Consider the following 115343-nt stretch of genomic DNA (forward strand, 5'->3'; position numbering starts at 1 on the left):
AGCAGTTCGCCCTGGGCCGCGGACAGCGTGACCGCGTCGACGCCGTGACGGGCGCCCGGATACTGGAAGCTGACGTTTTCGAAATCGAGACTCATGACGGTTTCACTTCAGGCGTTGCACGGTGAGGACGGAGGCGAGCGTCGCGAGCACGGCAAGGACGAGCAGCACGACGGTGGCCGCGCAGGCCATCCCGGACGCGCCGTAGAACGCCTGCAGCAGCACGATCGGATAGTTGCGGTAACGGAAGCCCGCGATCAGGTTCGAGATCTGGAATTCGCCGATCGAAAGCGCGGCGACCATCACGAGGCCGGAAAACAGGCTGTGCCGCAGGTTCGGCAGCACGACCGTGAAGAACTGGCGCAGCGGCGTCGCACCGAGCGTCGCCGCACACGCCTCGAGATGCGCGAGCCCCAGGTGGCGCAGGTCGCTCAGCAGCGTCTGCAGCAGGTACGGCAGCGTCAGCACCGCGTGCGCGGCGATCATCAGCGGCAGCGTGCCGAGCCACGGCAGCGCATCGCCGCTGAAGATCGCGATGTAGCCGAACCCGAGTGTCAGCGCCGGCACCGCGATCGGCATCAGCATCACGATGCGCGCCGCGAAGCCGCGGCCGGCCAGTGCGCGGTGATGCAGCGCATAGGCGAGCGGCAGCGCCAGCACGGCATTGATCGCGCAGCAGGCGAGCGCGACGACGAGGCTCGTGCCGAATGCGCGGGTGAAGCTGCGATTCGCGGCCAGGTCCGCGAACCAGTGCGACGTGATGCCGGTCGGCAGCAGCGTGTTCGTCCACGACTGGCCGACCGAGCCGATCAGCAGCAGCACGATCGGCAACGCGAGGTACAGCCCGAAGACCGCGACGAGCGCCTGCAGCAGCAGGCGTCCCGCGATCGCGCGCGGCCGTTTGTTACGACGAATCGGAATAGCTTCGGCAAGGGCCGGAGCGGCTGGCGGATGCATGGCGAATCTCGCTGACGGACACGGAACGAGTCACGCAACGCCCGCCGGGCAGGGCCGGCACGCGTTGTCATGACGGCCGCAGTGTGCGGATCCGACATGGCATCGTCATGAAAAAAACGTACAACGCCCGCATCGATCTGTGCGCGCAAGGAATAGTTCGCCGTGAAGCACCTGTTTCCCAACGTCGCGGAGCTGCACGCGTTCGCGACTTCCGTGAAGTACCTGAACTTCTCGTATGCGGCGCGCGAGCTGGGCCTGACGCCGAGCGCGGTCAGCCGGCAGATCGCGAATCTCGAGACGCTGTTCGGGGTGAAGCTGTTCGTGCGCGAGGGGCGCAATCTCGCGCTCACGCGGGCCGGGCAGGTTTATCACGCACGCGTGATCGGCCCGCTGCGCGAGATCGGCAACGCGTCGATCGAATTGCTGAGCGCGCGCGAGGACAGCGACCTGCTGACGATCGCAAGCGTGCCGACCTTCACGACGAAGTGGCTGGTGCCGCGCCTCGCGCGCTTTCTGGCCGGCGCGCCGGACGTCACGCTGAGTTTTCGCCGCCATCTCGCGCACGGCGACGTGTTTCCGTTCGGACTCGACGCGGCGATACGCTATGGCGACGGCGCATGGGAAGGCGTCCGCTGCGATTACCTGGACGGCCGCACGTTCGTGCCGGTCTGTTCCCGCGAATTCGCGGCGCGACATGCGCTGCGCACGCCCGCCGACACGGCCGCCGCGCCGCGGCTCGTGCACGAGCAGGCGGAAATCGCGTGGTCCCTCTGGGCGGAGCGCCATCGCGTCGCCCGGATGAACGCGCTGGCCGGGCCGCGCTTCGAACAGTATTCGGTGCTGATCCAGGCCGCGCAAGCCGGGCTCGGGCTCGCGCTCGTGCCGCGCTTCCTGATCGTCGACACGCTCGCGAGCGGCGCGCTCGTCGAACCGTTCGACGCGCCCGTCGACGTCGATGCGCAGGGGCACTACCTGTGCTATGCGCCGGAGCGCCTGGAGACGAGCGCCGCGTTGCGGCGCTTCAGGGAATGGATCCTCGGCGCATGCGCGGAGCGCTGAGCGTGCCCGGCATGGCCGGGCACGCCCGGACGGCACGGCGGCGCCGGTAACACGGCGCCGTGCCGCCCGTCCCGTTGCGTCAGTGGTCGATGCCGAGCCCCGGCAGCACGTGCGTGTTCTCGGCCACGACCGCGTGCAGCAGCTTCGGTTCGGCGCCGAGCAGCCCGAGGATCGTCGGCGCGACCTGCTTCGTGCCGACCACATCGCTCACGGTACGCGCACGATGGAGGCCCGGGTACGACACGAGCAGGCCGAGGTGGCTGTCGTCCGGCGCGTTGCCGCCGTGTTCCTCGTCCTTCTTCGTGCTCGACGTGTAGATCACGCCCGGATTCGGCTGGACGATGATGTCCGGCGTGCGGCCGTTGGCCGGATCGCCGAACCGGTCGGCCAGCGCCGCGCCGTACAGGATGGATGCCTGCGGGCCGTCGGCGCAGATCCCCGGCGCGTTGCAGCCGAGGTTCGCCTTCAGCGTCTGTACCACGGCCGTGCGCTGGCTGCGGTCGCGCAGCCAGATCAGGCCGACGTCGTCGGTCTGCACGAAGCCCGTGCCGACCAGGCCCGAGCCGTCGTTCAGGTTGCCCGTCGTCGTGTTGTTCTGGCCGAAGTTGCCGTTCGGGTCGACGTAGTTGTTCGCTTCGAGCAGCTTCGTCAGCGTGTCGCCGTTCTTCACGAGCTTCGTGTGATCGGTCGGCGACTGGCCGTGCTTCGCCGTGACGATCACGGCCGTCGACGTGTACAGGTTGCGCTGCTTCAGCTCGGCGACGATGCGGCCGATCGAGTTGTCGACGTACGTGATCGCGTTCGCGACCTGGCCGTTCGGCGTGAAGTTCGCGTCGAGGTAGCCGCCGCCCTTCGCGACCGGCGCCTTCTGCGCGACGCTGAGCGTCTGGAAGTTGGCGCCGAACAGCGTCGGCACCGGCGCGTTTTTCGTGCCCGTCGAATCGCGGCCGTCGATCTGGTTGACCAGCGCCTGCACGTGCAGGTTGTCGAAGCGCGCCGTGTGCGAATAGACGTCGGTGTAGGCGGTGTTCGTCGCCGGGTCGATCGAGTTGATCTCGGTGCGCATCAGATCGTCGACGCCGGTGCCCGACGGGCCGTTCAGCCAGTCGTAGCCCCACGCGTGCTTGTCCGCCCACGCGGTGTAGGCGTTCGGCACGCCGGCCTTGACGGCCTCGAACACCGTGTTGGTCTTCACGTAGTTGTGCGGATAGACCGGCACGCACTGGCCGTCGACCTTCGCATGCGGAATCGCCTGCGGATTGAATGCGCCGCCGCCGTCGAGATGCACGAGCGCGCCGCCGTTGAACGCATCGATGCCGGTCGTCTCGTCGAACACGACGTTCCAGCCCTGCTGGCCCGAGCAGGTCGTGTCGCTCGGCGCGTACAGGTTGCGGTCGTACGACACGTCGTAGAACAGGCCGGCCGTCTTCGGCGAGCCGCCCGTCACGAGCGCGGCGAGCCCCGGGAACGAGTCCGACAGGCCGGGCGTATAGGCGTTCGTGTACGTGACGCCGCTTTGTGCGAGCACGGCGAGGTTCGGACACGTGTTCGCGCCGATGCAGCGTGCGAGATCCTGCTCGTGCAGGCCGTCGACACTGATCAGCAGCACGTGCTTCACGACGCGCCGGCCGTGGCCGGCGTCATCGCCCTGGCTGTTGCCTTCCTGCTGCGCCGCGTAGGCGCCGGCGCTTGCGAGCGCCAGCGCGCCCGCCACCATCACCGCCATTTTTCGTTGCTTAGCGAACCTGGAAATCATCACCCCACCTCATCGATTGACGTTGAACTGCGTGACCTGCCATCAGGCGCGCAAAATATCGCCGCGCCGTGGGGCGCGCGCGTGAAGCGGGGCTTTCTGTTTTCTGTCAAACGTAACCAATCGCAAGTGACACGACGCGGTCGCAAAAGAAAGCGACCCGGCGCACGCTGCGACGTGTGCGCGCGAGGTTCGCACCGGGTCGGTGCATCGGGCGCGCCGTCGCCCGCCGCGCGAATTTTTTTCACGCTTGGCGTATGACTATTGGCGTGTGATAAAGGGTTTTCCCTGACCCGGAGCACGAGTATGTCGACCCTGGAAGCTCTCCGGTTCGTGCTGGACGATGCACGCACCCCCGAAATCATTCGCCACCACGTCGTCGACGCGCTGCAGTACGCGTTGCGCAACTACGGCCAGGTATTCACCGCGAAGGAAGTCGAATGGCTCACGCATTGGGACGATGCCCGCCTGCCGCTGGCCGCGAGGAAGGAACTGGACAAGCGCGAACCGGCGATCGAGGCGCGCTGACGGGACGCGCGCCGCCGCGCCCGATTGCCGATCGGACGCGGCGGCGGCGGATGATGGCGTAACGCTTACTGCAGGCCGAAGTCGACGCGCGTCGTCGCGCCCTTGTCCTCGATGCCCTTCGCATCGAGCTTCGGCGCCACGACGAACATGCGGCTCGCATCGATCTTGCCGTCGAGGTACTGGCGCACGGCCTGCGCGCGCTGCTGCGCGAGCGCGCGCAGCGCGTTGTCGTCGGCCGGCGCGTGATCGGCGAGCGCCTGCTTCATGTCCGCATCGGGCAGCGTCTTCTGCAGGCCGATCAGGTTGCGCGGCTTCTTGAAGTCGGCGTCCTTGTACGCGCGCGTCAGGTACTTGGTGTACTCGGCCGGTTCGACCTTCACCGACATCGGATCGATGCTCTCGCCCTGGCCGACCACGTCCTTCAGCTTCTGCTGGCGAACCAGCCGTTCGACGTACGCGTCGCGCAGCCCCGGCGTGTCCTTCGCCGGATCGACGCGGCCGATCAGGTCCAGCCGGATCGACGGCTTCTCGGTCAGCATCTTCACGACGGTATCGAGCTTCTTCTGCTGCGCGTCGGTCAGCTCGTACGCGCCCGGCGCGAACTCGACGTAGCCGAGATCCTCGCCGCCGCTGCCGCCGAACGCATTCGCGAGCAGCGTGAACGGCGACGTGACCGCCTTCGCGATCAGGTTCAGCACCGCGCGCCAGATCAGCCCGCCGACGCTGAACTCCGGATTCGACAGCGAGCCCGACACCGGCAGGTTCACGTCGATCTGGCCGCGCGTGTTCTTCAGGAGCGAGATCGCGAGCTTCACCGGCAGCTTGGTCGCCGTGTCGTTTTCGACGTGATCGCCGAACGTGAGCTGGTCGATGAAGATGTGGTTGTTCGCCTGAAGCTGGTCGTTCGCGAGCTGGTAGTGCAGGTCGACGTTGAGCTTGCCCTTCGTGATCGGGTAGCCGGCGTACTTCGCCGAATACGGCGTCAGGTTGGTCAGCTCGATGTCGTGCGCGGTCGCCGTGAGATCCAGCGCGGGCTTGTCGATCAGCGGGTTCACCGAGCCCTTGATCGAGATCGGTCCGTTGCCCGCGAGGTTCGCGGCGACGTCGACCGGCGCGGACGTCGTCGAGTCCGTGCCGAACGCGCCGACCGTCCCCTTGATCGCGACCAGGTTCGCCGTGTAGTTCGGCTTGATGAAGTTGTCGGTGTAGGTCACGCGGCCGTCCTGCAGCAGGAGCTCGCCGAAATGCATGCGCACCGGATTCTGCGGCGGCGGCGCGGCCTTCACGACGACCGTCGCCGATGCGGCGGCCGGCGCCGACGCCTGCTGCGCGGCCGCGGCCGACGAGGCCTGCGCGGCGGCGGCCGGCGGCGTCATGCCCGGCGACAGCGGCACCGGTTCGGGCTTGCTCGCGTCGCGCGTCAGCGATTGCGCGGGGCCCGTCTCCTTCGCGACGACGTCCTTCAGGTTCAGCCGACCCTGCGCATCGAGCAGCACGCGGCCGTAGAAGTTCGAGAACGTCACGCGCGCGGCGTCGACGTCGGTGCCCTTCTCGTCGTGGTTCACCTTCAGGTTCGACAGCGCGAGCGAGCGCCAGCCGGCGAACGGGTCGGACGTCGCCTTGTCGAGCATCCGCACGTCGACCAGCGCGACGTCGCCGCGATAGGTCGCGCGCGGCGTGTCCTTCACCTGCGCGAACGTCAGGTTGCCCTGCGCGTTGAGCAGCGCGCTCGCGATGGTCGCGTTCAGCGCGCTGCCGAAGTACGGCTCGAACGCGGCCGCGTCGAGGCGGTTGCCGTTGATCTTCAGGCCGAGCTTCAGCGGCTGCGCGGTCACGTCGCCCGACACGTTCACCGAGCCCTTGCGGTTCAGCGTCGCCTTCAGCTGCACCGGCAGCGGCTTCGTCAGGTCGTCGCTGATCTTCTGCACCGACAGGTCGAGCGGCTTGATCGCGAGCTTCACCGGGCGCGGCGTCGACAGGTCCGTGAAGTTCGCGGACGATTCCTTCACGTTCAGCGCGTCGATCCGGTAATGCCACGACGGCGCGACCGCCGCGGCCTTGCGCGCGACCGTGCGCCTGGGCACCGCCGCCTGCGCGGGTTCGGCGAGCGCCGCCAGGTCGATCTTGCCGTCCTTCAGGCGCTTCACGTCGATCGCGAGCCCGGTCGCGTCGACGCTCGCGATTTCCGCGCTGCGCGCGGCGACGTCGACCTTCGTGATCTTCGCGCTCGCGTCGGGCAGCACGATCGCGGGCGCTTTCGCGTCCGGCGTCGCGAGCTTCAGCGACTTCAGGCTCACCGTGCTGTCGGCGACCTGCGCGTCGAGCGGCGTCTTGCCCCAGTCGGCCTTCGCGTTGACGCTCGCGCCGAGCGTGCCGTCGAGCACGCGCGCGCGGGTCGCCTCGCCGAGATACGGCTGCAGCGCCGGCAGCGCGAGCGCATCGACCGTCAGCTTCGTGTCGGCCTGCTTCGCCGCCAGGCTGAACGCGCCTTCGGCCTTCAGGTCGCCGCCGCGCGACAACGACGTCGACAACGTGTATTTCGCGGGCGTCTTGCCCTGCAGCGCAAAGCCGTCGAGCGTCGCGGCCAGCTTCGTCAGCGACAGCGCGGTCGGCGTCGCCGGCACGCGGTCGTCGACGTTGATCGTGCCGCCGTCGATCGCGAAATGACGGATCGTCAGGTCGAGCGGCGGCGCTTCCTTCGCGGCGGCTTCGGCCTTCGCGCCGCTCGCGGCGGCGACGGCGGCGGCTTCGCTCGATGCGGTGGCACCCGATGCGGCAGCGGCCGACGAGGCAGCGGCCGGCTTGCCGGCGGCCGCCTTCGGCGCGGCAGATGGCTGGCCGGCGAGCTTCTCGACGTTCAGCACGCCCTGCTTGTCGCGCGCCAGGTCGACGACCGGCTGGTCGAGCCGGATCTCGTCGAAATGCAGCACGTTGCGCAGCGGCTCGAGGCCGGCGGCCGCGACGTGCACGCCGCGCGCGGCGAACAGCGGCGCGGACGCGCGGTCGGTCACCTTCGCGTCGTTGAGATCGACGGTGCCCGACACGCGCAGCGCGGGCGTGTCGCCGCTCATCACGAAGTTCAGCTTCAGGTCGCTGCTCAGGAGGCCGCTCGTGACGATCACCGGCAGCTTCGCCGGCGCGTACGAAATCAGCTTCGGCACGTCGAGCCGGTCGAACGTCAGCGCGACTTCCGACTCGCGCGACTGCGCGAACGGCTTTGTCCTGCCGTCGATCGCGATCGGGCTGCCGTCGAACCGCGCGCGCAGCCTCGGCTGCACGAAGATGTCGGTCTTCGACGGCAGCGTCGCGATGAACGGGATGCCGAGCGTCCAGTTGTCGACCACGTGCTTTTCGTTCAGCAGGCGGTCATCGAAGTCGATCCGGCCGTCGTTGACCTGGATGTTCGACACCGAGAAAAGTGTCGGCTTGCTTTCGGGTTTGGACGGCGTCGAGAACTTCTCGATCAGGTCGGTGAAGTTGAAGCGCTGCGCGTCGTAACGGACGACATGGAAGCGCGGCGAGTCGACGCGCACTTCGTTGACGATCGGCGCGCCGCGGAACAGCGACGACCACGACGGCCTGACGACGAGCTTGCCGATGTCGATGAAGTCGCCCTGGCCGCCGCGCTCGCCGACGTGCACGCCGTCGGCTTCGAGGTTCAGCGTGTACGGGTTCAGCGCGACGCGCTGGACCGTGGACGGCCGGCCGAGTTGCTGGCTCAGTTGCTGTTCGGCGATGTGGCGGATCAGCGGCGGCGCCGCGAAGAACCCGAGCAGTCCGAATAAAACGAGGAAGATCAGCACGCCGAGGCCGATACGCCGGGTCCGGCGCGAGCGTGCAACGCCGCCGAGGGCATGGAGGGTAGAGGGTACGGTTTCTTTGTCTGCGCTTGCCATGCTTGGATGCCTCGGGAATGGATGCCTGGCCGCGCCGGAAAACCGGCACGGCCGTGCACGCTATCCCGAAAGTATAGGCTCAGGTGGTGACGGAACGACGTTCGGGCGCGGCCACCGCGCCCGCGGATCGGACAGCGGCGGCGCCCGTCGGTTCATTTCCGGACGACGACGGGCGGCATCCACGAGCCGTCGCTCGCTTGCGGCTTCGGCGCGTACAGCCGCAGCGCGAGCGCGAAATCGGTGCGCGGCGCCGGCAGCCAGTTGGCCGCATGCGTGCCGCCCGGCGATGCCGACACGACCACGTCGATCGAGCCGTCGTGGTTGCGGCGCAACCGGTCGCGGTCGCCGAGCGAGCGGCGCGCCGAGCCGACGTCGGGCAGCGCACCGTTCGTCGCGTACGGCGTGAGCGTCCAGAACCCGCGCACCGGCGGCAACGCGCCCGGCGCGAAGTGCAGCACGTAGCGGTTCGCGCCGTTCAGCGCATGGCCGTCGCTGTCGACGCGCACGAACGCGAGCGTCTCGTCGTCGCGCGTCGCGGTGCCGAACTGCGTGTAGGCCACGTACGCGCGCAGCGTGTAATCCTGACCGTACTTGCCGGCCGTGTCGCCGATCCAGCTCCAGCCGTTCGCGTTGAGCAGGTTCGACGGCGGTGTCGCGAGCCGCGCGCGCGCCTCGGCGACGCCGGCCGTCGCGGCGTTCAGGCGATCGCCCGTCCACAGCACCGGGTAGCCGGCCGTCACGCCGATGTCCTTCAGCTGTTCTTGCGCGTGCGCATCGTCGGCCGGTGCCGGGTTGTCCTGCAGCGCCTGCGCGAAGCGCGTGAAGAACGCCTTCGGGTCGAGCGCGGCCACCTGCTCGGCCGGCGTGCCGCCGCTCGCCGCTTCCGACGGCGCGCTGCCCGCATGGACCGCGACCGACGCGCCGCGCGCGCTGCCCGTATAGACGGACAGCGGCACCACGCGGATCGTCCGCTGCAGTTTCTTCACGTTCGTGAGGTCGCGCCCGCCGCTCGTCTGCAGCCGCACTTCGAGCCACGCGTTCGCCGACGGCACGTCGATCCGCAATGCGCCCTTCGGCAACGTGCCTTGCCAGTCCTTCGCGGCGAAGGCAATCGTTTGCGCTCGCACGGCGCCGCGAGCGCCACGCGCCGCCACGCTCGACGCCGACCACAGCACGTTCGTCCACATGTCGAGCGCGCGGGCATCCCAGTAACGGCCGCGGGTGTCCGGCAGCGTCACGATCACCGGCTCGGCGCCGACGTCGAGCCAGCCGGTCGAGTCGAGCGTGTCGACGCCCGGCAGCGGCGGGTTGAGCGCGCCGACGGGCGGCAGCGCCTGCGCGTGACGCAGCGTGTTGAGCGGCGCCTGGCCCGGCTGTGCGCCGTCGCCGCCCGTCGCGGCTTCCTTCGCGACGTCCATCAGCACGAGCGGATACGCGTATACATAAGAGTCGGCCACTTCGGCGCGCATCCAGCCGGTTTTCCGCTGGATCGCATCCGGTTGCGACGCGCATCCCGCCAGCAGCGTCGCCAGGGCCAGCGACGCGCCTGCCGCGCGCCGCAGAGCAATTGATTCTCGTAGGTTTTCAATCATTGAATACTGGCCGAATATCGTTCTTGTCAGTCAACGCCTTGTTCGACTCACGATCGGCGAAGGCAAGGCACCCCAGCCTGCCCGGTCGCCGCTTCGCCGGGCCGACGCTGATGTCAGGCCGGTATCATAGCGCCTAAGGGCATCCCCCAATATGCCGAATAACGGGCGCAGCAGTAGTTGCGGCATCGACGGTCCCGGCCGCCGCTGGGATCGGCCGGAATCGACGCAGCATCGACGACCCGGCCGGCCTCCATCACGCTTTCGTCCGTCTTGACTTATGGTGTCATTATTGACACCATTTCGTCATGGCAAACGAATGGAAGATCCTCGACCAACTGAGGCGTGAGCCGGCGAATGTGTGATTCAACGATCTGCGGAAGGTCTGCGAGGCGCACTTCGGTCAGGCCCGCCAATCCGGTTCGAGCCATGCCATTTTCAAGACACCGTGGCAAGGCGATCCGCGGGTCAATATCCAGAACGATCGCGGGAAGGCAAAGGCCTATCAGGTCCGGCAGGTGCTCGATGCGATCGACCGACTGAAGGAACAGAAATCATGACCCAAGACCACTTTACGTACCGCGTAACGTGGTCCCCGGAGGACGGGGAGCACGTCGGCCTCTGTGCGGAATTCCCTTCCCTGTCGTGGCTCGATCAGACGCCGGAAGGCGCGCTGGCCGGCATTCGCCGGCTGGTCGCCGACGTCGTGCGCGACATGACGGCGAATGGAGAAAAAGTCCCCGAACCGATCGCCGATCGGACCTACAGCGGCGAATTCAAGGTCCGCATCCCGCCACAGGCGCACCGGGCACTGGTCATCCAGGCTGCGGAGCAGGGCGTCAGCCTGAACCGTCTTGCGAGTGCCAAGCTCTGCGCATGATCACGCGGTCGATGACGCATGCGTGAATGGCGGGCGTTCCGTCCGGACCCGGGCATTGCGTTTTTCGCGCCCCGACACCAGATAACGTATCGGTAAGCCGAGCCGCTATTCACGTCCGTGCGCCGAATCGTCGCCCCCTTGACCTTCCCATCATGGGAATGTTGATACTGCCATCATTCGCGGCTCGATCCGCGCTCTTGGGGAATCCGACATGACTGAACCACTCGCCACCGCAGCCCTGCAAACGGTCGAACTGACCGTCGACGGCATGCATTGCGGCGGCTGCACCGGCCGTGTGCAACGTGCGCTGGCTGCGGTGCCGGGCGTCGTCGAGGCCGCGGTCGATCTCGACGCGCATGCGGCCACGGTCATCGCGCATGATGCGGTCGAGCCGGCGCAGCTCGTCGATGCGGTCGGCGCCGCCGGCTATCGCGCTACCGTGCGCGAAGCGACGGGCGCAGCCGCGGCGGCCGCGCCCGCGGGGCACGCGACGCGCGTCGCAGCACCGCCGGTAACGGCAACGCCCGCCACCGCCACCGCCACCGCCACCACGATCGAACTCGATATCGACGGCATGACCTGCGCGTCGTGCGTGTCGCGCGTGGAGAAAGCACTCGCGAAAGTGCCGGGCGTCACGCGCGCAACGGTCAACCTCGCGACCGAACGCGCGACGATCGACGCCGCAGCGGATGTTTCCGCGTCGCAACTGACGGATGCCGTCAGGCAGGCCGGCTATGGTGCGACGCCGCTCGCACCGGATACCGCTGCACTCCCTGCCCCGTCCGCGTCTCCGGCATCCGCCAGCCTCGAACTCGCCATCGACGGGATGACCTGCGCGTCATGCGTGTCGCGCGTCGAAAAGGCGCTGGAGAAGGTGCCGGGCGTCACGCATGCGTCGGTCAATCTCGCGACCGAACGCGCGTCGGTGCATGGCACCGGCGCGCTCGACGCCGCCACGCTGATCGCGGCGGTCACGACGGCCGGCTACCAGGCGTCGCTCGCCGCCTCGCCGGACGCGGGCGCCTCGACCGACGCCACCGCCCGCGCCGGCACCGACGCCGCCGCGCAAGCCCCCGACGCCCGCAAGCAACGCGAAGCGATCCGCGAGCGCAATCTCGTGATCGGCTCGGCCGTGCTGAGCGCGCCGCTCGTCGTGCCGATGCTCGTCGCGCCGTTCGGTTTCGACGCGATGCTGCCCGGCTGGCTGCAGCTCGTGCTCGCGTCGATCGTCCAGTTCGGCTTCGGCGCGCGCTTCTACCGCGCCGCCTGGCATGCGGTGAAGGCACGCACGGGCAACATGGACCTGCTCGTCGCACTCGGCACGTCGGCCGCGTTCGGCCTGAGCCTGTGGATGCTGCTGCGCGACCCCGCGCACCCCGGCCACCTGTATTTCGAGGCATCGGCCGTCATCGTCACGCTGGTGCGCTTCGGCAAATGGCTCGAAGCGCGCGCGAAACGCCAGACGACCGAGGCGATCCGCGCGCTGAACGCGCTGCGTCCTGACCGTGCGCGCATCGTCGAGCACGGCGTCGAACGCGACGTGCCGCTGGCGCAGGTGCGCGTCGGCACGACCGTCAGCATCCGTCCCGGCGAGCGTGTGCCCGTCGATGGCCGGATCGTGTCAGGCCGCTCGCACGTAGACGAATCGCTGATCACCGGTGAAAGCCTGCCGGTGCCGAAGGACGACGGCGACCCGGTCACGGCCGGGTCGATCAACGGCGAAGGCGCGCTCGTCGTCGAAACCACCGCGATCGGCGCGGAAACGACGCTCGCACGCATCATCCGCCTCGTCGAATCCGCCCAGGCGGAGAAAGCGCCGATCCAGCGGCTCGTCGATCGCGTCAGCGAAGTGTTCGTGCCGGCGATCCTCGGCATCGCCGTGCTGACGCTGATCGGCTGGCTGATCGCCGGCGCCGGCACCGAAACGGCGATCCTTAACGCGGTCGCGGTGCTCGTCATCGCGTGCCCGTGCGCGCTCGGCCTCGCGACGCCCGCGGCGATCATGGCCGGCACCGGCGTCGCGGCCCGCCACGGCGTGCTGATCAAGGACGCCCAGGCGCTCGAACTCGCGCAGCGCACCACCGTGATCGCGTTCGACAAGACCGGCACGCTGACCGAAGGTAAACCGTCCGTGACGGCGTTCGACGCCGTCGGCATCCCGCGTGAGCAGGCGCTCACGCTCGCGGCCGCGGTCCAGCGGCAAAGCGATCACCCGCTCGCGCGCGCGGTGGTCGCCGCACACGATGCTGACGTCTTGGCCCGCGGCGGCGGCGCGGGTTCGGCCGAGATCGTCGCGGCCGATGCGCGCGCGGTGGCCGGACGCGGCGTCGAAGCGCGCGTCGACGGGCAGCGTCTCGCGCTCGGCAGCACGCGCTGGCGCGATGAACTCGGCATCGTCGTGCCGCCCGAACTCGACGCGCGTGCCGCGGAACTCGAACGCGCGGGCAACACGATTTCGTGGCTGATGCGCGCCGATGCGCCGCGTGCGCTGCTCGCGCTGATCGCGTTCGGCGACACCGTGAAGCCCGGCGCCCGCGACGCGGTCGCGGCCCTGTCGGCACGCGGCGTCGCGAGCGTGCTCGTGACGGGCGACAACCGCGGCAGCGCGGCGGCCGTCGCGGCGTCGCTCGGGATCGGCGAAGTGCATGCGCAGGTGCTGCCCGACGACAAGGCACGCGTGGTGACCGAACTGAAGCGTACGCACGGCGGAATCGTCGCGATGGTCGGCGACGGGATCAACGACGCGCCCGCGCTCGCCGCGGCCGATGTCGGCATCGCGATGGCCACCGGCACCGACGTCGCGATGCACACGGCCGGCATCACGCTGATGCGCGGCGACCCGGCGCTCGTCGCCGATGCGATCGACATCTCCAAGCGGACGTACCGGAAGATCCAGCAGAACCTGTTCTGGGCGTTCGTCTACAACCTGATCGGCGTGCCGCTCGCGGCGCTCGGCTGGTTGAATCCGGTGATCGCGGGGGCGGCGATGGCGTTCTCCAGCGTCAGCGTCGTGACGAATGCGTTGCTGCTGAGGAGATGGAAAGGGCGGGCGCGATGATGCTGGCCGCGACGCGCGCCGGATGGTCCGATGGACCTCCAGCGCTCGTCGCATAAGGGATCGGGAATGGTTGCAGCGTGCCGACTGGTCATCTGCGCAAGCGCTGGCACGGAGCGCCGGCCCTGCGTCGGGCAGATAAAACCGGAAGAAGGAAGGCGACGAAACAGGAACGGGCGACGCCGAAGCACGCCGGCCGCTTCAGCCAGAGACGACCGGCTTGATCAGCGTCGTCGTGATCGGCGCGAAGCCGCACGCCCGATACAGCGCACGGGCAGCCGTATTGTGATTGAACACCGACAGCCCGATCTCGGTGACGCCATGGCGGCGCGCCTCGGCCTCCAGCGCATCGAGCGCGCGCGTGGCCCAGCCCTGGCGGCGCCGGGACGGGACGATGTCGAGGTCGTAGATGAACAGCGTGCGGTTCGGCCCTTCGGGCACGATCGCGTACCAGAGATCGCCGACCGCGTCGCCGCTGGCGGCGTCGATCAGCTGGACGAGTGTCTGGCCGGAAGTGAGCAGGCCGTCGGGCAGCAGCGTATCGAAGCAGGCGCGGGCGCGGCTCGCCGCGTCGTCGGCCGCATTCTGCCCGGATGACACGAGATCGCGCGCGTAGCCGTCGATGGCGCGCGTGCGGTATGCGTGGAATTCACCGGCCGTCATCGGCCGCATCTGCAGCATGGCCCGGGTGTCGCGAGGGAAGTCGGACTTCCAGTGTAGCGGGACGGTCACACCGGCGCGCGATGCGACGGCGGAAAGCGGCAGGCAGTGGCGGCCAGCGCCGCGCCGGATCAGCGGATCAGCGGATCAGCGGATCAGCGGATCAGCGGATCAGCGGATCAGCGGATCAGCGAATCAGCGAATCAGCGAATCAGCGAATCAGCGAATCAGCGAATCAGCGAATCAGCGAATCAGCGAATCAGCGAATCAGCGAATCAGCGACGATACAGGACGATCGGCACGAGGTTCGCACGACGCACGCGCTCGGCTTCGGCGCGACGCGCAGCGTACGAATATTCCGCGTCGAGCGGCAGGTGCGGGGAGACGAACAGGTCGTCGATCTTTTGCAGCAGGGCAAGAATGAAGCTCATGTGAGACTCCTGACAGATGGCGCTAGGGTTTTCCCTTAGATGGACTTCATTCTAAGGGTTTTCCCTGAACTCTGCCAGCGCGCCGCATCAGTTTGCCGCACCCGTGCAACCGCCAACGGACGGTCTCCCGCGACGCGCCTTGCCAGGCCGGGGTTTGCAGATAGGGTCGGACGATTCAGTGCGTTCGACGCACGCGCTTCGCGGCCGCCGCCTCGCGGTTCGCATTGCGTTGCAGCCGGTCGACCTGTGACAGCATCGCTTCCTGGTGTTCCGCGAGCGTCATCAGCGTTGCCTGCTGCGTCGACAGATCGGCAGCCAGCCGGTCGATCCGCTGTTGCCGGGCATCCAGTTCCTGCTTCAGGTGCGCGATCTGCCGTGTTTGCAGCACCAGTGCGGTGAGCCCCGCGAACACGACGATCGCCAGCGCCAGCAGCAGCCGGTTGACGCGACGCATCTCGCGATCGGCCGCCTGCTTCACGCCAGCCGTCTCGGCCTGCAGGGTGGCGAGCCGATCCGACAGCGGGCGCAGATGCGTGTCGGGATCGAAGGCAGGCCCGCTCGACGCGGCCGGTTGCGCGCGATCCGCCGACGGCTTCGTCACGAACGACGCCGCGGAAGCCACCGGCTGCACGACCGGCGAGGCCGGCGCTGCGGCTGCTCGCGCAGCATCACGGGTACTCGCGGCAATCGCGGCAGCGACCGGCTCGGCTGGTTCGGCGCTCGCCTGCGGTTCGGCGCTCGCCTGCGTTTCGGCCGTCGCCTGCGGTTCGGCGGACGGCGCAGTGTGCTGCGCCGGAGTCGCCTCCGCCCCGGCGCCGACAGCCGCTGCTCCCGGCGCACTACGCACCGCTGGCGCTCCCGCTTCGCGCGTGCCGGCAGTCGCACGTCGCTTGCCGCCGGAGGATGCGCGACGCCCCTTCGTGGTCTCGCCGGGCGCCCGCGCCGCGTCATCGTGTGCGACCGGCACGGCCGCACCTTCGGCCTCCCCGCCCGCTTTCACGAGACGATCGGCGATGACGGCCTCGACCGCACCACCCACTGCATCGGCATTCGCGGTCGAACGATCGGCGTTCGTCCCGGCCGCGCCGCCGGCTTCCGACACGCGCCCGGCCTTCATCTGGCCGCCGTCGGTTGCCGGCTCACCGGCTGCGCGCGCGGTGTCACCATCGGACCGCCGCGCCCCGCCGGGCATCGTCGTGTCGGCCGCGGGCGCGGGCACGACATCGGCACCGACCGCATCGCCGTTTCCCCGCGTCGAAGCAGGCTCCGTCGCCGTCGCGACGTCGGGCGCCGGCTCGACCGCACCGGCAGCGGCGCCCGGCGTCGCGAATCCGTCCAGCGTCGCCTGCCGGGCGGCGTCCTCGCCGTCCGCAACGGCGGCCACCGTCTCGGCGTCCGCCACCGCGTCATCACGCGAGACGGCCGGCGCACGCGCAGCCGGCTCGCGCACCGGATCGCCGAACAGGTCGAGCGTGTGTTCGTCCCGCGGCGCATCGCCGCCCGCGTTGCCGGACCGCGCGGTTGCCTTGGCGGCGGTGTCTGCCGCGGCCGCGACGGAACGCGGGCGCGAACGGGCCGATGAACGGTCGGAGCGGGAATGGGAACGGGAGCGAGGCACGGAAACGGATTCGGTCATGGAGTCGGATTGCAGGCCCGCGAGCGCGGAACCGAAGGTCGAACGGAATCAGTGACCGGCCATTGTCGCATGACCGATCGCCGATCCGGCCGATCGGATGCCGTCTATTCGTCGCCCGGCAACCCGCCGCCTTGCTCGAATCGCGTCACGCACGACAGCCCGCGCAGCTTGTCGCAGATCGCGCGGTATTCGAGATCGGACACGCGCGCGAGCGCGATGCGCACCTCGTCGTGCTCGCCCGTGTCGTCGGCGCGCTGCACGATGAATTGCTTCACGCGCGCGCTGTCGGGGCCGAGCGCCGCGTGCAGCGAATCGAACGTCAGCGCGCCGCTCACCACCGTCAGCGCGAGCTGGCGCCGCTGCCGCACAGTGAAGTAGCGCCGCTCGAGCGGCTTGATGCCGGCCAGGATGATCAGGATGATGAGCGTCGCGGCAATCGCCGCGACGTACAGGCCGCCGCCCACCGCGAGGCCGATCGCGGCGACCGACCACAGGCTCGCGGCCGTCGTCAGCCCGCGCACGATCTCGCCGCGCAGCAGGATCGAGCCCGCGCCGAGGAAACCGATCCCCGATACCACCTGCGCGGCGATCCGCGACGGATCGAGCACGACGTGGTCGCTGCTGCCAAGCACATCGGCGAAACCGAATGCCGATACGATCATGATGAGCGTCGAGCCGACACAGACCAGCATGTGCGTGCGCAGGCCGGCCGCCCAGGAAAGGCGCTCGCGCTCGATGCCGATGACGCTGCCGAGCGCAGCCGCGAGAACCAGCCGCATCACGAGTTCCAGGTTGCCGAGCATCCGATTTCTCTCTTTTTTGGCGTCGGCCGCGCGGAATGTTTTATCCTTGGCCCCGGCCGCGCCGATCCTCCGGGCCGCGCCGACACGTTTCGATCCAAGCGCATAACCCCGTCATGTCCGTTTCCGACTCCGCTTCCGCCCAGGCCGCCCAGCTGCGCCGTCATTTCGCGCACGTCGTCTTGCCGATCTGGCAGGGTTCAGGGTTCGACCACACGCTGCGGCTACCGTTCGAGGCCGTCGATCCGGCCAGCCATGCACCGCTGCCCGTCACCCGTTATCGCGCCATGGCCTGCGCGCGGCAGCTGTTCGTGTTCGCGCAGGCCGGCAACATCGCGCACGCGGCCACGCTGTTCGACTCGCTGTGCGGCCGCTTCCGCGACCCGCGCCACGGCGGCTGGTTCTACAGCGTCGACGCGCAAGGCGCGCCGCTCGACACGACCAAGGACCTCTATACGCACGCGTTCGTCGTGTTCGCGTGTGCCGCGTGGCATGCGGCGTCGGGCGACGCCGCGGCGCGCGCGGCCGCCGAGGACACCGCCGCGCTGATCCAGGACCGCTTCGCGCCGCAGCCGGGCGACGCGCTGCTCGACGCCGCGCGTCACGCCGATTTCTCGTCGTCGGGCAGCGGCGCGCTGCAAAACCCGCTGATGCACCTGACCGAAGCGTGGCTCGCGGCCGCCGATGCGTTCGGCGACACGGCGTTCGACGATGCGCTCGCGCGCACCGCGCAGGCCGTCGAACGCACGTTCGTCGATACCGTGACCGGCTGCGTCGCCGAGCTGCCGCTCGGGGCGGCCGACAACCGCTTCGAGCCCGGCCATCAGTTCGAGTGGTTCTATCTGGTCGACGCGGCCGGCGCGCGCCTCGCGCAAACCGGGCTGCCCGACGCGCTCGCGCGCGCGTTCGCGTTCGCCGAGCAGCACGGGGTCGATCCGCAGACGGGCGCCGTGTGCGCGGCGGTCGACGCACGAGGCGCATGCCTCGACGGCACGCAGCGGATCTGGGCGCAGACCGAATACCTGCGCGCGCTCGCGACGCACGGCGGCACGCCGGCGTCCGCGCCGCTCGCGCGGCAGATCGAGCGCTTCGCCGCGCGCTTCCTGCATCCGCGCGGCTGGTTCGAGTGCAAGACGGCCGACGGGCAGGTGTCGCGCGCCGACATGCCGTCGACGACGCCCTACCACCTCGCGACCGCTTACGCGGCGCTGCCCGCCGTTTCGTAACCGGCGTCGGCCGGCGACGCCGACCCGCGCTCGTCGCGAACCCCGCGAGCCGCGCGCGCGTCGCCCAGTTCGAACACCGACACCGCCTGCATCAGGTGCGCGGTCTGGTCGTTCAGCGACGCAGCCGCCGCCGCGACTTCCTCCACCAGTGCCGCGTTCTGCTGCGTCAGCTGGTCCATTTGCGTGACGGCCTGGTTGACCTGCTCGATGCCGACGGTCTGCTCGACCGACGCGGCCGTGATCTCCGACATCGTCTGCACGACCCGCGTGATCGACGCCGAGACCGTCCGCATCGCGTCGCCGGCCCGTTCGACGAGTTCCGAGCCGCCGTCGATCTGCGCGACCGACTCCTCGATCAGCGCCTTGATCTCCTTCGCCGATTGCGCGCTGCGCTGCGCGAGCGAGCGCACTTCGCCCGCGACCACCGCGAAGCCGCGGCCCTGCTCGCCGGCCCGCGCGGCCTCGACCGCCGCGTTCAGCGCGAGGATGTTGGTCTGGAACGCGATGCCGTCGATCACCGAAATGATCTCCGCGATCCGCCCGGAGCTCTGCGCGATGCCGCGCATCCGGTCGATCACGCTGTCGACCACGCCGCCGCCGTGGCGCGTCGCGTCGAGCGCCGCGTCGGCCAGCGCGCTGGCCGCACGTGCGCTGTCGGTGTTCTGGCGCACGGTCGCGGTCAGTTCCTCCATGCTCGCGGCGGTTTCCTCGAGCGACGCGGCCTGCGTGCCCGTGCGCGCGGACAGGTCCGCGTTGCCGCCGGCGATCTCGCCCGCGCCGAGGTGGATCGCGTCGGATGCGTGACGCACGGTGCGCACGGTGTCCGCGATGCTCGCCTGCATCGCGGCGAGGCCGCGCAGCATCCGGTCGATCTCGAACACGCCGCCCGCCCGCACGGCCTCGTCGAGCCGGCCCTGCGCGATCCGCTCGAAATGGCGGCCGGCTTCGTCCAGCGGCGCGACGACCGTGCGCCGCGCGGCCGCGTAGATGGCCGCGCTTGCCGCGAGCATCGCCACCAGCAGCACGATGCCGACCCACTTGAACCACTGCATCCCGCTGTCGATCGTGGCGAGCGCGTCGCGGCTCGACGCGCCGCCGTAGTCGGCGAAGCGGTGCAGTTCGGCGAGATACGCGTCCTGGAAGCCTTGGGTCGGCTGGTCGAGGAACGCCTGGATGTTGTCGGCGTCGAGGAACTGCACGAGTTCGCCCAGCGCGCCGCGCAGCGCGCGATAGCGCTCGGCGAGCGCCGCGACGCGCGCGCGGTTCGTCGCGTCGACGGCCTGTGCGGCCGTCAGCGCGGCGAACGCCTTGTCCGCTTCGCCGAGCGAAGCGCTGGCATGGCGGATGATCTCGTCGGGCTTCGGGCCGCCGCGCACCATCCGCGTGCCGGCGCGCGACAGGTTCACGCGGGCGTCGAGCAGGCGCTCGGTCGCCTGGCTGGCCGCGTCGACCTGCGCGATCGCGACGTTCGACAGATCGTCGACGCCGCTGCGCGTCGACGCGAGCGCCCAGAAGCCGAGCGCCTCGATCGCGAACAGAAAGAGGCAAAACACGGTCAACACGCCGAGCAGACCCGACGCGAGCTTGATTTTTCCGAACATGGGGGAGATTCCTGGAGAGCCGACGATGAAGCAATGCCCCGGCATTAGCGGCATTTCTTCGTCGGACTTTAGGAACATCCGGCGAGCGGCGCCCGGCCAGTGCCCGCCATTCCCGTCGAATCGCCGGCAAACGAGGACAACACGCGCGTTCGACGCAATCATCACGTCGCATCGCGCTGGCATCTGCATGAAATGCGGACGAATTTCCTTGCTTATCCGCGGCCCCCTTCCTAGAGTTCAGCGCAAGCGGACACGCATTGGGGAAGTCGATGACGGACATCACGGACCACGCGCGCGGCGCATTGCGCGCGCAACCGTTCAGCATGCTGCTGGGCACGGAGCTGATGCATATCGGCGACAACGAAGTGTCGCTGTGCCTGCCCGTGCGGGAAGAACTGCGGCAGCAGCACGGCTTCGTGCACGGCGGCGTGATCGGCTATCTCGCCGACAACGCGCTGACGTTCGCCGGCGCGCTGGTGCTCGGCCCGCGCGTCATCACCGCCGAATACAAGATCAACTACCTGCGGCCGGCCGTGAACGGCACGCTCGTTGCGCGCGCGAAGGTCGTCTACGCGGGCCGGCACCAGGCGACCTGCCAGTGTCATGTGTTCGTCATCGACGGCGATCACGAACGGCTCGTCGCGATCGCGCAAGGCACGATCAACCGCGTCGGCGACGGCAAGATGCCGGATGCGCGGGAGGAAACGGCGTGAGGCAGATTCGTCGGCGAATCGTTCGGCTGTCTTATTGCTCGCCCTGAACCGAAAATTGAAATGGAATCTCGGGACGCGTAAATCGAAGCCGAACCTCGTTCAGGGCCGGAACAAAGCGCCGCTTTTCAAACGTGTAGTACGAAATTAATAGGCCGAGACGGGTCTCTTGTGCATCATCGAACAGATAGCTGTTCTTCGGAAATGCAAGCAATCCGGCCTTTGTTGCCAATACGGCCCGACAGGACGAAAGCAGACTCGGCAAATGAAGAAATGCCGCGCTTTTTCTAGACTCGAACGGGTTGGTCAGCAAGTAGATTTGGCGATGGCGGCCAGATTCACCAGACCCGTTGCTGTTTCCCTCCACACAAAGAGCCGACGGACGATGGTCCGCGGCTCCAGAAAAAAATATGCTCGCGCTTCCGGGGTAGATATCCACTGGATGTTCACCAGGGAAAGTCGTTGCGTTCGAAAAGCGATAGATCCTGCCGCCAATCGATATCTGGTGCTCCGCTACTGTGACGTGTACCGTCTTCCCGTCCAAGTCGATTTGAAAATCCTGGTATACGCCTCCATTACCGCGATAGGAATATAGAACGCTTGCGCGTTGCTCGACTGGACTGCCAAACAATGCACTCGATTGGGCCGCATAGAACTCGTCATAGCTGTCGTAGATCGTAGCGCCATGAGCGCTCCTTGCGAAGGCAACCAGGATTGCCACCAAGGTCATTGCGGGTTTCATCGGTATGCTTTTCCTCCGCTCGCCTTCAGATAGTCGGGATTGTGCTTCCAAAATACCGTATCCCCGTGCGCGGCTGTCGAAACCCACACCGAATCGTAACGCCCGCGCTCACCCCCATCGACGATCTTCCCGGTCCTTTTATTTCGGATTTTCCATCGAACGATGACCTCGCGCCGCTTCTCCGGCACGCCAAAAATGTTGTCCGATTGCGAACCCCATTTGAAGCCATCACGAACCTTGGGATGGTTTCCGTAATTGGTTTTGAAGTCCAGGCCGTCCCACCAAAATGCCCCATTCGAGGGGTCCGGCCGCTCGTTGGCCAATGCTTTTTGAGCCCAGTCAACAGCCAGCGCCATGCCAGGATTCAACACAATTTCGCTGTCAGGCGTGCGCATCAATTTGTTGAATCTTGCGTTGGAGCCATCCCATGCATACGAGTAATTCGGGTCCGCCGCACGCAGTTCCGACACCATTTTTCCTCCCCACGCTCGGCACCGATTTGCGACGGCAAACGCAATCCCTCCGATTTCCTGCGAATCGTTCGCCGTGGACGCCTCCCCATACGCAATCGCGGCAAGTAATCGCACGTTCCCATCAATCTTGCCTCTCATCGTACGTCACCCTCGCGCCATGCCACGAAGATGAGATTCGGATGCGCCTTCACCGAGAAGGCGCGAGTTTCCCCTTCCGTTAGCGCCGCGTCGCAGACAAGGGAATGCTCGTCACTCGAGAGCCTGTAGATCATTCCCTCGACAGGCGTATCGGTCATCGCATCACGGATTTCGAAGTAGCACTCGAGATCGTCATCTACGTCCACGTGCGCCCGACTATGTGTGCGAGCGTGTGGAGTAACAAGAGTGGCCGCTTCCTCTGCCGTAAAAGACATGCTCATGCCGCGCTCCGCATAAAAAACGGGCGGCGGATTGCAACCACAGACGTTGATGTCACCACTCAACGCCCAAGGCTTGCCATTCGGCCCGGTACCCGGCCAGCGTGGACCTGCCGGCGCAATAAATCCTTCCTGCTTGCACGCTGCGCAGTACGTTTTCATGTAGAGCGTCGCGATATGCACGCGTGGCGGCGGATTGGAACACGTGACGTGCTCCAATCCTTCCGTAATGCTCGCACTGCCACCCTGATCGCCCTTCGCAAGGAAATAGCGGATCACGCGACGTCTCCTGGGCGTGCCGTAGTCGAACGCTTCACCAGCGTGAAGGTAAAGGCGGATACGAGACCCTCGCGCTCCGGGCTGTCCGTAATGATGTCGCCGTTATCGAGTTCGCTTCCGACGAAAGCCAGCGGCTCGAAGTCACGGTTATCCGCCAGCGCAAGACCGCTTACGATTCGCGCGGTCGAACCGTCCGCATAGTGGACCTGATTACCCACGATACCGGCCTTGCCAAGCCGGACACCGGTGTTCCATGCACCGGTTGCGTTGCGCAGCACGCCACCTCGCGCAGTCGTTGCGCCTCGCACCGCGAGCCGGTAGCGCGGCGGCTCAGGCGAAGGCACATAAGCCGCATCGAACAAGCCATCGACGGTCTCGCCCGCCGGAACATGAATGCCCCATAACCGCTGAAGTGTTTCGACGATACGATCGCCATTGCTCAATCGGCTACCTACCAGTGCAAATGGCTTTTCTCGGCAAACCGCATAATTGCCGGCGCCGTCGGTAATGACTGCCTCACTGCCACCCTCGTACGTGACGACATCGCCAACTCGGGCAACAGCAAGCCCAGCGACAGCAAGGCCGCTGGTAGCTTGGGTCACGCGACCACCGCGCTCAGTGAGCGCTCCGATGGTGGCGAAGAGATAAGTCGGCGCGCTCTGCTCGTTCTTCATCTGGATGTCCTTTCTCGACGAATGGATAAGGATTGTTCGACGCAAAAATTTGCGTGATCGAGAAAGGAAAAACAATCAGACGAATTCGAAACTCCTACCGACAACGAGGATTATTTTTTTCTGTCTCAATACCTCGATGCGGTCGGCATTATCCGAGATATATCCGACTTGGGATGCACTTAAGCTTCATCGCCCGTCAACGGCAGAAAACGCGGCGCCACGCGCGCCCGAACGTTGCCGCTCGCATCGGTACGATAGATCCCGCGCGCCGCATTGTGCGGATGCTCCACCGCTTCGGCCACGCTCAGCACCGGCGCAAAGCACGCGTCCGTCCCTTCGAGCAGCGCGCGCCAGTGCGCGGACGGCTGCTGCGCGAACACCTCCGCGAAACGCGCCTTCAGCGCCGGCCAGCGTGCGCGATCGTACTGCGACGCCGGATCGACATCGCTCAACCCGAGCCGCTCGACCAGCAACGCATAGAACGGCGGCTCGAGCGCGCCGATCGTCACGCATTCGCCGTCCGCGCATCGATACACGTCGTAGAACGGCGCATCGTGGAAGAGGCTCGGCTGCGCGCCATCGAGCTGCCCGTTCGCGCGTGCCCACAACGCGAGCGAGCCGAGCATCGACACGATGTCGACGATCGCGCCGTCGACCACGCGCCCCGGGCCGCCGCCGCGCACGTCGAACAGCGCGCAGACGATTCCGAACGCGAGCCCGAGCGCGCCGCCCGCATCGCCGACGACGGTCGGCGGCACGCCGGGCCGGCCGTCGCGCGGTGCCGACAGCGACAGCATCCCCGTCAGCGCGACGTAGTTCAGGTCATGCCCGGCGGCCGTCGCGAGCGGGCCGCCCTGGCCCCAGCCCGTCATGCGCCCATACACGAGCTTCGGGTTGTGGCGCGCGCAATCGTCGGGCCCGAGGCCGAGGCGTTCCATCACGCCGGGACGCAGGCCCTCGATCAGCGCGTCGGCCTGCGCGATCAGGGCGAGCGCCGCATCGCGGCCGGTCGGCGTCTTCAGATCGAGCTCGACGATCGTTTTGCCTTCGCGCAGCAGGTCGCCGTCGCGGCCCAGCAGCGCGTCCGGTGCGCTGGTGCGGCCGGCCGGACGTGCGATCAGCGTGATGCGCGCGCCCATCCCAGCGAGCATCCAGCCCGCGAGCGGGCCGGGGCCGAGGCCTTCGAATTCGACGATGTGGACGCCGGCAAGCGGCGCATCAAGCGACATGCGATTCTCCTGTCGATCCACGTTAGCGCTTTAGCGCTTACGTGGATCCCATGCTTCGCGGTCGATCCACGTTAGCGCTTTAGTGCTCACGTGGGTCCCATGCTTTGGGATCGATCTGCGATGACTCACGCCAGCGCGGATCCGTGCGTCACGACCGGGGCACGCTTCCGCGCACCGGTACGGTCACCGATCCCACGCGTTGAATAGCGAATTGCCTTCGTCACGCATGCGCCAAACGAAAAAATCCCTGCGCAGCGGGTCCGCTTCGCAGGGATCGGTCCGGTTCAGCGCTGCAGGGTTGCACGCACGAACCGCGGCACGCTCAGAACGCATCCCCCGGCACCCGCACCCAGCCTTCCATCAGCACGCGCGCGCTGCGGCTCATGATCGCCTTCGTGACGGTCCATTCGCCGTTCTCGAGCTGCGCTTCCGCGCCGACGCGCAGCGTGCCCGACGGATGCCCGAAGCGCACCGCATTACGCTCACCGCCGCCCGCCGCAAGGTTGACGAGCGTGCCGGGGATCGCCGCGGCCGTGCCGATCGCGACCGCCGCCGTGCCCATCATCGCGTGGTGCAGCTTGCCCATCGACATCGCCCGCACCAGCAGGTCGACGTCGCCCGCATTCACGCGCTTGCCGCTCGACGCGACATAGTCGGCCGGCTTCGCGACGAACGCGACCTTCGGCGTATGCTGCCGCGTCGCGATCTCGTCGAGCGTATCGATCAGTCCCATGCGCAGCGCGCCGTGCGCGCGGATCGTCTCGAACTTCTCGAGCGCCTTCGGGTCGCCGTTGATCGCGTCCTGCAGCTCCGTGCCCGTATAGCCGATCGCCTCGGCCTCGACGAAGATGGTCGGAATCCCCGCGTTGATCATCGTCGCCTTCAGCGTGCCGATACCCGGCACGGCGAGGTCGTCGACCAGGTTGCCGGTCGGGAACATCGAGCCGCCCGCGCCCTCTTCGTCGGCGGCCGGGTCCATGAACTCGAGCTGCACTTCGGCGGCCGGGAACGTGACGCCGTCCAGTTCGAAATCGCCCGTCTCCTGCACGGCGCCATTCGTGATCGGCACGTGCGCGACGATCGTCTTGCCGATGTTCGCCTGCCAGATCCGCACGGTCGCGACGCCGTCGCGCGGCACGCGCGACGCATCGACGAGGCCGCCGCTGATCGCGAACGGGCCGACCGCCGCCGACAGGTTGCCGCAGTTGCCGGTCCAGTCGACGAACGCGCGGTCGATCGCGACCTGCCCGAACAGGTAGTCGACATCATGCCCCGGCCGCGTGCTCTTCGACACGATCACCGTCTTGCTGGTGGACGACGTCGCGCCGCCCATCCCGTCGATCTGCTTGCCGTACGGATCGGGGCTGCCGATCACGCGCAAGAGCAGCGCGTCGCGCGCGGCGCCCGGCGCCTGGGCGGCATCCGGCAGATCCTGCAGCCGGAAGAACACGCCCTTGCTGGTGCCGCCGCGCATGTAGGTCGCGGGAATCCTGATTTGAGGAATGTGAGCCATGTTTGCGTTGTCCCTGATGACCCGGTCAAGCCGCCTGCGACGATTCGAGGAAGTCCTGCGCGAAGCGCTGCAGCACGCCGCCCGCGTCGTAGATCGACACTTCCTCGGCCGTATCGAGCCGGCACGTCACCGGCACTTCCACGCGCTCGCCGTTCTTGCGGTGAATCACCAGCGTGAGATCGGCACGCGGCGTGCGCTCGCCGATCACGTCGAAGGTCTCGGTGCCGTCGATGCCAAGCGTCGTGCGGTTCGTGCCCGCCTTGAACTCGAGCGGCAGCACGCCCATCCCGATCAGGTTCGTGCGGTGGATCCGCTCGAAGCCCTCGGCGACGATGGCCTCGACGCCCGCGAGCCGCACGCCCTTCGCGGCCCAGTCGCGCGACGAGCCCTGGCCGTAGTCGGCGCCCGCGATCACGATCAGCGGCTGCTTGCGATTCATGTACGTCTCGATCGCTTCCCACATCCGCATGACCTTGCCGTCCGGCTCGACGCGCGCGAGCGAGCCCTTCTTCACCGCGCCGTCGACGACCGCCATCTCGTTGATCAGCGTCGGGTTCGCGAAGGTCGCGCGCTGCGCGGTCAGGTGGTCTCCCCGGTGCGTCGCGTACGAGTTGAAGTCTTCTTCAGGCAAGCCCATCTTCGCGAGGTATTCGCCGGCCGCGCTATCCAGCAGGATCGCGTTCGACGGCGACAGGTGGTCGGTCGTGATGTTATCGCCGAGCACCGCGAGCGGACGCATGCCCTTGAGCGTGCGCTCGCCGGCGAGCGCGCCTTCCCAGTACGGCGGGCGGCGGATGTACGTGCTCTGCGCGCGCCAGTCGTACAGCGGCGCCGCACGCTCGCCCGCATCGGCCGCGCGCGCGAACATCGGTTCGTAGACCTTGCGGAACTGCTCGGGCTTCACGCTCGATGCGACGATCGCGTCGATTTCCTCGTCGGTCGGCCAGATGTCCTTCAGCGTGACGGGCTTGCCATCCTGGTCGTGGCCCAGCACGTCCTTCTCGATGTCGAAGCGGATCGTGCCGGCGATCGCATACGCGACGACGAGCGGCGGCGACGCGAGGAACGCCTGCTTCGCATACGGGTGGATACGGCCGTCGAAGTTGCGGTTGCCGGACAGCACGGCCGTCGCGTACAGGTCGCGCTCGACGATCTCCTGCTGGATCTTCGGATCGAGCGCGCCCGACATCCCGTTGCAGGTCGTGCACGCGAACGCGACGATGCCGAAGCCGAGCTTCTCGAGCTCCGGCAGCAGGTTCGCTTCTTCCAGATACAGCTCGACCGCCTTCGAGCCCGGCGCGAGCGAGCTCTTCACCCACGGCTTGCGCGTGAGGCCGCGCGCGTTCGCGTTGCGCGCGAGCAAGGCGGCCGCGATCACGTTGCGCGGGTTGCTGGTGTTCGTGCAGCTCGTGATCGCGGCGATGATCACCGCGCCGTCGGGCATCTCGCCCGCCTTCTCTTCCCACTGGCCAGCGATCCCGCGCGCGGCGAGGTCGGACGTCGGCAGCCGCTTGTGCGGGTTCGACGGGCCGGCCATGTTGCGCACCACGCTCGACAGGTCGAACGTCAGCGTGCGCTCGTACTGCGCGTCGTTCAGCGTATCGGCCCACAGGCCCGCCGCCTTCGCGTAGGTCTCGACCAGCTTCACCTGCTCGTCGCTGCGGCCGGTGAGGCGCAGGTAGTCGGTCGTCTGGCCGTCGATGAAGAACATCGCGGCCGTCGCGCCGTATTCAGGCGCCATGTTCGAGATCGTCGCGCGATCGCCGAGCGTGAGGCTCGCCGCGCCTTCGCCGCGGAATTCCAGATACGCGCCGACGACCTTTTCCTTGCGCAGGAACTCGGTCAGTGCGAGCACCACGTCGGTTGCCGTGATGCCGGGCTGGCGCTTGCCGGTCAGTTCGACGCCGACGATGTCGGGCAGGCGCATCCACGATGCGCGGCCGAGCATCACGTTCTCCGCTTCCAGCCCGCCCACACCGATCGCGATCACGCCGAGCGCGTCGACGTGCGGCGTGTGGCTGTCGGTGCCGACGCAGGTGTCCGGGAACGCGACGCCGTCCTGCGTCTGGATCACCGGCGACATCTTCTCGAGGTTGATCTGGTGCATGATGCCGTTGCCCGGCGGGATCACGTCGACGTTCTCGAACGACCGCTTGGTCCATTCGATGAAGTGGAAGCGATCCTCGTTGCGGCGATCCTCGATCGCGCGGTTCTTCGCGAACGCGTCGGGATCGAAGCCGCCGCACTCGACGGCGAGCGAGTGGTCGACGATCAGCTGCACGGGCACGACCGGGTTCACCTTGGCCGGGTCGCCGCCGCGCTCGGCGATCGCGTCGCGCAGGCCCGCGAGGTCGACGAGCGCCGTCTGGCCGAGGATGTCGTGGCACACCACGCGCGCCGGGAACCACGGGAAGTCGCGTTCGCGCTTGCGCTCGATGATCTGCGTCAGCGACTCGGCGAGGATCGCCGGATCGCAGCGGCGCACGAGGTTTTCGGCGAGCACGCGCGACGTGTACGGCAGCGTGTCGTATGCGCCGGGAGCGATCGCTTCGACCGCGGCACGCGCGTCGAAGTAGTCCAGCGACGTGCCGGGCAGGGGTTTGCGGTTGGCGGTATTCATGATGTGGGGCGGAATTCGGGGTAAGACGTTGCGCGCGCCGGCGGCCCGCATCACGGACGCCGGCGCGCGCGGCCGAAGATCAGCGCTTCTCGATCGGCACGAACTGCAGGTCTTCCGGACCCGTGTAGTTCGCGCTCGGGCGGATGATCTTGTTGTCGACGCGCTGCTCGATGATGTGCGCGCTCCAGCCGGACGTGCGCGAGATCACGAACAGCGGCGTGAACATCGCGGTCGGCACGCCCATCATGTGATACGACACCGCGCTGAACCAGTCGAGGTTCGGGAACATCTTCTTCGCGTCCCACATCACCGATTCCAGGCGCTCGGCGATGCTGTACAGCTTCAGGTCGCCCGCTTCCTTCGACAGCTTGTGCGCGACGCCCTTGATCACCTTGTTGCGCGGATCGGAGATCGTGTAGACCGGATGGCCGAAGCCGATCACGACTTCCTTGTTCTCGACGCGGCGGCGGATGTCGGCTTCGGCGTCGTCCGGCGAGCTGTAGCGGCTCTGGATTTCATACGCGACTTCGTTCGCGCCGCCGTGCTTCGGCCCGCGCAGCGCGCCGATCGCGCCGGTGATCGCCGAATAGATGTCCGAACCCGTGCCCGCGATCACGCGGCCGGTGAACGTCGATGCGTTGAACTCGTGCTCCGCGTACAGGATCAGCGACGTGTGCATCGCGTCGACCCACGACTTCGACGGCGTCTTGCCGTGCAGCAGGTGCAGGAAGTGACCGCCGATCGAGTCGTCGTCGGTTTCCGTCTCGATGCGCTTGCCGTTGTGCGAGAAGTGATACCAGTACAGCAGCATCGAGCCGAGCGACGCCATCAGGCGGTCGGCGATGTCGCGCGCGCCCGGCAGGTTGTGATCGTCCTTCTCCGGCAGCACGGTGCCGAGCACCGACACGCCGGTGCGCATCACGTCCATCGGATGAGCCGACGCCGGGATCTGCTCGAGCGCGGCCTTCAGCGCGCTCGGCAGGCCGCGCAGCGCGCGCAGCTTGGTCTTGTATGCGGCCAGTTCGGTCAGGTTCGGCAGCGTGCCGTGCACGAGCAGGTGCGCGATTTCCTCGAACTCGCACGATTCGGCGACGTCGAGAATGTCGTAGCCGCGATAGTGCAGGTCGTTGCCGGTCTTGCCGACCGTGCACAGCGCCGTGTTGCCGGCCGTCACGCCCGACAGCGCCACCGACTTCTTCGGCTTGAATGCGCCTGCGGCGGCCGGTGCTGCTGCGTCTTTCGTCTCGCTCATGTTTCCGTTCTCCAATGGGTATCTGGGGTGTCATGTCGGCCGGGCGCCGCGCTCGTGCGCGCGGCCCGGCTTCATGCAAAAGCGTTCCGGGAACCGTGTCCCGGCGCGCGGGCCGCGTTACTTCTTGCCCTGCGCGAACAGTTCGTCGAGCTTCTGCTCGTACGCGTGATAGCCGAGGAAGTCGTACAGCTCGGCGCGGGTCTGCATGGTCGGCACCGCCGCCTTCTGCGTGCCGTCGCGGCGCAGCGTCTCGTAGAAATTCAGCGCGGCCTTGTTCATCGCGCGATACGCGCCGCAGCAGTACAGCGCGATGTCGACGTTCGCCTCGCGCAGCTCGTCGAGCGTGAACAGCGGCGTCGAGCCGAACTCGGTCAGGTTCGCGAGGATCGGCACCTTCACCGCGGCCTTGAAGCGGCGATAGTCGTCGAGCGTCTTCATCGCTTCCGGGAAGATCATGTCCGCGCCGGCTTCCACGTAGGCGATCGCGCGCTCGATCGCGGCGTCGATCCCTTCTGCAGCAGCCGCGTCGGTGCGGGCCATGATCACGAACTGGTCGTCGGTGCGCGCGTCGACCGCGGCCTTCACGCGATCGACCATTTCGTCGGTCGGCACGACTTCCTTGCCCGGACGGTGGCCGCAACGCTTCTGACCGACCTGGTCCTCGAGGTGGACGGCCGCGACACCGGCCTTGATGAACGAACGGACCGTGCGCGCGATGTTGAACGCGCCGCCCCAGCCCGTATCGATGTCGACGAGCAGCGGCAGGTCGGTCGCGTTGGTGATCCGGTTCGCGTCGATCAGCACGTCTTCCATCGTGCTGATGCCGAGATCGGGAATGCCGAGCGAATTCGCGGCGACGCCGCCGCCCGACAGGTACACGGCCTTGAAGCCGACGGCCTGCGCCATCTTGGCTGCGTACGCGGTGATCGCGCCGACCACCTGCAGCGGCTGCTCGGCCGCGACTGCCGCGCGGAATTTCGCGCCGGCGCTCTGAAGATGCGTGTTGCTCATGAACGGCCTCCTGAAGGAATGACCATGAACAGCAAGGACCGGGCCAGCTCGTGAATCGGGGCTAACCCACTGATTCTTAAGCAACCGGCACGGGCGAGGCAGCGCCCGATGATTTCATTTCAGCAATTTCATGTTTCAAAAATGAAATCGCGCGCGCATAATCGGTCGCCATGGACCTCTCCTCGACCAAGCCCGTCGGCCCGGCCGACCGCACGGTGCGTCCGCGCATCTGGGCGATGGGCATCAGCCGCCTGCGCGACCTGTTTCGCGAGATCGCCGGCGAATTCGACGAACGCGCCGACGTGCGCATCGTCACGCGGGCCTATGAAGACGCGCTGAGCGCGATCGCGGAGGCCGGCACCGCGCGCCCCGACGTGATCGTCGCAGCCGGCTCGAACGGCGGCTTCCTGAAAACGCGTGCGCAGGTGCCGGTCGTGGTCGTGTCGCCGACCGGCTTCGACGTGATGCAGGCGCTCGCTCGCGCGCGGCGCGACGCGTCGCGGATCGCGCTCGTCAGCGCCGGCGAGACGCCACCCGAAGTGCGCCGCTTCGTCGCCGCCTACGGCCTCGACGTGCAGTTTGCGTCATATCAGTCCGCGCAGGAAGCGGAAGCCTGCGTGCACGACCTGCACGACCGCGGCATCGAGACGATCGTCGGCCCCGGCCTCGTCACCGATCTCGCGGCGAGCGCCGGCATGGGCGCGGTGTTCCTGTATTCGCACGCGTCGGTGCGCAAGGCGGTCGAGACGGCGCTCGAGGTCGCGTACGCGACGCACGCCGAGGCGTTTCGCCGCCAGCGGCTCGACAACCTGCTGCAGCACCTGCGCGACGGCGTGGTCGCGCTCGACGCGCGCGGCCGCGTCGAAGCCATCAACGAGCGGCTCGCGTCGGCGCTCGGGGTCGAACCCGCGGCGGCAGTCGGCCGCGCGCTCGTCGACCTGCGTCCGGAACTGCGCACGCTGCGCGGCGAGGACGGCGACGCGCTCGCGACCGTGCGCGGCGTGCGCTACGTCGTGCATCGCGGGCCGCTCGTCGATCGCGGCGTCACGTCGGGCAGCGTGCTGACGTTCCAGGAATCGCGCGCGGTCGAACGGCTCGACCGCGCGCTGCGTTCGCAGCCGAACACGCAGCAGTTCGCGGCGCGCTACACGCTCGACGACGTGGTCGGCGCGTCCGCGCCGATGGCGCGCGTGCGCGATCTCGTGCGCCGCTACGCGAAATCCGATGCGACGGTGCTCGTGCTCGGCGAAAGCGGCACCGGCAAGGAAATGATCGCGCAGAGCCTGCACGCGCTGTCGGTGCGGCGCAGCTATCCGTTCGTCGCGATCAACTGCGGCGCATTTCCGGAGGCGCTGCTCGAGAGCGAGCTGTTCGGTTACGAGGAAGGCGCGTTCACCGGCGCGCGGCGCGGCGGCAAGACCGGGCTGTTCGAGGCCGCGCACCGCGGCACGCTGTTTCTCGACGAGATCGGCGAGATGCCGCCGTCGCTGCAAAGCCGGCTGCTGCGCGTGCTGCAGGAGCGCGAGGTGATCCGTCTCGGCTCGACCGAACCGATCCGCATCGACGTGCGCGTGATCGCCGCGACGCACCGGCCGCTGCTCGCGGCCGTCGAGGCCGGCACGTTCCGCGCGGACCTGTATTACCGGCTCAACATCCTGAACGTCGGCCTGCCGCCGCTGCGCGAGCGCGCCGCCGACATTCCGGCGCTGGCGGCCACGCTGCTCGTGCAGGCCGCGCGGCGCGAGCCGCGGCTGGCCGAACGCGTGCGCGAGGCCGACGATGCGACGCGCGTGCTCGGCGCGACGCAGGCGACGCTCGCGCGCTACCGCTGGCCCGGCAACGTGCGGGAATTGCAGAACGTGATCGAGCGGATCGCGGTGGAACTGGCCGAGGAGGTCGACGAGAACGATCCGGGTGCGGCATGCGCGGCACTCGCGCCCGATGCGCTGCAGGCGATCGCACCCGAGCTGTTCGCGGCGCTGCCCGATGCGGCCGATGCCGACGCCACCGACGCGCAGACGCTCCACGCGCGCCGCCGTCGCGCGGAAGCAGACGAGATCCGCGCGGTGCTCGATGCGTGCGGCGGCGATCGCGATCGCGCGTGCGCGATGCTCGGCATCAGCAAGACGACGCTGTGGCGGAAGCTGTCGGCGAAATAGGTTCGGGCGGGATGGGCGCGATCGACGCGTGACGCACAGGGACGCGCGCTGCCGTCAATCGGCCTTGTGATAGTGGCGGTACGCCTTCGCGCGATTGCCGCAGGACGACATCGAGCACCAGCGGCGGCTGCCGTTCTTGCTGTCGTCGATGAACAGCCACTGGCATGCGTCGTTCGCGCAGCGCTTGACCTTCGCGAGGCGCGCGCCGCCCAGCAGGTCGGTCGCCGACCACAGCACCGGGCTCAGCAGCCCCGCGAGCGTCGCGCCCGCTGCCCCGATCCGCCACGCGTAACCGCCGTCGATCCGCGCGAGCGCGACGCGCGGCGCCGCTTCCGCCAGAAAACCGCCCAGCAGCGCGAGATCGTCGGCTTGCGGCTCGCGCCGCTCGGCCTGCGCGTGAAAGAGCCGGTACAACGCCTCGCGCAGCGCGAGCGCGCGCGCCAGCGTCGCCGGCTCGTCGCCCTTCTCTGTCTCCTGCTCACGGACGCGACATGCGTCGGCCAGGCCGGCCGGTACGCCCGCCTGCTCGCGGCACCATGCGAACAGGTCGTCCAGCGTGCCGAAGGTTTCGGTCGGCACGTCGGCGCCACGCCAGTACAGCGTGTTCGCGAAATCGATGCTCAGCGTTTCGGACGGCGCCGGAACCAGGCAGTCCGTCGTGACGGAAGGTTGCGTTTTGCTCATGACGCGATCGTATCTAACCACCATGCCGGTTGACAAGCATCCGGACGCTTCCTAACATAACCAGCATGGTGGTTAAAAACAGGTTTGCCGCTGTGATGTCCCCTCTTTAGTTCAAGGAGCCACAGATGATCGATCTTTTTTCGCACGACGTTGTCCACACCGGCCACAGCCGCGCGTTCCACGACAGCATGCTCGGCGCGCTTCGTCACAAGCGGATGGCCTGGTGGTTATAAACAGGTTTGCTGCACTGATGCCCCCCTTCAGTTCAAGGAGCCACAGATGATCGATCACCTTTCGTTCGGCGTTGCCCACATCGACCGCAGCCGCGCGTTCTACGACAGCACGCTCGGCGCGCTCGGCTACAAGCGGCTGTACAGCGACGACGGATCCCTCGGCTACGGCACCAGCGAACCGGTGCTGTGGTTGCAGCACGCGGCGCGTCCAGTCGTCGCCGATCCCGATTCAGGGTTGCACCTGTCGTTTCGCGCAGCGTCGCCGGTGGAAGTCGATGCGTTCTACCGCGCCGCGCTGCAGCACGGCGGACAGGACAACGGCGGGCCGGGCAAACGCGAGCACTACGGCCCCGGCTATTACGCGGCGTTCGTCGTCGATCCCGACGGGTATCGCCTCGAAGCCCATTGCGAGCTGGGCAACGTCGTCTGATCCGCCGAGTCCCAACGCGGATGAACGACAAGGGCCCGCTTCCGCGTCATGCGGAACCGGGCCCTTGTCTTTGTTGCATCGTGGTCGGCGTTCGACTCGCGTCGGTCGCCGCCGGCGATCCGGCGACGGGTCCGGCGGCGCTGGCGGATAGCCGGCCGGTTACGTCCGCCAGCCTCGCCCGCGCCGCGCGAGCGCTCACTGCGCGTTGCGCGTGCTCTGCAACTGCTCGCCGAGCCCCGCGATCCCGAGGCGCACCGTCTGACCGGCCTTCAGGAACACCGGCGACGGCTTGATGCCCATCCCGACGCCCGGCGGCGTACCGGTCGTGATCACGTCGCCCGGTTGCAGCGTCATGCAGGTCGACAGGTAGGCGATCAGTTGCGCGACGGTGAACACCATCGTGCGCGTGTTGCCGTTCTGATAGCGGTGGCCGTCGATCTCGAGCCACAGGTCGAGGCGCTGCGGATCGGGCACCTCGTCGCGCGTGACGAGCCACGGGCCGATCGGGCCGAACGTGTCGAAGCCCTTGCCCTTGTCCCACTGGCCGCCGCGCTCGATCTGCCACTCGCGCTCGGACACGTCGTTGACGACGCAGTAGCCGGCGACGTAATCCAGCGCGCGCGCTTCGTCGACGTCCTTGCACGTCGCGCCGATCACGACGCCCAGTTCGACTTCCCAGTCCGTCTTCACGGAGCCCTTCGGGATGTCGATGCCGTCGTTCGGGCCGCAGATCGAACTGGTCCACTTGCCGAACACCACGGGTTCCTTCGGCACCGGCATGCCGGCTTCGGCTGCGTGATCGGCATAGTTGAGACCAATGCCGATGAACTTGCCGACGCGCCCGACGCAGGCGCCGATGCGCGGCTCGCCGGAGACGAGCGGCAGCGTGGCCGGGTCGATCGCGCGCAGGCGCGCGAGACCGGCGTCGGACAGCGCGTCGCCGGCAAGATCCGGCACGTGCGCGGACAGGTCGCGAATCCGGCCGTCCGCGTCGAGAATACCGGGCTTTTCCTGGCCCGACGGGCCATAGCGAAGCAGTTTCATCGTGCTCAACCTCTGTTGTCGAATGTGACAGGATACCGGCCGACGCGGCCGCTGACGGCCACGCGCCGGACTGAATGCCGATCGTCGATGACGCGCGTCGGCCCCCGAATCCGGCAGGCCAATCGACACGCGAGGCTCGCGCAGGCGCAGCGATCGCGGCGCCGCACCGGGTGCGACGCGCATCGAACGGGCGGCCGCCGGTCTGCGCATCGGCGACGACGGCCCGGCATCCGCGCCATGTGCCGGCCGATGCCGGTCGGCTTCACGCGCGGCCGCACCGTCGCTGGCCCGCCGCTCTTTGTACCATCGGCGGCCCGCCGTGAAATGACGCGCGACGGATACCGACTATTGGTGCGCCTGCGGAGATTGCACAGCAGCATCGGGGCCGCCGAACCATCCGGATTTACGCCCAATGCTGCGGTCCTTCGATACCGAAAGATGAATGTCGAATATTTCTTACGACCCTGTCATCGGGAACGGCATGTGATCCGTTCTTGCTGGACAACGATCGGCAAAAAGACGCCGCATTGCACACTGAACGTTTATTGTCAGGCTCGTCCGGACGGCAGTCACATCCGCATGCGGCTTCGCGAATCTGCGTGCAAACCGGCCAGCGTGCGTCGCCAACCGATTGGCCATTCCCGGACTTCCTACCATGACGCAAACGACCAATAACCCGCTCCCCGGCAGCGACGCACGGGCGTCGATGGGCGCAGCCGACCGCTATCGCGCACCCGCCCTCGACAAGGGGCTCGACATTCTCGAACTCCTGTCGGAACAAAAGGAAGGGCTCACCCGCACCGAAATCACGAAGGAGCTCGGCCGCAACGCGAGCGAGATCTACCGGATGCTCGAACGTCTCGTCGCGCGCCGCTACGTGATGCGCTCGAGCGGCGGCGACCGTTACACGCTCAGCCTGAAACTGTTCGCGCTCGCGCACCGCCATCCGCCGATGAACCGGCTGATCGCCGAGGCCTTGCCGCTGATGCAGCGCTTCGCCGATGCGGCCGAACAGTCGTGCCATCTGACCGTCTACGATCGCGGCAACCTGCTCGTGATCGCACAGGTGGACGGCCCCGGCCCGTGGGGCGTGTCGGTGCGGCTCGGCTCGCGCGTCGGGCTTGCCGATACGGCGTCGGGACGCGTGATGCTGTCGTTCCAGGGTACCGAGCAGCGCGCGCACATGCTGGTCGAGCATCGCAAGGTCAAGGGTGAAACGCCGATGAACGAGCAGGAACTCGCGCACGCGTGCCAGTCCATCCGCCAGTCCGGCTACGTGCGCCAGGACAGCCGCCAGGCATACGGCGTCACCGACCTGAGCGCGCCGATCCTCGGCCCGGCCGGCCATGCGATCGCGGTGCTGACCTGCCCGTACATGCGCCGGATCGACTCGCACATGGCGCCGTCCGTGGAGGTGGTCGTCGCAAGGCTGCGCGATACGGCAGGCCAGTTGTCGATGTGCCGCGCGGAGACTTGCTGAATATGGTTGAGCGGGCGACCGCGTTGAAAGTGGTCGGGCGGTCGGGCGCGGCGGGCGGTCGTTCGGTCAGCGGGTCGGGCAGGCCAGTGCGACGCCGCCCACGCGGTATGCGATGCGCGCCGGTCGCACGGGCGTTCGTACCGGCATTCCGCAGACCGTTTCCGGATGCGCGGACGCCGCGCTACGCTAGAATAGCGGCCCTCTCAAAAACTACGGCGGCCGGCTGTCGCGGCCGTCGTATCCGATGGATGTCATGGCCAAACTTCTGAACGATCAAGAATTCCAGCGTTTCTCCGAACTTCAGCAGAAGCAGGCGAGCTTCACGATCACGTCCGAGGAAGCGGACGAGCTGCGCGACATCGTCGCGCGCGCGCAGAAGAAGCGCGACGACCGTGCCGCAGCGATGCGGGCGATCGAGAACTACATCGAGCAGTTCGACATCACGCCCGACGAACTCTTTTCGCCCGAGCAGATCGGCGACGCCGCACGTACCTACGGCCTCATCACGGCCACCAAGAAGGAACGCACGCTGCCGCCGTCGATCACGTTCAACGGCAAGCCGTACCAATGGACCAAGACGCTTCCGGACGACGTGCGCGGCGCGCTATTCGATGCATTCACGGCCGGCGAATCGGTCAAGCGCTTCATCGCGATGCCGAAGGACATCGCGCGTTGCGCGCTGACGATCGCCCGCCTCGAGCGCGAAACCGGCGGCATCTATGCCGACGCGCACCTCGAAGAACTCGCGATTTCGCGTGAGCAGGTGAACGACGCGGCGTCGAAACTCGCTGCATAAACGCTGCTGCGGGCACGGTTCATGCGTGCCCGCACCGGCGCGGACGCCGGCAAAAGCCGGCGCCGCGCCAGCCGGAGCACTGCGTTCGCAAGCTCCCGAAAAGTCTCACCGAAGCGTCCCGTAAACGCTCACCAAGGCATCCCGGAAAAGCTCACCTGAAGCCCCCGGAGACGCTCACCAACCCCTTCCCGAACGTTCTCACCGATGCCTGCCGGAGATGCTCACCGGGGCCTCCCGGAAAGGCTCACCAGGGCTTCCTGCAAGGGCTCACCGGCAGCTCCCCGGAAAGGCTCACCGAGCACTCCCGTATCGGCTCACCCGACAGCTCCCGGAAAAGCTCACTCGCGGCTCCCGAAAAGTCTCACCTCTGCTCTGTTTCCGATCCTGCGCATGCGAAATGCCGGAGTTCATGCGCTCGACCATGACACCCCGGAACCGGTGATACGCGGAGGTCATCGGCGCACGCAACGCGCCCGCCGCGGATGCCGTGACTCGACGCGCTCGACATTCCCCGCCGGTCACCGGGCGAACGTTGTACCGATCCGCGCAGTCGAGAGAACCAGCCGAACGATCGGCACACCGAACGACGACGAATTCGCTCGGCAGCGCCTGTGCATCATCGACATCATGCATGCCGTACCGGCTCTGCACGCTGCCGCCGGACGCGCGAGCACGCTCACCCACGCAATTACGGTTGCAGCTTCATCCTGAACCCCACCACGCCGGGTTCCTCCGTCGTCGACACGGCGAAGCCGCACGCCTTCGCCAGCGAGATCATCGCGGTGTTCTCGCGCAGCGCCTCGCCGATCATCCATCCGGTGCCGCGCGATCGCGCATAGTCGATGATGCGGGTCATCATCAGCCGCCCGAGCCCCTTGCCCTTCTGATCGGGCCGCACGGCGATCGCGAACTCCGCCGTCTCGTTGTCGGGATCGGTAACCGCACGCGCCACCGCGAGCGTGTGCGACCGGCCCGACACGTCGGTGAACGACACGATGAAGGCCATCTCGCGGTCGTAGTCGATCTGCGTCATGCGCGCGACTTGCGAATGATCGAAGCTGCGCACCGCGCCGAAGAAACGCATCCGCAGATCGTCCGGCGTCATCGCGGCAAGCAGTTCATTGTGTGCTTCCTCGTCTTCCGGACGGATCGGACGGATCGTCACGGTCTCGCCGCGCCATTCGAGCGTCTGCTCGAGATGGCGCGGATACGGCATGATCGCGAGCCGGCTGCGCCCGGCCGCCACCGTGATACGCGGCGCGACCACGTATGCCCGATCGGACAGCACGCGCAGCGTGACCGACATCGCGACGACTTCGCGCACGTCGCAAACGACTTGCGACAGTGCCGTCAGCGCATCGAGCGTGGGTTCGACGGGCGTGCGGCGCGCATACGGCGAACGCTCCATCACCGCGCGGGCGAGCACCGTATTCAACGGCGGCAGCCCGTACACGACGAACGGCGCCGATACCCCATCCGCCGGCGGCACGGCATAACGGAACACCGGGCCGAAGTTCGAATCGTCGTACATGTCGACCGTGACATCGACGATTCTGGCGCCGGCCGATTCGTCGGCCGGTGAATCGGCCGGCTCGCCGTGCAGGCCGAAGTGGGAGAGCCAATGCAACGCCGCTTCGCCGGCCAGTTCATGCTCGCCGGCCTCGACCATCCGTCGCGCCTCGGCCTGCGCGGATGCAACGCATTCGGCCGGCTGCTGCGGCGTGCCCTCGGGCGTCTGCATCAGCAACTGCCGCCCGAGGTTGTAGTCGACGAGCCGTGCGTATGCGCGCGCAAGCCGCTGCGGCGTGGTGTGCACGGGAATGCCGTTCGCGTGCAGCGCGTCGCGCGTCGCCGCGTCGACCGCACCGAAGAAACACGCGAGGATGCCGCGGTACGCGTACTGCCGCGATTCGATCAGGGTGCGCGCGACCGCGTCGGCCGGCGCGCTGTGAGACGTCGAATGCACGACGAACAGCGTGCCCGTTTGCGGAAACGGCGCGAGCGCCTCGATGGCGGCGCCGAAATGTTCGGGACGCGCATCGTCGCCGAGCGTCAGCGGATTGCCGGGCGCGGCCAGATGCGGCAGCGCGGCAGCGACCGCCGACGTGGCCGCAGCCGGCCAGTCGGCCAACACGTCGCGCACCTCCGCGACCGCATCGACCGCGAGTTTCGCGACGCCTGCGTCGCTCGTCACGAGCGTCGCCGCGCCGCGCGCGGTGACGCGCCCGACGCCGAGCGTCTCGATCTCGTCGAGCAGATCGTCAAGCGCATCGACACGCACCAACCCCGCGCGCTGGAACGCCGCCGTGTAAAGCGCGTCGCCGGGATCGGCGCGCCCAGTGCGCAGCGCGAGCACCGGCTTGTTGCGCGCCGCCGCGCGCGCTGCCGACATGAACTTGCGCGCGGCGCACACGGTGTCGAGTTCCAGCAGGATCGCGCGCGTGCCGGGATCGCTGGCGAGGTAGTCGAGCACGTCGCCCGCGTCGACGTCGGCTTCGCGGCCCAGCGCGACGACATGCGAAAAACCGAGGCCTCGCGCATCGGCCCAGCCGAGTACTGCGTTCGTCAGCGCGTTCGATTGCGACACCCACGCGACGCCGCCCGATCGTGCCGTATAGGCCGGCGCGCCGAAATGCGCATGCCGCGCGGGCGACAGCACGCCGAGACTGCCGGGCCCGACGATTCGGAGCACGAACGGTTTCGCGGCCTTGAGCGTGCGATCGAGCGCGGCGCGATCGGCGTCGGTGCGCGCCTCGCCGACGATCACCGCGACGCGCGTGCCGATCTCGCCGAGCTTGCGTACGATGCCGGCCCACGTGGCAGGCGGCGTGCAGATCACGGCGACCGACGGCGGCGCGGGCAGCCGGTCGACATCGGCCACGACCGTGTGCCCGTTCAGTTCGCGATGCTTCGGATTGACGGGCCACACGTGCCCCTCGAACGCGCCGTCGAGCACGCGCGCCCACACCATCGCGCCGATACTGCCCGCGCGCGACGATGCACCGACGACCGCGACGGACCTGGGCTGGAACAACGCATCGAGATGGCGGACGGTCACATCGGCTCCATACGGTAACGAAAGACGACACGACCGGCACACGGGCACGGATGGCCGTGCACCGGTCGACGCGAACTCCAAGCATAGGCGAACCCGATGCGGCTGCCTATATGCCGAACGGCCGACTGTGCGACGCGCATCAATGCCCGCAACATGGGCCGGTCGCCGACGCCTTCGCACGACGCAATGGGCGAAGGCGACACGATGCGGTCATCCGGCCGTCACTTCAAAGGTGAGGATTTACAGGAACCATGGTGAGCAACTTCGGGAATTGCACGGCGCAATGCGCCAATGCGCGAGAGGTGACGGCAATCGGCGGTACGTCAGCACCGCGGCGATCGACAACGCCAATGCGCGCATGCCGCGTAATTGCGGGGTTGTTTACCGGAATTCGCGGCGATATCCGGTCGAATCGCGGTGAATTCGCAAAACGGCATCCGTCAATCGCGCGGCATTGGCGTTCAATTCGCGGTTTCAAGTCGTGCTGCCGCCACCCAAAAAACAAAACGGTGCGACGGCCGCATGGCCGTTCGCACCGTCAGTCAGCGCACGAAAGGTGAGGATTTTCGGGAGTCAGTCCTTGATCAGGAAACGCGCGCGGTTCTTGCCGAGCCATGCCGGCGCACGCCCGCGGCCACTCCACGTTTCGCCCGTCTTCGGATTCAGGTACTTCGGCGGCAACGGACGCTTCGGTTTCGCGGCGGCAGCAGTGCCGATCGGCCGGAAACCGAGCTCTTCCGCGGTAATGTCGAACTCCTCGATTTTCGCGCGAATGGCGGCAATCGCATCGGCAATCGCCTTTTCGCGTTCCTTGTCGATCTTTTGCTGAAGTCTTTCGAGCTGCGCTGTCAGTTGCCTGTAGGTCGCCATATTGGATGGGACTCCGTGAGTGTTATTCATGAAAAATAGCCGACTCCAAGCGAATGGAAAAGCGCTTCACCCGATTATGGTCTCCTTATCCAGGCATATCGGGATCAATAGCCGCTTTTCCTCTTGCATGCGAAGAGAAGATTTCGCACGGCGTCATCGGTCGATTGCTGGAGAACGTCGTATTCCCCATTGCAGATGGCGCGGGCATTGTCCGTGCAATTGCTCCAGTCGCTGCCGGTGCACTGCACCTGCGTAGTCGGGCGCCCGTCAGAAGTGAACAGCGGCGCCCCACCGCCGCAGCCGCCGAGCCCCGCAACTAGGGCCAACAATCCGGCCCGACGCCAATGCGTTCGAGGCCACCGACAGACCGACGCAAGCATGTGATTCATTGTTCTTTCCGTCAACCGATTTTTGAATGCCGCGAGTATGCCACGCACCGTCGTCACACGTTCAGTCCCGCGCTCGGTCCGGCGTCCGGTCCGGGCGTCCCCGCGTCTTGTACGGCACGGCCCGGTGCGGATCGTCGGTGATGCGAACGAACACCTGCTCGACGTCGGGGAGCGCGCCGAGTTCGCGCGCCAGCGCCTCCCGATCGAATGCCGGATCGGCGCACCCTTCGACATAGATGAAGCGCCGCTGCACGGTGATCCACAGGCTCGTGCCCTGCAGACGATCGGTGCCCGCGAAATGCGCTTTCGCCGCCTCGGCGATCGGCGCGTCATACATATAGGAATTCGGTTTCGTGCAGCGGTGAGCGAGCCAGCAGGTGGTCCCGCGCTCGGCGCGGTAATGCGCGTCGTCCGTCATCTCGGCACGCGTCATCCACGGGCCGAGCGGCAGCGGGCATTCCGCGAAGCCCCGCGACAACGCGACGAACGGATCGTTGTACCAGTTGCGCCGCACCGCAGGCGAATCCTCGTCGCCCGACTGAGCGAACGAGGACGTCGCCGCCAGTATGGCCAGCCATCCGGCAATGCCGATTCGCTTCATCGTTGTCTCCTGTCGGGCACTTCACCGGTGCCGTTCGTCATGTCCGGGCGCATCCGCCGCCGCTTGCTAGCGGTCGATCCCGAGCGCCGCGAGTTTCTTGTAGAGCGTCGCCCGGCCAATGCCGATGCGGGCGGCCGCTTCCACGACCTTCCCGTCACAGGCCGCGAGCGCGTCGATCAGGAACTGGCGCTCCCACGCGGCCAATGCATCGGCATACGAAACGACCGGCACACCGGCGGCACCCGATGCGTCGCCCGCGTCCCGGCCGAGCGGCAACGGAACAGCCCGCGTGCCCGCCGGCACGCTGTCCGGCGCCACGCGCACCGGCCCGAGGAACGGCGCGAGCGCACCCGCATCGATCACCGAGCGATCCGACAGCATCAGCGCGCGCTCGAGCGTATTGCGCAACTCGCGCACATTGCCCGGCCACGGGTACGCGCACAGCATCCGCAGCGCATCGTCGGTCAGTTCGCAGTGCGCGGCACGGCCGTGCTGCGCGGCGAGTTCCTCGAGCGTCGCATAGACGAGCGCCGCGATGTCGGACGCGCGCTCGCGCAAGGGCGGCGCGTGAATCGTCAGCACGTTGAGCCGGTAATAGAGATCCGCGCGAAAGCGGCCGGCCTCGACCAGCGCCGGCAGGTCGGCCGACGTCGCGGCGATGATCCGCACGTCGGCGCGCACGATCCGGTTCGAGCCGACCGGTTCGAACTCCTTGTCCTGCAGCACGCGCAGCAGCTTGCCCTGCAGCGGCAACGGCATGTCGCCGATCTCGTCGAGAAACAGCGTGCCGCGATCGGCCAGTTCGAACTTGCCGACGCGTCCCTTGCGGTCGGCGCCGGTATACGCGCCCGGCACCGCGCCGAAGAATTCGGTTTCGAGCAGCGTGTCGGGAATCGCCGCGACGTTGACGGTCACGAGCGGCTGGAGCGCGCGCGCCGATGCCGCGTGGATCGCATGCGCGAGCAGTTCCTTGCCGGTCCCCGTCTCGCCGAGCAGCAGCACCGGCGAATCGACCTGTGCCGCGCGCCGCGCCTGCCGCTTGGTTTCGAGGCTTGCGGCGCTCGTGCCGACGAAGCTCGCGAACGTGTATTTCGCGCGGCGCGCCTGCGCGAGCGAACGCTGCGTCGCGATCAGTTGCTGCTGAAGCTGCGCGTAACGGGAAAAGATCGGCGTGAGCGTCTTCAACTGGTCGAACAGTGCGAAGCCGATCGCGCCGACCGTCTCGCCCGCCTCGTTCTTCAACGGCAGGCGCGTGACGACGAGCGGCTCGCGGCCCGTCTCCATGATGTCGAGCAGGATCGGCTGTCCGGTCGACACGACCTCGCGCATCAGGCTGTTCGGAATCACCGCCTCGCAGTCGAGGCCGACCGCCTGCTGCGGATCGGCGAACCCGAAGCGCGCCGCATAACGCTCGTTCATCCACACGACGCGCGCGTCGCGATCGACGACCACCGTGCCCGCACTCGAATCCTCGAAGGTCCGAAACAGCGACTCGGCGGCGCGCAGCAGCACGTCGCCGTAATTGACGGGCAGGCGCGCCCAGTCGTTCATCATCGTGTCGTCGTCTCCGCGTATGCTTGGCCGGATGTCTCCGGAACGGGACGCAGTATCTCATTTTGGAGACACGCCGGAATGCCTTGTCCGGGAAAGCCCTGCCCGCTTCGATCGGCTGTCCCGACGGCCAAAGCGTCTCCGGATGGAGACGATTTATGTAGAATCTTCAGACATTGGCCGGCGCGGGCCCGCCGGCCTGCGCCGGACCCATGTCCGGCGGCGCAATGCGGCCGATGGCACGAAATCTGCAAGAACCTGGGCCGGTCCGCGGCGCGCTCCGCGATCGAACAACAACCAAAGCCATTCCAAGCTATTAGGAGACTCCCTTGTCTTTCGTGATCGTCCTCGCCGCGCTGGCGTTCCTGATGTTCGCCGCGTATCGCGGCTACAGCGTGATCCTGTTCGCGCCGATCGCCGCGCTCGGCGCAGTCCTGCTGATCGAACCCGCCGCCGTCGCACCGGTCTTCTCCGGCATCTTCATGGAGAAGATGGTCGGCTTCGTCAAACTGTATTTCCCGGTATTCATGCTCGGCGCCGTGTTCGGCAAGGTGATCGAACTGTCCGGGTTCTCCGAGTCGATCGTGCACGCCGCGATCCGCTACATCGGCCGCTCGCGCGCGAATGCGGTGATCGTCGCGGTGTGCGCGCTGCTCACCTATGGCGGCGTGTCGCTGTTCGTCGTGGTGTTCGCGGTGTACCCGTTCGCGGCCGAGCTCTATCGCCAGAGCAACATTCCGAAGCGGCTGATGCCCGGCGCGATCGCGCTCGGCGCGTTCTCGTTCACGATGGATTCGCTGCCCGGCACGCCGCAGATCCAGAACATCATCCCGACCACGTTCTTCAAGACGACCGCCTGGGCCGCACCCGCACTCGGCACGATCGGCTCGCTGTTCATCATCGTCGTCGGCCTCGCGTACCTGGAATGGCGCCGCCGTTCGGCGATGGCGAAGGGCGAAGGCTACGGCACGTCGCTCGTCAACGAGCCGGAGCGCGTCGAAGCGACGGCACTGCCGAATCCGGCGCTGGCGATCCTGCCGCTGCTCCTCGTCGGCGCGTCGAACTTCACGTTCACGAAGCTGATTCCACAGTGGTACGGCGCAGCGTCGTACACGGTCGCGCCGGACGTGCTGCCCGGCGTGCACACGCCGGTCACGACGTCGATCAAGACCGTCGTCGCGATCTGGTCGGTCGAGGCCGCGCTGCTGCTCGGCATCGTGCTGGTCGTCCTGACCGCGTTCAAGCGCGTCAGCGACCGCTTCGCGGCCGGTTCGAAGGCCGCCGTCGGCGGTGCGCTGCTCGCCGCGATGAATACCGCATCGGAATACGGGTTCGGTGGCGTGATCGCCGCGCTGCCGGGCTTCCTCGTCGTCAGCGACGCGCTGAAGAGCATTCCGAACCCGCTCGTGAACGCGGCCGTGTCGGTCAGCTCGCTCGCCGGCATCACCGGGTCGGCGTCGGGCGGCATGAGCATCGCGCTCGCCGCGATGTCGGACCTGTTCATCAAGGGCGCGCAGGCCGCCAACATTCCGATGGAGGTGCTGCACCGGGTCGTCGCGATGGCCAGCGGCGGCATGGACACGCTGCCGCACAACGGCGCCGTCATCACGCTGCTCGCGGTCACGGGCCTCACGCACCGCGAGTCGTATCGCGACATCTTCGCGGTCACCGTGATCAAGACGCTCGCGGTGTTCTTCGTGATCGCCGTGTACTACACGACGGGCCTCGTGTAAGCGCCCGCATCGGGCGGCGTTCCGAACGCCGCCCAACCCCGCCGGCCGCATCGACGCGGCCGGCGCGCCTTCCTCCCTCCGCGTGTTCGCGGCTGTTCGACCGGCCGGCATTGCCGCAGCGGCGGCGGCACCACGACGCGATGCTTGTCGCGACGCGCCGCACCTTCCCGATACCTCCGCTTGCAAACCAGCACGGATCGCCGGGATTCGCATCCGCCACTTCGTCCCCGACCGACCGGAACCGCTCGACGCCACATTGCGGTGCAGACCGGACGGCCTGTCGCCCGTCACGCGCCGCCATCCGGCGTCGTCCGCTCCACCGTTCATTCACCGTTCATTGTTTCCGGCAGCAGAACACTGCGTTGGGAGCGATCGCATTTTTCCCGCGCGTGGTCGGGCCTACACTGCTTTCAACCGTCGCCGCTTCGTCAAACGAAGTCCGGCCGCCCAGTTGGAAACATGGAGGTCACGATCATGAAGCGCCTGATTCACGCAGTTGCCGTTGCCCTGGCCGTATCGGCCCCGCTCGCCGCGCACGCGCAGTCGAACCCGCCGCTCACGCGCGCGCAGGTCCGCGCCGAAGTGAAGGCGCTCAAGCAGGCCGGCTTCCAGCCGAGCGACTGGTTCTATCCGGCCAGCATCGTTTCCGCCGAAGCGATGATCGCGCGCCAGCAAGGTGCCGGATATGGCAACGACCGCGGTGCATCACCGGAGTCGGCCCGGTAATCGCCGCAACGACGCGGCCGTCCCGCCCGCCCGACCGCTCCGTCGCGAGCCGTCACGCCTTCACCGGCTCGATCAGTTTCGCGCATGCCGCTGCCTGCGGATCGCCCGCCGGCAGCTTCGCGCACACCCCGTCGAACTGCTTCACGACCGACCTGACCGACGCATCGTGCGCGCCGCCGCCGCGCCAGCGATTCAGTTGCGTGACGACCTTGGTCAGCGCGCGCAGGTTCGCCCCATAAAACGCATCCTTGGTCTTGCCGGCCTGCGCGAGCACGCTCGCGGCGATCGCTTCGATCCGTGCAGAATCGTCCGGCGCCAGCGCGACCGCATTCGCGAAATAGGTCGCGCCCCAGCGCAGCTTGGTCGCCGGTCCGCTCGCCGAGTCGTATGCCTTGCGGTACCAGTCGAGCGCCGCGGCCTTGTCGCCGCGCGCCTTCGCATTCGCGGCCAACCCCGACATGAAGTAGTACGGCGTCGCCGAACGCGGCAACTCGGCCTTCAGCAAGACGTCGGATTCGTCGTACAGCCCCGCGTCGGTCAGCGTGTCCGCCGCTTCGCTGACGAGCGCCTGCCGCTCGTACGCGTTCGCGGCGCCCTGCACCGATGCGGCAATCTGCTTGCGCGCGGTATCGACCAGCGCCGGCGCGGCGAGCGGCGCGCCGCCGTGCGCGTCATTGCGCGCGAGCAGCACACGGCCGTGCAGCGCCATCAGCCGGTCGATCGACGACAGCGTCGAATCGGTCGACAGGCGCGCGAGCGCCGTGTCGTACGCGTCGCGCAGCGTCGTGCGCTGCGCGGCGTCGCCGCCGAGGTATGCGACCACGCGCGCGGGTGCCGCGACGAGCACGTCCGAATCCGCCCGCGCCAGCGCCGGTTCGCGCAACACCGCGCGCAGCGCGTCGGCGAGCGCCGCCTTGTCGAGCGCGCCGGCCTGTGCGGGATCGTCCGATGCCGCCACCACCGCCGACTTCAGCGCGAACCGCGCGGCGTCCGCCTTCGCGCCGGCGGCGCGCGCACGTTGCGACAGCGTCTGCAGCGTCAGCGCGACACGATCGGCCGGCACCGGCAGCGCGCCGTCGGTGTCCCAGGAATAGTCGGCCAGCAGATGCCATTCGGCCGGCGTCAGCGCCGCGCCGTTGTTCAGCGCGGTCGAGAGCGTCTGCCGCACCGGATGCGCGGCCGTCATCCCGAGCGACAGCGCCTGCATGTAGCGCTCCAGATCGGCCTCGCCCGGCAGCCGCGTCACTTCGGTGCCGTCCGGACGGAACAGGATCATCGTCGGATAGCCGTGCACCTTGAAGCGCTCGCCGAGCTTCTGCGCGCTTTCGGTATCGCCGTCGAGATACACGGGCACGAAGAACGACGAGCGAGCCTTGAATGCCTGCTGGCTGAAGATCGTCGACTTCACCTGGTTGCACGACGGGCACCATACGGCACCCCAGTACAGCAGCAGCGGCTGGCCGGTGCGCTTCGCGAGCGCGAACGCGGCATCGACGTCGCCCTGCTGCCAAGCGATGCCGGGCGGCAGATGCGCGCCGCCGCTCGACGGGCCCGATACGGGAGAGCCCTGCGGCGCGTTGGCGGCAAACGCCGCACCCGCGGCGGCGAACAGGCAGGCGGCAGTCAGGTTACGGAGGACGGTTTTCATCAAGGCGGGTTCCGTTGAAAGAGACGGTTGCGGATAGCGGCGTCGCGCGACGGCGGAACCGGTACGCGGCGACGGCCGGCCCATGCGCACGAAACGGCGAAGCGAACACACGACGAAGCGATGCAGCAACGAAGGGCATCGACGGATGGCACCGCGCATGCCGGCATCGGCCGTGGGCATCGCGTAGGGATCACGCAGGCATCGACGCGAAAGGCCCCGACCGGTCGCTGCATGCGCACACCGCGCAGCAGTACCAACTGCGACGACCGCGGCGACCGGCAAATCATTCGACGATACGATTCGCGCGGCCGGTTGAAAACGAACGAATTCTCGAATGGATATGAAGTGTGGCGTCGCCGACGTGCGCGCCTGCGCGGTCGACGCGACCACCCACTGCGCTGCATGCGGCGCTGCATTGACTGCCGTCGGTCGCTGCACGCGATCGGGTACACAGAGGCGGGCACGACAAGGCGCACGACACGGCCAATGCATGCACATGCCGCGGCCGATGCAACGACGCGCGCCGGCCCACACGCGCCTCAGCACGCTTCCATTACAGCCGCCCCTTGATCCGCGCCATCTGAAACACCGATGCATACGCACCGTCGCGCAGCGCATAGTCCGGCGCCTCGCCTTCTATCCGGAAGCCGTGCTTTTCGTACAGCGCGATCGCCGCCGGGTTGTCGACGAACACCGTCAATTCGAGACGCGTGATGTTCAGCCAGTTTTCGGCGAGTTCGATGGCGGCGGCCAGGAGCCGGCTGCCGATGCCGCGCCCGTGATGCGACGCATCGACCATCATCCCGAGCGACGCGGCATGACGCCGGCGCGGGTTCTGCTCCGGATGCAGCCCGAGATGGCCGACCACCGCGCCGTCGAGTTCGGCGACGAGGCTCACGCCCTGTTCGCGCAGGCGTTCGAGCCGCTGCTGCCATTTCTCGTGCGACGGAAACGGATGCTGGAGCGTGTTCATGTACACCGCGGGGTGCGCGATGATGTGCCGGATCGCGTCAACGTCGTGCGTCTCGCTGTGCCGGATCGTGATATCGGTCATGACTGGATGGAGTCGAAGGTATCGGGCGGGGCATATTGCCGCGCGTATGCAACAACGCATCGAGCTTATCCGATTTCACGCCGATGAAACATGGTTGCCGCACGACACGATGCCGTTGCACGCACAACCACATCGCGTAACGCCAGCTTCACGAAATCGGCAATTCCCGACCGTTGTCGCCAAGCGCAATCGGTAATTTTCGACCACTCCGACGTCTTCCCCGCGCGTCGCAGATTAGTTGTGCACGCAACGTCATAAACGCGACACACCCTGTCATTTCCACATCACGCCGACGTCATCTGCGCTCCCTAGACTGGCCGCGCCCTGCCCGGCACTCGCCGGGCCCGCATGTGCCGTCGCGCAACGCGGACGGCTCGCTCGCGGACGCCGACGTCGCCGTCGAGTACCACGACTTCGCGCCGGCCACGTCGAGCCGGCCCGCGGCCGACGGCCGTCCGTACGGCCGGGCCCGCGCGTGCCGATGTGGGTCGTGTCGCCGTGGAGCCGCGGCGGCTGGGCGGCGCTCGCCGCCGACGACGGTAAATATCACCTGTGGGTGCTCGGCCCGAACGGCTATCACCGCCGCTTCACCGGCGACCTGGCCCGGCTGGCCGGCGCGCGCGTCGCATCCGGAGATCCGGGTCGGCGACGCGGGCGCGAGCGGCAACCTGCATCTGCGGCTGCACAACGACGGCGGCGGCCCGGTGCGCTTCACGGTGAAGTCGAACAAGGTGTACGGCCTGTCCGGCCGCGGTGCGAACGACGAGCGCGGCCACGGCAACGAGGACGGCATCAGCCAGGGTCGCGGGCACGGCAGCGACGCCGGCACGACGTGGACAGTCACGGTGCGCGCCGGCGGCCGGTCGGAGCTGCACTGGCAGCTCGACTCGACCGGCCACTGGTACGACTTCGTCGTCACCACCGACAGCGACGCCAGCTTCTCCCGCCGCGTGGCCGGCCGCGTCGAAACGGGCCGCCACTCGGTCAGCGACCCGGCGATGGGCCTCGCCGACCGCTTCTGACGGCGCCCGCGCCTCCCGGCCGCGCACCGGCCGGGCGCCGGGCGCGGATCGGTCCGATCCGGCCAAAACGCCCGCCCGGCGTGGCTCAAACATCAGAAGGATGGCCGGTGCAGCCCTCATTCAGGGACCACGAAAATGCTCCGTGTTGTGGCCCATTCGCGTTAAACTTCGTCAAGCTGCATTCAACAACGACATCTTCGCCAACCTGGCACACACGATACGAGGATAGGTTCGATGCGCACTACCGGCTCATCCGGGGCAATGACCCTGCTCACCGAACATGACCCGGCCGACGGCCGCGAACTGCGCTCGCTCCGGCTCGAATCGACCGACGACGGCAAGAGCGTGCTGCTGATCGACATCGACGAGCGCAAGCCCGGCATTCACCGCGAGGTTCGCTACGAGATCACGCCGGCCGAGCTGATCGCGGCGATCCGCTCGCACGGCGCCGAACTGCCTGGCGAAAACCACGGCGCCGCCTCGCTCGTCCGCACCCCTACCCCTTCGTGATGTCGACCGGTGAGCCGCGCACAACGCACCGGCTCACCGATCCGCCCGCATCACCCTGCCGCCGTCAGGCGCTTTGCGTCATTCCCCGCCGTCCGCTTGAAAATGGCCGATAATCGGCCCATCTTCGTACCTTCCACACGCGCTTCCTTTTCGGCCAGCCGTCATGCTCCGTGACCTCGTCGCCCAATACGGGCCGCTTCTCGTCTTCGCCAACGTGCTCGCGGCGGCCATCGGCCTGCCCGTACCGGCGATGCCGACGCTCGTGCTGTTCGGCGCGATGGCCGCGATGAATCCGGCGATGATCGGCTCGCAGCTCCTGACGGTGCTGGCGCTGTCGGTGCTCGGCGCGCTGATCGGCGACACCGTGTGGTACGTCGCCGGGCGGCGCTACGGCGGCACGACGCTGAAGACGATCTGCCGGCTGTCGCTGTCGCGCGATACCTGCGTGAAGAAGACCGAACGATTCTTCGGCCGCTACGGCGTGCGCGTGCTGGCAGTCGCCCGCTTCATTCCCGGGCTGTCGCTCGTGTCGGTGCCGATGGCCGGCGCGCTCGGCACGCGCTATCGCACGTTCGCCGGCTACGATGCGCTCGGCGCCGCGCTGTGGACGATCGTCGGGCTCCTCGCGGGGCTCGTGTTCTATCGGCAGATCGACTGGCTGTTCGCCGGCGCGAGCCGGCTCGGCCGCGCGGTACTGCTGGTGATCGTCGCACTGCTGGCCGTCTACGCGGCCGTGCGCTGGATGCGCCGCCGCGCGCTGATCCGCCAGCTCGCGACTGCGCGGATCGGCGTCGACGAGCTCGAAGAACTGCTGCGCGATGCGGCCGCGCCGGTGGTACTCGACGTGCGTTCGCCCGAACACCGCAAGCTCGACCCGTTCACGATTCCCGGCGCGCAGTTCGCGGACGAACGGCACATCGAGGACATCGTCGCGCGCTATCCGTTCTCGCAGAAATTCGTCGTGTATTGCTCGTGCCCGAACGAAGTGACGGCCGCGCTGATGGCCAAGCGCCTGCTCGACGCAGGCTTCACCGATGCGCTGCCGCTGCGCGGCGGCCTCGACGCCTGGCGCGACACGGGCCGCCAGCTCACGTCGCTGGTGGAGGACATGCCCGCCGCGAACGATCCGGTGGCGGGGTTGCACAAGCCGGCCTGATCGAACGGGTCGCAGGCCGGCCGCGCGAGACGAAAACGACTGAAGGGGACGTTGCGTCCCCCCTTCGATCAGAACGCGTGCAGCGGCACGTTCACGACCAGGCGGTATTCCTTGTTGGTCGCGTCCGCGGTATGCGTGGAACCGGTGTGCCACATCGCGATGAACGTGACCTTCGTGTCCTTCAGCTTGCCGCTCTGGAACGTGTACGACGGGATGAAGCCGAACTCGTGGTGACGGCCCTGCACCGGCGCGCCGTTGCTCCAGTAGATGCTCGACTTGCTCGGATCGTTCGCAGCCCCTGCGCTGCCGTCCGCGCCCCAGCCCGTCACGCCCCAGACCATCGCCTTGAAGCCCGGCAGGCCCGCTTCCTTGCCGTAGAACGTGTAACGCAGCTGCAGCGACTTTTCGTGCGGCGCGTTGTAGTCGACGTCCATCGAGTTGGTCAGGAAGATGCCGTTCGTTTCGTTCAGGTAGTCGAAGAACTGGTCGCCGAGCACCTGCTGATAACCGAGCAGCAGTTCGTGCGGGCCGTGCTGCGCGGCCACCGACAGGCTGTACGCGTTGTTGTTGATCTTGCCCTGCAGCGCGTCGCCCGTGTCGTGCGTCGAGTAAACGTTACCAAAGCCGGTCCACTTGATCGACTTCGTATCGCCGATGCTGTGCTTCACCGACGCGTAGTACTGGTGCCACACGTCGTCGGCCTGGTTGGCGTACAGCGCGACTTCGCCGTCCGGCGAATAGTCCCACGTGCCGCCGACGTAGGTCAGGCGATTGATGCGCGTGCCGCCGTATTGCGTCGTGAGGTTGGTGAGCGTCGTGTGGCCGCGCGCATCGGTCTTCGTGAAGCTGCCGGCCTCGAGCATCACGTTCTTGAATTCGTTGCTGACGATCGTCGCGCCGAGGAACGTCGGCGGCAGCGCGCGGTTGTCGTGCTGTTCCATGAACGGGTTGTCGACGGCCTGCAAACCGTACTTGACCACCGTGTTCGAGATGCGCGCCTTCACGTCGTAGATGCCCGGATAGGCCCATGCGAGCTGGTTCGAACCGCCGCCGCCCTTCGCGATGTGCACCATGCTGCCCGCGCCGGCGCCGCCGTCGAGCTTCAGCGCCGCATACAGCGACGCGTCGAAGCCGATGCCGATCAGGCCGGTCGTGTAGCCCGACTCGAAGTTCGCCATCGCGCCCTGGACCCACGCGTGACGGTGCGGGCCGCCCTTGTTGTCGAGCGTGTCCGCATAGTTGCGGAACAGGAAATTCAGGTGGCTGTCGGCAATGAAGCCGTTCGACTTCGACTGTGCCGAAGGCTCGTCGGGCGGCGTGACGGCCTGGGTCGCCTCGGCGTTGATAATGGCGTTCGGGGTCGTTGCCTGCGCAACCGATGTGCCTGCGCCGGCGGACGGCGCCGCCTGCGCGACCGTCAGCGGTGCGGGGGCCGCGTCGTCGGCGTACGCCACGCCGCTCAGCGATACGCCGGCCAGCGCCGGCAAGCCCCATGCAAGCAGCATCTTCGATGCTGTCCCGATCGTCTTTTGCTTGTTCATCGTCATTCTCGTCTTGTGTTGATGTCGTCCACGCCGGTTGCGATCCGCTTCCAGCCCCCCGGCGAGCCCGGTTAAGGACGCGCCTTTACCCGCGGCGCGAAGATCATTCGCGCCGCACCCTACCCCTGTTGACCTGCCTGGTTATGTTTGCTGCGTCACTTCACGCCGCCACGCCCGCCCGGATGCACGCGACACGCGCCGGCGAGCCCTGCCGCACTTCCGGCAGCGGCACGTCCTGCGCGCACGCGTCGATCGCGACCGGGCAGCGCGTGCGGAACGCGCAGCCGGACGGCGGGTTGAGCGGCGACGGCATCTCGCCCGCCAGCAGCATCGGACGGCGAGCACGCTCGCGCGCCGGCTCCGGCGTCGGCGCCGCATCGAGCAGCGCCTTCGTGTACGGGTGCTGCGGCACGCCGTACACGTCATGCCGCGTGCCGAACTCCATCACGCGGCCGAGATACATCACGAGCACGCGCTGGCTGATGGCCTTCACCACCGCCAGGTCGTGCGCGACGAAAAGATAGGACAACGACAGTTCGCGTTGCAGGTCGCGCAGCAGGTTCACGATCTGCGCCTGGATCGACACGTCGAGTGCCGATACGGGCTCGTCGCAGATCACGAGCTTCGGCTCGCCGATCAGCGCGCGCGCGATGCCGACGCGCTGGCACTGTCCGCCGGAAAACTCGTGCGGATAGCGCAGCAGGTGATGTGCGTTCAGGCCGACGCGTTCGAGCATCGTGACCACGCGGCGCCGCACTTCGGCGCGGCCGAGGCCCGCGTGGTGCGTGACGAGCGGCTCCGCGACGATCTGTTCGATCGTCATGCGCGGATCGAGCGACGCGAGCGGATCCTGGAAGATCATCTGCACTTCGCGGCGCATCGCGGTGCCGCGCAGGTGATCAGGCGCGACGGCTTCGCCGCGCCAGCGCACCGTGCCGGCCGTCATCGGCACGAGACCGATCAGCGCGCGCGCGAGCGTCGACTTCCCGCAGCCCGACTCGCCGACGAGCCCGACCGTCTCGCCGCGCTTCACGTCGAACGACACGCCGTCGACCGCGCGCAGCGTGCCCTTCGGCGACCACGGATAGCCGCCGAGCGGCACGCGGAAATGCACCTTCAGATCGTCGACGGACAGCAGCGTATCGCTCGTCGTGCCCGTCGCGCCGGCATTGCGGCGTTCATCGACGCTCATCGCAGACCTCCCGTCAGATCGGCCAGCGGCCGGTGGCACGCGCGCACCGCGCCCGCCGCGCCATAGGTTTCGAGCGCGGGGCGTGCGGTACCGCAGCGCGCCTCCGCATACGTGCAGCGTTTCGCGAACGCGCAGCCGGCCGGCGCGGTGCCGGGCATCGGCGGATTGCCGGGAATCGCGACGAGCGGCGCGTCGTCGGCGTCGGTCAGGCGCGGCAGCGCGTTGAGCAGGCCGATCGTGTACGGATGCGACGGCGCCGCGAAGATCGAGTCGGCCGGCGCGTATTCGACGGTGCGGCCCGCATACATGACCATCACGTCGTCCGCGAGGCCCGCGACCACGCCCATGTCGTGCGTGATCAGCACGATCGCGGTGCCGCGCTCGCGGTTCAGCTCGCGCAGCAGGTCGATGATCTGCGCCTGCACGGTCACGTCGAGCGCGGTGGTCGGCTCGTCGGCGATCAGGATTTCCGGCTCGGACAGGAGCGCCATCGCGATCATCACGCGCTGGCGCATGCCGCCGGAAAACTCGTGCGGATACATGCGGATGCGGCGCGCGGCATCGGGAATGCGCACCGACTCGAGCGCCTCGATCGCGCGCTTCGTCGCTTCCTTGCGCGACAGCTTGCGATGCAGCTGCAGCGTCTCGGTCATCTGCCGCTCGATCGTCAGGAACGGATTGAGCGACGTCATCGGATCCTGGAAGATCATCGCGATCCGGTCGCCGCGCACCGCGTTCAGCGCACGCGTATCCATCTCGAGCAGGTTGTCGCCGCGATAGCGCGCGGCGCCCGTCGTCGCGCCGTTGCCGGCCAGCAGGCCGAGCAGCGCCATCACGGTCTGGCTCTTGCCCGAGCCCGATTCGCCGACGATGCCGAGCGTCTTGCCGGCTTCGAGCGAGAACGACACGCCGCTCACGGCGTCGATCGGCGGTGCGTCCTTGCGCGAGAAGCGCACGCCGAGGTTTTCTACTTCCAACAGAGCAGCCATCTTCAGCGATCCTTCGGGTCGAGCGCGTCACGCAGGCCGTCGCCAACGAAGTTCACGCAGTAGAGCGTCACGCACAGCATGACGGCCGGTGCCAGCAGCAGCCACGGCATCGATTCCAGTTTCTGCGCGCCGTCCTGGATCAGCACGCCCCAGCTCGTCATCGGTTCCTGCACGCCGAGGCCGAGGAACGACAGCACCGATTCGGTCAGCACGATGTTCGGCACCGACACGGTCGCGTACACGACGACCACGCCGAGCAGGTTCGGCACGACGTGGCGCAGCACGATCGACGCCGGCGACACGCCGATCGCGCGCGCCGCGTCGACGAACTCGCGATTGCGCAGCGACAGCGTCTGGCCGCGCACGACGCGCGCCATGTCGATCCACGAGAACGCGCTGATGGTCAGCACGACCAGCATGAACGAGCGGCCGAACAGGGTCATCATCAGGATCGCGATCAGCAGGTACGGGATCGCGTACATCATGTCGACGACGCGCATCATCGCGGAGTCGACCCGGCCGCCCGCGAAGCCGGCGGTCGCGCCCCACGCCACGCCGAACAGGCCGGACACCAGCGTGCCGAGCAGGCCGACCTCGATCGACACGCGGCCGCCGATCAGCGTGCGCACGAGCAGGTCGCGGCCGAGCTCGTCGGTGCCGAACCAGTGCTGGTTCGCGAGCGTCGGCGCGAGGCTGATCGAGCCCCAGTCGCTCGCGGCGGGATCGGCCGCGAGCAGCCACGGACCGACGAAACATGCGAGCGTGATCAGCGCGAGCAGCACGAGGCTGAACACGGCCGCCCGGTTGTGAAGGAAGCGCGCGAACGCGAGCGCGAGCGGCGAGCGCGAACGCGGCGGCGAATCGGTCTGCACAGGCAGACTGACGACGGGAGTAGTCGGAGTCATCGCAGTGCCTCGCTCAATAACGGATACGCGGATCGAGCCACGCGTACGCGAGGTCGACCAGCAGGTTGAACAGCACGGCACAGACGGTCGTCAGCACGACGAGGCCGAGCACCAGCGTGTAGTCGCGGTTGATCGCGCCGTTCACGACGAGCTGCCCGAGCCCCGGCAGCGCGAACACCGATTCGGTGACGACGGCCGCCGTGATCGACGTGATGCAGACCGTGCCGAACAGCGACACGACCGGCATCAGCGCGGGCTTGAGCGCGTGGCGCAGCACGATCGTCGAGCCCGGCAGGCCCTTCGCGCGCGCGGTGCGGATGAAGTTGCTCGATAGCGTCTCGATCATCGAGCCGCGCATCACGCGCGCGAGCAGCGATACGTTGATGAAGGTCAGCAGCACGATCGGCAGCAGCCGGTACTGCCAGCCGCCGTCGCCCCAGCCGCCGGCCGGCAGCCAGCCGTTGCCGGCGGAGGTCTTCAGCAGGATCGCGAAGATCCACACCAGCACCGGGCCGAGCACGAACGGCGGCACGACGTTGCCGAAGTTGCCGATCAGCATCACGAAGCGGTCGATCATGCTGTCGCGGCGCACGGCCGCGACGGTGCCGAGCAGCACGCCGAACCCGATCGAGAGCGGGATCGAGATGCCGCCCACGCCGAGACTCACGGGCAGCGCCTTCTTCACGAGATCGTTCACCGACCAGTCGACGTAGCGGAACGACGGGCCGAGATCGCCGTGCAGCAGCGAACCGAGATACAGCAGGTACTGCTTCCACAGCGGCTCGTCGAGGTGGTACTTCGCGTTCAGGTTCGCGAGCGTCGCCGCGGACAGCTGCTTCTCCGTATCGAACGGACCGCCGGGCGTGAAGTGCAGCAGCAGGTAGCAGACGGTGATGACGGCGAGAATCGTCGGCACCGCCCACAACGTGCGTCTCAATGCGTAGGCCAGCATGATCGCTCCGCTCAGTGCTTGATCAGGTACATGTCCTGCGAAGCACGCATGTCGATCACGTTCTTCAGCGAGTAGCCGCCCACGTAGGGCTTCACGAGCCGGTCCGCGGAATACTGGAACAGCGGCACCATCGGCGTGTCGTTCATCGCCGCGTCGTGCGCCTGCGTGAGCAGCGTGGCGCGCGCCTTGTCGTCGAGCTTCTGGTTGCCTTCTTCGACGAGCGTGTCGGCCTGCTTGTTGCAGTAGCCGACGGTATTCTGCGAGCTGCCGCAGCGGATCAGGTCGAAGAAGGTCATCGCGTCGTTGTAGTCGGCGAACCAGCCGTCGCGCGCGATCTGCACCTTGCCGTCATGCCGCTCCTTCATCAGCACCTTGAACTCGACGTTCTCGAGCTTCGTGTCGATGCCGAGCTTCGTGCGCCATTCCGATGCGGTGAACAGCGCGACCTTCTTGTGCAGGTCGTTGGTGTTGTACGTGAGCGTGAACGACAGCGGCTTCGCATCGGAGAAGCCGGCCTGCTTCAGCAGGTCCTTCGCGGTCGCGACGCGCTTGGCCATCGGCCACGACGCCCATTCCGGCGTGAACGGGTGCACGCCCTTCGTGCCGTTCGGCATCAGGCCGTACATCGGCTTCTCGCCGGCCTGCGTGAGCTTCGACGTCAGCACGTCGCGATCGATCACCATCGACAGCGCCTGGCGCACGCGCTTGTCCTTCAGCGCCGCGTCGCTGTTGTTCAGGTAGTAGTAGTAGGTCGCGAGCTGCAGGCCCGGGCGCAGTTCGCCGCCGAACTGCTTGCTGACCTGCTGGAAGATGCCCGACGGGATCGAGTAGCTGTAGTCGATCTGGCCGGCCTGGTACATGCGCATCGCCGTTTCGTCGCTTTCGATCGGCAGGTACGTGACCTTGTTGATCACGACCTTCGGCGCGTTCCAGTACTTCGCGTCCTTCGAGATCACGATGCGGTTGTTCGGCTGCCAGTCGACGAGCTGGTACGCGCCGTTGCTGACGATGTTGCCGGGACGCGTCCATGCGTCGCCGAACTTCGCGACGGTGTCCTTGTTCACCGGCGCGAGCGGCACCATCGCGGTCAGTTCGGGGAAGAACGCGACCGGCACGTCGGTCGTCACTTCCAGCGTGTACGGGTCGACTGCGCGCACGCCGAGCGTCGTCGGCGCGGCCTTGCCGGCGATGATGTCCTTCGAGTTCTTCACGAACTCGACGAGGATCGTGTACTTCGAGCCCGTCTTCGGGTCGACGAGGCGCTGCCACGAGTAGACGAAATCGGCGGCCGTCACGGGCTGGCCGTTGCTCCACTTCGCATCGTGGCGCAGCTTGAAGATCCAGGTCTGCGGCGTCTTGCGCTCCCACGACTGCGCGACACCCGGCACGACCTGGCCGGCCGCGTCGATGCGGGCAAGCCCTTCGAACAGGTCGAGGCCGATCGTGTTGCCGGTCCACGATTCGATGTGCGCCGGGTCGAGCGACTCGACTTCGGCGGGCACCTGGCGCGTCAGGTCCTGTTGAGGAGCGAGCGTGACGTTCGACGGAACGGTAACGGCGTGGGCGACGGGCGTCGTCAGGGCGAGCGCGGCCAGCACGGCCGACATGGCATGCAAGGATTTCATCGTGGCAGTCTTGAGAAAGTTGTTCGGCGAGCGATGCGCGGCGGATGCCGCGGTTACGCGTGAGACGCTGACGGGTACAGCGATTGAGGAGGCCCGTGATTCTCGTATTGCATCTTAGTATTCCTTACGTTTCTTTCGACAGGCATTCCGTCTTGGAAACGAAGGAATACCTGTGCGTTAGAACAGCCGCGGCGTACCGACCCAGACCACCACCGACTCGACCTTCGCGGTGTTGACCCAGCTGTGCGGGACCGTCGACTGATAGTGCGAACTGTCGCCGGCCTGCAGGACGAACGTCTTGCCTTCCAGCGTCAGCGACACTTCCCCTTCAATCACATACAGGAATTCCTCTCCTGCATGGGTCGTCACCTCCGACCGCTTCTGCCCCGGCGGCATCCGCACGAGGATCGCCTCGAGCTGACGCCCTTCGGTCACGTTGGTCAGCCTCGCGAACAGGTTCGCCGAATCGGCGAATCCGAAGAAGCGCAACTGATCGCCTCTGCAGACCGAGCGTTCCTCGCTCGGCGTATCCACGAAGTACTGCACCGTCACGCCGAGCGCCTGTGCGATACCGGCCAGCGACGTCAGTGACGGCGACGCGAGCCCGCGTTCGACTTGAGACAGAAACGGCTTCGAAATCCCCGCGGCGGTAGCGGTGTCGTCGAGCGTGCGCTTGAGTCGTTGGCGCAACGCGCGAATCTTGCTGCCGAGTGCGGCAGCGTCTGCCGCTCGCGAGTTTTCAGTGGGGGGAACCATAGCAGGCCGAAAAGTGGTCGTCAAAAAATGTTTGATGGAAAGTAACTAAGTTAATACGAGATAGCTTAATCTTCGGGTTCGCACACGTCTTCGGTGTTGAGCCCGGTGCACTAAACAGGGCACGAAGCGGGCGAAACGACGCGCTATCTTGCCAGACTCGCCGGCTTCACAGGCAAGCTGCAAGCGGCTCTCCGGGAATTTTCGGAGAACGGGCGCAAAGCTTACAAATAGATGATGAGACAAATTTTCCTGAAAGCTGCTGCCATATCGGGAGTTTCCCTGAGTGGCGCGGACCTGACGCACCGGACCGGCAAACGTTACCACTCGCGCGCCGGTCGGGGCCTCGCACCGCCTTATCGGGCGGAGTCCGACCCCGGCCCGGGCTAACCCGCCCGACTGCTCCATCGCCGACGCAAAGCCTACCCGGCCACCGTGCTCCGGCGCCAGTTCGACCCCCAAGGCGACGCGCGATCCGCGCCGTCCGTTTCAAACGAGATTGATGATGCACGCACCTGTTTCACAGACCCGTTCGTTTACGACGGTCTTCCTCATCGAAATGTGGGAGCGCTTCGGCTACTACGGTATGGCCGCGCTCCTGGTCCTCTTCATGGTCGACCGGCTCGGTTTCACCGACAGCCATGCGAACCTGACCTGGGGCGCGTTCACCGCGCTCGTCTACGCGTCGCCGTCGATCGGCGGCTGGATCGGCGACAAGGTGCTCGGCGCCCGTCGCACGATGATCATCGGCGCGGCCGTGCTGTGCGCCGGCTACCTGATGCTCGCGATCCCGAACGACGCGCTGGCGTACATGTACGCATCGCTCGGCGTGATCGTCGTCGGCAACGGCCTGTTCAAGGCCAACGCGGCGAACCTCGTGCGCCGCATCTACGAAGGCGACGATGCGCGCATCGACAGCGCGTTCACGATCTACTACATGGCGGTCAACATCGGCTCGACCGTGTCGATGCTCGCGACGCCTTGGATCAAGGATCACTGGGGCTGGCACACCGCGTTCGCGGTCTGCTGCGCCGGCATGCTGCTCGCGATCCTGAACTTCATGCTGATGCACCGCACGCTCGCGCACATCGGCTCGCAGCCCGACGACGAACCGATCCGCTGGAAGCGCCTCGGCGGCGTGGCGGCGGGCGGCGTGGCGCTCGCGCTGGTCACGCTGTACGTGCTGCAGCACAAGCAGCTCGCGGTCGCGAGCGTATGGACGGCGGCGTTCGCGATCCTCGCGATCTTCGCGTACATGATCGCGAAGTCGGAGCGTTCGGAACGCGCGGGCCTGATCGCGGCGCTCGTGCTGATCGGCCAGGTGATCCTGTTCTTCATCTTCTACGTGCAGATGTCGACGTCGCTCACGCTGTTCGCGCTGCGCAACGTCGATCCGCGCTTCATCCTGTTCGGTACGACGCTGTTCACGTGGAGCGCCGCGCAGTTCCAGGCGCTGAACCCGATCTGGATCATGATGCTGAGCCCGGTGCTCGTGTGGGTCTACAACGCGTTCTCGAAGAGCGGCCGTGACCTGCCGGTCGCCGCGAAGTATGCGTTCGGCTTCGGCGCGGTAGCCGCCGGCTACCTGGTGTTCACGATCAGCGGCCGCTACGCGGTGGACGGCCGCGTGTCGTCGTGGTTCATGGTGTGGGGCTACGGCCTCTACTCGCTCGGCGAACTGCTGGTGAGCGGCCTCGGCCTCGCGATGATCGCCCGCTACGTGCCGGCGCGCATGAGCGGCTTCATGATGGGCGCGTATTTCGTCGCGACGGGTGTGTCGCAGTATCTGGGCAGCGTCGTCGCGAACTTCGCGCAGATGCCGTCGCACGACCTGCCGGCCACCGAATCGCTGCCGCTGTACCTGTCGCTGTTCGAGAAGCTCGGCTGGCTCGCCGCGATCGGCATGCTGCTCGCCCTGCTGCTGCTGCCGATGATGAACCGCCTGTCGCGCCAGCATCAGCGCTGCGCGGAAGAGCGCCGCGAGGAAGAAGCGGTGCAGGCGCAGGCGATGGCCTCGGCGCAGTAAGTACTATCCCTCGGCGTGCGGCGTGCACGCCACATTCTCCCGCCAGCGCGGCCAGCACGTCCTACACTGGTTGCAACGGCGCATCCGCTCCGTCGTGATGCGCACTGGCGGGAGAAGATCATGAAAAACAAGACGACTCGGCTCTTGAGGATACTGTCGGACATCCGGCACGCGCAGCGCTGCACCACATTGCGCGCCGCCCGGGCCGCGGCCGAAGCCGACGCGGTGCTCGCGCAGCAGGACGATCCGAAGTCCGACGAACGCGACGACGCCGAATCCGACGACGCGACCGTCGTCCCCCGCTCCCGTATCGGCTCACCTCACTGAGCGCACCGCGCGGCACGTTGCGTGCCGCCTGCGCGTTTTCCCGCACCGTTCACGCGGCCGCGCCGCGCCGGCGTGCGAACCACGTTCCCGAACCGGCCACCGCCATCATCAGCCCGACCGCGCATGCGTCGGCCGCGAGGCCCACGCCGATATGCCGCAGCTCGGCGCCGTTCGCGACCGGATGCAGCAGCGAATCGATGACGAGCGAGATCGCCGCGCCCGCGACGAAGCAGATCAGGCCGCGCCGGCCGACCGCGACGACCGGCTGCACGGCCCGCGCAATGCGCGCGATCCAGCCGTAGCGTACGCAGTCGGCCATCAGCCAGGCAATCGCCGCGAAGCTCACGATGCGCGGCAGCGCGAGATCGCGCTTGAGAATACCTTCCGGCAACGGCAGCCCCGAGAACAGCTTGTAGCTCGCACAACCGAGCACGATCGCGCACGCGACGCCGGTCGCCGCGGCGCTCCACCGCCCGAGCGCGACGTACCGGTAGAAAGGCTGGCAGCGCGCGAGCACGCCGGCGACGAACATCAGCTGCCACGCGAACGGGTTGAAGTTCCAGCGGAACGCATCAGTGTCCAGCAGCTCGGGGCCGAGCCAGCCCGCCGCGAGCCACGACGTCGCGCCGAACGCGACGAGCAGCCACGGATGGCGGCGCGCGAACGGCACGATCACCGGCGACGCGAGCGCGAACAGCACGTACATCGGCAGCACCGACGCGAGATACGGCTGGCGCTGGAACGTGAGCAGTTCGGCGAGCCCCGTGAGCGGCGACGCGAGCATCACGCTGACGTCGTCGAGCGCGAGGTTCGGCGTGTCGATCCCGTAATGGTCGAGCACGGCGGACACGACGAGCATCAGCGTCGACGTCGCGAGAAACGCGCGGTAGATCTGCATCGCGCGGCGCACGAACCGCCGCTGCGCCGCGCGCGCGCCGTGCCGGTCGGCGATCGCGCCGTACGCGCTCGCGGTCGCGGTCGCGAAGCCGCCGAGGAACACGAACACCTCGGCCGCATCGCACAGCGCGAATGCATGGAGCGTCACGCGCGACAGCACGCTCGCGCCGATGTGATCGACGACGATCATCAGCAGCACGATGCCGCGGAAGAAATCGACTTCGATCAGGCGGACGCTACGGGTCGGCGGCATCGGGACGGCAGGCGGCGCGTTCAACGACATGGCCGCACCTGCACGACGACGGTGCGGCATGCACCGAAGGAGGATTCGGAAGGGAGAAGGCGAACGCAATCGGCGGCGCTACGCGTATGCTCGTATCGCGCCAACCCGGCCGGCCCGGCACGGAAATGACCGTTCATGGAAAAGCCGCATACGAAGAGGAGGCGGTCAGATCAGTCTAGCGGCCGGTCGGGAGATACCCTAAGTAACAAAGTGCAACGGAATCTTCTGTTCGATTACAGGCGTGACATCGGCGATGCAACGCTGGCGAGGCCGCCAGCCAGACGTCAGCCGGATGTCGGCGCGATGCCAGTTCGACGCCGGCATCGCGTGACGCGACGCAAGCAATGCGCGCTGCGCGGCACGTTCGTTGCCGCCGTCGCGCGGCGGGGCGGCGATGCTCAGCCGCGCGCGGGCAAGCGCCGCATCAGCATCGCGCTGTGCCACGCGGTCAATGCAACGGCCGCCCATATCGGCCCGTACGTCGCGAGCTGCGCGGCGCTCAGCGTCTCGCCGAGCAGCAGCAGCGACACCGCGACGAGCAGCACCGGTTCGACGTAGCCGAGGATCCCGAACAGCGCCATCGGCAGCATCCGGCTCGCCTTCAGGTAGCTCGCGAGCGCGAGCGTACTAAGCACGCCGAGCCCCGGCAGCAGCACGGACCACAGCAGCGGATGGCTGGCGACCGGCGTCGCGCTCGCCGACACCATCGCGAACGCGACCGGACACAGCAGCACGATCTCGAGCGCGAACGCGGCCAGCGAATCGGCGTTGATCCGGCGGCGCAGCACGAAATACGGCGGATAGCCGAGCGCGACGACGAGCGTCGGCCACGCGAACGCGCGCGTCGCCCATACTCGTGCGCGACGCCGAGCGCCGCGCATGCGCGACCGCCGCCCATTGGCAGCGATCGAGCCGTCGTGATAGTAGAAGCGGCCGACGAGCACCATCGTCAGCGGCAGCAGGAAATAGCCGAGCGACACTTCGAGCATGCGTCCGTGCAGCGGCGCCCACAGGAACAGCCACAGCTGCAGGCCGAGCAGCGCCGCGCTCGCGGGCAGCGCGACCAGCAGGCGCCAGTCGCGCACGCCGCGCCGCACGAGTTCGACGAGCGCCGGCCAGCGGCCGCGCAGCGCGATCAGTGCGAGCGCGCCCGGCGCGGTCCACAGGATGCGCCACGCGAAGATGTCGAGCCCCGTGAGCGGCGCGAGCAGTTTCGCGTAGGCGGACATCAGCGCGAACAGCGTCGACGCCATCACCGACAGCGCGATGCCGCGCCCGGCCTCCGGATACCCCGTCATGTTGTTTTAGCCTTGCGCGTTACTGCTGCTGGAAGCGCTCGAAGCGCTTTTCGACGTGGCGCTCCTCGAACGTCACCTCGGTCACGCGCGCGGCCGGCGGCCCGTGGCGCAGCCACGCGAGCATCCGGTCGATCTGTGCGCCCGGGCCCTGGATCATCGCCTCGACGCTGCCGTCCTCGAGATTCGCGACCCAGCCGCGCAGCTTCAGCGCATGCGCCTCGCGCACCGTCGCGTGACGGAAACCGACGCCCTGCACGACGCCGCGCACCCGCACGTAGTAGGTCTCGATCCGTTCGTCCAGTTCATTGCGGCTCATCGCGTCGCCCTCCCGTCGTGCAATCCATTCAAGCCCGGCATTGTAGTCGCGTCGGCCGCTTCGCACACGGGCCCGGCGGGCCGGCTCGGCGCCGTCGCCAGTGCAGCCGCCCGCGCGAGCATGCAACTGCGGGTTTGCTGCCCGGCGATGCGTGCGTGCCCGAGGACGGCGCTCGCGTCGCCGGGCGCGCCGACCACGTACAATCTCGCCGACGCACAACCGCCGTGCCGCCCGCGCGCGGCCCTGAAGGAAACGCATGACTGATACCTCCCGCGATCTCGTTCTCGTCACCGGCGCGTCCGGTTTCGTCGGCTCGGCCGTCGCACGCATCGCGCAGCAGAAAGGCTATGCGGTGCGCGTGCTGGTGCGCCCGACCAGCCCGCGCACGAACGTCGCGGATCTCGACGCCGAGATCGTCACCGGCGACATGCGCGACGAGACGTCGATGCGCGCCGCGCTGCGCGGCGTGCGCTACCTGCTGCACGTGGCGGCCGACTACCGGCTGTGGGCGCCGGACCCGCACGAGATCGAGCGCGCGAACCTCGAAGGCGCGGTCGCGACGATGCGCGCGGCGCGCGCCGAAGGCGTCGAACGGATCGTCTACACGAGCAGCGTCGCGACGCTGAAGGTCACGAGCGCCGGCGATCCGTCCGACGAGAACCGCCCGCTCACCGCCGAGCAGGCGATCGGCGTGTACAAGCGCAGCAAGGTGCTGGCCGAGCGCGCGGTCGAGCGGATGATCGCCGACGAAGGGCTGCCGGCCGTGATCGTCAACCCGTCGACGCCGATCGGCCCGCGCGACGTGAAGCCGACGCCGACCGGCCGCATCATCGTCGAGGCCGCGCTCGGCAAGATTCCCGCGTTCGTCGATACCGGGCTGAATCTGGTGCACGTCGACGACGTCGCGCACGGCCACTTCCTCGCGCTCGAGCGCGGCCGGATCGGCGAGCGCTACATCCTCGGCGGCGAGAACCTGCCGCTGCAGCAGATGCTGGCCGACATCGCGCAGATGACGGGCCGCAAGGCGCCGACGATCGCGCTGCCGCGCTGGCCCCTCTACCCGCTCGCCGTCGGTGCGGAGGCCGTCGCGAAGTTCACGAAGAAGGAGCCGTTCGTGACCGTCGACGGGCTGCGGATGTCGAAGAACAAGATGTATTTCACGTCCGCGAAGGCCGAGCGCGAGCTCGGCTACCGCGCGCGTCCGTACCGCGAAGGACTGCGCGATGCACTCGACTGGTTCGGCTCGGCGGGCTACCTGAAGTAACACAAAGCGGCGTATTTCACGCCGCTTTGCGCACTTTGTTACACGTCGCTGACGGACCGGCACCGGCGCAGCGGTTAAAATCGCGGGTCTTACGCAGAGAAGACACGCATGAACCTGAACGAACAGATCGATTCGCTCAACGCGGGCGTCGATCAGCTCCTCCACGATCACCACGCCGCGCAGCAGGCGGCACGCAGCGCGGAAGCGTTCGCGCGCGCCGCCGCGGCGGAAGCCCAGGCCGCCGCCGCACGTCACGCCGCCGCGGAAGCCGAAGCACAGGCCGCCGCGCAGCGCCACACGGCCGCAGCCGCCGACGCCGATGCCGCGCAGCAGCGCCACGCCGACGCCACCGCCGCGGCCGAAGCCGCCGCCCAACGCCACACCGAAGCCGCCGCGCAGGCCGAGGCCGCCGTCCAGCGGCACGCCGAAGCGACCGCGCTGACCGAGGCGCTCGCGCAGCGCCACGCGGATGCCGAAGCCGCGTCGCAGCGTCATGCGGCCGCGATCGCCGAAGCCGAGGCCGCCGCGCAGCGTCATCACGCCGCCGCGACCGAAGCGGACGCGGCCGCGCAGCGTCATGCGGCGGCCGCCGCGGAAGCCGAAGCCGCCGCGAAGCGCCATGCGGAGGCGACCGCCGCAGCCGAGGCCGCGACGCAGCGCCACGCGGCCGCGATCGCCGAGGCCGAGGCACTCGCGCAGCGTCACACGCAGGCGATCGCCGAAGCGGAAGCGGCTGCGCAGCGCCATGTCGAGGCAACCGCCGAAGCCGAAGCGATCACGCAGCGTCACGCCGAAGCGATCGCGCAAGCCGACGCGGCCGCGCAACGCCATGCGGAGGCGACCGCCGAGGCCGAGGCCGTCGCGCAGCGCCATACCGAAGCGATCGCGCAGGCCGAAGCGGCCGCCGAGCGTCACGCGAAGGCGATCGCCGACGCGGAAGCGCTGGTCGAAGCCGTCGTGAAGGACGCCGCGACGAACGCGGCAGCTTTGGCCACCGAGCCGGCCGTCGCGGCTGACGTGGTCGAACCGGCCGTCGAGTCCGCCGTTGAGCCGATGACGAACGCCACCGCGCCGGCTGCTGCCGATGAAGTCGCCGCTGCGGCGGCCGACGCGATCACCGACGTCGTCGCGACCACCACCGCCGACACCGCGATCGAAGTCGCGCCCGCGGCCGAAGCAGCCACCGACGCCCCCGCGGACAAGGCGACGCTGCACGTCGCGCGCCCGTCGCAGAACGAACTGACGCTGACCGTCAACGGCCAGTCGATCACGTTGCACCCGGAGCAGCTGGGCCAGCTGATCGAGGAACTCGCGCATGCGCGCGCGTCGATGCAGCCGGAACCGCCGCCGGGCATCCCGGCCGGCTGGCGCTTCGTGACGACGAAGAACCCGATGATGGCCGTGCAGAAGCAGTCGAACGGCGATCGTCTGCTGGTCGCGCGCCACACCGGCTACGGCTGGGTGCCGTTCACGTTCTCGCCGGACGTCGTGATCCAGATGTACATGATGCTGACGCAGCGGTAAGCACGCGTGCAGCGGCGACCGGACGTCGGCCGGAAAGCAAACAGCCCGAATCGGCTCACGTCGATTCGGGCTGTCTGTTTTCAGCAATCCGGTGGTCCTGACGGCCGGCATCCGCCGGCCCGCTTCAGCGCTCCACCGGCGCCTGCACCCGCGCCTTCCACTGACCGCCCTTGCCACGCCAGTAGCGCCACGCGGACGCGAACGTCGCGCCGACGTAGAACAGCGCCACGAGCGGCAGCGCGGGCGCCCACAGCGGCGAGCGCCGGTAATAGCGCAGCATCGGCGCATACGCGGTGCACATCGACGCCCATGCCAGCCACGCCGGCCAGGCCCGCGCGCCGTATGCGAGCGCGGCCACAGGCGGCACGAGATAGATGATCGTCATCCCGAGCAGCGTGCCGGCGAGCAGCAGCGGCGAATAATGGAGCTGCGTGAACGCGGTGCGCGCGATCATGTTCCAGATGTCGCGCCAGCTGTCGTACGGACGCAGCGACACGCTGCGCTCGGCCAGGTCGAGCCGGATCGGATGCCGGCCGCTGCCGCGATGCTTGATCTGCGCGGCGAGGCTGCAGTCGTCGATCAGCGCGCCGCGGATCGATTCGATGCCGCCGGCCTCTTCCAGCGCGCTGCGCTTGACCAGCATGCAGCCGCCCGCGGCGCCGGCCGTCCGGTTGCGCGGATTGTTGATCCACGAGAACGGATAGAGCTTCGCGAAGAAGAACACGAACGCCGGTATCAGCGCCTTTTCCCAGAACGAATCGCAGCGCAGCCGCACCATCAGCGACACGAGATCGCGCTGTTCGGCCTGCGCGCGCGTGACGAGCTGCGCCACCGCGTCGGGCGGATGGCCGATGTCGGCATCCGTCAGCAGCAGGTAGTCGGCCGGCAGCCCGAGCGTGCGCACCGCGGCGATGCCCTGCGACTGCGCCCACACCTTGCCCGACCAGCCGGCCGGCAGCGGCTTCGCGGCCAGCACCGTCAACCGGTCGGCGCGGTTGATCGCGAGCGCGGCCGCGCGGGCTGCGGCGGCGGTGCCGTCGTCGCTGTGGTCGTCGACAATGATCAGATGAAAGTCGCCCGGATAATCCTGCTCGAGCAGCGACGTCGCCGCTTGCGCGATCACGTCGACCTCGTTGCGCGCCGGCACGACCGCGACGACCGCCGGCCAGCCGGCCTCGGCCGCGGCGCCGCGCGCTTCCGCGGCAGGCCCGCGCGGTCGCGCGCGCCAGAAGCCGCCGCGCGCGACCAGCAGCACGATCCAGATCAGCAGCGACAGGCCGGACACCAGAAAGGTAATCGCCAGCATCATCGGCACGCCTCCTGCCGGACGCCGGCGCCAGCAGCCCCGGATCGTTCGATCTCAATCAGGGTCGGAGTGAAAACATCCTTGACCGCATCGGCGGCAGGGCAATACGCGTAAGAATCGACGGTCATCGAATGGCCTTGAAATGAGCGCGATGCCGGGCAGCCGGACGGGCTGCCCGCGAAACCGCGCAGTTTACCGGGTTCCGCGCGCGCGAGCGCCGACGCGGCGCTGCGGCGGATGCAACACGCCGATACAGCACCAGAGCAAGGACGGCCCGATAGGGTTAAAATGCGCGATTAATTCGGGGTTCCGGGGCCTGGCCTGGCCGGTTCGTTTCCTGCCTTCATAACATCAAGCCGGGGCGAGCGAGCGGTGCCAGCTCTTCGAACCCGGCGTCTGTCGTCGGAGTTCGCTCACTTATGCGAGTCATCCTTGCCCAGCCCCGCGGCTTTTGTGCGGGGGTTGTCCGCGCGATCGAGATCGTCGATCGCGCGCTGCAACAGCACGGCGCGCCGGTCTATGTGCGTCATGAGATCGTGCATAACCGGCACGTCGTCGAAAACCTGCGTAATAAAGGGGCTCGATTCGTCGAGGAGCTCGACGAGGTGCCGCACGGCGCCGTGGCGATCTTCAGCGCGCACGGGGTCGCCCAGACCGTCGAACGCGACGCGGAAACGCGCGGGCTCGACGTGCTGGACGCCACCTGCCCGCTCGTCACGAAAGTGCACGTGCAGGGCCGCCAGTACGTCGCGGCGGGCCGCCGGCTGATCCTGATCGGCCATGCGGGCCATCCGGAAGTCGAGGGCACGATCGGCCAGATCCCGGCCGAGGTGATCCTCGTGCAGAGCGAGGCCGAAGTCGATACGCTGACGCTGCCGGTCGACACGCCGGTCGCGTACGTCACGCAGACGACGCTGTCGGTCGACGACACGCGCGGCATCATCGAAGCGCTGCAGCGCCGGTTTACCGACATCGTCGGCCCGGACACGCGCGACATCTGCTACGCGACGCAAAACCGCCAGGCCGCCGTGCGCGAGCTGAGCGGCCAGGTCGACGTGCTGCTGGTCGTCGGTGCGACGAACAGCTCGAACTCGAACCGCCTGCGCGAGATCGGCACCGAAAGCGGTGTACCGAGCTATCTCGTCGCCGACGGCTCGGAAGTGAAGGCCGAATGGTTCGCGGGCGTGCAGACGGTCGGCCTGACCGCCGGCGCGTCGGCACCCGAGGAAATGGTCGAGGATGTAATTGGCGCGCTGCGCGCGCTGGGGCCCGTCGATGTCACGACGATGGCGGGCCGTGAGGAAAAAGTCGAATTCAAGTTGCCGGCGAAGCTTACGCAAGCTGTCGCCCGCGAAGTTTAAGGAGGACATCTCTTGTCTATTCCGCTGCTCCAGCAAGTCCGCGTCGGCGCATACATCATGCGCCAACACCTGTCCGGCAACAAACGCTATCCGCTCGCGCTGATGCTCGAGCCGCTGTTCCGCTGCAACCTCGCCTGTAACGGCTGCGGCAAGATCGATTATCCGGACCCGATCCTGAACCAGCGCCTGTCCGTCGAGGAATGCCTGGAAGCCGTCGACGAGTGCGGCGCGCCCATCGTGTCGATCGCCGGCGGCGAGCCGCTGCTCCACAAGGAGATGCCGGAGATCGTCAAGGGCATCATGAAGCGCAAGAAGTTCGTGTACCTGTGCACGAACGCGCTCCTGATGGAAAAGAAGATGGACGACTACCAGCCGAATCCGTACTTCGTCTGGTCGGTCCACCTCGACGGCGACAAGGAAATGCACGACCATTCAGTGTCGCAGGACGGCGTGTACGACAAGGCGGTCGCGGCCATCAAGGAAGCGAAGCGCCGCGGCTTCCGCGTGAACATCAACTGCACGCTGTTCAACGATGCGATCCCCGAGCGCGTCGCGAAGTTCTTCGACACGCTGGGTCCGATCGGCGTCGACGGCATCACCGTGTCGCCGGGCTACGCATACGAGCGCGCGCCGGATCAGCAGCACTTCCTGAACCGCGACAAGACGAAGAACCTGTTCCGCGAAATCCTGAAGCGCGGCGAAGGCGGCAAGCGCTGGTCGTTCAGCCAGTCGTCGCTGTTCCTCGACTTCCTGGCCGGCAACCAGACGTACAAGTGCACGCCGTGGGGCAACCCGGCGCGTACCGTGTTCGGCTGGCAGAAGCCGTGCTATCTGGTCGGCGAAGGTTACGTGAAGACCTTCAAGGAACTGATGGAAGACACGAACTGGGACAACTACGGCGTCGGCAACTACGAGAAGTGCGCGGACTGCATGGTCCACTGCGGCTTCGAAGCCACCGCCGTGATGGACACGATCGCGCATCCGCTGAAGGCGTTCGCCGTGAGCCGGAAGGGCATCAAGACCGAAGGCGCGTTCGCGCCGGACATCTCGATCGCGAAGCAGCGTCCGGCCGAGTACGTGTTCTCGCGCCACGTCGAGATCAAGCTCGAGGAAATCCAGCGCGCCGGCAAGGGCAAGCTGCAGAAGCCGGCCAAGCCGGCAACGGCGGCTTAAGCGCGTGTCGCCATGCGGAGGTTCGCGCCTCCGCATCGGCCGGCATCGAAGAAGCGCCACGGAGTTCGCTCCGTGGCGCTTTTGTTTTGTCGGGCTTGGGTTGTGTTGGCCTTCGTGCGGGGAGCGGCGCGCATCCGCGCACGCATGAGCGGGCGAACGCCGCTCGCCTAGTGTCTCGACTCCGCGGCCGCGATCAATTGCCAGGCGGTCGGGCCGGGGTCGAGCAGCGGGTCGGACGGCGGATCGAGATCGTGCCGATGCTCGTCTTCGGACGGCAGCGTCTGCCGCTTCGCAATGCCGATCTCGTCGCCGCATACGGTGCATCGATAGATGCCCGCGATCGTCACTTCGCTGCCCGGCGGCAGGTTCTCGCTGAATGCGCGGCCGCTTCCGCACGTGAAGTAGCCGCCGATCCTGTATAGCGCCATCGCTCCTCCTGATCGAAACGGATGCGTTCACGCCGACACGCACGATCATCGCCCACGCGAGGATGGCTCGTCATCGACCGAACCCGTCCGGTTCCTGTCATGACATTAGACGGCGAGCGTTGGCGCCGGGGAATGGGACAGGTATGAAACATCGCGCGGCGCCGGTCGCGTCGACGACGCTCAATGCAGAATGGCCGGTTCCCGCATCTTCGCCGCGGCTTGCGCGACGAGGGCCGGCTGGTCGGCCGACGCGAACGCACTGACGTGACGCCACAGCTCGGCGAGCCGGTGCCGCGTGAGCGTCGCGACGCATGCGTCGTTCGCGGCGAGGATGCGCTCGAGCACCGCGCATTCGTCGTCGTGCAGCGTCCATGCGCCGCTTTCCGCCGCGCGCTCGACGCTCGCATCGAGTACGCGCTCCGCATCGACGCACAGGTCGATGCTCGCGTCCGCCGATACCGCGTCGTCGAGCGCGAGGAACACCAGGTAGACGCTCGTGCGCAACCGCATCAGCAACGTTTCGCTGCCGTGCTCGCCGCGCAGCGCGACGAGCGCCATGTGGCATTTCAGCGAGATGTCGCGCACATGTGCGGGCGGCAACGGCAGCAGCCATTCGCGCGTCAGCGGCGGATGGCGACGGCTTTTCCGGACGGCCTTCATGATCCGCTCTCGCTGGCGGCAACGTCGTCCGCGTCGAAGCGCGGCCACCCGGTGCGGCACGCGACGGCGCCGGGGCGCGCGGCGCGATGGCCGTTCGCGCGGCGCCGCGCGGCGTACGGATCGTCACGCCGCCGCGTCGCGCACGCGCGCGGCAGCCGGCGGATCGTCGACGTGCGCCACGCGTCGGCGAGTCGGTTCGCGCATGCCATGCTCGTCTCCCGCATCAGAACGTGTTCTCGCCTTTCAGGTAGTACGCGGTCTTCACGAAGAACGCCTTTACCGGATGGCCGCTCTGCGCGGCGCTGGCCGCCCGCGCTTCCATCGCGGCCTTCTCGTCGCGCGAGCGGTCGGGCACCGGGTTCCGCACGCGGTCGAGCGCACGCTGCATCGCGAGCGGATAGTTCTGGTTGCCGGCCGTCGTCGCGCGATAGCCGGCGCGCGTCATCTGCATCAGTTGCACGTCGGTTTCGGCACGCGCCGCGGACCAGGTCAACGGCGCGACGTTCGACTGCCACTCGGTATCGACGGACTGCGCGAAGCTCGCGGCGGGCAGCGCGGCAAGCGCGCCGGACAGCACTGCAAGGGAAACAACGGATCGCATCATGGCCTCCATATGGTTGCGTCCGCATCGATCTTCGACGTCGATGCGGTGAAACCATCGTATGTCGCGCGGCCGCACGCTTGAATAGCCGATTCAGCAATTGATATTTTCGGCACTCATAGCCGAGGCGCGACCCGCTTGATTCGCCAATGCCACCAGAGCGGAATTTCTTTATTTCATTCAACGACCTGATCGCGTTTTTGCAGACGATTCGATGCGGGTGCGCGAATCGCTTTTGCCATTTTCGAAATGACGTATTGCCGGAGCGATTTCGGTTAGCGTCCGCACTGGCAAGGCTGTCGGCGCGATGCCGCACATGCGGACATGAACGGGGAATGCTTCGACGAACGCACCAGTTTCTCTGACGCACGACAAATCCTCCGCGCCGATTTATCGCTCAATGACAAGACGTGTCCGACGAGTCAGCGCGATAATTGCGCATCGGCCGTATGTCACGGCGCTCATCCCTTTCCTATTCTTCTCACGAGTCCCGTCATGGCTGACATCGATTCCACCGCGATCAACAGTTGGCACGCACACGTCTACTTCGACGCCGCCAGCCGCGACGCGGCCTGGGCGTTTCGCCTCGTCGTCGAAGAGCGGTTCGGCGCGATCATCGAGCTCGGCCGCTTTCACGAACGCCTCGTCGGCCCGCATCCGGCCTGGTCGTACCAGATCGCGTTCGACGCCACGCGGTTCGACACCATCGTGCCGTGGCTCGTGCTGAATCACGGCGCGCTCGATATCTTCCTGCATCCGAATACCAACGACGAACTGCGCGACCATCGCGACAGCGCGGTGTGGATCGGTAAGTCGCATGAACTGAATCTCGGCGCGCTGGGGGGCTGACGCGAACGGCTGAACGCGGTTGCGGTTGCGGTTGCGGTTGCGGTTGCGGTTGCGGTTGCGGTCGCGGTCGCGGTTGCGGTCGCGGTCCGCGCACGCAACATCCACGTTTCGGCCTGCGGTGAAACGTCCGGCAGCGTTGCATCAATACAGTGGTGCCGTTATCCACGCTTGCCGGAACCCGCCATGACCCACGCCGACACCGATGCGCACCGCATCCATCGAGACTGGCACGCCGCCGTCGTCGCACGCGACCTCGATGCGCTGATGTCGCTGTACGCGGACGACGCGATCCTCGAAACGCCGCTGATCGTCGCCACGCTGCCCGATCACGGCTCGGGCGTGCTGCACGGCAAGCCCGCGATCGGCGCGTTCTTCGCGGCAGGGCTGCGCAATCCGGGCAACCGGCTCGGACGCTGGTACCGCACGGGCCTGTTCTTTTCGAACGGCCAGCAACTCACGTGGGAATATCCGCGCGAAACGCCGGACGGCGATCAGGTCGATCTCGTCGAGGTGATGGATCTGCGCGGCGGGCTGATCGCGCATCATCGCGTCTACTGGGGGTGGGTCGGGTTCAACGCGCTGCGCGACGTCGCGCCAGCGGCCGGTCGCACCTGATGCCGACGACCACGGAGAACGCGCGGCGCGCCTGCTCCGGCTGACACGGGCGCCGCCGCATGCGACCGCGCCTTCGCCGCCGTCCCGCGTCGCTCACGCGACATACATCGCGACACTGACGAACTGGCACAGGCTGCCGGCCAGCACGAAAAGGTGCCAGATACCGTGCCCGTGGCGGATGCGTTCGTCGTTGATGAAGAAGTAGATCCCGGCGCTGTAGATGACGCCGCCGGCCACGAGCCATGCGGTACCCACCGGCGGCAATGCATGGATCAGCGGGCGGATCGCGACGAGCGCGAGCCAGCCCATCAGCACGTACAGGATCATCGACACGATGCGCGTGCGCCGTCCGAGCGTGAGCTCCTGCACGATCCCGAACGCGGCGAGCCCCCAGCTGACGCCGAACAGCGACCAGCCCCATGGGCCGCGCAGCGTGACGAGCGTGAACGGCGTGTAGCTGCCCGCGATCAGCAGATAGATCGCCGAATGGTCACACTTCTGCAGGATCGCCTTGAGCCGCGGGTTGCGCACGCTGTGATACGCGGTCGAGATCCCGTACAGCAGGATCAGCATCGCGCCGTACACGCTGAAGCTCACGATCTTGTAAGGATCGCGGTCGAGCGCGCCCATCGTCACCAGCGCGACCAGCCCTGCCACCGACAATACCGCGCCGACGAGATGGGAAATGCTGTTGAAACGCTCACCGACATGCACGACGGGTTCTCCTGCGCGGATTCTTCGGAAAAAAGCAGAGCCCTATGATACCGGCGGCCGGATCAAGCCGCGCTGAAGCCGGCCAACCGCCGCAACCACGACAGGCAGCAAACATGCCCGCCCCGGCCCGCCAAATAAAAAAGCGCCGCGAATGCCTTCGCGGCGCTTCCTGGTCCGTCACCGGACTGCACTTGGTGGTGCCCTTACCGGCCGGCTTCGCCGGCCCGCTTCAGCAACACTTCCCCGCCCCCGACCCGTACCGCGCATTCTGACGCTCGCGGAAGAATTCCTCATACGTCATCGGCTCGCGGTCCGGATGGGTGTCGCGCATGTGCGCGACGTAGGTGTCGTAGTCGGGCAGGCCGACCATCAGCCGCAACGCCTGCCCGAGGTAACGCCCCGCGCTGCGCAGGTCGCTGCCGAGATCGGTGAACATCGCGGCCTCCCTTTAACGTCCGCTGCCGAGCGCCTGCGCGGCCGGCATCGCTTCGTACGGCGTCTCGCGCACGGTCGGCTTCGACTCGCGGCGCGCGCGCAGCACGGCGAGCAGCCCGTACCCCGCGATCGCCACGACGACGAAGATGAACAGGCCGGCCAGCGCCGCATCGATGTAGTCGTTGAAGATGATCCGCTGCATCTGCGCGATCGACTTCGCCGGCGCGAGCACCTTGCCTTCGTCCACCGCGGCCTGCAGCTTCGCCGCGTGCGCGAGGAAGCTGACCTTCGGGTTCGCATCGAAGATCTTCTGCCAGCCGGCCGTCAGCGTGCAGATCAGCAGCCATGCGGTCGGCACGATCGTCACCCACGCGTAGCGCTCGCGCTTCATCTTGAACAGCACGACGGTGCCGAGCACCAGCGCGATCGCGGCGAGCATCTGGTTCGAGATGCCGAACAGCGGCCACAGCGTGTTGATGCCGCCGAGCGGATCGACCACGCCCTGGTACAGGAAGTAGCCCCACGCGGCCACGCACAGCGCGGTGGCGACCAGGTTCGCGGGCAGCGACTCGGTGCGCTTGAGCGCCGGGTGGAACGTGCCGAGCAGGTCCTGCAGCATGAAGCGGCCCGCACGCGTGCCGGCGTCGACCGCCGTCAGGATGAACAGCGCCTCGAACAGGATCGCGAAGTGATACCAGAACGCCATCATCGCTTCGCCGCCGATCACCTGGTGCAGGATGTGCGCCATGCCGACGGCCAGCGTCGGCGCGCCACCCGCACGCGCGATGATCGTCGTTTCGCCGACGGCCTTCGCGGTCTGCGTCAGCATGTCGGGCGTCAGCACGAAGCCCCATTGCGTGACCGTGTTCGCGACGGCTTCCGGCGTCGAGCCGAGCACGGCGGCCGGCGCGTTCATCGCGAAGTAGATGCCCGGCTCGATCACGCACGCGGCGACCAGCGCCATGATCGCGACGAACGATTCCATCAGCATCGCGCCGTAACCGATGAAGCGCGCGTTGGTTTCGTTGTCGATCAGCTTCGGCGTCGTGCCCGACGAGATCAGCGCGTGGAAGCCCGACACCGCGCCGCACGCGATCGTGATGAACAGGAACGGGAACAGGTTGCCCGACCACACCGGGCCCGTGCCGTCGACGAACTTCGTCAGCGCGGGCATCTTCAGTTCCGGCGCGACGACCAGGATGCCGATCGCGAGGCCGAGGATCGTGCCGATCTTCAGGAACGTCGACAGGTAGTCGCGCGGCGCGAGCAGCAGCCACACCGGCAGCACCGATGCGACGAAACCGTAGCCGATCAGGATCCACGTGAGCTGCGTGCCGCTGAACGTGAACCATGCGGCGAGCGCCGCCGAATCGTGCACCGTCTGGCCGAACGCGATCGACGCCATCAGCAGCACGAAGCCGATGATCGACACTTCGCCGATGCGGCCCGGACGGATGTAGCGCGTGTAGACGCCCATGAACAGCGCGATCGGAATCGTCGCGGCGACGGTGAACGTGCCCCACGGCGAATTCGTCAGCGCCTTCACGACAATCAGCGCGAGCACCGCGAGGATGATCACCATGATCAGGAACGCGCCGAACAGCGCGATCACGCCGGGCACCGTGCCGAGTTCCATCTTGACGAGGTCGCCGAGCGAGCGGCCGTCGCGGCGCGTCGAGATGAACAGCACGATGAAGTCCTGCACCGCGCCGGCGAACACGACGCCGGCCAGGATCCACAGCATGCCGGGCGTGTAGCCCATCTGCGCGGCGAGCACGGGGCCGACGAGCGGCCCGGCGCCGGCGATCGCGGCGAAGTGATGGCCGAACAGCACGTACTTGTTGGTCGGTACGTAGTCGAGGCCGTCGTTGTGCCGGACGGCCGGCGTCATCCGCAGCCCGTCGAGCTGCATGACCTTGCTGGCGATGAAACGGCTGTAGAAGCGATATGCGATCAGATATACGCAGACTGCGGCAATCACGATCCACAGCGCGCTGACGCGTTCGCCGTGCGCAAGTGCGATCGTCCCGAACGCGAATGCGCCGAGCAGCGCGACGGCGATCCATAGCAGGGTACTGGAAGCCCGATTCATGGCGTCTCCTGGTCTCCAATGTGGTTTTGAGTGGATCCGGCCAGGCGCCGAACCCGCGTGACGTCGATGCGTCGTGCCGCGTCTCGTGGATGCCGCGGCGATGGGCCGTAGTATTCCGCGCGACGGGGGCAGCTTACAAGCGCACAACTACGTATGCGGGGCTACGTAGAATTACGTAGGCCGAGCGTGGGCGCGCGGTGCGCCCGAGATGAATCGACGCGCGACGCGACGTGGCGCGGTCCGGCGCGCGGCCGGCCGGCCATCGCAGGTCGCGCGCCGGGCCGCGTGGATCAGTGCTTGTCGTCGGCCTTCTTCGGCTTCGGCGGCGACGGCACCTTCGCGTACTGGAACGCCGGCGTGGCCTTCAACGCGTCCTTCGTCGCGCCCGGCAGGTAGATGTTGCCGTTGCGCACGTCGAGCGACGCGATCGGCACCGCGACGTCATGCGCGGCCACGCCGAGGAAGCCGCCGGCCGACACGATCGCCGCCGACACCGAGCCGTCCGGCGCGACGATCAGGTCGCGCACCGTGCCGACTTTCTGGTTCTGGTCGTTGTACACGGCCTTGCCGAGCACGCTCTTCTTCACGCTCCAGCCTTCGAGCAGCGCCTGCGATTGCTCGACGGTCACGCTGAGCGGCTGCGCGCCGGCGATCTGCGCGTGCGCGCTGACGCTCGATGCGAGGACGGTTGCCGCGATGAGGGTCTTGTAGAACTTCATGTATTGCACTCCGGTTCGGTTGTTGTTGATTCCGGGAGCGAAGCGCCGCGGGCGCAACGGCTGATCGGTGAGCGCCCCGCGCTTCGTCGGTCGCGTGGCGGCCAGCCGCGCCGCCACTGCGTGTGTGCATGACGGACCGGCGTGGCCGGACCGCAGCGTGCAACACGGCTTCATGGTAGCGGCATTCGCCGGATCGTGCGTTCGGAGTGCGACGTGACAGGTGGGGCGAGACGGATGGAGATCAATGTCCGTGCGGACAGGATGTGCGCGCGGCGGGGAAAAGCGCGCGCCGCGGCATGTCGATCGGGAGAACGTCGGAGACGGGCATCCGGTCGTCACCGGCGCACGGACTACGCGGCGGATGCCCCCCGGCCCCGCCGCGCAGTCACACCGCCTTACGCGTTGCGCGAATACACCCTGCGATGCCGCACTGCCTCCGCCAGCACATCGAGCACCGGCTCCGTCTGCGTCCAGCTCAGGCACGCATCGGTGATCGACACGCCGTACTGCAGCGGCACGCCCGGCTTCAGATCCTGGCGCCCGGCCTCGAGATGGCTCTCGACCATCACGCCGACGATCCGGTGCTCGCCCTGCGACAGCTGCCGCGCGAGATCCTGCGCGACCTCGATCTGCCGCTCGTGCGACTTGTTGGAATTCGCATGCGAGCAATCGACCATCACCTGCTCGCGCAACCCGCTCTTGCGCAGCACCGCGCAGCTCGCCTCGACGTGCTCGGCGTCGTAGTTCGGCCCGTTCTTGCCGCCGCGCAGGATCACGTGCGCGTCGTCGTTGCCGCGCGTCTCGAAGATCGCGGCCATGCCCATCTTCGTCATCCCCATGAACGCATGGCTCGCGCGCGCGGCGACGATCGCGTCGGATGCGACCTGCACGCCGCCGTCGGTGCCGTTCTTGAAACCGATCGGGCAGCTCAGCCCCGATGCCAGCTGACGATGGCTCTGGCTCTCGGTCGTGCGCGCGCCGATCGCGCCCCACGCGATCAGGTCCGCGATGTACTGCGGGCTCAGCAGGTCGAGGAATTCGGTCGACGCAGGCAGGCCGAGCGCGTTGATGTCGAGCAGCAGTTGCCGCGCCGCGCGCAGCCCTTCGTTGATGCGGAAGCTGCCGTCGAGGCGCGGATCGTTGATGTAGCCCTTCCAGCCGACCGTCGTGCGCGGCTTCTCGAAGTACACGCGCATCGTGATCAGCAGGTCGTCCTTCAGCGCATCGGCGGCAGCCTTCAGGCGGCGGGCGTACTCGAGCGCCTGATCGTGATCGTGGATCGAGCACGGGCCGACGACGAGCAGCAGCCGGTCATCGCGGCCGTGCAGGATGTCGCCGATCGCGCGGCGCGTGTCCTCGACGAGCGTCTGCGTGGCGGCCGGCACCGGCAGTTCGTCCTGCAGCAGCGCCGGCGAGATCAGCGGACGCACGGCGCCGATGCGGACGTCGTCGATACGCGTGGTGTCCTGCGTCGCGTCGGCACTGCCTACCTCGCGATCATGGGAAGGATTGTCGAGGTTCTGCATGGTGATTCTCCGGGGGACGTCTGGAATAAGGTGCAGGCTCGATTATGGCACTCGCGCAAGGCGGCAGCGAGGCGCGGCGCGGGCATGCGACCTGCGTCAAGAGGCCGGGCGAAAGAACGGCGATCCGCAACGGATCGCCCGGGCATTCGGCGCGTTGCGCCGATGCCGCGCGTTTCGGGCGCGCGCCTGCCGACGTTTCCGGGCCTGTCGACAGGGCTTCATGGAACGGGCGTCATGCAGGCGCCGCCGGTCGCCAGCCGCAACGCGACCCGGGGCGCCGGCCGTTTGGCCGAGTGGTCGCGTGTGGCCGACGTACCGTACGATCATGGCTGTCCGCTGCCGATGACGCCTCGCCTTCGGCGCAGGCGGCACGACGCACCACCTGTCTGTGATTGATCGTACGCAACATGACCCGACACGCCACGATGACCGTATCCGAACTGCTCAGCGCCATCCGCCAGCCCTACGCCGACCTGCTCGCACAAGCGGCAGCGCAACCGGCGGCCGTCGTCGAACCGGCCTACCGGAAAGCCGACGGCACGCTGGCCACCGAAGGCCCGCTCGCACTGCCGTGCCGCGCCGACATCGTCCACACCGAAGGCGAATCGGCCGGCCAGCCGGCGATGGTCGACTCGACCGCGCAACTGGACTTCGAGCCGTTCGCGTTCGAACTCGAAACGGCGGCCGTGACGATCCGGCCGTTCGTGTGGGACTGGGCGACGATCGAAGCCGACGGCATCGGCGAGGCCGCGGCCACCGACGCGTTCAGGACATGGTTCTTCGCATGGTTCGACGCCGACGACGCAGGCGAGCCGGCCGAGGACGGCCTGCACGGCATCGTTCACTATCTGTCGGAACCGGCGGGCACGGAGCAAGGATGGCGCGTCAATGCGGACCTGGGCTCGGCGCCGGGCGCGGCCGTCGAGGATCTGCTGTTCCGGCTCGTCGACGCAGGTGCCACGCGAATCAGCATCGGCTGAATCGCTTCTCCGTCCGCGATTCCCATGCGCGCCGGTATCGAGTTGGCTCGGGCCGGCGATCAGCCAGCGTCGCCCGGGGTATCGACGTCGATCCCGAGTTCGGTCGCCATCCGCTGCACGAGTGCGTTCAGCCGCGCCACTTCATCCGCAAGCCGCTTCTGCTCGGCCTTGAGCGCCTCGAACTCCGACGGCGGAACGGAATCCGCGCCGCCGCCCGCATCCGCACCGGCGTAGTCGGCGACGTTCACCTCGCCGCACATCAGGTGCATCCAGCGGTTCTCGCGCGCGCCGGGCGCGCGCGGCAGCCGGACGACGAGCGGCTGCGCACGCGCCGCGAGTTCGTCGAGGAACGCCTCGACCGACGAGATGTCCGCGAAGCCGTGCAGGCGTGCGCTGTTCAGGCGCAGTTCGGCGGCCGTCTGCGGGCCGCGCAGCAGCAGGATCGTCAGCAGCGCGATCGCCTGGCTCGGAATCCCGAGCACGCGGTTCACGTTGTGCTCGAAACGCGGCACGCGGCTGCTGCTGCCCTCCATCACGAGGCTCAGGTGCTTGAGCCCGTCGAGCGCGGTCGTGACTTCGTCCTCGCTGACGTTCATCACCGGCGAGCGCGCGGTTTTCTGGTTGCAGCCCGCGGTCAGCGCATTCAGCGACAGCGGATAGGTGTCCGGCACCGTGTGCTGCTTCTCGACGAGCACCCCGAGAATGCGGGCCTCGAGGGGCGTGAGTTCGCGCAGGGCGCGGGGCGTGGGCATGTCCGGCGTGGTGTTCATGGATGACGTCGCAGCGTACAGCAGGTGAAGGGAAACGGTCGCGGCCCGTCCGGCGTCGCGAACGGGCGAGCCATATGATAGCTCGCGACGTGAGGCCCGGCGCCACTCGCCGCCACGGCGCGCGCACTTGCCGCGGCCGGTTTTCGGCCAACGGTTCGGCCGTGCGGCGGCGCACGACGACGCCTGCGTTCGGCCGCACGAACGCAGGCTCCACGCTCGCGCGCGGCGTCGTCCCGCGTTTGCGCGTCGCGCAGGCCGGCGCTACGATACGCGTTCACCCGGACACGCGGCCCGGCGCTCGGCCGGATTCGTCCGCCAGGTCAATACCGTGCATCGCCCGTCCCGCACGCCGTGCCGCCCCGCCTGCGCGCCGCGCCTGTCAACACGCTTCAACCGTTCACTCGTTCACCGCCATGATCGCCTCCTCTCTCGCGCCGCACGTGCGCGCCATCGTCACCGGACACACGCGCGGCCTCGGCGCGTCGCTTGCCGAACAATTGCTGCAGGAAGGCATCGCCGTGCTCGGCGTGTCGCGCAGCCGTCATCCGTCGCTCGCCGCGCAGGCCGGCGACCGTTTCGCCGAAATCGAACTCGACCTGTCGGACACGTCGGCCGTCGCGGCCTGGCTCGCCGGCGACACGCTGCGCCGCTTCGTCGACGGCGCGTCGATCGTGCTGCTCTTCAACAACGCGGGCATCGTCGATCCGATCGGGCCGCTCGACGCGCAGGATCCGGCGCTCGTCGCGCGCGCGGTCGGCCTGAACGTCGCGGCGCCGCTGATGCTGTCGGCCGCGCTCGTGCAGGCGGCAGCGGCGCCGACCGAATGCCGGATCCTGCACGTGTCGAGCGGCGCCGCGCGCAACGCGTACGCGGGCTGGAGCGTCTACTGCGCGACCAAGGCCGCGCTCGATCATCACGCGCGCGCCGTCGCGCTCGATGCGAACCGCGCGCTGCGGATCTGCAGCGTCGCGCCGGGCGTCGTCGATACGGGCATGCAGGCAACGATCCGCTCGACCAGCGAAGCGAACTTCCCGATGCGCGAGAAATTCGACGAGCTGAAGGCGAGCGGCGCGCTGTCGACGCCCGAGGCGGCCGCGCGGCAACTGATCGGCCATGCGCTGAGCGATGCGTTCGGATCCGTGCCGACGGCCGACGTTCGCGAACTGCCCGCGCCCTGATCCGGGATAGAATTTCGCGATTGCCCTTCCCCGAGGATCCCCCGATGGTCACGAAGACCACCGCACCGTTCCAGCAGATCAAGACGCTCGTTCGCCAGAACGTCGATGCGGGCGACTGGCGCCCGGGGGACCGCATTCCATCCGAACTCGATCTCGCCGCGCAGTTCGGCGTCGCGCGCATGACGGTCAACCGCGCGCTGCGCGAGCTGACCGAGGAAGGCGTGCTGAAGCGCATCGCGGGCGTCGGCACCTTCGTCGCCGAGGTGAAGCCGCAGTCGAACCTGCTGATGATCGCGCACATCCGCGACGAGATCCGCGCGCGCGGCCACGAGTACCGCTGCCGCGTACTGAGCCAGTCGCGCGAGCCCGCGTCGTTCGATGTCGCGGCCGCGTTCGGGCTGGCGGTCAACACGCCGGTGTTTCACGTGGTGTGCGTACACGAGGAAAACGGCCGCCCGATCCAGCTCGAGGATCGCTACGTGAACCCGGCCGCCGCGCCCGAATTCATCGATCAGGATTTCCAGGCCGAGCCGCCGTCCGAATACCTGTTCAACAATGTGTCGCACTACGAACTGGAGATCGAGCACGTGGTCGACGCGTCGCTGCCGTCCGGTGAACAGGCGCGGCTGCTCGACATGCGCGCCGACGAGCCGTGCCTCACGCTCACGCGCCGCACCTGGACGAACGGGCTGCCCGTCACGTTCGTGCACTTCCTGCATCCGGGCAACCGCTACCGGCTCGGCTCGCGCTTCAAGCCGGGCGCCGGACGTCACCAGACCTGAACCTTCTTCAGCGCGGGTAAGAGACCATGCGCGGCGCGCCGCTTCGCGAAGAAACGGCCACCGCGCGCAAGACGTCGCTGAATGTCGCTGAATGTCGCTTGACGTGGCTTGACGTCGCTCGATGTCGCGCGACGTCGTCGATCCGCGCCGCTCAGATCGCCCCGACCTGCCCCGCGCCGCGCGACCATACGACCGGAAACAGCGCATGCTCGAGCGGCGCGCCGTCGGGCAGTTCGTCGGCCAGCCCCGGGAAATCGGGCGACGTCTTCCAGCGGCGCGGCGCGTGACGGATATCGTCGCCGACGAAGCGGATCGAGAACGCGCGCCGGCGGTTCTGCGTCCCGCCCGACGCATGCAGCGTCAGCATCCGGAAGCACACCATGTCGCCCGGCTCGAGCGCCCAGTGACGGATCGGGAACGCCGCGCGGTCGGCTTCGATGTCGGGCAGGTCGGCGAGGCTGCCTTCCGGGAACCACTTCGCTTCCTTGTCCATGAACGTGCGCGGCATCAGCCACGGCCCCTGGTGCGAACCCGCGACGAATTCCAGCGTCGATTCGAGCGGCACCGGATCGACCGGAATCCACATGCTGACGTTGTCGTCGCCTTCGATGTTGTAGTACGGCTGGTCCTGGTGCCACGGCGTGCGCTGCCGCGTGCCGGGCTCCTTCACGAGCAGGTGGTCGTGATGCAGCCGCACCGTCTGCGTGCCCATCAGCGCCGCGGCCACCGACGGCGCGGGCGACCGCACGATGAAGTCGCGATACGCGTCGTTGTGCTGCCAGTTGCAGAAGTCCTCGAAGAACCAGCCCGGATCGTCGGGCCGGCTCGCGACCTTCGCGCGCGCGCTCGGCTGCGCGAGGTTCGCGTCGATGCCGGCACGCAGCGCGGCCACTTCGTCGGGCGAGAAGATGCCCTTGATACATACCGCGCCTTCGTCGCGGAAGGCGGCGATCAGTTCGGGCGTCACGGCTTTCGCGACGCGTTCCTGGATACTCGTCATGGATTGCCTGTCGATTGATTGAGCCACGGGGTCATGGAATGGCAGGGTCACGGGGTCACGGCGCGGAAGTCATCTGCTGCTTCGCGCCGTAGATGTCGAAGTCGAAGTATTTCGCGGCGATCTTCTGATACGTGCCGTTCGCGCGGATCGCGACGATCGCGTCGTTCAGCCGCTTCTTCATGTCGGCGTCGCCCTTGCGCACGCCCATCGCGACGCCGTAGCCGGTGATGCGCACGTCGGTCACGTCGGGGCCCGCGAACGCGTAGCCCTTGCCGCGCGGCGTCTTCAGGAACGAATAGCCGGCTTGCGTCTTGTCCTGGAAGGTCGCGTCGAGACGGCCGTTCACCAGATCCTGATACACCTGGTCCTGGTTCTGGTACGACACGATCGTCACGCCCTGGGTCGCCCATTCGGCCTTCGCGTACGCCTCCTGCGTCGTGCCCTGGTCGATCCCGACGCGCTTGCCGGCGAGCGACGCCGCCGTCGGCAGCAGCTTCGAGCCGGCCGGTGCGACGAGCGCGCCCGGCGACGCATACAGCTTGTTCGAGAAGTCGATCTGCTTGAGCCGCTCGTCGGTGGCCGTCATCGCGGACATGATCACGTCGAACTTGCGTGCGCGCAGCGCCGGAATCATCCCGTCGAAACCCTGCTCGACCCACACGCATTTCGCGCGCAGCTGCTCGCAGATCGCATTGCGCAGGTCGATGTCGAAGCCGGCGAGCGAGCCGTCGGGCTGCTTCGCCTCGAACGGCGGATAGGTGGGATCGATGCCCCAGCGGATCGTCGCCGTGTCCTGCGCGAACGAGACGAGCGGCGCGAACGCCAGAGCGGAAGCGAGAAGCCTTGCAGTGCGGTTCATGGTGTGTCCTTTTGGTCTCGACGTGGCGTGGGAAGGCGCCGGGCGTCCGTTGGGGAGCGTCGTGCCGGCTGGCCCGGCGCGGTACGCGAAAGACGGGGACTTCGATGAATCTGCGATGCAGTCTAGACCGCTTGATTTTCAAGCGCAAGCGGAAGGAATGGAGGTGCGGCCGACCAGGAGAATTGGACGGAGAGATCGCCAAAAAAGAGCGATGTAACACGACATATGCAACAATTTACGGTAATTTTTCTGACGCTCAGGCGTTTACCCGATAATGCGCACAGTCGGCCGAGAGTAGGTTCGATTCGATATCCACAAGCCGTGGCGGTCCAAATTTCACGGTGAATCAGACCGCCACCCATCGCTGGCTGCCGAAAAGCGGCCTTCCGATCTATACCACCTCGATGCTACCGCGCTCCCGCCGCCATCAGGCCGCGCAGCGCCGCCGAGCGTGCCGACGATCGCCATCCGTTTGAAAAGCAGGTCCGCCCGCACGGCCGCGCCGGGTCCGGCGAAACCGCGATTGCCCGCGGTCTCGGGCCATGTTAAAAGTCGTCGCACACATTTGAAAATGAAATGCTCGAATCCGCAAAAGTGCAGAAATGAATAGACCTTTGTTCGACCTCGACCTGTTGCGCGCGCTCGTGATGGTCGCCGACTGCGGCAGCTTCACGACCGCGTCCGCGCGCCTGCATTCGACGCAGTCGACGGTCAGCCAGAAGGTGCGGCGGCTGGAGGAGATCGCCGGGCATCGCCTGCTCGACCGCGGCACGCGCGACGTGCGGCCGACCGACGCCGGCGTGACGGTGCTCAGCTACGCGCGGCGCATGATCGCGCTGAACGACGAGATGCTGGAAGCGCTGTCGGGCGCGACCGTCGCGCTGACGATCCGGCTCGGCGTGCCCGACGATTTCGCGGCGGGCCGCACGACCCATGCGCTCGCCGCGTTCAAGCGCGATCATCCGCAGGTGAAGCTCGAGGTGACGTGCGGGCTGAGCCGCGACATCTGCGCGGCCTACGATCGCGGCGAGCTCGATCTCGTGCTGATCAAGCAGCGGCGCGACAGCCGCGAGGCGGTGGTGCGCTGGCCGGAGAAGCTGCGCTGGATCGACAGCGCGCAGCATCCGACGATCGACCTCGATCCGGTGCCGATCGTCGTGTTCCCGCCGCGCGGGCTGTATCGCGACGACATGATCAAGGCGATCGAGGAACGCGGCCGCCGCTGGCGGATCAGCTTCACGACGTCGAGCCTGAGCGGGATCCAGGCGGCCGTCGCGGACGGGCTCGGCATCAGCGTGCTGCCCGCGCGCGTGGTGACCGACGACCACGTGGTACTGACCGACGCGCACGGCGGCTTCGCGCCGATCGAGCACATGGACATCGCGATCCTGCACCGGCCGACGGCCGATCCGATGGTCAGCGAACTGACGAAGGCGCTCGCGACGATGCTGGAGCACGAGCAGGAATGAGCGCAGCAGTGCGGGCCGGCATCGACCGGGCGGCGGTGACTGTCGAGAAAAACGACGCCCGTCAGAACATCGTGTTCCCGTTCGCCGCCTGCTCCGGCACCGGCTGGTTCACGTCCCAGTGTTCGACGATCTTGCCGTGTTCGAGTCGGAAGATGTCCACGATCGCGCTGCCGCGCGTGCCGGGTTCGCGCACCGCGTGCACATGCAGGATCACGTAGTCGCCGTCGACGAACGAGCGCTTGATCTCGCTGTGCGACTGCGGATACTTGTCGCGCAGGAACGCGACGAACTTGCGGAAACCGTCGCGGCCGTCGGCCGCGTTCGGGTTGTGCTGCACGTACCGTTCGCCGACGTACGCGAGCGCGGCATCCGCATCCTTCTCGTTCAGGCCTTTCTCGTAGAACGCGAGCACCGTGCGGCGATTCGCTTCCTGCTGCGCGCTGTCCGCACCGCCCGCACCATCCTGGCCGGCCGCCATTGCGTGCGCGGCCGCCGCCGCGAACGTCGCCGCGGCGATCCATCTTGCGGCCCGTGCGGCCATCGTGCGGGTGCGTCGCATCGTCATCTCCCGGAAGATCAGGCTGAAGTAAGCCCGATCATAACCGGCACGATGCGGCGCCCGGTTCAGACCAGCGCGCCGTCGCGCGCGACGATCTTCCCCGACGACACGACGAGCCGCCGCGCCGGCCGCGCGACGACGGCCTCGGCGAACGTCAGCGCATCGACGAGCACGACGTCCGCGTGTTTGCCTGCTTCCAGGCCGTAGTCAGCGAAGCCGCAACCGCGTGCCGCGCTGTGCGTCACGCAGTCGAGCGCGACTTCGAGCGCGTCGTCGCGACGGAAATCGTTGCGCATGCCGATCAGCATCGCGCGTTCGAGCATGTCGGGCGAACCGTACGGCGTCCACGTGTCGCGCACGCCATCGTTGCCGCCGATCACGGTCACGCCGGCCGCGCGGCACGCAACGACCGACGGCACCGGCACCGCGGCCGGCGCGGTCGTGACGATCGCGACGCCGAGTTCGGCCATCCGCGCGAGCAGCGCGTCGCGCTCACGGTCGGCGATGTCGCCGAGGCAGAAGCCGTGGCTGATCGTGACCTTGCCCTGCATGCCGAGCGCGGCCGTGCGCTGCAAGATGAGATCGAGCGAGTACGCGCCCATCGATCCGCGTTCGTGCAGATGCAGGTCGAGGCCGCGGCCATGACGCTCGGCAATTCCGAACAGCACGTCCACCGCTTCGACCGGATCGCCTTCGATCGCGCACGGGTCGAGGCCGCCGAGCAGGTCGGCGCCCGCGCCGAGCGCGTCGGACAGCAGCGCGGCCGTGCCGGGCCGCTTGAGCACGCCCGACTGCGGAAACGCGACGATCTGGATCTCCACCTGGCCGCGCAGCGTCTCGCGCGTCGCGAGCACGCCGTGCAGATGGCGCAGCCCGGCTTCGGTGTCGACGTCGACGTGCGTGCGGATGCGCGTCGTGCCGGCCGCGAGGAACGCGCGCGACAGCGCGAGCGACGCGGCGCCCGCGTCATGGCCGCTCGTCGCGCGGTAGTGGCGCTCGTTCTCGATGCGGTCGACGAGGCGCGGCCCCACCGCGTTGCGATACCACGGCATCCCCCAGTGGGTCTTGTCGAGGTGCGTGTGGCCTTCGACGAGGCCGGGCAGCGCGAGCGCGCCCGCGCCGTCCTCGATCGCGCAGCCGGCAGGCGCGTCGAGCGACGCGCCGACGCGCGCGATGCGCTCGCCTTCGATCAGGATGTCGAGCGCTTCGTCGGCGTGCGTGCGGACGTTGCGGATCAGCAGGTTCGTCATGTCGGTTCCGGTTTGGTCGGTCAATCGGTCAGTCAGTACGAAGCCATCGCGATGCACGCACCGCGACGGCGATCGGGTCGTCAGCGCGTGAAACGCAACGCCGGCGCGAACGGCGCGCCGGTGTCGCTTTCGCCGCGCCGGAACACCCAGCGTTCGGCCGGCACGCCGGCGACGGCCGCCGCCGCATTCGGCGCGCGCACCGCGACGAAGCTCGCGTCGCAGCCGACCGCGATGCCGTAGTGCGCGAGGCCGAGCGCGCGCGCGCCGGCGTGCGTCGCCATGTCGAGCGCGATGCCGAGCGCTTCGTCGGTATGGAAGCCCGAGCGGTAGCCGACCATCATCGCGCGCTGCAGCATGTCGCCGTTGCCGTACGGCCACCACGCGTCGCGAATGTTGTCGTTGCCGGCGAACACGTGCACGCCCGCGTCGCGCAGTTGCTGAACCGGCGGGAATGCGCAGTCGCCCGGCGCGTTGGTCAGGATCGACACGCCGGCGTCGGCGAGTGCCGCGGCCGCACGCTCGACGTCGCCATGTTCGACCTGGCCGAGCGCATACGCGTGGCTCACGTTCACGCGGCCGCCGAGGCCGGCAGCGCGCGTGCGCGCCGCGATCCGCAGCAGTTGCGCGATGCCGGTCTCGCCCGGTTCGTGCAGGTGGATGTCGATCTTCGCGCCGCGCTTCTCGGCGATGCCGAACACGATGTCGAGCTGGCCGTCCGCGTCGCCGTCGAGCGTCGTCGGGTCGATCCCGCCGACCACGTCCGCGCCTTCGCGCACGGCCGCATCGAGGATCGCGGCGGTGCCCGGGCACGTCACCACGCCGGCCTGCGGAAACGCGACCAGTTCGATGTCGACGATTCCGCGCCACTGTTCGCGCGCGGCCATCACGGCATGCAGGTTCGACAGGCCGGTCGTCGCGTCGACGTCGACGTGGCTGCGCATCGCGATCGTGCCGAACGCGGCGGCCTGCGCGATCAGCGCATTCGCGCGCTCGACGATCGGCGGCGCGGCCGCGAGCTGGCGCTTCTCGACCACGAGCCGCTCGCGCAGCGAGTCGACCGATTGGTGCGGCACCCAGCGATCGCCGACGAAACTCTTGTCGAGATGGATGTGGCCGTCGACGAAGCCGGGCAGCACGACGCGGCCGCCGAGGTCGATCGTTTCGGCGCCGGGCGCAGCAGTGCAAGCGGCGCCGATCGCGACGAAGCGGCCGTCATGGACGACGAGGTTGACGGGCCGGCCGCCGGCATCGACGGCGTTGGTGAAGAAGCGATCGGTCATGAGTCGGAATGAGTGGGGCGGCCGCTGCGCGACGCCGACGCGGACAGGGGAAGGCACCGCAGCCGGCACGGCGCGACCGTTGGCAGGGATGTGCGGTCACGATATCGGACGGGGCGGCCAGTGGCCAATTAAATGTCGCGATGCCGCGCATTCGATTTCGCGATATGCGGGCGAGCTGCCTGTCGGGCGTGGCGCGAAGATGGGGCGTGATCACCGCGCGGGCGTGCGCCGGTGCCGATCGTCGCGCAATCGGCGCCCTCACGCGGCTGCCGGACGGCGAACCGCATCGTCGAATCTCGGCCGCGCCGCACCGCGATTTGCGCGGCAACAGACTTTACACGTTGTTACCCGGCCGCACCGGACGTGCATCCGCCCTTTCCTTATACTCACGCCGAGTTCGCCACCCGTCCCGGTATTCGTCGGCGAACACGTTGCCGATGCAGGAAACATCATGATGCGCATGCCTTCCACGAAGACCGTTCTGTTCGCCACGCTCGTCGCCGTGGCGGCGCTTCCGCTGACCGCCTGTGTCGCGCCGGGCTACTACGGCGCGCAACCGGGCTATCCGCAGCAGCAGTACGCGACGCCCGGCTACGCGCAGCCCGCGTATTCGCAACCGGGTTACGTGCAGCCGCAGCAGCCGGCCTATCCGAACCAGGCACCGCAGTACGACCAGTACGGCAACCCGCAGCCTTACGGCGGCCAGTACGGCAACGGCTACGGCACGCAATACGGCACCGTCGCGAACATCCAGCCGATCAACGGCTCGGTCGGCACGTCGGGCGTCGCCGGCACCGTCGTCGGTGCGCTGGTCGGCGGCCTGGTGGGCAACCAGTTCGGCCGCGGCCACGGCCGCGATGCGGCCACCGTGATCGGCGCGCTCGGCGGCGCCGTCGCCGGCAACCAGATCGGTCAGCAGATGGGCGCGGCCCAACCGCCGAGCAGCTACCGGATCGACGTGCGGGTGAGCGACGGCTCGACGCGCTCGTTCGACGTGCAGTCGCCGGGCGACCTGCGTCCGGGCGATCGCGTGCAGATCAACGGGAATCAGTTGTCGCGGTATTGATGCGGGTCGCGTGCGCCTGAGTTGATCGGGTGCATCACACGTATCGCGGACACCGCACGTCGCGGAGGCGGTGTCGATGCGGGTCGCATGCGCCTGAGTTGGTCGGGTGCATCACACGTATCGCGGACACCGCACGTCGCGGAGGCGGTGTCGATGCGGGTCGCGTGCGCCTGAGTTGATCGGACGCATCACACGTATCGCGGACACTTCACGTCGCGGACGTATTTCGCGTGCTCGGCGGCGCTTCGGCGCAACAGAGGGCACGCGCTTCACTTCATCCCCTTCCACGAGTCGGCGCGACATGTCTGTCGCGCACGGCACTGCGTCGTCACGTTCCTCACGTCGCGCGCCACCCGCGGTCGCGGTCGCATCCAATGCAACGGCAGGTGCGTTCGCATCATCCGGCACATTTCCGCGTGCATGCGTTCGGCGCCGCGTGCGATTGCCCGCAGACTTCGCGAACACGCATCGATTCTCCACGCATCATCCCCGCCATCATTCGCGCCTCGGTACAGCGCTTCACGCCTGTCGATGCGGCGTGTCGATCGCACCAGCAAATGCGTGTGTTTCCGATTAGCATGGTCGATGCCCTGCCACGCAACGCGCCGCAGATTCCGACCTTCCGGCACACCAACGACAACACCGACCGATGATCACGATCCGCCTGCTCGATGCCGCCGACGCGGCGCAATTCCAGTCCGTCCGCCTGCGCGCGGTCGCCACGTCGCCAACTTCGTTCCTGCCGACCCGCGACGAGGAAGCCGGCGTCCCGCTCGACGAATTCGCGACGCGCATCACGCCCACCCACGAGCGCGCCGTGTTCGGCGCATTCGCCGACGCATCGCTCGTCGGCATCACGGGCGTGCGCCGCGACGCGCGCGCCAAGGTCGCGCACAAGGCGACGATCTGGGGCGTGTTCGTCGACCCCGCGTACCGCGGCCGCGGCATTGCGCAATCGCTGCTCGACGGCGCGGCCGCGCACGCGGCACAGGCGTGGGAATGCAGGCAACTGATGCTGTGCGTCAACGAGATCAACGGCACCGCGGAACGGCTGTACGCGTCGCAGGGGTTCGTCCGGTTCGGCACGGAACCGCGCTCGCTGTTCGTCGACGGCCGCTTCTACGATGAACACCACATGGTCAAGACGCTCGCATGACGCGTCGCGATCGCATGCATCGGCCGTCCGCACGCGATCGCTCTCCTGCCCCGTCACATCACCGCTTGTCGCCGATCGTCGTGTTGACCACCTGCCCGCGATCGACACGTTCGTCAGCGTCATCGCGCTCACGTTGAATGCATGGATCGGCCCCGGCGACGTGACGGTCGGCGAGCGCGCCGTTCCAGCCGATGAAGGCGCGACGCGAGCGATCGGACGGGTGAAGACGAAGGGCGGCGGCTTGCGGCCGTGGGCGCGACTCCTTCAGCGGTCCAGGTATCGACACGCCGGACGGCATATCTCTACTCATACGTCGTCACACTACATTGCGAAGTCCAGACGTGGTCGCCACCGCGTACATGACGGTCGTTTACCCCACTTTTGCTGATACCTCGCCCCGTATGTGTGCGCACACTCACTTCCTGATCGGCCTACATAGATATCCGTTGTCGTATGTTTATGCGCAAAAACTCCACGTCTGACGGATACACGGTCGAGTCCGAATCGACCACGCGCATGGAATATGACAAGCTCGCGGAGACGTCAACATTCCATTCAAACCGTCACAGGAGCCTCAATTGCAGACCCGCCACGGAGTCGACCTCATCCGCGCCCGCGCGCTGTTCGATCGCGAGCGCCGTGCATTCACCGAAGCCATGCCGATCTCCCGCGCGTTGTCCGCGGAAGCGTCCGAGCATTTGCTGTTCGGCGTGCCGCTGCACTGGATGCAGGACTGGTCGACCCCGTTCTCGCTGGTCGTGAAGGAGGCGCGCGGCGCGACCTTCACCGACGTCGACGGTCATCGTTACGCGGACTTCTGTCTCGGCGACACGGGCGCGATGTTCGGCCATGCGCCCGAGCCGGTCGCACGCGCGCTCGCCGAACAGGCGACGCGCGGCTACACGACGATGCTGCCGAGCGAGGACGCCGCCTGGGTGTCGCGCGAACTCGCGCGCCGCTTCAGGCTGCCGGTCTGGCAGTTCGCGCTGAGCGCGAGCGACGCGAATCGCTTCGTGCTGCGCTGGGCGCGCGCGGCCACCGGCCGCAACACGATCGTCGTGTTCAACGGCTGCTATCACGGCACGGTCGACGACGTGTTCGTCGATCTCGTCGACGGCCGTGCGGTGCAGCGCGACAGCCTGCTCGGGCAGTCCTACGACCTGCTCGCGAACACACGCGTGGTCGAGTTCAACGATCTGGCCGCGCTCGAGGCGGCACTGAAGGATGGCGACGTCGCATGCGTGCTCGCCGAGCCGGCGATGACGAACATCGGGATGGTGCTGCCCGAGCCGGGCTTCTGGGAGGCGGCGCGCGAACTCACGCGCCGCTACGGCACGCTGCTCGTGATCGACGAAACCCACACGATCAGCAGCGGCCCGGGCGGCTACGCGGCCGCGCACAGTCTCGAACCGGACGCGCTGGTGGTCGGCAAGCCGATCGCGGGCGGCGTGCCGTGCGCGGTGTACGGGTTCAGCGCGGACTTCGCGGAACGCGCGAAACAGGCGAAGCTGAGCGCACCGCCCGGCCATTCCGGGATCGGCACGACGCTCACCGCGAACATGCTCGCGATGCATGCGATGCGCGCGACGCTCGCCGACGTCGCGACCGATGCCGCGTATGCGCATATGTTCGCGCTCGCCGCGCGGCTCGCGGCCGGGCTCGAACAGGCGATCGCAAAACACGGGCTGCCGTGGTGCGTGACGCGCATCGGCGCGCGCACCGAGTTCCAGTTCACGCCCGTGCCGCCGCGCAACGGCACGATCGCCGGCGAGCAGCTCGACAGCGAACTCGAGCACATCGTGCATCTGTATCTGCTGAACCGCGGCGTGCTGATCACGCCGTTCCACAACATGATGCTCGTATGTCCGCAGACGACGGCCGACGATGTCGACACGCTCGTCGCGCAGTTCGACGCGTGCCTGGGTGAACTGGTGTGATGTGAGACACGCGGTGCGTCCGGCTCGCCTGCATCGGGCCGACCGGACGCCTGCCCGACGCTACTTCAGCAGATCCGTCGAATCGACCGGCGTGCCCAGCGCGCCCACGGAGCACGCACTCACTTCCCGCTCCGCACGCAGCGCCCCACACGTATCGACGCGGCCACTTCAGCAAATCGGTCGAATCGACCTGCGCGCCCAGCACGCCCACGGAGCGCGCACTCACTTCCCGCTCCACACGCAGCGCCCCACACGTATCGACGCGGCCACTTCAGCAAATCGGTCGAATCGACCTGCGCGCCCAGCACGCCCACGGAGCGCGCACTCACTTCCCGCTCCACACGCAGTGCCCCACACGTATCGACGCGCCTACTTTGGCAGATCGGTCGGATCGACCTGCGTGCCGGGCACTCCCGCGGTGCGCGCACTCACTTCGAGTTCGTCGCGCAGCGCCGCACGCGTATCGCCGCCGCCCTGCCCCGGCGCCGCACCGCCATCGAGCGCCGGCAGGATGTAGCCGTTCACCATCCGCCGGAACAGCTTCACGTTCTCCGCGTCGCGCAGGCCGCCGTCCACCGGCAGCACGCCCGTCATCACGATCACCGTATTGCGTTTCGGCAGCACCGTGATGAATTGCCCCTTGAAGCCCATCGCGTCGAATTCCGGCTCGCTGTCGACGATGTTGTTGATCCACCAGTAGTAACCGAAGTGCGGCGACACGCGCGGCGCCGTCATCTGCGCGATCCACGCCTGCGGCACCACCTGCCGCCCCTGCCAGCGCCCGCCGTCGAGCACGAGCATGCCGATCTTCGCCATGTCGACGGCACGCAGCCGCAGCCCCCAGCCGGCCGACACGAGCCCCGTGCGGTCCGCGCGCTCCCATGCGGCGCGCTTCATGTCGAGCGGGCCGAACAGGTGCGTGCGCGCATAGCGCTCGACGGGTTCGCCGGCCGCCGCGCTCAACATCGCCGACGCGAGAATCGGGTTCACGTCGGTGTACTCGAATGCGGTGCCCGGCGCGACCTTCGGCGCGGCCGACGCGGCGAGCTTCAGCCGGTCCGGCGCCGTGTAGTAGATTGGATCGTCCTTCGGGCTGAAGTCGTAATGCAGCCCGCTCGCCATCGACAGCACGTGCTTCAGCGCGATGCCGCGCTTGTCCGCGAGCGCGCCGCCGAGTTCGGGGCGCCACGCGGCGAGCCGCGCGGCCACCGGCTCGTCGACATGCACGGCGCCCTGATCAACCAGGATGCCCGCGACCAGCGACGTCACGGCCTTCGTCACCGAGTACAGCTCGTACGTCGAGTCGCGCGACGCGTTCGCGCCGTAGCGCTCGAAGATCAGCTTGCCGTCCTTCACGACGAGCAGGCTGTACACGTCGAGCTTCTGCTCGCGGATCCAGCGCGACAGCGCGACGAGCTTGCGCGAATCGACGCCGACGTCTTCCGGCACGGCAACCGTGATGCCGGTTTCATGCAGCGGCGGCAGCGGCAACGCGTCGGCCGCGTGCGCCGCGGACAGCACCGGTGCCGATGCGGACATCAGCGCACCGCCGCCGATCAGCAACGCGGCAACCCGCGCGAGCAGCCGGCGCATGAACGGCGCAGCGGGCCGCCGCGCATCGGAACGCCACGCGGACGAATGGTCAATGAAGTTTGCAATCCTCATCAAATCTCCGGTGCATCGTTGAACGCGGTGGCGGTACCCGGCACCCCCTTCGTCTGCTGGCTGCGCTCGAGTTCGTCGCGCAGCGCCTGCGTGGCTGCCGCGCTTTCGACCGGCGGCCGCGCGGGCGTGAGCGCCGGCAGGATGTAGTCGCCGACCATCCGCCGATAGAGGTTCAGGTAGGTCGCGTCGCGCAAGCCGCCGTCGGTCGGCAGCAGGCTCGTCATCACGACGACTGCGCGCTGCGCGGGCAGCACCGTGATGAACTGCCCCTTGAAGCCCATCGCGCCGAATTCCGGCGTGCCGTGCTCGACGACATGGCCGATCCAGCAGTAGTAGCCGTAGTCGGCCGCGGCCGGCGATGGCGTCGTCATCTGCCCGACCCAGCCGGCCGGCACGACCTGCTTGCCGTTCCAGCGGCCGTTGTCGAGCAGCAGCATGCCGATCTTCGCCATGTCGACGGCGCGCAGCCGCAGGCCCCAGCCGCCCGCCACCGCGCCGGTGCCGTCGGCGCCGCTCCAGCGGTAGTGCGCGAAGCCGAGCGGCTCGAACAGCCGCTTGCGCGCGAAGTCGTCCTCCCGCTCCCGCGCGGCGATCGACACGGCCGTGCCGACCAGCACCGGGTTCACGTCGATGTAGTCGAAGTGCGTGCCGGGCGGCTGCGCGGCGCGGCTCGTCACGGCAACCTGCAGCCGGTCGGGCGCGTCGTAGTACAGCGGATCGGTGCCTTCGCGCGTCGTGTAGCGCAACCCGCTCGACATCGACATCAGGTGCCGCAGCTCGATATCCTGCTTGTCCGCGAGTTCGCTCGCGAGATCGGGCCGCGCGGCCGCGATCAGCGGCGCGACCTTCGTCGACGGGCCGAGCTTGCCTTCGCCGTCGAGAATGCCGGCGAGCAGCGCGGTGATCGTCTTCGTCACCGAATACAGCTCGTAGTTGTTGTCGCGCGTGAGGCCGTCGCCGTAGCGCTCGAACACGATCTTGCCGTCCTTCACGACGACGAGGCTGCGCACGTCCATCCGGTCGCGGCGCAGCCATTCGGACAGCCGCACGAGCGGCGCCGAATCGACGCCGGCCGACTCGGGCACGACGCTCGGCGGGTCCTGCGGCGCGCCGCCGGCAGCCAGCGCCGGGCCGCCGCCGCATGATCCGGCGACGATTGCCGCGGCCGCGAGGCCGCGCATTGCGAGGAAAACGCTCATCGTAGCTCCTGTTGAAACGGCGCCCGCCGCGTCGCGCGGGCGCTCATATCGCAATCGCATCGCGCGACGTCAATCAAGACACGGCTTGCCGGCCGGCAGGAACTGCCCGCGCCCCGGCTCCGCGGCGAGCAGCCGGCCGTCCTCGACGAGCAGCTCGCCGCGCGACAGGCAATGACGCGGCCAGCCCGTCACCTCGGTCCCTTCATAAGGCGTGTAGTCGACCGCATGATGCAGCGACGCATTCGCGATCCGCACGCGCTTGTCCGGATCCCACACGACGATATCCGCATCGGCGCCGACCGCGATCGTCCCCTTGCGCGGATACAGCCCGTACAGCTTCGCGGGCCGCAGTGACGTCAGCTCGACGAACTGATGCAGCGACAGCTTCCCCTTGCGCACGCCATCGAACAACAACGGCAGCCGCGTCTCGAGACCGGGAATCCCGTTCGGGATATGGTCGAACGAGACGGCCTGCCCGCCCGGATGCTTGCCGCACGGATCGTCGTAGTTGAACGGCGCGTGATCGGACGAGAATACCGAGAACACGCCCTGCTTCAGCGCCTTCCACACCGCCTGCTGGTTGGCCGGATCGCGCGGCGGCGGGCTGCATACGCATTTCGCGCCTTCGTAGCCGTCGTGACCGTGATGACCGAGATCGGCGGCCGTCAGATACAGGTACTGCGGGCAGGTTTCGGCCAGGATCGGCAGGCCGCGCGATTGTCCCCAGCGGATCTGCTCGATCGCCTCGGCGCCCGACACGTGCACGATCAGGATCGGCACGTCCACGAGTTCCGCGAACGCGATCGCGCGATGCGTCGCCTCGCGCTCGACCACGGCCGGCCGCGCGTGCGCATGAAAATGCGGCGCGACGTGGCCGTCGCCGAGCAGCCGCTCGGTCAGCCAGCCGATGCAGTCCGAATTCTCCGCATGCACCATCACGAGCGCGCCGTGCTCGCGCGCGACCGACAGCACGTCGAGCATCTGCCGGTCGTTCAGCTTCAGGTCGTCGTAGGTCATGTACACCTTGAACGACGTGTAGCCGTTCGCGATCAGCCGCGGCAGCTCCTCGGCCAGCACGTGCGGCGTCGGATCGGCGACGATCAGGTGAAAACCATAGTCGATCAGCGCGCGCCCTTCCGCGCGCCGGTGATAGTCGTCGACGGCCGCCTGCAGCGACTGCCCCTTCGCCTGCGCGGCGAACGGCACGACGGTGGTCGTGCCGCCGCACAGCGCGGAGCGCGTGCCGGACAGGAAATCGTCGGCCATCTTCAGCCCGTCGGGCATCGGCTGGTCGAGGTGGCAGTGCGCATCGACGCCGCCCGGCATCACGAGCATGCCGCTCGCATCGAGCTCGCGCGGCGCGCGCGGCAGCCCGTGGCCGAGCATGGCCACGCGCCCCGCGCGGATGCCGATGTCGCACGAGAACCGGTCCGCCGCCGTCACGACGTCCGCGTGACGGATCACGAAATCGAGATCGTTCGACATGACTCGCGCCTCAGATCACGTCGCTGAAGAGACGCCCCCAGCCCTTCACCTGCCGCGTGTCGTAGTCGGCGAGCTGCAGCGACTTCCACACGACGGTCGAGATCGTGTCGTAGATCGGAATGCCCGTCTCTTCCTCGAGCGCCGGCACCAGGTGCGCGGCGTTCAGGTTCGTGCAGAAGATCGAGATCGCGCGCGGGCCGGCCTTCGCCACTTCGCGCACCATCCCGCCGATCTGGTCGCCCGTCACTTCGGAGAACGAGAAATTGACCTTCAGGTTCAGGTGGCGCTCGGCGATGCAGTTCAGCCCCGAGCGGCGATAGTTGTCGACGATCTTCGTCTGCACGTCGTCGAGATACGGCGTGACGAGGCCGAACTCGTGCGCGTTCGTCTTCTTCAGGATCTCGTTGAGCGCGAGCACCGACGTCGTGGCCGGAATGCCGGTCGCCGCGGTGATGCGCTGGCACAGCCGCTCGTCGGCCTCGAAGCCGAGCCAGCCGGACGACGTGCCGTTCCACGCGATCACGTCGACCTTCGCGTCGGCGAGCAGCATCGCGGCCTGGATGATCTTGTCGTCGTCGAACTGGCCGAGCGCCTGGCCCGTCAGCGAGATTTCGGTGACGGGAAAGCGCGCGAAGTGCGCGGACACGCCCGGCAGGCCGGCGACCATCGCGCTCGTCAGCGGTTCGAGCGACGTGTTGGACGAAGGGGTGAGCATGCCGAGCAGGGTACGTTTCTTCATGGTGGTTTTCTCTCTACCAGTAAATGCAGTCGATGCAGTGAAAGGGGTCGGTCAGACGGGGAGCTTGTTTTCGTAGTCGATCGCGCTGGAGCACACGAGCAGGCCGACGCCGGCCGCCGCGAACACCATCAGCGCAAGGAAGTAGGAACCGGTGAACTGCACGATCGCGCCGACGAGGATCGGCACGGTGATGCCGCCGATGTTGCCGCCGAGGTTCATGAGGCCGCCGAGGAAGCCGATCTTGTTGCGTGTGCCGAGCGACGACGGGATGCACCAGTACAGCCCGCACCAGCGCAGGAAGAACAGCGTCGTCGACAGCAGCGCGACGCACACGACCGGGCTCTTCACGTAGGCGACGGAAAAGATCGACACGGTCGCGATCACCGCGGCGATGCCGAACAGCGTGCGCATCACGACGTTCGGACGCCCGCCCGCGGCCTTCCACTTGTCGGCGATCCAGCCGCCGAGCAGCTCGCCGACGAAGCCGCAGAAAAAGATGATGAAGGTCGACCCGCCCATCTGCTTGATGTCGAAGCCGTGCACCTTGTGCAGGTAGTTCGGCATCCACGTGAGCAGCCCGTAGAACACGCTGTTGAAGCACATCCAGCCGAAGAACATGCACCACACCGAGCGGTACTTGAAGAAGTCACGCGAGCGCCCCGATGCACCGGCCGGCTCGGCCGCGAGGTCGCTCGCGTGAGACGCCTCGATGTAGTCGGCCTCGAGATCGTTGACGCCCGGATGCTCGCGCGGCGTGTTGCGGATGTAGTACCAGGCGAGGAAACCGGCCAGCACGGTGCCGACGCCGGCCACCGCGAACGCGAGCCGCCACGAGCCGAGCAGCGCGATCAGGCCGGCGATCAGCACCGCGCCCAGGGCCGCGCCGAGCGGCGCGCCGCCGTCGAGCAGCGTGGCGCCGCGGCCGCGCTCGGTCTGCGTCATCCAGATCGCGTTGAGCTTGCCGCCGGCCGGATAGATCGGCGCTTCGGATGCGCCGAGGCCGAGGCGCGTGAGCAGCAGCGACGGCGCGTTCGTGCACAGCGCGGCGATCGCCTGGAAGAAGCCCCAGAACACGGTCGCCGTCGCGATCACGATGCGCGGCTTGAACCGGTCGGCCAGCATCCCGCCCGGGATCTGCATCACCGCATAGGTCCAGAAGAACGAGCTGAGGATCAGGCCCTCCATCGCCGGCCCGATCTTGAACTCCTGCGAGATGTAAGGCATGGCGACGGACAGCGACGCGCGATCGACGTAGTTGATCGCGATGAGGCTCAGCATGACGACGAATATCTTCCAGCGGACGGCGGACTTGCCGACCGTCAGGGCAGCGACACCGGAGGTTGAAGACATGAACGGACTCCAGGGATGAACGAGGATGGTCAGGACGTCGCGCAACGTTGAGCCGAGTATAGGATTAGAAATTTATAATTACTGTTAGCGTAAACGCTTGGTTTCATTGAATTTGTTTTATCACTATCGTGGTGCAGGGTAAGCCCCGATATCGTGATAAGCTTGCGCCATCATGAGCCAGACACCCCGCAATCCCCTGCTTCTGCGCACGCGCGGCATGGCCGCGGAGATCGCCGCGCGCCTGCGCGTGATGATCGACGAGGGCGAACTGCCGCCCGGCGCGCGGATCGACGAAAAGGAACTGAGCCTCGCGTTCGACGTGTCGAAGACGCCGCTGCGCGAAGCGCTGAAGGTGCTCGTCGCGGAAGGCGCCGTCACGCATCGCCAGTACATCGGCTATCGCGTCGCGTCGATCGACATCGACGATCTCGTGTCGACGTTCGAACTGCTGCACGGCCTCGAGGCGATGGCGGGCGAATTGCTGCGCAAGCGGATCGGCACGTCGACGCTCGCCGCGCTGCAGGCGAAGCACCGGCGGATGGTCGAGTGTCACGAGGCCGGCAAGCGGGTCGAGTATTTCCGGCTGAACCAGCAGATTCATCAGATGATCATCGACGCGGCCGGCAACCCGGTGCTGTCGGGCATCTATGCGTCGCTGATGTCGAAGGTGCACCGCGCGCGCGGCGCCGCGAACGCGGACACGCTGCGCTGGGCCGAATCGCTGCACGAGCACGAAGCGATCATGGCCGCGCTCGCCGATCCCGACCACGCGCGGCTGCCGCAGGTGCTGCGCAGCCATTCGGAGAACACCGCGCGCGAAGTGCTGGCGATTCTCGATCGCACCGGCACGGCCGACGTGTCGGCCACGCGGGCGGCCGAAGCGTAACGGCCTGCCGGGCGAACCGAACACGTAGCGGGGGCCTGCGAACAGACCGTCGGAGGCCTGCTACGCCGCCTTCAACGCCCGTCGCGCCACCTCCGCGAAATACCGCGCACCGACCGGCAGAATCTCGTCGTTGAAATCGTACGTCGCGTTGTGCAGCGGCACCCCGCCGCGCTCGGCCGCTTCGCCGTTGCCGATGAACACGAAGTTGCCGGGCACCGCCTGCAGGAACGCACCGAAGTCTTCCGAGATCATCATCGGCTGCACGTCGGCGTTCACCGCGTCGGCACCCGCGACGTGCGCCGCGGCCTCGACGGCCGTGTCGACCCATTCCGGGGAATTCACCGTCGGCGCGAACTCGTGCGTGTATTCGAACGTGCACGCCGCACCGTGCGTGCGGCAGATCCCTTCGCTGATCTCGCGCATCCGCGTTTCGAGCAGCGTTTGCACGTCGCGCGCATAGCTGCGCGTGTCGCCCTTGATCGTCACCGTCGACGGCAGCACGTTGCGCAGCCCGTCGGTGATGAACTCCGTGCACGAGATCACCGCCTGCCGGCCCGGATCGAGATTGCGCGACACGATCGTCTGCAGCGCGAGCACGATCTGCGAGCCGATCACGATCGGATCGATGCCCATGTGCGGGCGCGCCGCATGCGTGCCGCGCCCGTCGATCCGGATCACGAAGTTGTCCTCGCTCGCCATGATGCCGCCCGTGCGCGTCGCGAACGTGCCGGCGCGCATGCCCGGCATGTTGTGCGCGCCGAAGATCGCATCGACCGGGAAACGCTCGAACAGCCCGTCGGCCATCATCGCCTTCGCGCCGCGGCCATGTTCCTCGGCCGGCTGGAAGATGAAGCGCACGGTGCCGTCGAAGTCCTTGCGCTCGGCCAGCAGTTGCGCGGCGCCGAGCACCATCGACATGTGGCCGTCGTGCCCGCACGCGTGCATCTTGCCCGGCGTGCGCGACGCATGTTCGCGGCCCGGCGCGTGCTCGGCGATGTTCAGCGCGTCCATGTCCGCGCGGATGCCGATCGCGCGCGTGCCGGTGCCGACCGTCAGGTTCGCGACCAGCCCCGTGCCGCCGATCCCGCGCTGCACGTCGAGCCCGAGCGTCGTCAGGATCCGCGCGACGTAGTCCGACGTGTTCACTTCCTCGAAACCCGTCTCGGGGTGCTGGTGCAGATGCCGGCGCCAGGTTTTCAGCCGGCCCTGCAGCGTGCTTTCCGCCATTGCGTCCAGTGCGTCCATCGTGCTTGCCTCGTCGGTCGTCATGTCGTTCGGGTCGCTCAGGTTTCTGCGGCCGCGCGGGTCCGCGTCAGCCAGTCGCGCTGGCGCGCCAGCACCGCGTCGGCCGTCTCGCCGACACACCGCCGGTAGACGGTCGGCGCGGTCGCGCCTTCCGTGTTGATCGCCAGCACGCGCGCGTTCGCATCGAGCCCGACCTGGCGTGCGAGCGCCGGATCGCGCATCAGCACGGTCAGCCCCGCGATGCCCGCCGCGCCCGACTCGCCGGACACGAACGGCACGTCACGTTCGCTGCCGACGGCCAGCGCGCGCATCGCCTGCACCGCGTCGTCGTCGTCGATCAGCATGAAGTGATCGATGCCCGGCTCGAGAAAGTCCCATGCGAGCGGCGACGCCTCGCCGCACGCGAGCCCCGCCATCACCGAGTCGACGCTGCCGGTCGCCTTCGTCGCGCGCCCGGCGAGCGCGCTCTGGTACAGGCAATCGGCCTGGCGCGGCTCGACGACGATGAAATGCGGCCGCCGTGCGCCGGCATGCTCCCACAGATAGCTCGCGACACCGGCCGCAAGGCCGCCGACGCCGCCCTGCAGGAACACGTGCGTGAACGGCCGGTTATCGCCGTTGCCGTCGCCGCCGAGGCCGCCCTCTCCCGCCGCCTGCTGCGCGAGCGCCTCGGCCGCGATCACGCCGTAGCCCTGCATCACGTCGCGGGGAATCGCCTCGTAGCCGTCGTACGACGTATCCGACACCACGTGCCAGCCGTTCGCGTCCGCGAGCTGCGCGGCGTGCACGACCGATTCGTCGTAGTTGCCGGCGATCCGCACGATCCGTGCGCCGTGCGCGGCGATCGCATGCTCGCGCTCCGCGTCGACGTGCGCGTGCAGCACGATCACGCAGCGGCAGCCGATCGCGCGCGCGGCGGCGGCCAGCGCGCGGCCGTGATTGCCGTCGGTTGCGCTGATCACCGTCAGGTCGGCCAGCGACGCCGCGTAGCGGCCCGTGACGAGCCCCCGCGGATCGAGCGCCTCGTTGCGCCGCAACCGCTTCACGAGCCGCATCAGCGCGATCGGCGCGCCGAGCGCCTTGAAGCTGCCGAGCGGCGAACGGCATGCCTCGTCCTTCACGCTGACACTCGCGACGCCGAGCCGCGCGGCCAGATCGGGCAGCGCGCGCAACGGCGTGCGGGCCGCGCCGACGAGCGGCCAGTGCGCGAGCCACGCGCCGCTCTCGTCGGCCGCGGCGATGTTCATGATGCGGCGCAGCGTGTCGGGATAGTCGGTGCGCGACGCGCGGGGATTGGCGATCAGCATGGCGGGAAGGGCTCCGGAAATGGGCCGCGCGGGCGGCCCGGCGGTGGATGCGGTGCGGGCGCATACGGGTTGCGCGCGCCGTCGGTCCGAAAAATAATATTGCGCATCCCGGTCAATAAAATCGCCAAATCGGCGCTCCGGACGCAAAAATTTCTCATTCTTTCGAGGCTGCCGCGCCATCATGCCCACCCCACTCGATGCGTTCGATCGCAAGCTGCTGATGGAAGTCCAGCGCGACGCGCACACGCCGCAGACCGAACTCGGCGCCCGCGTGAACCTGTCGACCGCCGCCGTGAACCGCCGCCTGCGGCGGCTCGCGGAGGACGGCGTGATCGAGCGCTACACGGCGGTCGTCGCGCCGGAGAAGGTCGATCATCCGCTGACGATCGTCGTGAACGTCGAGGTCGAGCGCGAGCAGATCGACCAGCTCGACGCGATGAAGCGGACCTTCGAGCGCTGCCCGCAGATCCAGCAGTGCTACTACGTGACCGGGGAATGGGATTTCGTGCTGATCCTCGCCGTGCGCAACATGGATCAGTACAACGCGCTCACGCGCGAGCTGTTCTTCGCGAACAACAACGTGAAGCGCTTCAAGACGCTGGTGAGCATGAGTCGCGTGAAGGTCGGGCTCGAGGTGCCGGTGGATCCCGGCGAGTGACGCTTGAACGTCAGCGCCTGTCGGCAGCCAATGAACCGAAAAACGTCGCGACCTTCGCCTTGCTCGTCGTCTGCAATCGCGACATGAGCCCGTGATCGACCTGCCGCAACCCGTAAGTCTCGCCGATGTCGCGCTGCATCCGGCACCACAGATGGCTCGCGATCTCCGCGTCGACCATCGCGCGGTGGGCACGGCCCGTCTGCGGCAGGCGCAGCATGGTCGCGAGGTTCGACAGGCGGTGACTTTGCGCGTGCGGGTAGAGGCGCCGCGCGACGAGCATCGTGCATGCGAACGCATGCTCGGCCGCCATCCCGAGCATCCCGAGTTCGGCCTGCCAGAACCGCTTGTCGAAGCCGGCGTTGTGCGCGACGACGGGATGGCTGCCGACGAATGCCGCGGCTTCCTTCATGACCTTCGACACCGGCGGTGCCGACGCGATCATGTCGTTCGTGATCCCCGTGAGCGCGACGACGTCGGACGGAATGCGACGGCCGGCGTTCATCAGGCTCTGGTAACGGTCGACGATCTCGCCGTCGCGGAGAAGGATCACGGCGATCTCGGTCGCCCTGTCGCCCATGTTCGGAGAAAGCCCGGTTGTTTCGAAGTCGAGTACCGCTACGGTTTGCATGGTCGAATCGGAGGAAGGATAGCTGGCGGCGCACGTCGGCCGGGACGTGTCTCGCCGACGCGAAAGCGCCACAGTGTATCCCCGGAAGCCGCGTCGGGCGGCAAACTCGATCGTCATGCGCGGCGCACCGCCGTTTCCATCCGGACGGACCGGCACGCTCGCGCCATCCGCCGCCGAACAGCGGCGAATGTACCGAAGCTTCCGCGCGTCGGTACATCCCTCTTCCCTACATCATCGACAACTGAAGCTCGCCGCCGAATTCACGTCGCCCGAGCCGTTGTAGCGCGCGACCTGCGGGTACGGGCACAGCGGCCGCGTGCGTCCCGCGCCCCACGACGTCGGCACGTCCGCGTTCGGCACCGCGTTCGTCGTGTCGCGCGCCGTGGCGACGATCGCCGCGGGCGCCTGCCCCTGCTCGACCCACGCGACGAGCGGCGTCAGCATGTCGAACTGGTCGGCCGCCGGCCCGCCCGAGCAGTGGTTCATGCCCGGTACCGGATAGAGGCGCGCGAAGCCCGACGCGTCGCCGCCGTTCGCCTGCGCGAGCCGCCCGTACCAGTCGCTCGTGTCGTTGAACGAGAACACCGGGTCGCCGGTGCCGTGATAGACGAGCAGCTTCGCGCCGCGCGATTTCAGCGCGGACAGGTTGGTCTCGTCGGGCGGCGTCATGAACGACCACGACGATTGCGTGTACACACCGTTCGTCGCGAAGATCGCCGGCGCGTCGTTGTCCATGTCGAAGCCGAGCGCGAAGCCGGCGAGGTTCGCGAGCGTCGCGGCGGTTTTCGGCGGCGTCATGAACGTGAACGCCATCGCGGCCGGGTCGAGCATGACCGAATTCGACTGTTTCCATGCGGCCCAGCCGGGGCCCGAGATGCCCGGATCGTACGGAAAACTCGCATAGAGCGCCGTGCCCGCGCTGTTGCGCGCGCCCGCGAACACGTTCTCGAGCGCGCTCTTCTGCGCGGTCGTGAGGCACGCGCCGGTGCGCGTGCCGTTCGCGCAGGTCGGGATGTCCGTCTCGACGCTGAAATGCGCCTGGCACGCGGCGACGTCCTGCACCATCCCGTCGGCCACGCCATCGAGCGCATCGCACTTGTCGAGAATCTTCGCGCCGACGAACCGGCGCTCGGCATCGGTGAAGCCGCTGCGGATGTCGGGCAGCCCGTTCGTCCCGGTCGCCGACGCGATCTTCGCGAACTGCTGCGCGCCGTACATCTCGCCGATCGCCGCCTTCGGCAGATGGAAGCCCGGATCGCCCGCGATGATCCCGTCGTAGTCGCCCGCGTTGCGCACGGCCGTGACCATCGCGTGCCGGCCGCCGTTCGAGCAGCCGCCGAAATAGCTGCGGTCGGGCGTCTTCCCGTATGCGAGCCGGATCACCTGCTTCGCCATCGGCGTGAGCGCGTCGACCGCGCCGTAGCCGTAATCGAGCCGCGCCTGCGGATCGAGGCCGAACAGCGGGTTCTGCGCGGCGCTGTGCCCGGAATCCGAGCTGATCACCGCGAAGCCCTGGTTCAGCGCATCGGTCAACGGCCCGCCGCCGCCGACCTCGCCGGTCGCGGTCACGACGTTGCCGTCGAGCCCGCCGTTCGCCTGGTAGAAGAAGCGGCCGTTCCACGCTTTCGGCAAGCGCATCTCGAAGCCGATCGCGTAAGTCTTGCCGTCCACCGCGCTCACGCGCTCGTTCATCTTCCCGTCGATCACGCAGTGCTCGGCGATCGGCTTGCCGGCCACCGTCAGCGTGCCGGCGGCCGCGGTCGTCACCGACGTGAACGATGTGTTCGCATACGCGAGCTTCGCGGCGAGCGCGTCGCACGTCTGCGCCATCGCGGCCGGCGTCGCGGCGCTCAGGTGCGTCGGCGTGGCGCTGACCGAATCGTCGCCGCCGCAGCCGGCGAGCATGGCCGCCGCGGACAGCGGCGCAATACAGAGGAATGCAGATTTCCTGTTCAAGATAGCTCCCGTTCGTCTGGCTGCCGGATCAGAACATGTGCCGCACGCCGACCATCGCGCCGAGCTGCCCCATCCCCGCGCCGGGCGTCGTGCCGGGCCCGCCGCCGCTGACCGCGTAGCGTGCATGCGCGCTGTTCCACAGATACGACGATTGCGCGTAGACGGCCGTGCGCTTGCTCAGCAGATAGGTCGCGCGCAGCGTGGCCATCGTCGCGCGCGTGTCGTGCGCGCTGTTGACGATCCGGTAGCCTTCGCCGTCGACGACGAAATCGGGCTTGATCGCATACGACGCGCCAAGGAAGAACAGGTCCGAATGCGCGCCCGGCGCGGCCGGCGAACCGGTCGACACGCGCCGCCCGATCCAGCCCGCGCCGATCCGCGCGCCCGCCGCCTGCGCATACGCGCTCACGTGCGTGCGCGCGTCCTTGCCGCCGCTGCTCGTGAAAGGAACGGGCGCCACGCCATCGAAGAAGTTCGCGGCCGCGCCGGTGCCGCCGCGCTGCTCCTCGTACGACGCCGCCGCACCGAAATACGCGCTGTCGTACTTGAGCATCACCGACCAGTTGCGGCACTGGACGGCATCGCCCGGCACCTGCCCCGCGCAGGTGCCCTGCCCCGGCGAGTTGCCGGTGCCCGCGCCGTCGCGGCCGAACGAATACGCGGCGCCGAGCGTCACGCCGCGATAGGTGCCGACGTAGGTCACCGCGTTGTCGGCGCGGCCGTTCGGCACGTACGCGTCGAACGAGCCGAGCCCGTAGATGTCGGGGCCGATGATGTCCGCGCCCTGCAGCGCGAGATAGGTCATCGTGTACTGACGGCCGAACGCGAGCGTGCCGAAGCCGCTCTTCAGCCCGACGAACGCCTGCCGCCCGAACAGCCGGCCGCCCTGGCCGAGATCGCCGCCGCGCACGTTGAAGCCGCTTTCGAGCGTGAATACCGCCTGGTAGCCGCCGCCGAGATCCTCGGTACCGCGCAGGCCCCAGCGCGACGGCAGCTCGCCCGTCACGCCCGGCATGCGCACGACGTGGTCGCCGGCCGCATTCGCGTGCGACACGAACTCGACGCCCGTATCGATGATCCCGTACAGCGTCACGCTCGACTGCGCGTGCGCGCCGGTCGCGGCGAGCGCGCAGCACGCGCCGGCGGCCAGCAGGCCGTTCCTTGTCTTCGTCTTCATGTCGTTGCGTCTCCAGACCGTGTTGAATCGCGCGCTCTGACGGCGCGCATCGAAAAAAACGAAAGCTCAGTCGCCGGCTTGCGGGCGGCGAATCAGCACGAATGCGGCGAAGGCCGCGACGAGCGTGACGGGGATGCTGGCGCCGATCACGACGGGCGCACTGCGGCCGGCGGCCAGCAGCGTCGCGGCCGCGAGCGGCCCGACGACGGAACCGAGCCGGCCGACGGCCACCGCCGCGCCGACGCCCGTGCCGCGCATCGCGGTCGGGTAATAGATCGCCGCGAGCGCATACAGCACTGACTGCCCGCCGACCACGAACATCCCGGCCGCGAACGCGGCTGCCGCGAGCGACGCGAAGCCCGGCGCGGCCGCGAGCGCGGCGAGCGACAGCACGATCCCGACGTACATGCCGCCAACCACGCGCGACGCGCGCATCCGGTCGAGCGCCGCGCCGATGCCGAGCGCGCCGAGCCCCGCGCCGACGTTGAACGCGATCTGCACGAGGCCCACGTGCGCGCGATCGAGCCCGCGCGAGGCCATCAGCGACGGCAGCCAGTTCAGCAGGAAGTAGAGGACGATCAGCGTGCAGAAGTAACTGATCCACAGCGCGACCGTCGACGTCGTGCGGCCGTCGCCGAACAGCGTGCGCGCGACGCTCGTGCGCGCGGCCGGCGTGCCGGCGACGTCGAGATACGCGCGCGATTCCGGCAGGAACCACACCAGCAGCGGCACGAGCAGCAGCGGCCCCACGCCGCCGACGTAGAAGATGTGCCGCCATTCGGTGTCGCCGGCGAGCAGCACGCCGATCAGCGACGCGATCACGCCGCCGAACGGGATGCCGCAGTACATCGTCGCCACCGCGCTGCTGCGCGAGCGCGGCTCGACCGCTTCGGACGACAGCGCGATCAGGTTCGGCATCGCGCCGCCGAGGCCGATGCCGGTCAGCACGCGCACGACGACGAGCATCGCGAAGGTCGAGACCTGCGCGGTGGCGATCGACAGCAGCCCGAACAGCACGGCCGACGCGATCAGCACGCGCTTGCGGCCGATCCGGTCGGCGAGCCGCCCGCCGAGCATCGCGCCCGGCAGCAGCCCGAAGGTGCCCGCGCTGAACGCGATGCCCATCTGCGACACGCTCAACCCGAATTCGCGCGCCATGCGCGGCGCGGCGACGCCGACCGACTGCAGGTCGAGCCCTTCGAGAAGGGCGATCGCGAAACACAGCGCGAGCGTGGTCGCGACCGTGGGTTTTTCGGCAACGTAAGTGTTCATCGTGTCTGTCTCCAATCCCATGTCTTGTAGTCGTCGGCCCTGCAACGGCCGCCGCGCGCCGCCGCCGGCCAGTGGCGGAGCGGCGCGCGCGGTGTCGTCCGAACGGCCTCCCTTATCAGGCAGCCTGATTCGCTGGCCGCAAGAATGCCTGCCGGTATCGTGGCCGGCCGGTCGTCGTGCCTGCTTGCTTCGGTTTGCTTCGGTCTGCTTCTGCTTACGCGTAAATCACGTCGGGATCGCGTCGCGCCGGGTCGTACAGCGCGTCGATCGTCGCCGCGCGATGCTTCTGCACGGCCGCCTGGTTCAGCGAACCCTTGTCGGTCACTTCGCCGAGATCGAGCGAAGGCGGCGTATCGATCAGCCGGATGCGCGCGACGAACGTCGAGCCGCCGCTCGCATGCCGGTTCAGCACGGCAAGCCATGCCGCGAACGCCGCGCGCACGACCGGCGCGCGCAGCACGTCGGTCACGGACGCATCGGCCGCGAGCCCCGCCAGCGCGCGGCACGCTTCGACGCGCGGAAACACCAGCAGGCCGATGTCGTCGCGATCGATGCCGGTGACGACCACGTCCTGCACGTACGGCGCGCCGCTCGACACCGCGTTCGCGCGCAACGGCCCGACGCTGACGAAGGTGCCGCTGCTCAGCTTGAAATCCTCGGTGAGCCGGCCGTCGAACAGCAGCCCGAGTTCCGGCCGCTGCGGATCGGCGAAGACCCCCGCATCGCCGCTGCGGTAATAGCCTTCGTCGTCGAACACGTCGCGCGGATCGACGTCCGCGTGCCAGTAGCCGCGCATCACGTTCGGCCCCTTGAAACGCAGCTCGAGCTTGTCGCCGCACGGCACGAGCTTCGCGTCGCAGCCGGGCGCGGGCAGGCCGATATAGCCGGCGCGCATCAGCGGCCCCGTCGTGAACAGGCACGACGGCGACGCCTCCGTCATCCCGAGGCCGGCCATGATCCGGATGCGCTCGCCGCAATGCGCTTCGGTCACGCGGTCGAGCCGGTCCCACGCGGCCTGCGACAGCCCCGCGCCGCCGAAGAAGTACAGCTTCACGCGCGAGAAGAACGTGTCGCGCAACGCCGAATCGCGTTCGAGCGCGGCGGTCAGTTCTTCCCAGCCTTTCGGCACGTTGAAGTAGATCGTCGGCGCGATCTCGCGCAGGTTGCGCACGGTTTCGTCGAAGCGCCCCGGCACCGGGCGGCCGTCGTCGATGTACAGCGAACCGCCGTTGTACAGCGCGATGCCGAGGTTGTGACTGCCGCCGAACGTGTGATTCCACGGCAGCCAGTCGACCAGCACCGGCGGCTCGCGCGTCAGCTCGGGCATCGTCTGGCGCAGCATCTGCTGGTTGCTGCACAGCATCCGGTGCGTGGTCGGCACGGCCTTCGGCTGCTTCGTCGAACCCGACGTAAACAGGATCTTCGCGAGATGGTCGGGGCCGAGCCCCGCATGGATCGCGTCGATCGTGCGCGGGACGGTCGCGAGCAGGCGCGACAGCGGCACCGCTCGCCCTTCGGCGTCGACGTCCGCATCCTGCGCGACGATCAGCGCCGCATCGGCCGGCAACGTCGCGTCGAGCGCACGCGCGAACGGCGCGCGTTCCGCGACGAATACCGCGCCCGGCCGCAGCATGCCGAGCGTGTGACGCAGCTTGCCGTAGTCGGTCGACACCAGCGAATACGCGGGCGAGATCGGCGAGTACGGCACGCCGGCCAGCATCGCCGCGAACATCAGCTGCAGATGCTCGAGATCGTTGCCGGACAGCACCGCGAGCGGACGCTCGGCCGACAACCCGAGATCGACGAGGCCCTGTCCAATCGCGCGGGCGCGTTCGAGCATCTGCGCGTAGGTGAGCGCGATCCAGCGGCCGTCGGCACCGCGGCGTGCCGCCAGTATGCGGTCGGGGTGCGCTTGCGCGCCGCGCACGAGGCAGTCGGTCACGCGCGTCGGGTAGTCGCCGAGCGGTTCGCGCGAGCGCAGGTACCACGCGCCGTTTTCCGCGCGGCGAATCTCGGCCGCGCCGACCGCGACGGCCGCCGCGCGATAACGCACGCCGCCCGTTTCATTTACCTGCCCGCTGGCGGGCGTCGCAACATTCATCGTCGGCTCGCTCATAACGGGTAGTGACGCGGCGTAGTCTGCACGGTGATCCAGCGCAGCTCGGTGAATTCGGCGATCGACGCGCGGCTGCCGAAGCGACCGTAGCCGCTCGCCTTCGTGCCGCCGAACGGCATCTGCGCCTCGTCGTGCACGGTCGGCCCGTTGATGTGGCAGATCCCCGATTCGATCCGGCGCGCGACCGTCATCGCCCGCGCGATGTCGCGGCTGAACACGCTCGCCGACAGCCCGAACTCGCTGTCGTTCGCGAGCGCGACCGCTTCGTCGTCGCTGTCCGCGCGCAGGATCGCGACGACCGGCGCGAACGATTCCTCGCGGTAGAGCCGCATGTCGTGCGTCACGCCGTCGACGATCGCAGGCTGCATCGTCGCGCCTTCGACGCGGCAGCCGAGCGGCAGCTGCGCGCCATGCGAACGCGCGTCCTCTACGAGCGACGCCGCGCGCGCGGCGGCCGCCGCGTCGACCATCGTGCCGAGCGGATGGCCTGCGAGCGGATCGCCCGCGACGAGCGTGCGCGCCTTCGCGGCGAGCCGTTCGACGAGCGCATCGGCGATCGGTCGCGCGGCGATCACGCGCTCGGTCGACATGCAGATCTGCCCCTGGTTGAAGAATGCGCCGAATGCGATCGCGTCGACGGCCGCATCGAGATCGGCATCGTCGAGCACGAGCACCGGCGCCTTGCCGCCGAGTTCGAGCAGCACGGGTTTCAGGTGCGCGGCCGCATGGCGCGCGATGATGCGCCCGACGTGCGTGGACCCGGTGAAGTTGATTCGCTTCACGTGCGGATGCGCGATCATCCGCTCGACGAGTTCGGGTGCATCAGCGGCCGCGTGCGTGATCACGTTGACCACGCCCGCGCCGAGCCCCGCTTCGTCCAGCACCGCGCCGATCAGCGCGTGCACGCCCGGGCACGCCTCGGACGCCTTCAGCACGACGGTGTTGCCGCACGCGAGCGGCATCGCCAGCGCGCGCGTGCCGAGGATCACCGGCGCGTTCCACGGCGCGATGCCGAGCACGACGCCGCACGGCACGCGCATCGCGAGCGCCAGATTGCCGGGCACGTCGGACGGGATCACGTCGCCGTCGATCTGCGTCGTCATCGACGCGGCCTCGCGCAGCATGTTCGCCGCGAGCGTCACGTTGAAGCCGAGCCAGCCGGGCGTCGCGCCGGTTTCGGCGACGCCGGTCGCGATGATCTCGTCGATGCGCGCGTCCATCAGGTCGGCCGCCTTCAGCAGCCGGCGGCGCCGTTCGGTCGGCGCGAGCGCCGCCCACGCGGGGAATGCGCGGTGCGCGGCGTCGATCGCCGCGTCGGCATCGACCGGGCCGGCCGCCGGCGCGCGCGACGCAAGCGCGCCCGTCGCGGGGTTGAATCGGTCGAAGGTTCGGCCGTCGCGGGCGGTGCACCACTCGCCCGCGATCAGCATCCGTCTGTCGGTCATGTCGTCTCCTGCCTTGCCTGTCTCTTGCGGCTGCGTTGGCGATTGCTTCGGCGCCTGTATCAGCGCTTGTATGCCTGCAGGCCCGGCTTGATCGTCTTGTCGTCGAGGAACTGCTTCAGCCCCTGCTCGCGGCCGCGCTCCGGATCGCGCAGCTGCGCCTGGTCGAGCTTCGCATACAGGTAATCCTCGCACTGCTCCCACGTGAGTTCGCGCGAGCGCTTGAAGCCGTGCTTCGCGGCGCGCAGCACGACCGGGTTCTTGTCCATCAGCCGCGCGGCGAGCGCGATCGTCGCGTCGCGCAGGCCGGCCAGCGGCACGCTGCTGTTCACGAGGCCCATTTCGGCCGCTTCCACGCCGGTGAACGTGTCGCCGGTCATGATGTAGTGCAGCGCGCGGCGATGCCCGACCGTGTCGGCCATCGCCTTGCTGACGAGGTTGCCCGGCGGGATGCCCCAGTTGATCTCCGACAGCCCGAACACCGCTTCGTCCGCCGCGATCGCGAGGTCGCAGGCGACGAGCGGCGAGAACCCGCCGCCGAAGCACCAGCCGTTCACCATCGCGATCGTCGGCTTGTTGTACATCCGCAGGCGGCGCCACTGCCATTCCGACGCGTCGCGCCGCACCTTTTCCTGCAGCGCGTCGGAGCCGCCGTCGATCTCGCGGAAATATTCCTTCAGATCCATGCCGGCCGTCCACGCGGCGCCCGCGCCGGTCAGCACCAGCACCTTCGCCTCGTCGTCGAACTCGACCGCGTCGAGGACCTCCAGCATCTCCCGGTTCAGCGTCGGGCTCATCGCATTGCGCTTCTCGGGCCGGTTCAGCGTAACCCACGCGATGCCGGCCTCCACGTTCACTTTCACGGTCTGCCAGCGGTTGTCGTACTTGCTCATGTCTGTTCCTGTCGTTCGTTCCTGTGCGATTCGGTGCGCAGCATTCCTGCTGCGGACGGCTTCATTTAATATCAGGCTACCTGATATTGCAAGCGGCATGAGCGCCGGTGTAAACCCGGAGCGGAAAGCGGCGGTGACCACGGAATCGGGGCACGGTCGGGCGACCGGCGACGGCGCGTGCACGGCCAACGCGGGCCGCACGGGCCCGCGCCGTCAGGTTCGGAAACGGATCAGCCGCGCAGGTTGCGCGAGAACAGTTCGAGCGCGCGCTGCACGTGCGCGGCGTCGTCGGCGGAGATGTCGCCGAGCATGCGCGCCTCGAGCGGGCGCAGCACGCCTTCGCATTCACGCAACATCGCCGCGCCTGCGTCGGTCAGCGTCAGCAGGATGATGCGGCCGTGCGACGGGTCGGCCTCGCGCGTGACGAAACCGCGGGCGGCCATCACGCTCATCACCTCGTTCGCCGATTGCGGCGTGATCCACGAGCGCTCGGCCAGTTGCGCGTTCGACGAGGCGCCGCGCGCCTCGAGCACCGAC

103 protein-coding genes and 1 pseudogene (2 of these 104 cut by a window edge) are annotated in these 115343 nt (G+C 68.0%); 34 read left to right on the top strand and 70 right to left on the bottom strand.

All coding sequences use genetic code 11. The features are described from left to right. A protein-coding gene (locus PL79_RS01105) for an ABC transporter ATP-binding protein (protein ID WP_044845030.1) crosses the window boundary here: on the bottom strand, positions 1-95 show its 5' end (the start). It extends 937 nt beyond the left edge of the window; only the first 95 of its 1032 coding nucleotides appear in the window; the start codon lies at positions 93-95; the stop codon falls past the left edge of the window. A gap of 7 nt (positions 96-102) precedes the next feature. Continuing rightward, positions 103-954, bottom strand: a complete 852-nt coding sequence (locus tag PL79_RS01110; RefSeq protein ID WP_044845029.1) for an ABC transporter permease — start codon at positions 952-954, stop codon at positions 103-105. Positions 955-1116: 162 nt separating this feature from the next. Here PL79_RS01110 and PL79_RS01115 point away from each other — a divergent pair, with 162 nt between their 5' ends. Further along, a complete protein-coding gene (locus tag PL79_RS01115; RefSeq protein WP_044845028.1) occupies positions 1117-2013 on the top strand; it encodes a LysR family transcriptional regulator in 897 nt (298 codons plus the stop codon). A 79-nt stretch (positions 2014-2092) separates the two neighbouring features. Here PL79_RS01115 and PL79_RS01120 read toward each other — a convergent pair whose 3' ends face one another. Continuing rightward, a complete protein-coding gene (locus tag PL79_RS01120) occupies positions 2093-3769 on the bottom strand; it encodes an alkaline phosphatase family protein (protein ID WP_044845027.1) in 1677 nt (558 codons plus the stop codon). 303 nt (positions 3770-4072) lie between these two features. Here PL79_RS01120 and PL79_RS01130 point away from each other — a divergent pair, with 303 nt between their 5' ends. Continuing rightward, a complete protein-coding gene (locus PL79_RS01130) occupies positions 4073-4294 on the top strand; it encodes a hypothetical protein (protein WP_044845026.1) in 222 nt (73 codons plus the stop codon). Between the two features lie 65 nt (positions 4295-4359). On the opposite strand, the gene PL79_RS01135 is transcribed toward PL79_RS01130, so the two are convergent. Together PL79_RS01135 and PL79_RS01140 are read right to left on the bottom strand one after the other, a co-directional pair. Next, positions 4360-8190 (bottom strand): DUF748 domain-containing protein, encoded by a 3831-nt coding sequence (locus PL79_RS01135; protein WP_044845025.1) that lies wholly within the window; start codon positions 8188-8190, stop codon positions 4360-4362. A gap of 152 nt (positions 8191-8342) precedes the next feature. Beyond that, entirely contained in the window at positions 8343-9782 is a 1440-nt protein-coding gene (locus PL79_RS01140) for a DUF1254 domain-containing protein (protein WP_044845024.1), read from the bottom strand. 553 nt (positions 9783-10335) lie between these two features. On the opposite strand from PL79_RS01140, the gene PL79_RS01150 reads away from it, so the two are divergent. Together PL79_RS01150 and PL79_RS01155 are read left to right on the top strand one after the other, a co-directional pair. Next, positions 10336-10659: a type II toxin-antitoxin system HicB family antitoxin gene (locus tag PL79_RS01150; protein ID WP_044845023.1), complete on the top strand. Its 324-nt coding sequence runs from the start codon at positions 10336-10338 to the stop codon at positions 10657-10659. A gap of 211 nt (positions 10660-10870) precedes the next feature. Continuing rightward, positions 10871-13717, top strand: a complete 2847-nt coding sequence (locus PL79_RS01155; protein ID WP_082088502.1) for a heavy metal translocating P-type ATPase — start codon at positions 10871-10873, stop codon at positions 13715-13717. A 198-nt stretch (positions 13718-13915) separates the two neighbouring features. On the opposite strand, the gene PL79_RS01160 is transcribed toward PL79_RS01155, so the two are convergent. From PL79_RS01160 to PL79_RS36975, 3 genes are all read right to left on the bottom strand, one after another. Beyond that, on the bottom strand, positions 13916-14395 hold the full coding sequence (locus PL79_RS01160) for a GNAT family N-acetyltransferase (protein ID WP_044845022.1): 480 nt from the start codon (positions 14393-14395) through the stop codon (positions 13916-13918). A gap of 254 nt (positions 14396-14649) precedes the next feature. Further along, positions 14650-14805, bottom strand: coding sequence for a hypothetical protein (locus PL79_RS35960; RefSeq protein ID WP_167359264.1), 156 nt, complete (start codon positions 14803-14805; stop codon positions 14650-14652). 175 nt (positions 14806-14980) lie between these two features. Then, entirely contained in the window at positions 14981-15406 is a 426-nt protein-coding gene (locus tag PL79_RS36975) for a hypothetical protein (RefSeq protein ID WP_328591949.1), read from the bottom strand. Between the two features lie 351 nt (positions 15407-15757). Here PL79_RS36975 and PL79_RS36980 point away from each other — a divergent pair, with 351 nt between their 5' ends. Further along, on the top strand, positions 15758-16387 hold the full coding sequence (locus PL79_RS36980; protein WP_328591950.1) for a hypothetical protein: 630 nt from the start codon (positions 15758-15760) through the stop codon (positions 16385-16387). A 158-nt stretch (positions 16388-16545) separates the two neighbouring features. On the opposite strand, the gene PL79_RS01170 is transcribed toward PL79_RS36980, so the two are convergent. Beyond that, positions 16546-17244 carry an MgtC/SapB family protein gene (locus tag PL79_RS01170; RefSeq protein WP_044845020.1) on the bottom strand — a complete coding sequence of 233 codons (699 nt, stop codon included), beginning with the start codon at positions 17242-17244 and terminating at the stop codon, positions 16546-16548. 113 nt (positions 17245-17357) lie between these two features. On the opposite strand from PL79_RS01170, the gene PL79_RS01175 reads away from it, so the two are divergent. Then, entirely contained in the window at positions 17358-18467 is a 1110-nt protein-coding gene (locus PL79_RS01175) for an AGE family epimerase/isomerase (protein ID WP_044845019.1), read from the top strand. Here PL79_RS01175 and PL79_RS01180 read toward each other — a convergent pair. Then, entirely contained in the window at positions 18440-20068 is a 1629-nt protein-coding gene (locus PL79_RS01180) for a methyl-accepting chemotaxis protein (protein ID WP_044845018.1), read from the bottom strand. The two genes, PL79_RS01175 and PL79_RS01180, sit on opposite strands and share 28 nt — an antisense overlap. A 269-nt stretch (positions 20069-20337) precedes the next feature. On the opposite strand from PL79_RS01180, the gene PL79_RS01185 reads away from it, so the two are divergent. Next, positions 20338-20781 carry a PaaI family thioesterase gene (locus tag PL79_RS01185; RefSeq protein WP_044845017.1) on the top strand — a complete coding sequence of 148 codons (444 nt, stop codon included), beginning with the start codon at positions 20338-20340 and terminating at the stop codon, positions 20779-20781. A gap of 31 nt (positions 20782-20812) precedes the next feature. Here the strand turns inward: PL79_RS01185 and PL79_RS01190 are convergent, their stop codons facing one another. From PL79_RS01190 to prpB, 9 genes are all read right to left on the bottom strand, one after another. Continuing rightward, on the bottom strand, positions 20813-21520 hold the full coding sequence (locus PL79_RS01190; protein WP_082088501.1) for a hypothetical protein: 708 nt from the start codon (positions 21518-21520) through the stop codon (positions 20813-20815). Next, entirely contained in the window at positions 21517-22131 is a 615-nt protein-coding gene (locus PL79_RS01195) for a hypothetical protein (RefSeq protein ID WP_082088500.1), read from the bottom strand. Before PL79_RS01195 ends, PL79_RS01190 begins: the two co-directional genes overlap by 4 nt. Continuing rightward, the gene (locus PL79_RS01200) at positions 22128-22688 is read right to left on the bottom strand and encodes a hypothetical protein (protein ID WP_044845016.1); all 561 of its coding nucleotides are present in this window, start codon (positions 22686-22688) and stop codon (positions 22128-22130) included. The genes PL79_RS01195 and PL79_RS01200 overlap by 4 nt, the downstream gene beginning before the upstream one ends. Continuing rightward, positions 22685-23362, bottom strand: coding sequence for a PAAR domain-containing protein (locus PL79_RS01205; RefSeq protein WP_044845015.1), 678 nt, complete (start codon positions 23360-23362; stop codon positions 22685-22687). The genes PL79_RS01200 and PL79_RS01205 overlap by 4 nt, the downstream gene beginning before the upstream one ends. Before the next feature lie 179 nt (positions 23363-23541). Then, positions 23542-24591 (bottom strand): CaiB/BaiF CoA transferase family protein, encoded by a 1050-nt coding sequence (locus PL79_RS01210; protein WP_044845014.1) that lies wholly within the window; start codon positions 24589-24591, stop codon positions 23542-23544. Positions 24592-24913: 322 nt separating this feature from the next. Then, entirely contained in the window at positions 24914-26104 is a 1191-nt protein-coding gene (gene prpF / locus PL79_RS01215; RefSeq protein ID WP_044845013.1) for a 2-methylaconitate cis-trans isomerase PrpF, read from the bottom strand. 25 nt (positions 26105-26129) lie between these two features. After that, positions 26130-28724 (bottom strand): Fe/S-dependent 2-methylisocitrate dehydratase AcnD, encoded by a 2595-nt coding sequence (gene acnD / locus PL79_RS01220; RefSeq protein ID WP_044845012.1) that lies wholly within the window; start codon positions 28722-28724, stop codon positions 26130-26132. Positions 28725-28803: 79 nt separating this feature from the next. Beyond that, positions 28804-29976 (bottom strand): bifunctional 2-methylcitrate synthase/citrate synthase, encoded by a 1173-nt coding sequence (gene prpC, locus PL79_RS01225; RefSeq protein WP_044845011.1) that lies wholly within the window; start codon positions 29974-29976, stop codon positions 28804-28806. Positions 29977-30093: 117 nt separating this feature from the next. After that, entirely contained in the window at positions 30094-30987 is an 894-nt protein-coding gene (gene prpB, locus PL79_RS01230; protein ID WP_044845010.1) for a methylisocitrate lyase, read from the bottom strand. Positions 30988-31157: 170 nt separating this feature from the next. Here prpB and prpR point away from each other — a divergent pair, with 170 nt between their 5' ends. Then, positions 31158-33146, top strand: coding sequence for a propionate catabolism operon regulatory protein PrpR (gene prpR, locus PL79_RS01235; RefSeq protein ID WP_044845009.1), 1989 nt, complete (start codon positions 31158-31160; stop codon positions 33144-33146). A gap of 54 nt (positions 33147-33200) precedes the next feature. On the opposite strand, the gene PL79_RS01240 is transcribed toward prpR, so the two are convergent. Next, complete coding sequence (locus tag PL79_RS01240; RefSeq protein WP_044845008.1) at positions 33201-33854, bottom strand: CGNR zinc finger domain-containing protein; 654 nt, start codon at positions 33852-33854, stop codon at positions 33201-33203. A gap of 255 nt (positions 33855-34109) precedes the next feature. Here PL79_RS01240 and PL79_RS01245 point away from each other — a divergent pair, with 255 nt between their 5' ends. After that, positions 34110-34493, top strand: a complete 384-nt coding sequence (locus PL79_RS01245) for a VOC family protein (protein ID WP_044845007.1) — start codon at positions 34110-34112, stop codon at positions 34491-34493. A gap of 195 nt (positions 34494-34688) precedes the next feature. On the opposite strand, the gene PL79_RS01250 is transcribed toward PL79_RS01245, so the two are convergent. Further along, the gene (locus PL79_RS01250) at positions 34689-35537 is read right to left on the bottom strand and encodes an ureidoglycolate lyase (RefSeq protein ID WP_044845006.1); all 849 of its coding nucleotides are present in this window, start codon (positions 35535-35537) and stop codon (positions 34689-34691) included. Between the two features lie 655 nt (positions 35538-36192). On the opposite strand from PL79_RS01250, the gene PL79_RS01260 reads away from it, so the two are divergent. Both PL79_RS01260 and PL79_RS01265 read left to right on the top strand, forming a co-directional pair. Then, a complete protein-coding gene (locus tag PL79_RS01260; RefSeq protein WP_193759795.1) occupies positions 36193-37017 on the top strand; it encodes an IclR family transcriptional regulator in 825 nt (274 codons plus the stop codon). Positions 37018-37261: 244 nt separating this feature from the next. Then, positions 37262-37813 (top strand): hypothetical protein, encoded by a 552-nt coding sequence (locus tag PL79_RS01265; RefSeq protein WP_044845005.1) that lies wholly within the window; start codon positions 37262-37264, stop codon positions 37811-37813. A 688-nt stretch (positions 37814-38501) separates the two neighbouring features. On the opposite strand, the gene PL79_RS01270 is transcribed toward PL79_RS01265, so the two are convergent. The 5 genes from PL79_RS01270 to PL79_RS01290 all read right to left on the bottom strand — a co-directional run bounded on the left by PL79_RS01270 (position 38502) and on the right by PL79_RS01290 (position 44285). Then, positions 38502-40871: a GNAT family N-acetyltransferase gene (locus PL79_RS01270; protein ID WP_044845004.1), complete on the bottom strand. Its 2370-nt coding sequence runs from the start codon at positions 40869-40871 to the stop codon at positions 38502-38504. A gap of 573 nt (positions 40872-41444) precedes the next feature. Continuing rightward, positions 41445-41741, bottom strand: a complete 297-nt coding sequence (locus PL79_RS01275; RefSeq protein ID WP_044845003.1) for an H-NS histone family protein — start codon at positions 41739-41741, stop codon at positions 41445-41447. 104 nt (positions 41742-41845) lie between these two features. Beyond that, positions 41846-42130: a hypothetical protein gene (locus tag PL79_RS36415; RefSeq protein WP_235879175.1), complete on the bottom strand. Its 285-nt coding sequence runs from the start codon at positions 42128-42130 to the stop codon at positions 41846-41848. Between the two features lie 61 nt (positions 42131-42191). After that, positions 42192-42731, bottom strand: coding sequence for a BON domain-containing protein (locus PL79_RS01285; protein WP_044845002.1), 540 nt, complete (start codon positions 42729-42731; stop codon positions 42192-42194). 66 nt (positions 42732-42797) lie between these two features. Next, positions 42798-44285 (bottom strand): sigma-54 interaction domain-containing protein, encoded by a 1488-nt coding sequence (locus tag PL79_RS01290; protein WP_044845001.1) that lies wholly within the window; start codon positions 44283-44285, stop codon positions 42798-42800. A 326-nt stretch (positions 44286-44611) separates the two neighbouring features. Here PL79_RS01290 and PL79_RS01295 point away from each other — a divergent pair, with 326 nt between their 5' ends. Together PL79_RS01295 and PL79_RS01300 are read left to right on the top strand one after the other, a co-directional pair. Then, positions 44612-46015: a GntP family permease gene (locus PL79_RS01295; RefSeq protein WP_044845000.1), complete on the top strand. Its 1404-nt coding sequence runs from the start codon at positions 44612-44614 to the stop codon at positions 46013-46015. 474 nt (positions 46016-46489) lie between these two features. Beyond that, a complete protein-coding gene (locus tag PL79_RS01300; protein ID WP_044845037.1) occupies positions 46490-46741 on the top strand; it encodes a DUF4148 domain-containing protein in 252 nt (83 codons plus the stop codon). 52 nt (positions 46742-46793) lie between these two features. On the opposite strand, the gene PL79_RS01305 is transcribed toward PL79_RS01300, so the two are convergent. Together PL79_RS01305 and PL79_RS01310 are read right to left on the bottom strand one after the other, a co-directional pair. Further along, positions 46794-48389: a thioredoxin family protein gene (locus tag PL79_RS01305; RefSeq protein ID WP_044844999.1), complete on the bottom strand. Its 1596-nt coding sequence runs from the start codon at positions 48387-48389 to the stop codon at positions 46794-46796. 553 nt (positions 48390-48942) lie between these two features. Further along, positions 48943-49443, bottom strand: a complete 501-nt coding sequence (locus PL79_RS01310; RefSeq protein WP_044844998.1) for a GNAT family N-acetyltransferase — start codon at positions 49441-49443, stop codon at positions 48943-48945. 332 nt (positions 49444-49775) lie between these two features. Between PL79_RS01310 and PL79_RS01315 the strand changes: the two are divergent. The 3 genes and pseudogenes from PL79_RS01315 to PL79_RS01330 form a co-directional block, all read left to right on the top strand. Further along, positions 49776-50465 (top strand): annotated as a pseudogene (locus PL79_RS01315) (phospholipase domain-containing protein); the annotation flags it as partial. Positions 50466-50699: 234 nt separating this feature from the next. Beyond that, positions 50700-50975 (top strand): hypothetical protein, encoded by a 276-nt coding sequence (locus tag PL79_RS01320; protein WP_044844996.1) that lies wholly within the window; start codon positions 50700-50702, stop codon positions 50973-50975. Between the two features lie 163 nt (positions 50976-51138). Then, positions 51139-52131 (top strand): DedA family protein/thiosulfate sulfurtransferase GlpE, encoded by a 993-nt coding sequence (locus tag PL79_RS01330; RefSeq protein ID WP_044844995.1) that lies wholly within the window; start codon positions 51139-51141, stop codon positions 52129-52131. Positions 52132-52199: 68 nt separating this feature from the next. On the opposite strand, the gene PL79_RS01335 is transcribed toward PL79_RS01330, so the two are convergent. The 7 genes from PL79_RS01335 to PL79_RS01365 all read right to left on the bottom strand — a co-directional run bounded on the left by PL79_RS01335 (position 52200) and on the right by PL79_RS01365 (position 60091). Next, positions 52200-53672: an OprD family porin gene (locus tag PL79_RS01335; protein WP_044845036.1), complete on the bottom strand. Its 1473-nt coding sequence runs from the start codon at positions 53670-53672 to the stop codon at positions 52200-52202. 160 nt (positions 53673-53832) lie between these two features. Further along, positions 53833-54864 carry an ABC transporter ATP-binding protein gene (locus tag PL79_RS01340; protein ID WP_044844994.1) on the bottom strand — a complete coding sequence of 344 codons (1032 nt, stop codon included), beginning with the start codon at positions 54862-54864 and terminating at the stop codon, positions 53833-53835. Further along, the gene (locus PL79_RS01345) at positions 54861-55853 is read right to left on the bottom strand and encodes an ABC transporter ATP-binding protein (RefSeq protein WP_044844993.1); all 993 of its coding nucleotides are present in this window, start codon (positions 55851-55853) and stop codon (positions 54861-54863) included. The genes PL79_RS01340 and PL79_RS01345 overlap by 4 nt, the downstream gene beginning before the upstream one ends. Before the next feature lie 2 nt (positions 55854-55855). Continuing rightward, on the bottom strand, positions 55856-56758 hold the full coding sequence (locus PL79_RS01350; RefSeq protein WP_044844992.1) for an ABC transporter permease: 903 nt from the start codon (positions 56756-56758) through the stop codon (positions 55856-55858). Between the two features lie 13 nt (positions 56759-56771). Next, positions 56772-57710, bottom strand: a complete 939-nt coding sequence (locus PL79_RS01355) for an ABC transporter permease subunit (protein WP_044844991.1) — start codon at positions 57708-57710, stop codon at positions 56772-56774. Between the two features lie 11 nt (positions 57711-57721). Then, the gene (locus PL79_RS01360; RefSeq protein WP_044844990.1) at positions 57722-59335 is read right to left on the bottom strand and encodes a peptide ABC transporter substrate-binding protein; all 1614 of its coding nucleotides are present in this window, start codon (positions 59333-59335) and stop codon (positions 57722-57724) included. A 177-nt stretch (positions 59336-59512) separates the two neighbouring features. Beyond that, positions 59513-60091 carry a cupin domain-containing protein gene (locus PL79_RS01365; protein ID WP_044844989.1) on the bottom strand — a complete coding sequence of 193 codons (579 nt, stop codon included), beginning with the start codon at positions 60089-60091 and terminating at the stop codon, positions 59513-59515. Between the two features lie 499 nt (positions 60092-60590). On the opposite strand from PL79_RS01365, the gene PL79_RS01375 reads away from it, so the two are divergent. Next, positions 60591-62114 (top strand): peptide MFS transporter, encoded by a 1524-nt coding sequence (locus PL79_RS01375; RefSeq protein WP_044844988.1) that lies wholly within the window; start codon positions 60591-60593, stop codon positions 62112-62114. Between the two features lie 120 nt (positions 62115-62234). Continuing rightward, positions 62235-62441: a hypothetical protein gene (locus PL79_RS01380; RefSeq protein ID WP_044844987.1), complete on the top strand. Its 207-nt coding sequence runs from the start codon at positions 62235-62237 to the stop codon at positions 62439-62441. A 49-nt stretch (positions 62442-62490) separates the two neighbouring features. On the opposite strand, the gene PL79_RS01385 is transcribed toward PL79_RS01380, so the two are convergent. The 3 genes from PL79_RS01385 to PL79_RS01395 form a co-directional block, all read right to left on the bottom strand. Continuing rightward, positions 62491-63621 (bottom strand): OpgC domain-containing protein, encoded by a 1131-nt coding sequence (locus PL79_RS01385; RefSeq protein WP_044844986.1) that lies wholly within the window; start codon positions 63619-63621, stop codon positions 62491-62493. Between the two features lie 398 nt (positions 63622-64019). Then, the gene (gene rarD, locus PL79_RS01390; RefSeq protein WP_135800927.1) at positions 64020-64919 is read right to left on the bottom strand and encodes an EamA family transporter RarD; all 900 of its coding nucleotides are present in this window, start codon (positions 64917-64919) and stop codon (positions 64020-64022) included. Between the two features lie 19 nt (positions 64920-64938). Then, positions 64939-65235, bottom strand: coding sequence for an acylphosphatase (locus PL79_RS01395; RefSeq protein WP_044844983.1), 297 nt, complete (start codon positions 65233-65235; stop codon positions 64939-64941). 256 nt (positions 65236-65491) lie between these two features. On the opposite strand from PL79_RS01395, the gene hpnA reads away from it, so the two are divergent. Both hpnA and PL79_RS01405 read left to right on the top strand, forming a co-directional pair. Next, positions 65492-66499, top strand: coding sequence for a hopanoid-associated sugar epimerase (gene hpnA / locus PL79_RS01400; RefSeq protein ID WP_044844982.1), 1008 nt, complete (start codon positions 65492-65494; stop codon positions 66497-66499). Between the two features lie 108 nt (positions 66500-66607). Next, on the top strand, positions 66608-68023 hold the full coding sequence (locus PL79_RS01405) for a hypothetical protein (protein WP_044844981.1): 1416 nt from the start codon (positions 66608-66610) through the stop codon (positions 68021-68023). 124 nt (positions 68024-68147) lie between these two features. Here the strand turns inward: PL79_RS01405 and PL79_RS01410 are convergent, their stop codons facing one another. Then, positions 68148-69332, bottom strand: coding sequence for a glycosyltransferase (locus tag PL79_RS01410; RefSeq protein ID WP_135800928.1), 1185 nt, complete (start codon positions 69330-69332; stop codon positions 68148-68150). 416 nt (positions 69333-69748) lie between these two features. Here PL79_RS01410 and ispH point away from each other — a divergent pair, with 416 nt between their 5' ends. Both ispH and hpnH read left to right on the top strand, forming a co-directional pair. After that, a complete protein-coding gene (gene ispH / locus PL79_RS01420; RefSeq protein ID WP_044844980.1) occupies positions 69749-70690 on the top strand; it encodes a 4-hydroxy-3-methylbut-2-enyl diphosphate reductase in 942 nt (313 codons plus the stop codon). Between the two features lie 12 nt (positions 70691-70702). Then, the gene (gene hpnH, locus PL79_RS01425) at positions 70703-71863 is read left to right on the top strand and encodes an adenosyl-hopene transferase HpnH (protein WP_044844979.1); all 1161 of its coding nucleotides are present in this window, start codon (positions 70703-70705) and stop codon (positions 71861-71863) included. Positions 71864-72030: 167 nt separating this feature from the next. On the opposite strand, the gene PL79_RS01430 is transcribed toward hpnH, so the two are convergent. From PL79_RS01430 to PL79_RS01445, 4 genes are all read right to left on the bottom strand, one after another. Further along, complete coding sequence (locus tag PL79_RS01430; RefSeq protein ID WP_044844978.1) at positions 72031-72291, bottom strand: hypothetical protein; 261 nt, start codon at positions 72289-72291, stop codon at positions 72031-72033. A gap of 180 nt (positions 72292-72471) precedes the next feature. Next, positions 72472-72951 (bottom strand): hypothetical protein, encoded by a 480-nt coding sequence (locus PL79_RS01435; protein ID WP_044844977.1) that lies wholly within the window; start codon positions 72949-72951, stop codon positions 72472-72474. Beyond that, complete coding sequence (locus tag PL79_RS35965) at positions 72948-73160, bottom strand: hypothetical protein (RefSeq protein WP_044844976.1); 213 nt, start codon at positions 73158-73160, stop codon at positions 72948-72950. Before PL79_RS35965 ends, PL79_RS01435 begins: the two co-directional genes overlap by 4 nt. 14 nt (positions 73161-73174) lie before the next feature. Then, positions 73175-73552 carry a hypothetical protein gene (locus PL79_RS01445; protein ID WP_044845034.1) on the bottom strand — a complete coding sequence of 126 codons (378 nt, stop codon included), beginning with the start codon at positions 73550-73552 and terminating at the stop codon, positions 73175-73177. A 495-nt stretch (positions 73553-74047) separates the two neighbouring features. On the opposite strand from PL79_RS01445, the gene PL79_RS01450 reads away from it, so the two are divergent. Then, entirely contained in the window at positions 74048-74401 is a 354-nt protein-coding gene (locus PL79_RS01450) for a DOPA 4,5-dioxygenase family protein (RefSeq protein ID WP_044844975.1), read from the top strand. A 183-nt stretch (positions 74402-74584) separates the two neighbouring features. Continuing rightward, complete coding sequence (locus PL79_RS01460) at positions 74585-75016, top strand: nuclear transport factor 2 family protein (RefSeq protein WP_044844974.1); 432 nt, start codon at positions 74585-74587, stop codon at positions 75014-75016. A gap of 93 nt (positions 75017-75109) precedes the next feature. Here PL79_RS01460 and trhA read toward each other — a convergent pair whose 3' ends face one another. From trhA to PL79_RS01490, 5 genes are all read right to left on the bottom strand, one after another. After that, complete coding sequence (gene trhA / locus PL79_RS01465) at positions 75110-75730, bottom strand: PAQR family membrane homeostasis protein TrhA (RefSeq protein WP_044844973.1); 621 nt, start codon at positions 75728-75730, stop codon at positions 75110-75112. 229 nt (positions 75731-75959) lie between these two features. Further along, positions 75960-76166 (bottom strand): YbdD/YjiX family protein, encoded by a 207-nt coding sequence (locus tag PL79_RS01470; RefSeq protein WP_011881067.1) that lies wholly within the window; start codon positions 76164-76166, stop codon positions 75960-75962. A gap of 12 nt (positions 76167-76178) precedes the next feature. Further along, a complete protein-coding gene (locus PL79_RS01475; RefSeq protein ID WP_044844972.1) occupies positions 76179-78257 on the bottom strand; it encodes a carbon starvation CstA family protein in 2079 nt (692 codons plus the stop codon). Positions 78258-78547: 290 nt separating this feature from the next. After that, entirely contained in the window at positions 78548-78976 is a 429-nt protein-coding gene (locus tag PL79_RS01480) for a PRC-barrel domain-containing protein (RefSeq protein WP_044844971.1), read from the bottom strand. A 395-nt stretch (positions 78977-79371) separates the two neighbouring features. Beyond that, complete coding sequence (locus PL79_RS01490) at positions 79372-80502, bottom strand: 3-deoxy-7-phosphoheptulonate synthase (RefSeq protein ID WP_014900794.1); 1131 nt, start codon at positions 80500-80502, stop codon at positions 79372-79374. A gap of 425 nt (positions 80503-80927) precedes the next feature. Between PL79_RS01490 and PL79_RS01495 the strand changes: the two genes are divergently transcribed. Continuing rightward, positions 80928-81482 carry a hypothetical protein gene (locus PL79_RS01495; RefSeq protein WP_044844970.1) on the top strand — a complete coding sequence of 185 codons (555 nt, stop codon included), beginning with the start codon at positions 80928-80930 and terminating at the stop codon, positions 81480-81482. Positions 81483-81541: 59 nt separating this feature from the next. Here PL79_RS01495 and PL79_RS01500 read toward each other — a convergent pair whose 3' ends face one another. Beyond that, positions 81542-82252, bottom strand: a complete 711-nt coding sequence (locus tag PL79_RS01500; protein ID WP_044844969.1) for a YceH family protein — start codon at positions 82250-82252, stop codon at positions 81542-81544. 413 nt (positions 82253-82665) lie between these two features. Here PL79_RS01500 and PL79_RS01505 point away from each other — a divergent pair, with 413 nt between their 5' ends. Together PL79_RS01505 and hutC are read left to right on the top strand one after the other, a co-directional pair. Beyond that, positions 82666-83430, top strand: a complete 765-nt coding sequence (locus tag PL79_RS01505) for an SDR family oxidoreductase (RefSeq protein ID WP_044844968.1) — start codon at positions 82666-82668, stop codon at positions 83428-83430. A 44-nt stretch (positions 83431-83474) separates the two neighbouring features. After that, entirely contained in the window at positions 83475-84212 is a 738-nt protein-coding gene (gene hutC / locus PL79_RS01510; protein ID WP_044844967.1) for a histidine utilization repressor, read from the top strand. 151 nt (positions 84213-84363) lie between these two features. Here hutC and PL79_RS01515 read toward each other — a convergent pair whose 3' ends face one another. Together PL79_RS01515 and PL79_RS01520 are read right to left on the bottom strand one after the other, a co-directional pair. Beyond that, positions 84364-85212 carry a phytanoyl-CoA dioxygenase family protein gene (locus PL79_RS01515; RefSeq protein ID WP_044844966.1) on the bottom strand — a complete coding sequence of 283 codons (849 nt, stop codon included), beginning with the start codon at positions 85210-85212 and terminating at the stop codon, positions 84364-84366. Positions 85213-85267: 55 nt separating this feature from the next. Continuing rightward, on the bottom strand, positions 85268-86071 hold the full coding sequence (locus PL79_RS01520) for an ABC transporter substrate-binding protein (RefSeq protein WP_044844965.1): 804 nt from the start codon (positions 86069-86071) through the stop codon (positions 85268-85270). A 602-nt stretch (positions 86072-86673) separates the two neighbouring features. On the opposite strand from PL79_RS01520, the gene PL79_RS01525 reads away from it, so the two are divergent. Beyond that, positions 86674-87540 carry a LysR family transcriptional regulator gene (locus PL79_RS01525; RefSeq protein ID WP_044844964.1) on the top strand — a complete coding sequence of 289 codons (867 nt, stop codon included), beginning with the start codon at positions 86674-86676 and terminating at the stop codon, positions 87538-87540. 61 nt (positions 87541-87601) lie between these two features. Here PL79_RS01525 and PL79_RS01530 read toward each other — a convergent pair whose 3' ends face one another. The 3 genes from PL79_RS01530 to PL79_RS01540 all read right to left on the bottom strand — a co-directional run bounded on the left by PL79_RS01530 (position 87602) and on the right by PL79_RS01540 (position 90629). Next, entirely contained in the window at positions 87602-88099 is a 498-nt protein-coding gene (locus PL79_RS01530) for a nuclear transport factor 2 family protein (protein ID WP_135800929.1), read from the bottom strand. A 65-nt stretch (positions 88100-88164) separates the two neighbouring features. Further along, on the bottom strand, positions 88165-89349 hold the full coding sequence (locus tag PL79_RS01535) for an amidohydrolase family protein (RefSeq protein WP_044844963.1): 1185 nt from the start codon (positions 89347-89349) through the stop codon (positions 88165-88167). 80 nt (positions 89350-89429) lie between these two features. Beyond that, positions 89430-90629 carry an amidohydrolase family protein gene (locus PL79_RS01540; protein WP_044844962.1) on the bottom strand — a complete coding sequence of 400 codons (1200 nt, stop codon included), beginning with the start codon at positions 90627-90629 and terminating at the stop codon, positions 89430-89432. 451 nt (positions 90630-91080) lie between these two features. Between PL79_RS01540 and PL79_RS01550 the strand changes: the two genes are divergently transcribed. From PL79_RS01550 to PL79_RS01560, 3 genes are all read left to right on the top strand, one after another. Next, positions 91081-91695, top strand: coding sequence for a glycine zipper 2TM domain-containing protein (locus tag PL79_RS01550; protein ID WP_044844961.1), 615 nt, complete (start codon positions 91081-91083; stop codon positions 91693-91695). 374 nt (positions 91696-92069) lie between these two features. After that, complete coding sequence (locus PL79_RS01555) at positions 92070-92348, top strand: hypothetical protein (protein ID WP_135800931.1); 279 nt, start codon at positions 92070-92072, stop codon at positions 92346-92348. Continuing rightward, positions 92345-92851 (top strand): GNAT family N-acetyltransferase, encoded by a 507-nt coding sequence (locus PL79_RS01560; protein ID WP_044844960.1) that lies wholly within the window; start codon positions 92345-92347, stop codon positions 92849-92851. Before PL79_RS01555 ends, PL79_RS01560 begins: the two co-directional genes overlap by 4 nt. 58 nt (positions 92852-92909) lie before the next feature. On the opposite strand, the gene PL79_RS36420 is transcribed toward PL79_RS01560, so the two are convergent. Further along, positions 92910-93149 (bottom strand): hypothetical protein, encoded by a 240-nt coding sequence (locus PL79_RS36420; RefSeq protein WP_044844959.1) that lies wholly within the window; start codon positions 93147-93149, stop codon positions 92910-92912. Between the two features lie 280 nt (positions 93150-93429). Here PL79_RS36420 and PL79_RS01570 point away from each other — a divergent pair, with 280 nt between their 5' ends. Next, on the top strand, positions 93430-94788 hold the full coding sequence (locus PL79_RS01570; RefSeq protein ID WP_044844958.1) for an aspartate aminotransferase family protein: 1359 nt from the start codon (positions 93430-93432) through the stop codon (positions 94786-94788). Between the two features lie 369 nt (positions 94789-95157). On the opposite strand, the gene PL79_RS01575 is transcribed toward PL79_RS01570, so the two are convergent. The 5 genes from PL79_RS01575 to PL79_RS01595 form a co-directional block, all read right to left on the bottom strand. Next, positions 95158-96453: a serine hydrolase domain-containing protein gene (locus tag PL79_RS01575; RefSeq protein WP_082088687.1), complete on the bottom strand. Its 1296-nt coding sequence runs from the start codon at positions 96451-96453 to the stop codon at positions 95158-95160. After that, a complete protein-coding gene (locus PL79_RS01580; protein ID WP_052664796.1) occupies positions 96453-97652 on the bottom strand; it encodes a serine hydrolase domain-containing protein in 1200 nt (399 codons plus the stop codon). The genes PL79_RS01575 and PL79_RS01580 overlap by 1 nt, the downstream gene beginning before the upstream one ends. A 69-nt stretch (positions 97653-97721) precedes the next feature. Beyond that, a complete protein-coding gene (gene hydA / locus PL79_RS01585; RefSeq protein WP_044847363.1) occupies positions 97722-99137 on the bottom strand; it encodes a dihydropyrimidinase in 1416 nt (471 codons plus the stop codon). A gap of 10 nt (positions 99138-99147) precedes the next feature. Beyond that, on the bottom strand, positions 99148-99876 hold the full coding sequence (locus PL79_RS01590; RefSeq protein ID WP_044847364.1) for a maleate cis-trans isomerase family protein: 729 nt from the start codon (positions 99874-99876) through the stop codon (positions 99148-99150). A 51-nt stretch (positions 99877-99927) separates the two neighbouring features. Further along, on the bottom strand, positions 99928-101226 hold the full coding sequence (locus PL79_RS01595) for an MFS transporter (protein WP_044847365.1): 1299 nt from the start codon (positions 101224-101226) through the stop codon (positions 99928-99930). 172 nt (positions 101227-101398) lie between these two features. Between PL79_RS01595 and PL79_RS01600 the strand changes: the two genes are divergently transcribed. Next, positions 101399-102112, top strand: coding sequence for a GntR family transcriptional regulator (locus tag PL79_RS01600; protein ID WP_044847366.1), 714 nt, complete (start codon positions 101399-101401; stop codon positions 102110-102112). A 60-nt stretch (positions 102113-102172) separates the two neighbouring features. Here the strand turns inward: PL79_RS01600 and PL79_RS01605 are convergent, their stop codons facing one another. Together PL79_RS01605 and PL79_RS01610 are read right to left on the bottom strand one after the other, a co-directional pair. Beyond that, positions 102173-103357, bottom strand: coding sequence for a M20 aminoacylase family protein (locus PL79_RS01605; protein WP_044847395.1), 1185 nt, complete (start codon positions 103355-103357; stop codon positions 102173-102175). A gap of 38 nt (positions 103358-103395) precedes the next feature. After that, positions 103396-104664 (bottom strand): diaminopropionate ammonia-lyase, encoded by a 1269-nt coding sequence (locus PL79_RS01610; RefSeq protein WP_044847367.1) that lies wholly within the window; start codon positions 104662-104664, stop codon positions 103396-103398. A 181-nt stretch (positions 104665-104845) separates the two neighbouring features. On the opposite strand from PL79_RS01610, the gene PL79_RS01615 reads away from it, so the two are divergent. Next, on the top strand, positions 104846-105322 hold the full coding sequence (locus PL79_RS01615; protein ID WP_044847368.1) for an Lrp/AsnC family transcriptional regulator: 477 nt from the start codon (positions 104846-104848) through the stop codon (positions 105320-105322). Between the two features lie 10 nt (positions 105323-105332). Here the strand turns inward: PL79_RS01615 and PL79_RS01620 are convergent, their stop codons facing one another. From PL79_RS01620 to PL79_RS01655, 8 genes are all read right to left on the bottom strand, one after another. Then, positions 105333-105950, bottom strand: coding sequence for a 3'-5' exonuclease (locus tag PL79_RS01620; RefSeq protein WP_044847369.1), 618 nt, complete (start codon positions 105948-105950; stop codon positions 105333-105335). Between the two features lie 231 nt (positions 105951-106181). Next, positions 106182-107906, bottom strand: coding sequence for a tannase/feruloyl esterase family alpha/beta hydrolase (locus PL79_RS01625; RefSeq protein ID WP_044847370.1), 1725 nt, complete (start codon positions 107904-107906; stop codon positions 106182-106184). A 28-nt stretch (positions 107907-107934) separates the two neighbouring features. Next, positions 107935-109083 carry a porin gene (locus PL79_RS01630; protein WP_044847371.1) on the bottom strand — a complete coding sequence of 383 codons (1149 nt, stop codon included), beginning with the start codon at positions 109081-109083 and terminating at the stop codon, positions 107935-107937. Between the two features lie 66 nt (positions 109084-109149). Continuing rightward, on the bottom strand, positions 109150-110355 hold the full coding sequence (gene mhpT / locus PL79_RS01635; protein WP_044847372.1) for a 3-(3-hydroxy-phenyl)propionate transporter MhpT: 1206 nt from the start codon (positions 110353-110355) through the stop codon (positions 109150-109152). 214 nt (positions 110356-110569) lie between these two features. Then, a complete protein-coding gene (locus PL79_RS01640) occupies positions 110570-112471 on the bottom strand; it encodes a feruloyl-CoA synthase (protein ID WP_044847373.1) in 1902 nt (633 codons plus the stop codon). Further along, positions 112468-113916: an aldehyde dehydrogenase gene (locus PL79_RS01645; RefSeq protein WP_044847374.1), complete on the bottom strand. Its 1449-nt coding sequence runs from the start codon at positions 113914-113916 to the stop codon at positions 112468-112470. Before PL79_RS01645 ends, PL79_RS01640 begins: the two co-directional genes overlap by 4 nt. Before the next feature lie 59 nt (positions 113917-113975). Continuing rightward, positions 113976-114806 carry a p-hydroxycinnamoyl CoA hydratase/lyase gene (locus PL79_RS01650; protein WP_044847375.1) on the bottom strand — a complete coding sequence of 277 codons (831 nt, stop codon included), beginning with the start codon at positions 114804-114806 and terminating at the stop codon, positions 113976-113978. A 230-nt stretch (positions 114807-115036) separates the two neighbouring features. Then, positions 115037-115343, bottom strand: the 3' portion of a protein-coding gene (locus PL79_RS01655) for a MarR family winged helix-turn-helix transcriptional regulator (protein ID WP_044847376.1). The gene runs 197 nt beyond the window's last position; 307 of the gene's 504 nt are visible here — the last part of the coding sequence; its start codon lies beyond the right edge, outside the window — the gene reads right to left on this strand; it ends in the stop codon at positions 115037-115039.

The organism is Burkholderia sp. USMB20, from assembly GCF_000949135.2.
In the GTDB taxonomy this organism is placed as follows: Bacteria; Pseudomonadota; Gammaproteobacteria; order Burkholderiales; family Burkholderiaceae; genus Burkholderia.

Coding starts and splice junctions, on each gene's coding strand:
- PL79_RS01305 (WP_044844999.1), bottom strand. CDS start 48,389: ATGAAAACCGTCCTCCGTAACCTGACTGCCGCCTGCCTGTTCGCCGCC.
- PL79_RS01640 (WP_044847373.1), bottom strand. CDS start 112,471: ATGAGCGAGCCGACGATGAATGTTGCGACGCCCGCCAGCGGGCAGGTA.
- PL79_RS01535 (WP_044844963.1), bottom strand. CDS start 89,349: ATGACGAACCTGCTGATCCGCAACGTCCGCACGCACGCCGACGAAGCG.
- PL79_RS01240 (WP_044845008.1), bottom strand. CDS start 33,854: ATGGTGGTTAGATACGATCGCGTCATGAGCAAAACGCAACCTTCCGTC.
- PL79_RS01590 (WP_044847364.1), bottom strand. CDS start 99,876: ATGAAGAAACGTACCCTGCTCGGCATGCTCACCCCTTCGTCCAACACG.
- PL79_RS36415 (WP_235879175.1), bottom strand. CDS start 42,130: ATGAATCACATGCTTGCGTCGGTCTGTCGGTGGCCTCGAACGCATTGG.
- PL79_RS01600 (WP_044847366.1), top strand. CDS start 101,399: ATGAGCCAGACACCCCGCAATCCCCTGCTTCTGCGCACGCGCGGCATG.
- prpC (WP_044845011.1), bottom strand. CDS start 29,976: ATGAGCGAGACGAAAGACGCAGCAGCACCGGCCGCCGCAGGCGCATTC.
- PL79_RS01430 (WP_044844978.1), bottom strand. CDS start 72,291: ATGGCGCTATACAGGATCGGCGGCTACTTCACGTGCGGAAGCGGCCGC.
- prpR (WP_044845009.1), top strand. CDS start 31,158: ATGGACCTCTCCTCGACCAAGCCCGTCGGCCCGGCCGACCGCACGGTG.
- PL79_RS01360 (WP_044844990.1), bottom strand. CDS start 59,335: ATGAAATCCTTGCATGCCATGTCGGCCGTGCTGGCCGCGCTCGCCCTG.
- PL79_RS01340 (WP_044844994.1), bottom strand. CDS start 54,864: ATGAGCGTCGATGAACGCCGCAATGCCGGCGCGACGGGCACGACGAGC.
- PL79_RS01645 (WP_044847374.1), bottom strand. CDS start 113,916: ATGACCGACAGACGGATGCTGATCGCGGGCGAGTGGTGCACCGCCCGC.
- PL79_RS35965 (WP_044844976.1), bottom strand. CDS start 73,160: ATGGCATGCGCGAACCGACTCGCCGACGCGTGGCGCACGTCGACGATC.
- PL79_RS01490 (WP_014900794.1), bottom strand. CDS start 80,502: ATGCAGAACCTCGACAATCCTTCCCATGATCGCGAGGTAGGCAGTGCC.
- prpB (WP_044845010.1), bottom strand. CDS start 30,987: ATGAGCAACACGCATCTTCAGAGCGCCGGCGCGAAATTCCGCGCGGCA.
- hydA (WP_044847363.1), bottom strand. CDS start 99,137: ATGTCGAACGATCTCGATTTCGTGATCCGTCACGCGGACGTCGTGACG.
- PL79_RS01160 (WP_044845022.1), bottom strand. CDS start 14,395: ATGCTGCAGATGCGGCCGATGACGGCCGGTGAATTCCACGCATACCGC.
- PL79_RS01555 (WP_135800931.1), top strand. CDS start 92,070: ATGCAACGGCAGGTGCGTTCGCATCATCCGGCACATTTCCGCGTGCAT.
- ispH (WP_044844980.1), top strand. CDS start 69,749: ATGCGAGTCATCCTTGCCCAGCCCCGCGGCTTTTGTGCGGGGGTTGTC.
- PL79_RS01205 (WP_044845015.1), bottom strand. CDS start 23,362: ATGAAGAACGAGCAGAGCGCGCCGACTTATCTCTTCGCCACCATCGGA.
- PL79_RS01135 (WP_044845025.1), bottom strand. CDS start 8,190: ATGGCAAGCGCAGACAAAGAAACCGTACCCTCTACCCTCCATGCCCTC.
- PL79_RS01330 (WP_044844995.1), top strand. CDS start 51,139: ATGCTCCGTGACCTCGTCGCCCAATACGGGCCGCTTCTCGTCTTCGCC.
- PL79_RS01525 (WP_044844964.1), top strand. CDS start 86,674: ATGAATAGACCTTTGTTCGACCTCGACCTGTTGCGCGCGCTCGTGATG.
- PL79_RS01540 (WP_044844962.1), bottom strand. CDS start 90,629: ATGACCGATCGCTTCTTCACCAACGCCGTCGATGCCGGCGGCCGGCCC.
- PL79_RS01520 (WP_044844965.1), bottom strand. CDS start 86,071: ATGAACCGCACTGCAAGGCTTCTCGCTTCCGCTCTGGCGTTCGCGCCG.
- PL79_RS01180 (WP_044845018.1), bottom strand. CDS start 20,068: ATGTTCGGAAAAATCAAGCTCGCGTCGGGTCTGCTCGGCGTGTTGACC.
- mhpT (WP_044847372.1), bottom strand. CDS start 110,355: ATGAACACTTACGTTGCCGAAAAACCCACGGTCGCGACCACGCTCGCG.
- prpF (WP_044845013.1), bottom strand. CDS start 26,104: ATGGCTCACATTCCTCAAATCAGGATTCCCGCGACCTACATGCGCGGC.
- PL79_RS01175 (WP_044845019.1), top strand. CDS start 17,358: ATGTCCGTTTCCGACTCCGCTTCCGCCCAGGCCGCCCAGCTGCGCCGT.
- PL79_RS01480 (WP_044844971.1), bottom strand. CDS start 78,976: ATGAAGTTCTACAAGACCCTCATCGCGGCAACCGTCCTCGCATCGAGC.
- PL79_RS01185 (WP_044845017.1), top strand. CDS start 20,338: ATGACGGACATCACGGACCACGCGCGCGGCGCATTGCGCGCGCAACCG.
- PL79_RS01460 (WP_044844974.1), top strand. CDS start 74,585: ATGACCCACGCCGACACCGATGCGCACCGCATCCATCGAGACTGGCAC.
- PL79_RS01310 (WP_044844998.1), bottom strand. CDS start 49,443: ATGACCGATATCACGATCCGGCACAGCGAGACGCACGACGTTGACGCG.
- PL79_RS01385 (WP_044844986.1), bottom strand. CDS start 63,621: ATGTCGTTGAACGCGCCGCCTGCCGTCCCGATGCCGCCGACCCGTAGC.
- PL79_RS01285 (WP_044845002.1), bottom strand. CDS start 42,731: ATGAAGCGAATCGGCATTGCCGGATGGCTGGCCATACTGGCGGCGACG.
- PL79_RS01550 (WP_044844961.1), top strand. CDS start 91,081: ATGATGCGCATGCCTTCCACGAAGACCGTTCTGTTCGCCACGCTCGTC.
- PL79_RS01505 (WP_044844968.1), top strand. CDS start 82,666: ATGATCGCCTCCTCTCTCGCGCCGCACGTGCGCGCCATCGTCACCGGA.
- PL79_RS01130 (WP_044845026.1), top strand. CDS start 4,073: ATGTCGACCCTGGAAGCTCTCCGGTTCGTGCTGGACGATGCACGCACC.
- PL79_RS01190 (WP_082088501.1), bottom strand. CDS start 21,520: ATGAAACCCGCAATGACCTTGGTGGCAATCCTGGTTGCCTTCGCAAGG.
- PL79_RS01495 (WP_044844970.1), top strand. CDS start 80,928: ATGACCGTATCCGAACTGCTCAGCGCCATCCGCCAGCCCTACGCCGAC.
- PL79_RS01630 (WP_044847371.1), bottom strand. CDS start 109,083: ATGAAGACGAAGACAAGGAACGGCCTGCTGGCCGCCGGCGCGTGCTGC.
- PL79_RS01595 (WP_044847365.1), bottom strand. CDS start 101,226: ATGTCTTCAACCTCCGGTGTCGCTGCCCTGACGGTCGGCAAGTCCGCC.
- PL79_RS01365 (WP_044844989.1), bottom strand. CDS start 60,091: ATGGTTCCCCCCACTGAAAACTCGCGAGCGGCAGACGCTGCCGCACTC.
- hpnA (WP_044844982.1), top strand. CDS start 65,492: ATGACTGATACCTCCCGCGATCTCGTTCTCGTCACCGGCGCGTCCGGT.
- PL79_RS01620 (WP_044847369.1), bottom strand. CDS start 105,950: ATGCAAACCGTAGCGGTACTCGACTTCGAAACAACCGGGCTTTCTCCG.
- PL79_RS01615 (WP_044847368.1), top strand. CDS start 104,846: ATGCCCACCCCACTCGATGCGTTCGATCGCAAGCTGCTGATGGAAGTC.
- PL79_RS01605 (WP_044847395.1), bottom strand. CDS start 103,357: ATGGACGCACTGGACGCAATGGCGGAAAGCACGCTGCAGGGCCGGCTG.
- hutC (WP_044844967.1), top strand. CDS start 83,475: ATGGTCACGAAGACCACCGCACCGTTCCAGCAGATCAAGACGCTCGTT.
- PL79_RS01245 (WP_044845007.1), top strand. CDS start 34,110: ATGATCGATCACCTTTCGTTCGGCGTTGCCCACATCGACCGCAGCCGC.
- PL79_RS01140 (WP_044845024.1), bottom strand. CDS start 9,782: ATGATTGAAAACCTACGAGAATCAATTGCTCTGCGGCGCGCGGCAGGC.
- PL79_RS01395 (WP_044844983.1), bottom strand. CDS start 65,235: ATGAGCCGCAATGAACTGGACGAACGGATCGAGACCTACTACGTGCGG.
- PL79_RS01575 (WP_082088687.1), bottom strand. CDS start 96,453: ATGAGGATTGCAAACTTCATTGACCATTCGTCCGCGTGGCGTTCCGAT.
- PL79_RS01150 (WP_044845023.1), top strand. CDS start 10,336: ATGACCCAAGACCACTTTACGTACCGCGTAACGTGGTCCCCGGAGGAC.
- PL79_RS01265 (WP_044845005.1), top strand. CDS start 37,262: ATGGATGTCATGGCCAAACTTCTGAACGATCAAGAATTCCAGCGTTTC.
- acnD (WP_044845012.1), bottom strand. CDS start 28,724: ATGAATACCGCCAACCGCAAACCCCTGCCCGGCACGTCGCTGGACTAC.
- PL79_RS01500 (WP_044844969.1), bottom strand. CDS start 82,252: ATGAACACCACGCCGGACATGCCCACGCCCCGCGCCCTGCGCGAACTC.
- rarD (WP_135800927.1), bottom strand. CDS start 64,919: ATGACGGGGTATCCGGAGGCCGGGCGCGGCATCGCGCTGTCGGTGATG.
- PL79_RS01110 (WP_044845029.1), bottom strand. CDS start 954: ATGCATCCGCCAGCCGCTCCGGCCCTTGCCGAAGCTATTCCGATTCGT.
- PL79_RS01580 (WP_052664796.1), bottom strand. CDS start 97,652: ATGAGCGTTTTCCTCGCAATGCGCGGCCTCGCGGCCGCGGCAATCGTC.
- PL79_RS01475 (WP_044844972.1), bottom strand. CDS start 78,257: ATGAATCGGGCTTCCAGTACCCTGCTATGGATCGCCGTCGCGCTGCTC.
- PL79_RS01405 (WP_044844981.1), top strand. CDS start 66,608: ATGAACCTGAACGAACAGATCGATTCGCTCAACGCGGGCGTCGATCAG.
- PL79_RS36420 (WP_044844959.1), bottom strand. CDS start 93,149: ATGCCGTCCGGCGTGTCGATACCTGGACCGCTGAAGGAGTCGCGCCCA.
- PL79_RS01530 (WP_135800929.1), bottom strand. CDS start 88,099: ATGCGACGCACCCGCACGATGGCCGCACGGGCCGCAAGATGGATCGCC.
- PL79_RS01335 (WP_044845036.1), bottom strand. CDS start 53,672: ATGAACAAGCAAAAGACGATCGGGACAGCATCGAAGATGCTGCTTGCA.
- PL79_RS01120 (WP_044845027.1), bottom strand. CDS start 3,769: ATGATTTCCAGGTTCGCTAAGCAACGAAAAATGGCGGTGATGGTGGCG.
- PL79_RS01345 (WP_044844993.1), bottom strand. CDS start 55,853: ATGGCTGCTCTGTTGGAAGTAGAAAACCTCGGCGTGCGCTTCTCGCGC.
- PL79_RS01375 (WP_044844988.1), top strand. CDS start 60,591: ATGATGCACGCACCTGTTTCACAGACCCGTTCGTTTACGACGGTCTTC.
- PL79_RS01410 (WP_135800928.1), bottom strand. CDS start 69,332: ATGATGCTGGCGATTACCTTTCTGGTGTCCGGCCTGTCGCTGCTGATC.
- PL79_RS01380 (WP_044844987.1), top strand. CDS start 62,235: ATGAAAAACAAGACGACTCGGCTCTTGAGGATACTGTCGGACATCCGG.
- PL79_RS01290 (WP_044845001.1), bottom strand. CDS start 44,285: ATGATGAACGACTGGGCGCGCCTGCCCGTCAATTACGGCGACGTGCTG.
- PL79_RS01260 (WP_193759795.1), top strand. CDS start 36,193: ATGACGCAAACGACCAATAACCCGCTCCCCGGCAGCGACGCACGGGCG.
- PL79_RS01470 (WP_011881067.1), bottom strand. CDS start 76,166: ATGTTCACCGATCTCGGCAGCGACCTGCGCAGCGCGGGGCGTTACCTC.
- PL79_RS01450 (WP_044844975.1), top strand. CDS start 74,048: ATGGCTGACATCGATTCCACCGCGATCAACAGTTGGCACGCACACGTC.
- PL79_RS01435 (WP_044844977.1), bottom strand. CDS start 72,951: ATGAAGGCCGTCCGGAAAAGCCGTCGCCATCCGCCGCTGACGCGCGAA.
- PL79_RS01445 (WP_044845034.1), bottom strand. CDS start 73,552: ATGCGATCCGTTGTTTCCCTTGCAGTGCTGTCCGGCGCGCTTGCCGCG.
- PL79_RS01300 (WP_044845037.1), top strand. CDS start 46,490: ATGAAGCGCCTGATTCACGCAGTTGCCGTTGCCCTGGCCGTATCGGCC.
- PL79_RS01170 (WP_044845020.1), bottom strand. CDS start 17,244: ATGCTCGGCAACCTGGAACTCGTGATGCGGCTGGTTCTCGCGGCTGCG.
- PL79_RS01515 (WP_044844966.1), bottom strand. CDS start 85,212: ATGACGAGTATCCAGGAACGCGTCGCGAAAGCCGTGACGCCCGAACTG.
- PL79_RS01650 (WP_044847375.1), bottom strand. CDS start 114,806: ATGAGCAAGTACGACAACCGCTGGCAGACCGTGAAAGTGAACGTGGAG.
- PL79_RS01250 (WP_044845006.1), bottom strand. CDS start 35,537: ATGAAACTGCTTCGCTATGGCCCGTCGGGCCAGGAAAAGCCCGGTATT.
- PL79_RS01610 (WP_044847367.1), bottom strand. CDS start 104,664: ATGCTGATCGCCAATCCCCGCGCGTCGCGCACCGACTATCCCGACACG.
- PL79_RS01560 (WP_044844960.1), top strand. CDS start 92,345: ATGATCACGATCCGCCTGCTCGATGCCGCCGACGCGGCGCAATTCCAG.
- PL79_RS01355 (WP_044844991.1), bottom strand. CDS start 57,710: ATGCTGGCCTACGCATTGAGACGCACGTTGTGGGCGGTGCCGACGATT.
- PL79_RS01320 (WP_044844996.1), top strand. CDS start 50,700: ATGCGCACTACCGGCTCATCCGGGGCAATGACCCTGCTCACCGAACAT.
- PL79_RS01155 (WP_082088502.1), top strand. CDS start 10,871: ATGACTGAACCACTCGCCACCGCAGCCCTGCAAACGGTCGAACTGACC.
- PL79_RS01275 (WP_044845003.1), bottom strand. CDS start 41,741: ATGGCGACCTACAGGCAACTGACAGCGCAGCTCGAAAGACTTCAGCAA.
- PL79_RS01210 (WP_044845014.1), bottom strand. CDS start 24,591: ATGTCGCTTGATGCGCCGCTTGCCGGCGTCCACATCGTCGAATTCGAA.
- PL79_RS01195 (WP_082088500.1), bottom strand. CDS start 22,131: ATGAGAGGCAAGATTGATGGGAACGTGCGATTACTTGCCGCGATTGCG.
- PL79_RS01350 (WP_044844992.1), bottom strand. CDS start 56,758: ATGACTCCGACTACTCCCGTCGTCAGTCTGCCTGTGCAGACCGATTCG.
- PL79_RS35960 (WP_167359264.1), bottom strand. CDS start 14,805: ATGAGCTTCATTCTTGCCCTGCTGCAAAAGATCGACGACCTGTTCGTC.